Source organism: Nannocystis punicea (assembly GCF_026965555.1).
Lineage (GTDB): Bacteria > Myxococcota_A > Polyangia > Nannocystales > Nannocystaceae > Nannocystis > Nannocystis punicea.
Window position 1 is genome coordinate 11,219,614 of the sequence record NZ_CP114040.1, and the last position, 113,801, is coordinate 11,333,414.

At 70.0% G+C, this 113,801-nt stretch carries 102 protein-coding genes, 5 tRNA genes and 1 pseudogene (2 of these 108 only partly in view); 23 read left to right on the top strand and 85 right to left on the bottom strand.

Features of this window, described 5'->3' with window-relative positions; genetic code table 11:
• Together O0S08_RS42965 and O0S08_RS42970 are read right to left on the bottom strand one after the other, a co-directional pair.
• A protein-coding gene (locus tag O0S08_RS42965) for a SpoVR family protein (RefSeq protein ID WP_269035330.1) crosses the window boundary here: on the bottom strand, positions 1–45 show its start. The gene continues 1,494 nt to the left of window position 1, outside the view; 45 of the gene's 1,539 nt are visible here — the first part of the coding sequence; the start codon lies at positions 43–45; the stop codon falls past the left edge of the window.
• Positions 46–47: 2 nt separating this feature from the next.
• Positions 48–1,160: a DUF444 family protein gene (locus tag O0S08_RS42970; protein ID WP_269035331.1), complete on the bottom strand. Its 1,113-nt coding sequence runs from the start codon at positions 1,158–1,160 to the stop codon at positions 48–50.
• Positions 1,161–1,327: 167 nt separating this feature from the next.
• Here O0S08_RS42970 and O0S08_RS42975 point away from each other — a divergent pair, with 167 nt between their 5' ends.
• Positions 1,328–3,379 carry a PrkA family serine protein kinase gene (locus tag O0S08_RS42975; protein ID WP_269035332.1) on the top strand — a complete coding sequence of 684 codons (2,052 nt, stop codon included), beginning with the start codon at positions 1,328–1,330 and terminating at the stop codon, positions 3,377–3,379.
• Positions 3,380–3,424: 45 nt separating this feature from the next.
• Here O0S08_RS42975 and O0S08_RS42980 read toward each other — a convergent pair whose 3' ends face one another.
• The 3 genes from O0S08_RS42980 to O0S08_RS42990 form a co-directional block, all read right to left on the bottom strand.
• A complete protein-coding gene (locus tag O0S08_RS42980; protein WP_269035333.1) occupies positions 3,425–5,275 on the bottom strand; it encodes an ATP-binding protein in 1,851 nt (616 codons plus the stop codon).
• A 341-nt stretch (positions 5,276–5,616) separates the two neighbouring features.
• Positions 5,617–6,402 (bottom strand): exodeoxyribonuclease III, encoded by a 786-nt coding sequence (xth, locus tag O0S08_RS42985; protein WP_269035334.1) that lies wholly within the window; start codon positions 6,400–6,402, stop codon positions 5,617–5,619.
• 10 nt (positions 6,403–6,412) lie between these two features.
• Positions 6,413–7,756, bottom strand: a complete 1,344-nt coding sequence (locus O0S08_RS42990) for an APC family permease (protein WP_269035335.1) — start codon at positions 7,754–7,756, stop codon at positions 6,413–6,415.
• 146 nt (positions 7,757–7,902) lie between these two features.
• Here O0S08_RS42990 and O0S08_RS42995 point away from each other — a divergent pair, with 146 nt between their 5' ends.
• The 8 genes from O0S08_RS42995 to O0S08_RS43030 all read left to right on the top strand — a co-directional run bounded on the left by O0S08_RS42995 (position 7,903) and on the right by O0S08_RS43030 (position 17,314).
• Positions 7,903–8,829: an outer membrane protein assembly factor BamD gene (locus O0S08_RS42995; RefSeq protein WP_269035336.1), complete on the top strand. Its 927-nt coding sequence runs from the start codon at positions 7,903–7,905 to the stop codon at positions 8,827–8,829.
• Positions 8,826–10,091: a tRNA pseudouridine(13) synthase TruD gene (truD, locus tag O0S08_RS43000; protein ID WP_269035337.1), complete on the top strand. Its 1,266-nt coding sequence runs from the start codon at positions 8,826–8,828 to the stop codon at positions 10,089–10,091. The genes O0S08_RS42995 and truD overlap by 4 nt, the downstream gene beginning before the upstream one ends.
• 74 nt (positions 10,092–10,165) lie before the next feature.
• Positions 10,166–10,831: a MotA/TolQ/ExbB proton channel family protein gene (locus O0S08_RS43005; protein ID WP_269035338.1), complete on the top strand. Its 666-nt coding sequence runs from the start codon at positions 10,166–10,168 to the stop codon at positions 10,829–10,831.
• A gap of 27 nt (positions 10,832–10,858) precedes the next feature.
• Positions 10,859–11,299, top strand: a complete 441-nt coding sequence (locus O0S08_RS43010; protein ID WP_269035339.1) for an ExbD/TolR family protein — start codon at positions 10,859–10,861, stop codon at positions 11,297–11,299.
• 12 nt (positions 11,300–11,311) lie between these two features.
• On the top strand, positions 11,312–12,103 hold the full coding sequence (locus O0S08_RS43015) for an energy transducer TonB (protein ID WP_269035340.1): 792 nt from the start codon (positions 11,312–11,314) through the stop codon (positions 12,101–12,103).
• A 195-nt stretch (positions 12,104–12,298) separates the two neighbouring features.
• Complete coding sequence (locus tag O0S08_RS43020) at positions 12,299–13,504, top strand: hypothetical protein (RefSeq protein ID WP_269035341.1); 1,206 nt, start codon at positions 12,299–12,301, stop codon at positions 13,502–13,504.
• A 649-nt stretch (positions 13,505–14,153) separates the two neighbouring features.
• The gene (locus tag O0S08_RS43025) at positions 14,154–16,073 is read left to right on the top strand and encodes a TolC family protein (protein WP_269035342.1); all 1,920 of its coding nucleotides are present in this window, start codon (positions 14,154–14,156) and stop codon (positions 16,071–16,073) included.
• A gap of 986 nt (positions 16,074–17,059) precedes the next feature.
• Positions 17,060–17,314, top strand: a complete 255-nt coding sequence (locus tag O0S08_RS43030; RefSeq protein WP_269035343.1) for a hypothetical protein — start codon at positions 17,060–17,062, stop codon at positions 17,312–17,314.
• A gap of 10 nt (positions 17,315–17,324) precedes the next feature.
• Here O0S08_RS43030 and pgeF read toward each other — a convergent pair whose 3' ends face one another.
• The 5 genes from pgeF to O0S08_RS43055 all read right to left on the bottom strand — a co-directional run bounded on the left by pgeF (position 17,325) and on the right by O0S08_RS43055 (position 23,287).
• A complete protein-coding gene (gene pgeF, locus O0S08_RS43035; RefSeq protein ID WP_269035344.1) occupies positions 17,325–18,065 on the bottom strand; it encodes a peptidoglycan editing factor PgeF in 741 nt (246 codons plus the stop codon).
• 118 nt (positions 18,066–18,183) lie between these two features.
• Complete coding sequence (locus O0S08_RS43040) at positions 18,184–19,125, bottom strand: RluA family pseudouridine synthase (RefSeq protein WP_269035345.1); 942 nt, start codon at positions 19,123–19,125, stop codon at positions 18,184–18,186.
• 36 nt (positions 19,126–19,161) lie between these two features.
• Positions 19,162–19,431 (bottom strand): hypothetical protein, encoded by a 270-nt coding sequence (locus O0S08_RS43045; protein ID WP_096328116.1) that lies wholly within the window; start codon positions 19,429–19,431, stop codon positions 19,162–19,164.
• Between the two features lie 448 nt (positions 19,432–19,879).
• The gene (locus O0S08_RS43050) at positions 19,880–21,994 is read right to left on the bottom strand and encodes a tetratricopeptide repeat protein (RefSeq protein WP_269035346.1); all 2,115 of its coding nucleotides are present in this window, start codon (positions 21,992–21,994) and stop codon (positions 19,880–19,882) included.
• Between the two features lie 108 nt (positions 21,995–22,102).
• Entirely contained in the window at positions 22,103–23,287 is a 1,185-nt protein-coding gene (locus tag O0S08_RS43055) for a hypothetical protein (RefSeq protein WP_269035347.1), read from the bottom strand.
• 619 nt (positions 23,288–23,906) lie between these two features.
• Here O0S08_RS43055 and O0S08_RS43060 point away from each other — a divergent pair.
• From O0S08_RS43060 to O0S08_RS43075, 4 genes are all read left to right on the top strand, one after another.
• Positions 23,907–24,683, top strand: a complete 777-nt coding sequence (locus O0S08_RS43060; RefSeq protein WP_269035348.1) for an ADP-ribosylglycohydrolase family protein — start codon at positions 23,907–23,909, stop codon at positions 24,681–24,683.
• A gap of 348 nt (positions 24,684–25,031) precedes the next feature.
• On the top strand, positions 25,032–27,140 hold the full coding sequence (locus O0S08_RS43065; protein WP_269035349.1) for a sensor histidine kinase: 2,109 nt from the start codon (positions 25,032–25,034) through the stop codon (positions 27,138–27,140).
• A 50-nt stretch (positions 27,141–27,190) separates the two neighbouring features.
• A complete protein-coding gene (locus tag O0S08_RS43070; protein WP_269035350.1) occupies positions 27,191–28,699 on the top strand; it encodes a sigma-54-dependent transcriptional regulator in 1,509 nt (502 codons plus the stop codon).
• 406 nt (positions 28,700–29,105) lie between these two features.
• Entirely contained in the window at positions 29,106–30,497 is a 1,392-nt protein-coding gene (locus tag O0S08_RS43075; protein WP_269035351.1) for a hypothetical protein, read from the top strand.
• 149 nt (positions 30,498–30,646) lie between these two features.
• Here the strand turns inward: O0S08_RS43075 and rsmI are convergent, their stop codons facing one another.
• Positions 30,647–31,513, bottom strand: coding sequence for a 16S rRNA (cytidine(1402)-2'-O)-methyltransferase (rsmI, locus tag O0S08_RS43080; protein ID WP_269035352.1), 867 nt, complete (start codon positions 31,511–31,513; stop codon positions 30,647–30,649).
• On the bottom strand, positions 31,510–32,646 hold the full coding sequence (locus O0S08_RS43085) for an RNA polymerase factor sigma-32 (protein ID WP_269035353.1): 1,137 nt from the start codon (positions 32,644–32,646) through the stop codon (positions 31,510–31,512). The genes rsmI and O0S08_RS43085 overlap by 4 nt, the downstream gene beginning before the upstream one ends.
• A gap of 206 nt (positions 32,647–32,852) precedes the next feature.
• Between O0S08_RS43085 and O0S08_RS43090 the strand changes: the two genes are divergently transcribed.
• Positions 32,853–36,065 (top strand): MXAN_5808 family serine peptidase, encoded by a 3,213-nt coding sequence (locus O0S08_RS43090; RefSeq protein WP_269035354.1) that lies wholly within the window; start codon positions 32,853–32,855, stop codon positions 36,063–36,065.
• A gap of 648 nt (positions 36,066–36,713) precedes the next feature.
• A complete protein-coding gene (locus O0S08_RS43095) occupies positions 36,714–37,343 on the top strand; it encodes a DUF6892 domain-containing protein (protein WP_269035355.1) in 630 nt (209 codons plus the stop codon).
• A gap of 58 nt (positions 37,344–37,401) precedes the next feature.
• On the opposite strand, the gene O0S08_RS43100 is transcribed toward O0S08_RS43095, so the two are convergent.
• From O0S08_RS43100 to O0S08_RS43170, 15 genes are all read right to left on the bottom strand, one after another.
• A complete protein-coding gene (locus O0S08_RS43100; protein WP_269035356.1) occupies positions 37,402–38,838 on the bottom strand; it encodes a hypothetical protein in 1,437 nt (478 codons plus the stop codon).
• Between the two features lie 243 nt (positions 38,839–39,081).
• Complete coding sequence (gene clpX / locus O0S08_RS43105) at positions 39,082–40,344, bottom strand: ATP-dependent Clp protease ATP-binding subunit ClpX (protein WP_224195150.1); 1,263 nt, start codon at positions 40,342–40,344, stop codon at positions 39,082–39,084.
• Positions 40,341–40,985 (bottom strand): ATP-dependent Clp endopeptidase proteolytic subunit ClpP, encoded by a 645-nt coding sequence (clpP, locus tag O0S08_RS43110; protein WP_269035357.1) that lies wholly within the window; start codon positions 40,983–40,985, stop codon positions 40,341–40,343. The genes clpX and clpP overlap by 4 nt, the downstream gene beginning before the upstream one ends.
• 192 nt (positions 40,986–41,177) lie before the next feature.
• Positions 41,178–42,536, bottom strand: a complete 1,359-nt coding sequence (gene tig, locus O0S08_RS43115; protein ID WP_269035358.1) for a trigger factor — start codon at positions 42,534–42,536, stop codon at positions 41,178–41,180.
• Between the two features lie 143 nt (positions 42,537–42,679).
• Positions 42,680–47,479 carry a tetratricopeptide repeat protein gene (locus O0S08_RS43120; RefSeq protein ID WP_269035359.1) on the bottom strand — a complete coding sequence of 1,600 codons (4,800 nt, stop codon included), beginning with the start codon at positions 47,477–47,479 and terminating at the stop codon, positions 42,680–42,682.
• Positions 47,480–47,505: 26 nt separating this feature from the next.
• Positions 47,506–48,936: an acetyl-CoA carboxylase biotin carboxylase subunit gene (gene accC, locus O0S08_RS43125; RefSeq protein ID WP_269035360.1), complete on the bottom strand. Its 1,431-nt coding sequence runs from the start codon at positions 48,934–48,936 to the stop codon at positions 47,506–47,508.
• Positions 48,936–49,442 (bottom strand): acetyl-CoA carboxylase biotin carboxyl carrier protein, encoded by a 507-nt coding sequence (accB, locus tag O0S08_RS43130; RefSeq protein ID WP_269035361.1) that lies wholly within the window; start codon positions 49,440–49,442, stop codon positions 48,936–48,938. The genes accC and accB overlap by 1 nt, the downstream gene beginning before the upstream one ends.
• Positions 49,443–49,481: 39 nt before the next feature.
• Positions 49,482–49,937: a type II 3-dehydroquinate dehydratase gene (aroQ, locus tag O0S08_RS43135; RefSeq protein WP_269035362.1), complete on the bottom strand. Its 456-nt coding sequence runs from the start codon at positions 49,935–49,937 to the stop codon at positions 49,482–49,484.
• Between the two features lie 7 nt (positions 49,938–49,944).
• Complete coding sequence (locus tag O0S08_RS43140) at positions 49,945–50,295, bottom strand: roadblock/LC7 domain-containing protein (RefSeq protein ID WP_267705099.1); 351 nt, start codon at positions 50,293–50,295, stop codon at positions 49,945–49,947.
• A gap of 109 nt (positions 50,296–50,404) precedes the next feature.
• The gene (locus tag O0S08_RS43145; protein ID WP_443094082.1) at positions 50,405–51,463 is read right to left on the bottom strand and encodes a 3-dehydroquinate synthase; all 1,059 of its coding nucleotides are present in this window, start codon (positions 51,461–51,463) and stop codon (positions 50,405–50,407) included.
• 116 nt (positions 51,464–51,579) lie between these two features.
• Positions 51,580–52,146: a shikimate kinase gene (locus O0S08_RS43150; RefSeq protein ID WP_269035364.1), complete on the bottom strand. Its 567-nt coding sequence runs from the start codon at positions 52,144–52,146 to the stop codon at positions 51,580–51,582.
• A gap of 17 nt (positions 52,147–52,163) precedes the next feature.
• Positions 52,164–52,781, bottom strand: a complete 618-nt coding sequence (locus O0S08_RS43155) for a GspMb/PilO family protein (protein ID WP_269035365.1) — start codon at positions 52,779–52,781, stop codon at positions 52,164–52,166.
• 12 nt (positions 52,782–52,793) lie between these two features.
• Complete coding sequence (locus O0S08_RS43160; protein ID WP_269035366.1) at positions 52,794–53,348, bottom strand: hypothetical protein; 555 nt, start codon at positions 53,346–53,348, stop codon at positions 52,794–52,796.
• The gene (gene pilM / locus O0S08_RS43165) at positions 53,345–54,391 is read right to left on the bottom strand and encodes a type IV pilus assembly protein PilM (protein ID WP_269035367.1); all 1,047 of its coding nucleotides are present in this window, start codon (positions 54,389–54,391) and stop codon (positions 53,345–53,347) included. The genes O0S08_RS43160 and pilM overlap by 4 nt, the downstream gene beginning before the upstream one ends.
• A gap of 90 nt (positions 54,392–54,481) precedes the next feature.
• The gene (locus tag O0S08_RS43170; protein ID WP_269035368.1) at positions 54,482–54,934 is read right to left on the bottom strand and encodes a helix-turn-helix transcriptional regulator; all 453 of its coding nucleotides are present in this window, start codon (positions 54,932–54,934) and stop codon (positions 54,482–54,484) included.
• A gap of 367 nt (positions 54,935–55,301) precedes the next feature.
• On the opposite strand from O0S08_RS43170, the gene glpK reads away from it, so the two are divergent.
• Positions 55,302–56,786, top strand: a complete 1,485-nt coding sequence (gene glpK, locus O0S08_RS43175) for a glycerol kinase GlpK (protein ID WP_269035369.1) — start codon at positions 55,302–55,304, stop codon at positions 56,784–56,786.
• Between the two features lie 223 nt (positions 56,787–57,009).
• Here glpK and ppx read toward each other — a convergent pair whose 3' ends face one another.
• Positions 57,010–58,527, bottom strand: coding sequence for an exopolyphosphatase (gene ppx / locus O0S08_RS43180; protein WP_269035370.1), 1,518 nt, complete (start codon positions 58,525–58,527; stop codon positions 57,010–57,012).
• Between the two features lie 204 nt (positions 58,528–58,731).
• Complete coding sequence (locus tag O0S08_RS43185; protein WP_269035371.1) at positions 58,732–59,136, bottom strand: amphi-Trp domain-containing protein; 405 nt, start codon at positions 59,134–59,136, stop codon at positions 58,732–58,734.
• Positions 59,137–59,274: 138 nt separating this feature from the next.
• Here O0S08_RS43185 and O0S08_RS43190 point away from each other — a divergent pair, with 138 nt between their 5' ends.
• Positions 59,275–61,173 carry a TolB family protein gene (locus O0S08_RS43190; RefSeq protein WP_269035372.1) on the top strand — a complete coding sequence of 633 codons (1,899 nt, stop codon included), beginning with the start codon at positions 59,275–59,277 and terminating at the stop codon, positions 61,171–61,173.
• A gap of 624 nt (positions 61,174–61,797) precedes the next feature.
• Positions 61,798–62,208, top strand: a complete 411-nt coding sequence (locus O0S08_RS43195; RefSeq protein WP_269035373.1) for a hypothetical protein — start codon at positions 61,798–61,800, stop codon at positions 62,206–62,208.
• Positions 62,209–62,348: 140 nt separating this feature from the next.
• On the opposite strand, the gene fmt is transcribed toward O0S08_RS43195, so the two are convergent.
• Positions 62,349–63,320, bottom strand: a complete 972-nt coding sequence (fmt, locus tag O0S08_RS43200; RefSeq protein ID WP_269035374.1) for a methionyl-tRNA formyltransferase — start codon at positions 63,318–63,320, stop codon at positions 62,349–62,351.
• Complete coding sequence (locus O0S08_RS43205) at positions 63,317–67,060, bottom strand: hypothetical protein (RefSeq protein WP_269035375.1); 3,744 nt, start codon at positions 67,058–67,060, stop codon at positions 63,317–63,319. Before O0S08_RS43205 ends, fmt begins: the two co-directional genes overlap by 4 nt.
• 178 nt (positions 67,061–67,238) lie before the next feature.
• Between O0S08_RS43205 and O0S08_RS43210 the strand changes: the two genes are divergently transcribed.
• Both O0S08_RS43210 and O0S08_RS43215 read left to right on the top strand, forming a co-directional pair.
• Positions 67,239–67,709, top strand: coding sequence for a DUF2147 domain-containing protein (locus O0S08_RS43210; protein WP_269035376.1), 471 nt, complete (start codon positions 67,239–67,241; stop codon positions 67,707–67,709).
• A gap of 98 nt (positions 67,710–67,807) precedes the next feature.
• On the top strand, positions 67,808–68,497 hold the full coding sequence (locus O0S08_RS43215; RefSeq protein WP_269035377.1) for a dienelactone hydrolase family protein: 690 nt from the start codon (positions 67,808–67,810) through the stop codon (positions 68,495–68,497).
• Between the two features lie 227 nt (positions 68,498–68,724).
• Here the strand turns inward: O0S08_RS43215 and priA are convergent, their stop codons facing one another.
• From priA to O0S08_RS43230, 3 genes are read right to left on the bottom strand one after another with little or no spacing between them, the layout of a single operon-like run.
• The gene (priA, locus tag O0S08_RS43220) at positions 68,725–71,280 is read right to left on the bottom strand and encodes a replication restart helicase PriA (RefSeq protein WP_269035378.1); all 2,556 of its coding nucleotides are present in this window, start codon (positions 71,278–71,280) and stop codon (positions 68,725–68,727) included.
• Positions 71,277–71,879, bottom strand: a complete 603-nt coding sequence (locus O0S08_RS43225) for a hypothetical protein (protein ID WP_269035379.1) — start codon at positions 71,877–71,879, stop codon at positions 71,277–71,279. The genes priA and O0S08_RS43225 overlap by 4 nt, the downstream gene beginning before the upstream one ends.
• 60 nt (positions 71,880–71,939) lie before the next feature.
• The gene (locus O0S08_RS43230) at positions 71,940–72,317 is read right to left on the bottom strand and encodes a hypothetical protein (protein WP_269035380.1); all 378 of its coding nucleotides are present in this window, start codon (positions 72,315–72,317) and stop codon (positions 71,940–71,942) included.
• 176 nt (positions 72,318–72,493) lie between these two features.
• Between O0S08_RS43230 and O0S08_RS43235 the strand changes: the two genes are divergently transcribed.
• The 3 genes from O0S08_RS43235 (at position 72,494) to O0S08_RS43245 (ending at position 76,781) form a co-directional block, all read left to right on the top strand.
• A complete protein-coding gene (locus tag O0S08_RS43235; protein ID WP_269035381.1) occupies positions 72,494–73,132 on the top strand; it encodes a TetR/AcrR family transcriptional regulator in 639 nt (212 codons plus the stop codon).
• An 84-nt stretch (positions 73,133–73,216) separates the two neighbouring features.
• Positions 73,217–75,601: an endopeptidase La gene (gene lon, locus O0S08_RS43240; RefSeq protein ID WP_269035382.1), complete on the top strand. Its 2,385-nt coding sequence runs from the start codon at positions 73,217–73,219 to the stop codon at positions 75,599–75,601.
• 250 nt (positions 75,602–75,851) lie between these two features.
• Positions 75,852–76,781: a serine/threonine protein kinase gene (locus O0S08_RS43245; protein ID WP_269035383.1), complete on the top strand. Its 930-nt coding sequence runs from the start codon at positions 75,852–75,854 to the stop codon at positions 76,779–76,781.
• Positions 76,782–76,786: 5 nt separating this feature from the next.
• Here O0S08_RS43245 and O0S08_RS43250 read toward each other — a convergent pair whose 3' ends face one another.
• The 51 genes and pseudogenes from O0S08_RS43250 to O0S08_RS43500 form a co-directional block, all read right to left on the bottom strand.
• A complete protein-coding gene (locus O0S08_RS43250) occupies positions 76,787–78,211 on the bottom strand; it encodes a YncE family protein (protein ID WP_269035384.1) in 1,425 nt (474 codons plus the stop codon).
• A 24-nt stretch (positions 78,212–78,235) separates the two neighbouring features.
• Positions 78,236–78,931 (bottom strand): flagellar biosynthetic protein FliR, encoded by a 696-nt coding sequence (locus O0S08_RS43255; protein ID WP_269041907.1) that lies wholly within the window; start codon positions 78,929–78,931, stop codon positions 78,236–78,238.
• Positions 78,932–79,019: 88 nt separating this feature from the next.
• Positions 79,020–79,289: a hypothetical protein gene (locus O0S08_RS43260; protein ID WP_269035385.1), complete on the bottom strand. Its 270-nt coding sequence runs from the start codon at positions 79,287–79,289 to the stop codon at positions 79,020–79,022.
• Positions 79,286–79,873 (bottom strand): EscR/YscR/HrcR family type III secretion system export apparatus protein, encoded by a 588-nt coding sequence (locus O0S08_RS43265; RefSeq protein ID WP_269035386.1) that lies wholly within the window; start codon positions 79,871–79,873, stop codon positions 79,286–79,288. The genes O0S08_RS43260 and O0S08_RS43265 overlap by 4 nt, the downstream gene beginning before the upstream one ends.
• Positions 79,863–80,273: a hypothetical protein gene (locus O0S08_RS43270; protein ID WP_269035387.1), complete on the bottom strand. Its 411-nt coding sequence runs from the start codon at positions 80,271–80,273 to the stop codon at positions 79,863–79,865. Before O0S08_RS43270 ends, O0S08_RS43265 begins: the two co-directional genes overlap by 11 nt.
• Before the next feature lie 417 nt (positions 80,274–80,690).
• Positions 80,691–81,170, bottom strand: coding sequence for a 50S ribosomal protein L17 (gene rplQ, locus O0S08_RS43275; RefSeq protein WP_269035388.1), 480 nt, complete (start codon positions 81,168–81,170; stop codon positions 80,691–80,693).
• Between the two features lie 6 nt (positions 81,171–81,176).
• Positions 81,177–82,190, bottom strand: coding sequence for a DNA-directed RNA polymerase subunit alpha (locus O0S08_RS43280; protein WP_096328163.1), 1,014 nt, complete (start codon positions 82,188–82,190; stop codon positions 81,177–81,179).
• Between the two features lie 16 nt (positions 82,191–82,206).
• Complete coding sequence (rpsD, locus tag O0S08_RS43285; RefSeq protein ID WP_267775479.1) at positions 82,207–82,836, bottom strand: 30S ribosomal protein S4; 630 nt, start codon at positions 82,834–82,836, stop codon at positions 82,207–82,209.
• Positions 82,837–82,839: 3 nt separating this feature from the next.
• Complete coding sequence (rpsK, locus tag O0S08_RS43290; RefSeq protein ID WP_096328165.1) at positions 82,840–83,241, bottom strand: 30S ribosomal protein S11; 402 nt, start codon at positions 83,239–83,241, stop codon at positions 82,840–82,842.
• Positions 83,242–83,244: 3 nt separating this feature from the next.
• Positions 83,245–83,619 carry a 30S ribosomal protein S13 gene (rpsM, locus tag O0S08_RS43295; RefSeq protein ID WP_269035389.1) on the bottom strand — a complete coding sequence of 125 codons (375 nt, stop codon included), beginning with the start codon at positions 83,617–83,619 and terminating at the stop codon, positions 83,245–83,247.
• A 10-nt stretch (positions 83,620–83,629) separates the two neighbouring features.
• Complete coding sequence (rpmJ, locus tag O0S08_RS43300; RefSeq protein ID WP_096328167.1) at positions 83,630–83,743, bottom strand: 50S ribosomal protein L36; 114 nt, start codon at positions 83,741–83,743, stop codon at positions 83,630–83,632.
• Between the two features lie 440 nt (positions 83,744–84,183).
• Positions 84,184–85,500 (bottom strand): preprotein translocase subunit SecY, encoded by a 1,317-nt coding sequence (secY, locus tag O0S08_RS43305; protein ID WP_267775478.1) that lies wholly within the window; start codon positions 85,498–85,500, stop codon positions 84,184–84,186.
• Between the two features lie 237 nt (positions 85,501–85,737).
• On the bottom strand, positions 85,738–86,202 hold the full coding sequence (rplO, locus tag O0S08_RS43310; protein ID WP_267705150.1) for a 50S ribosomal protein L15: 465 nt from the start codon (positions 86,200–86,202) through the stop codon (positions 85,738–85,740).
• 28 nt (positions 86,203–86,230) lie between these two features.
• Positions 86,231–86,419, bottom strand: coding sequence for a 50S ribosomal protein L30 (gene rpmD / locus O0S08_RS43315; RefSeq protein ID WP_096328171.1), 189 nt, complete (start codon positions 86,417–86,419; stop codon positions 86,231–86,233).
• Between the two features lie 10 nt (positions 86,420–86,429).
• On the bottom strand, positions 86,430–86,927 hold the full coding sequence (gene rpsE, locus O0S08_RS43320; RefSeq protein ID WP_096328172.1) for a 30S ribosomal protein S5: 498 nt from the start codon (positions 86,925–86,927) through the stop codon (positions 86,430–86,432).
• 32 nt (positions 86,928–86,959) lie between these two features.
• On the bottom strand, positions 86,960–87,319 hold the full coding sequence (gene rplR / locus O0S08_RS43325) for a 50S ribosomal protein L18 (protein ID WP_096328173.1): 360 nt from the start codon (positions 87,317–87,319) through the stop codon (positions 86,960–86,962).
• Between the two features lie 21 nt (positions 87,320–87,340).
• Complete coding sequence (gene rplF, locus O0S08_RS43330; RefSeq protein WP_269035390.1) at positions 87,341–87,886, bottom strand: 50S ribosomal protein L6; 546 nt, start codon at positions 87,884–87,886, stop codon at positions 87,341–87,343.
• A 34-nt stretch (positions 87,887–87,920) separates the two neighbouring features.
• The gene (rpsH, locus tag O0S08_RS43335) at positions 87,921–88,316 is read right to left on the bottom strand and encodes a 30S ribosomal protein S8 (RefSeq protein WP_224193001.1); all 396 of its coding nucleotides are present in this window, start codon (positions 88,314–88,316) and stop codon (positions 87,921–87,923) included.
• 15 nt (positions 88,317–88,331) lie between these two features.
• Positions 88,332–88,991, bottom strand: a complete 660-nt coding sequence (rplE, locus tag O0S08_RS43340; RefSeq protein ID WP_269035391.1) for a 50S ribosomal protein L5 — start codon at positions 88,989–88,991, stop codon at positions 88,332–88,334.
• A 15-nt stretch (positions 88,992–89,006) separates the two neighbouring features.
• Positions 89,007–89,324, bottom strand: a complete 318-nt coding sequence (gene rplX / locus O0S08_RS43345; RefSeq protein ID WP_267705158.1) for a 50S ribosomal protein L24 — start codon at positions 89,322–89,324, stop codon at positions 89,007–89,009.
• Positions 89,324–89,692: a 50S ribosomal protein L14 gene (gene rplN / locus O0S08_RS43350; RefSeq protein WP_269035392.1), complete on the bottom strand. Its 369-nt coding sequence runs from the start codon at positions 89,690–89,692 to the stop codon at positions 89,324–89,326. Before rplN ends, rplX begins: the two co-directional genes overlap by 1 nt.
• Positions 89,689–89,976, bottom strand: coding sequence for a 30S ribosomal protein S17 (gene rpsQ / locus O0S08_RS43355; protein WP_096328179.1), 288 nt, complete (start codon positions 89,974–89,976; stop codon positions 89,689–89,691). The genes rplN and rpsQ overlap by 4 nt, the downstream gene beginning before the upstream one ends.
• Positions 89,977–89,979: 3 nt before the next feature.
• The gene (rpmC, locus tag O0S08_RS43360) at positions 89,980–90,186 is read right to left on the bottom strand and encodes a 50S ribosomal protein L29 (RefSeq protein ID WP_267682455.1); all 207 of its coding nucleotides are present in this window, start codon (positions 90,184–90,186) and stop codon (positions 89,980–89,982) included.
• A complete protein-coding gene (gene rplP / locus O0S08_RS43365) occupies positions 90,183–90,599 on the bottom strand; it encodes a 50S ribosomal protein L16 (protein WP_267705160.1) in 417 nt (138 codons plus the stop codon). Before rplP ends, rpmC begins: the two co-directional genes overlap by 4 nt.
• Before the next feature lie 15 nt (positions 90,600–90,614).
• Positions 90,615–91,289 (bottom strand): 30S ribosomal protein S3, encoded by a 675-nt coding sequence (gene rpsC / locus O0S08_RS43370; RefSeq protein ID WP_267705161.1) that lies wholly within the window; start codon positions 91,287–91,289, stop codon positions 90,615–90,617.
• Positions 91,289–91,624: a 50S ribosomal protein L22 gene (gene rplV / locus O0S08_RS43375; protein ID WP_096328183.1), complete on the bottom strand. Its 336-nt coding sequence runs from the start codon at positions 91,622–91,624 to the stop codon at positions 91,289–91,291. Before rplV ends, rpsC begins: the two co-directional genes overlap by 1 nt.
• 16 nt (positions 91,625–91,640) lie before the next feature.
• The gene (gene rpsS / locus O0S08_RS43380) at positions 91,641–91,919 is read right to left on the bottom strand and encodes a 30S ribosomal protein S19 (RefSeq protein ID WP_269035393.1); all 279 of its coding nucleotides are present in this window, start codon (positions 91,917–91,919) and stop codon (positions 91,641–91,643) included.
• 3 nt (positions 91,920–91,922) lie between these two features.
• Positions 91,923–92,747 carry a 50S ribosomal protein L2 gene (gene rplB / locus O0S08_RS43385; RefSeq protein ID WP_269035394.1) on the bottom strand — a complete coding sequence of 275 codons (825 nt, stop codon included), beginning with the start codon at positions 92,745–92,747 and terminating at the stop codon, positions 91,923–91,925.
• An 11-nt stretch (positions 92,748–92,758) separates the two neighbouring features.
• Complete coding sequence (rplW, locus tag O0S08_RS43390) at positions 92,759–93,058, bottom strand: 50S ribosomal protein L23 (protein ID WP_096328186.1); 300 nt, start codon at positions 93,056–93,058, stop codon at positions 92,759–92,761.
• The gene (gene rplD / locus O0S08_RS43395; protein WP_269035395.1) at positions 93,055–93,708 is read right to left on the bottom strand and encodes a 50S ribosomal protein L4; all 654 of its coding nucleotides are present in this window, start codon (positions 93,706–93,708) and stop codon (positions 93,055–93,057) included. The genes rplW and rplD overlap by 4 nt, the downstream gene beginning before the upstream one ends.
• A 6-nt stretch (positions 93,709–93,714) precedes the next feature.
• Entirely contained in the window at positions 93,715–94,023 is a 309-nt protein-coding gene (gene rpsJ / locus O0S08_RS43400; RefSeq protein ID WP_096328188.1) for a 30S ribosomal protein S10, read from the bottom strand.
• Between the two features lie 44 nt (positions 94,024–94,067).
• Positions 94,068–95,267, bottom strand: a complete 1,200-nt coding sequence (gene tuf, locus O0S08_RS43405) for an elongation factor Tu (protein WP_267775467.1) — start codon at positions 95,265–95,267, stop codon at positions 94,068–94,070.
• Positions 95,268–95,372: 105 nt separating this feature from the next.
• On the bottom strand, positions 95,373–97,556 hold the full coding sequence (fusA, locus tag O0S08_RS43410; RefSeq protein WP_371879520.1) for an elongation factor G: 2,184 nt from the start codon (positions 97,554–97,556) through the stop codon (positions 95,373–95,375).
• A gap of 248 nt (positions 97,557–97,804) precedes the next feature.
• A complete protein-coding gene (gene rpsG / locus O0S08_RS43415; RefSeq protein WP_267682461.1) occupies positions 97,805–98,293 on the bottom strand; it encodes a 30S ribosomal protein S7 in 489 nt (162 codons plus the stop codon).
• Positions 98,294–98,311: 18 nt separating this feature from the next.
• Positions 98,312–98,683: a 30S ribosomal protein S12 gene (gene rpsL / locus O0S08_RS43420; protein WP_096328192.1), complete on the bottom strand. Its 372-nt coding sequence runs from the start codon at positions 98,681–98,683 to the stop codon at positions 98,312–98,314.
• Between the two features lie 355 nt (positions 98,684–99,038).
• On the bottom strand, positions 99,039–103,241 hold the full coding sequence (rpoC, locus tag O0S08_RS43425) for a DNA-directed RNA polymerase subunit beta' (protein WP_269035397.1): 4,203 nt from the start codon (positions 103,239–103,241) through the stop codon (positions 99,039–99,041).
• A 96-nt stretch (positions 103,242–103,337) separates the two neighbouring features.
• Positions 103,338–107,450: pseudogene (rpoB, locus tag O0S08_RS43430) on the bottom strand (DNA-directed RNA polymerase subunit beta); the annotation flags it as partial.
• Between the two features lie 278 nt (positions 107,451–107,728).
• The gene (rplL, locus tag O0S08_RS43435) at positions 107,729–108,121 is read right to left on the bottom strand and encodes a 50S ribosomal protein L7/L12 (RefSeq protein ID WP_269035399.1); all 393 of its coding nucleotides are present in this window, start codon (positions 108,119–108,121) and stop codon (positions 107,729–107,731) included.
• A gap of 63 nt (positions 108,122–108,184) precedes the next feature.
• Positions 108,185–108,709, bottom strand: coding sequence for a 50S ribosomal protein L10 (rplJ, locus tag O0S08_RS43440; protein WP_269035400.1), 525 nt, complete (start codon positions 108,707–108,709; stop codon positions 108,185–108,187).
• Positions 108,710–108,943: 234 nt separating this feature from the next.
• On the bottom strand, positions 108,944–109,645 hold the full coding sequence (rplA, locus tag O0S08_RS43445; RefSeq protein WP_269035401.1) for a 50S ribosomal protein L1: 702 nt from the start codon (positions 109,643–109,645) through the stop codon (positions 108,944–108,946).
• Positions 109,646–109,774: 129 nt separating this feature from the next.
• Positions 109,775–110,215, bottom strand: a complete 441-nt coding sequence (gene rplK / locus O0S08_RS43450) for a 50S ribosomal protein L11 (RefSeq protein ID WP_269035402.1) — start codon at positions 110,213–110,215, stop codon at positions 109,775–109,777.
• Between the two features lie 134 nt (positions 110,216–110,349).
• Positions 110,350–110,886: a transcription termination/antitermination protein NusG gene (gene nusG / locus O0S08_RS43455; RefSeq protein WP_224192981.1), complete on the bottom strand. Its 537-nt coding sequence runs from the start codon at positions 110,884–110,886 to the stop codon at positions 110,350–110,352.
• Positions 110,887–110,907: 21 nt separating this feature from the next.
• The gene (secE, locus tag O0S08_RS43460; RefSeq protein ID WP_269035403.1) at positions 110,908–111,336 is read right to left on the bottom strand and encodes a preprotein translocase subunit SecE; all 429 of its coding nucleotides are present in this window, start codon (positions 111,334–111,336) and stop codon (positions 110,908–110,910) included.
• A 46-nt stretch (positions 111,337–111,382) separates the two neighbouring features.
• A tRNA-Trp gene (locus O0S08_RS43465) sits at positions 111,383–111,455 on the bottom strand.
• A gap of 16 nt (positions 111,456–111,471) precedes the next feature.
• Complete coding sequence (gene rpmG / locus O0S08_RS43470) at positions 111,472–111,633, bottom strand: 50S ribosomal protein L33 (protein WP_269035404.1); 162 nt, start codon at positions 111,631–111,633, stop codon at positions 111,472–111,474.
• Positions 111,634–111,780: 147 nt separating this feature from the next.
• Positions 111,781–112,980, bottom strand: a complete 1,200-nt coding sequence (gene tuf, locus O0S08_RS43475) for an elongation factor Tu (RefSeq protein WP_267775467.1) — start codon at positions 112,978–112,980, stop codon at positions 111,781–111,783.
• A gap of 49 nt (positions 112,981–113,029) precedes the next feature.
• Positions 113,030–113,105: transfer RNA gene (locus O0S08_RS43480), tRNA-Thr, on the bottom strand.
• Between the two features lie 61 nt (positions 113,106–113,166).
• Positions 113,167–113,239: transfer RNA gene (locus O0S08_RS43485), tRNA-Gly, on the bottom strand.
• Positions 113,240–113,248: 9 nt separating this feature from the next.
• Positions 113,249–113,333: transfer RNA gene (locus tag O0S08_RS43490), tRNA-Tyr, on the bottom strand.
• A gap of 55 nt (positions 113,334–113,388) precedes the next feature.
• Positions 113,389–113,461: transfer RNA gene (locus tag O0S08_RS43495), tRNA-Thr, on the bottom strand.
• A 235-nt stretch (positions 113,462–113,696) separates the two neighbouring features.
• Positions 113,697–113,801: the end of a tetratricopeptide repeat protein gene (locus O0S08_RS43500; RefSeq protein ID WP_269035405.1), read on the bottom strand. It continues 1,086 nt past the right edge of the window; 105 of the gene's 1,191 nt are visible here — the last part of the coding sequence; the start codon falls outside the window, past its right edge; its stop codon occupies positions 113,697–113,699.

Here is a 113,801-nt window from a genome sequence, read left to right on the forward strand (position 1 = left end):
CGCGGGCGGCAGCTGGCCGGAGGGGCTGTAGAGCGACTGCGTCATGGCTAGCGGCCCCCCTTCAGGAATTCGCGGATCGAGTCCATGATGTCGTCCTTGCTCTTGATCTCGGAGGTCACGAGGGCGATGTTCTTGGCGAACGCGGACCGCAGGTCCTTGATGAACTGGCCCGAGCCGTAGGGCGACTCGACCTGGCCGTAGCCGAACTGGTTGCACTTGGGCAGCAGCTGGTGCTTGACCAGCTGGATGCACGTGGCGGTGTCGTCGACCGACCAGTTGTCGCCGTCGCTGAAGTGGAACGCGTAGATGTTCCACTGCTCGGGGCTGAACTCGGCGTCGATGAGCTCGGCGCACAGCTTGTAGGCCGAGCTGATCATCGTCCCGCCCGACTCGCGGGTGCGGAAGAAGACCTCGCGCTCGACCACCCGCGCGGTCGCGTCGTGGATGATGTAGCGCGACTCGAGGCCCTTGTACTGGCTGCGCAGCCAGGTGTCGATCCAGAACGACTCGATGCGGACGATCTCCTTCTGCTCGTCGCCCATCGAGCCGGACACGTCCATCATGTAGATGATCACCGCGTTGGTCTGCGGCCGCGGGTCGGTGCGCCACGAGCGGTAGCGGCGGTCCTCGCGGATCGGGACGATCACGGGGCGCGCCGGGTCGTACGAGCCCATCGCCACCTGGCGGCGGAGCGCGCGCTTGTAGGTCGCCTTGAAGTTGCGCAGGCTCTCGGGGCCGGTGTTGCGCAGGCCGACGTAGCGGTCCTTGCGGGTCTCGAGCGAGTGAGTCCCCTTGGGCTGGATGTTGGGCAGGCCGAGCTCTTCCCCCATGATCTGAGCGAGCTCTTCGAGGGTGACCTCGACCTCGAGCGCCTTGCCGCCCTCCTGCTCGCCGGCCTTGCCGGCTCCGCCCTGGCCGTCCTTGCCGGTGCCGCCGACCGGGTCGCCGGGCTCGCCGTCGCCCTGGCCGACGCCCTGGCCGCTGTTGTCGCCGTGGACGAACCGCGGGATGTTGATCTGCGGCATCGGGATCGCGACCGTGCCTTGACCCTTCGGAGCGACCATATCGCCGCGCGAGATGTATTTGCGCAAGTTCTGCCGAATTTTGCCGCGAATGATCTCTCGGAAGCGGCTGTGGTCCTGCTCGATGCGCGAAATCATGGACAACCAGAGTATGCGAGGTGCGCGGCAGATGCGAGGCGGTTGCGAGGGCTCGCGCGTCCAGCGGCACAAACGCGACTTTGGCCGCGGTGCGCGCCGACGTGCTCGCGGGCGCGTCGCTTCCGCGGTGGCCGCTTCCGCGACCCTCGTGTACCATCTCGGGTACGATGTCATCCGTCTCGCTCGTCGACCGCGTCGCCGCCCTTCAGGACCAAAAGCGCTACGAAGACCTGCACTGGAGCGGCACCTTCGAGGAGTACCTCGAGCTCGTGCGGCGCAACCCGCGGGTCGCCCGGACCGCCTACGAGCGCCTGTACGACATGGTCCTGTCGCACGGCACCGAGGAGTACGTCGACAGCAAGAAGAAGATCACCCGCTACCGGTTCTTCCAGGACGAGGTGCACGAGGGGCGCGACGCGATCTTCGGCCTCGACATCCCGCTGATGCGGCTGGTCAGCGTGCTCAAGGCGGCGGCGCTGCGCTACGGGACCGAGCGGCGCATCATCCTTCTTCACGGCCCGGTCGGCTCGTCGAAGAGCACGATCGCGCGCCTGCTGAAGAAGGGCCTCGAGGAGTACAGCCGCACGCCCGAGGGCGCGCTCTACACCTACGAATGGACGCTGCCGGAGGGCCTGCGCTACCTGACGGCCGGTCAGGAGAGCTTCTCGTCGCCGATGAACGAGGAGCCGCTGAAGCTGATCCCCGCCGACGTCCGCGAGCAGGCGATCACGTCGCTGGGCCTCGAGAGCGACGGCTTCCGCCCGTACATCCGCGGCAACCTGAACCCGGCGTGCCGCTTCATCTTCCGCGAGCTGATGCTGCACTACAAGGGCGACTGGTCGAAGGCAGTGCGCCACGTGCGGGTCAAGCGGCTGCTGCTGTCCGAGGAGGACCGCATCGGCATCGGCACCTTCCAGCCGAAGGACGAGAAGAACCAGGACTCGACCGAGCTGACCGGCGACATCAACTACCGCCGGATCGCCGAGTACGGCAGCGACACCGACCCGCGCGCCTTCAACTTCGACGGCGAGTTCAACGTCGCCAACCGCGGCGTCATCGAGTTCGTCGAGATCCTCAAGCTCGACGTCGCCTTCCTCTACGACCTGCTCGGCGCCACGCAGGAGCAGAAGATCAAGCCGAAGAAGTTCGCGCAGACCGACATCGACGAGGTCATCATCGGCCACACCAACGAGGCCGAGTACAACCGCCTGCTCGAGAACAAGTTCATGGAGGCGCTGCGCGACCGTACGGTGAAGATCGACGTCCCGTACATCACGAAGCTCAGCGAAGAGATCAAGATCTACGCCAAGGACTACAACCCGAAGAAGGTCCGCGGCCGCTTCATCGCCCCGCACACGCTCGAGATGGCGGCGATGTGGGCCATCCTCACCCGCCTCGAGGACCCGAAGAAGCACCAGCTGTCGCTGCTGCAGAAGCTGAAGCTGTTCGACGGCAAGACCCTGCCCGGGTTCACCCAGGACTCGGTCAAGGAGCTGCGCAAGGAGGCCGTGCGCGAGGGCATGGAGGGCATCTCTCCGCGCTACATCCAGGACAAGATCGCCAACTGCCTGGTGTCCGAGCGCGGGCAGATGAGCATCAACCCGTTCATGGTCCTCAACGAGCTCGAGGGCGGCCTGCGCAGCCACAGCCTCATCAACAACGACGACCAGCGCAAGCGCTACACCGAGCTGCTCGCGGTGGTCAAACAAGAGTACGAGGACATCGTCAAGAACGAGGTCCAGCGGGCCATCAGCGCCGACGCCGACGCCATCGCGCGCCTTTGCGGCAACTACATCGACAACGTCAAGGCGTACACCCAGCGCGAGAAGGTCAAGAACCCGTACACCGGCCAGGACGAGGAGCCCGACGAGCGGCTGATGCGGTCGATCGAGACCAAGATCGACATCCCCGAGTCGCGCAAGGACGACTTCCGCCGCGAGATCATGAACTACATCGGCGCGCTCGCCATCGAGGGCAAGCAGTTCGACTACCGCACCAACGAGCGGCTCTACAAGGCGCTCGAGCTCAAGCTGTTCGAGGACCAGAAGGACAGCATCAAGCTGACCAGCCTGGTCTCGCAGGTGGTCGACCGCGAGGCGCAGGAGAAGATCGACGTGGTCAAGCAGCGGCTCATCCGCAACTACGGCTACGACGAGATCTCGGCGTCCGACGTGCTCACCTACGTCGCCTCGATCTTCGCCCGCGGCGAGATGAAGTAAGCCGGCGCGGTCCGGACTGAAGTAGCGGGAGCCTTCGCGCCCCCGCTACGACGTCGCGGGCACGAGGGGCAGGTCGACGCGGAAGATCGTGCCGACGCCGAGCTCGGAGACGAGGGTGATCGACCCGTGGTGGGCGTGGACGATCTCGCGGGCGATGTAGAGCCCGAGCCCGAGGCCGCTGAACGAGCCGACGCGGTGGGCCCGCTCGAACGGCTGGAACAGCTTGTCGCGGGCCTCCGGGGCGATGCCGATGCCGTGGTCCTCGACCTCGATGCAGACCGCCCCCGGGCGCGGCACGGTGAGCCGGACCGTCACCGGCTGGTTCGCCCCGTACTTGAACGCGTTGCTGACCAGGTTGTCGAGCACTTGCTCGATCCGCCGCCGGTCCCACGCCGCCACGATCGGCGGCTCGACCCGCGCCGGCAGCTCGAGGTGCAGTCCCGTGCGCGCGCGGGCGTCGTGCTCGCACAGCTGCGAGAAGTAGGTCGTGAGCAGCTCGACGACGTCGGCGTCCTGCGGCTCGAGGAACAGCTTCTTGTGCGACAGGCGGGTGGCGTCGAGCATGTCGCCGACCAGCGAGTCGATCTTCCGCGCCTGGCGGATGATGAGCTGCAGCGCCGCGACGAGCGGCTCCTTGGCGGTCGGGTCGGGGTTCGGCGCCGGCAGCTTGCGCAGCAGCGACTCGGCGCGCATGAGGATCGAGGTGATCGGGGTGCGGAGCTCGTGGCTGGCGACCGAGAGGAACTCGTCGCGCACGGCGATGGCGTCGCGCAGGACCTGCTCGGCCTGCTTGCGCGCCGAGATGTCGACGAGCGTGCCGGACATGCGGACCGCCTCGCCGGCGTAGTCGCAGAACACGCCGCCCTGCGAGAACAGCCAGCGGTCGCGGAACTCCGGGTCGCGCAGGCGGAAGTCGGAGCGGAACACGGTGCGGGTGACGAGCGCGTGGTCGAGGGCCTTGCTGACGCGGTCGCGGTCGTCGACGTGGAGCAGCTTGAGGAAGTCGTGGACGTCGTGCGGCTGGTAGTCGGGCGACATGCCGAGCAAGGTCTTGGTCGTGTCGGACCAGATGACCTGCCCGGTGCGCGCGTCCCAGTCCCAGATCCCCGTCTCCGCCGCGCGCATAGTCTCGTTCAGAGCCGTGTACTCGCGCAGGCGCGTGCTGAGGTCGACCACGTAGCCGATGAACTGGTTGAGCTTCGGCCGCACCAGCGCGTAGCCGATCAGCACCGGCACGCGGCTGCCGTCCTTGCGCACGTAGTCCTTCTCGTACGGGCGGCACTTGCCGGTGCGCAGCGCCTCCTCGATGCCCTGGTGGTCGCGCATCAGGTGCTCGGGCGCGGTGCAGCGGTCCCAGCGGAACGCCCCCTGCTCGAGCTCGTCGCGCGTGTAGCCGAGGATCCGCAGGTACTCGTCGGTGACCTCGACCAGCTCGCCGTGCATGTCGCTGACGAACATGCCGACCAGCTGGGCCAGCCCGCCGGCCTTCGCGGCCTCGTAGACCGCCGTCTCGCGCAGGTTCTCGACCACGCACACCGCACCGAGCAGGCGGCCGTCGACCGCGAGCACCGGTCGGGCGCTCTCGCGCACCCGGAGCCGCCGCCCGTCGCGCCACACGAGCGCGTAGCTGTGCGCCGGGGTCCGCGCCCGCGTCCGCAGCGCGACCGCCACCGCCGTCTCCTCGCGGCCCAGCGGCGCGCCGGACAGCGTGACGAGCTCGTCCGCCGGACAGTACGGCGGCAACCCGTCGGACGACAGCCGCAGCAACGCCGCGGCGTCGGCGTTGTACGCGACGATCCGCCCGTGCGCGTCGCAGACGTAGGTGGCGTGCGGCAGCGCCTCCAGCAAGTCGCGCGCGCCGAGCATCTCCAGGGCGGTGGCGTCGGTACCGGTCATGGAAGCGCAGCGACTAGAGTACCGCGTGCGACCCCAGCATGGCTGGCCGGGAGGCCGCGCCGGCGCCCGCCGTGCCGGCTCAGCGGGCGCCGCAGTCGAGACCGCGGCGAACTCACGCGCACCGTCGGCCGCCGGGCCGGGCTCGTCGGCGAGCCCCTCGAGCGGTCGTCCTCACCGCGTCGTCCTCACTCGCAGCGGCTCGGGCGACGCGGGCGGCGGGGCCCGCGGAGCTCTCGACCGCGGGCTGCGACCGCGCTCACAACCTGTCCCGAGAGACAGCATCGAAATACCCGCGGCGTCACGACCCCGAGCTCACCGGGCGGCCGGTCCGCCGTCGAGCATCACGGCCCCCGGAAGGTGGCGATCACCGGGATGTGGTCCGACGGCGCGTCCCAGCCGCGCGGGGTCTTGTCGTGGACCACCGACTCGCAGCGGGCGTACAGCGGGGCGCTGGCGTAGACGTGGTCGATGCGCATGCCCCGGTTGCGGTCGAAGTCGCCGCGGCGGTAGTCCCACCAGGTGAACTGGCCGGGGCGGTCGTCGTGCTTGCGGAAGCAGTCCTGCAGGCCGAACGCCAGCAGCTCGCGCAGGGCCGCGTGCTCCTGCGGCGAGAAGTGGGTGCAGCCCTCGAGCGCGCGCGGGTCGACGACGTCGCGCTCGTCGGGGGCGATGTTGAAGTCGCCGCACAGGATCACCGGCGCGTCGGGCGAGTAGTGCTCGGCGAGCTCGGCCTTGAGGCGGGCCAGCCAGGCGAGCTTGTACGTGAAGGCCTCGGTGCCGAGCGCGGTGCCGTTGGGGACGTAGAGGTTGTAGAGGCGGAGGCCGTCGATCTCGGTGTTCAAGATCCGGCAGTGCGAGTCGGCGTCGCCGCCGCGGAAGCCGGTGATCACCTGGGTCGGCTTGACCTTCGACAGCGTGGCCACGCCGGCGTAGCCCTTGGCCCCGTGGATGTGGACGGTGTAGCCGAGCTCCGCGAACGGCACGCGGGGGAACACCTTGTCCTCGCACTTGGTCTCCTGCAGGCAGGCGACGTCGGGGCTCTTCTCGGCGAGGAAGCTGAGCACGTCGTCGAGGCGCGCGCGGATCCCGTTGACGTTCCACGTCAGCAGCGTGAAGGGCCGGTTCATGGCGCGAACCTTAGCGCAGCCGCGGCGCGACGACGAGGGCGTGGAACAGCAGCGCTAGCCCGAACCACCCCGCCGCCATCAGCACCGAGAGGTCGCCCTTGGCCGCCAGCGCGACCAGCACGAACACGCTCGAGCCGACGTAGACGAGCGGCGCCCACGGATAGAAGGCGACGCGGTACGGCCGCGGATGCTCTGGATCCTTGCGCCGCAGGGCGACCACGCTGGCGACCGCGAGCGAGCCCGAGATGAGCATCGCCGCGGCCGCGTACTCCATCAGCTGCTCGAACCGGTGGCTGAGGATCAGCGCGGTCGCCAGCGCCGCCTGCAGCCACAGCGCGACCACCGGGGTGCCGAAGCGGGCGGACAGGCGGCCGGCGGCGGGGAGGCAGTGGCCCTGCTCGGCCATCGCGTAGGCGATCCGCGAGCCGGTCATGACGGTGCCGTTGATCGAGCCGAGCATCGCCAGCAGGATCATCAGCGTCACGACGATCACCCCGGCGTGGCCGAACAGCGCGCCCGCGGCCGCGGTGCCGGCCTCGCCGACGCCGGCCAGCGCGTGCATCTCGAACACCGAGAGGTAGCCGGCGCACAGCACGAAGTAGAGGATCGCGACCATGAGGGTGCCGCCGACCACCGCCCGCGGCAGGTTGCGGCCCGGGTCGGCGATCTCCCCGCCGATGTAGATCGCCGCGTTCCACCCGGAATAAGCGAAGTAGATCGACAGGTATGCCTGGGCGATCGCGTAGGCCGTCGGCCCCGGGTCCAGGCCGACCCGGAACGCCTCGGCCGAGACCTCGACGGTGCCGATGTCGCCGACCACGAACAGACTCACCGCCAGCAGCACCGCCAGCGGCACCACCGTCAGCACCAGCTGCACGCGCCCGGAGAGCACGATGCCGATGTGATTGAGCCCCGTGAGCGCGACCACCAGCGCGACCGCCCAGAACGTCGGGCCCTCGACCGTCATCACCCCGAGGTCGACCGGCGCGGCGAAGCTCGGCCCGAGCAGCACCGGCAGCTGGAACGCGGCTGTCCCGACGGCCATGGTCGCGAGCGACCCCGGGAAGGTCGCCAGCAGCTGCAACCAACCTGTCGCGAAGGCAATGCCCGGCCCGTAGGCCGCGCGCAAGTACGGGTACTCGCCGCCGGCCCGCGGCATCATGGCCCCGAGCTCCGCCACGCACAGCGCCCCGCACAGCGCCGCCAGTCCGCCGGCCAGCCACAGCAGCAGGAACCACAAGGGGCTCTGCACGTGGGTGGCGACCACCGGCGGGGCGATGAAGATGCCGATGCCGAGCATCGAGCCCGCGACCAGCGCTTGCGCCGCCCAGCGGCCGAGGTGTCGCGTCTCCATCCGGGGCAGCCTAACCGATGATCGGGGTCCGGGCGGCCGGACGCAAGAAACCGGAGCCGCCGCGCGAGCCGCCCGCAGACACCTGGAGCGCGGAGAACTTTGGCCTTTGACAGCGGGCCGGGCCGCGGCTAGCTTCGCGGCTCGGCATGCGGCGGCTGTGCAGCGCGGCGCTGGCGGTGGGGCTCAGCCTTGCGGCCTGCAAGACGGGTCCCAATCTCAGCACGGACTACGGCCAGACCGCGCGCGAGAACTACGAGCTGGCGATCGGTGAGTTCACCGACAAGGACTACGAAGAGGCGATCCAGTACGCCGACTTCGTGCGGATCCGGTTCCCGTTCAGCCGCTACGCCGTCGAGGCCGAGCTGCTGATCGCCCGGGCAGAGTTCGCCCAGGGCAACTACACGACCGCGCAGGACCAGTTCAAGCAGTTCTACAAGCTGCACCCGACGCACAAGCACGTGCTCAACGGTTGGTGCGCGTACATGGCGGCGGTCTCGGCCTACATGAACGCGCCCGAGGGCTTCTTCCTGATGCCCCCGCACTACCAGCGCGACCAGGACCAGCTGCAGGACGCGCTGAACGAGCTGGCCCACTTCTTCAAGCACTACCCCAACAGCTCGCTGAACCCGCTGGCGGTCAAGCTGCAGGACGAGGTCCGCCGCCGCCTGCTCGAGCACGAGCTCTACGTCGCCAAGTTCTACCTCGACCGCGACCGCCCCGAGGCCGCGATCGGCCGGCTCGAGACGGCCCACAAGGAGTACTCCGGCATCGGCCTCGACGCCGAGGTGCTGTTCCTGCTGGCGCTGACGTACCTGAAGATGGACGAGATCGAGCTGTCGCGGACGACCTTCGCCGAGCTGCAGGCGCAGCACCCGAAGCACCACCACGGCCGCCAGGCCCGCCTCTACCTCAAGTACATCCAGGACACCTACGGCCCGGCCGACGCCAGCCGCAAGCGCCCCGACCGCAGCCCGCCGCGCCCGATCGCCCCGCCGCGGCCCAAGCAGGTCGACGAAGAGAGCAAGCCCGGCAAGCCGAAGGCGGCGCTCGAGGGCCCCACGGGTTCGCTGTGAGCCGCGAGACCGACGACGCACCTGTCCCCGCGGACAGCCAGGCCGACGAGCCTGTCCTCGCCGACAGCTCGCCCGCCGACGAGTCACCTGTCCCCGAGGACAGCTCAAATGTCCCCGAGGACAGCCGCCCGCAACCTGTCCGAACGAACAGGAACGGCGAAGCCGCCGCGGGCGCGAGCGACGCCGGCCGGGCTCGCCGCGGCCTGTCCGCGGCCGACCTCGAGCGCCTGCGCGAGCCCCCGCTCCAGACCGCCGACCTGCCCGGCGTGGGCGGCGCCATCCGCGTGCGCCCGGAGGACTTTCGCGTCCGCGAGGTCCCCGCCTACGACCCCGACGGCCGACCCGGCGCGCACGTCCTGCTCGTGCTGACCAAGCGCGGCGTCGGCAGCGAGGACGCGGTCGCCGAGGTCGCGCGCCAGCTCGGCGTCCCGCGCCCCGAGGTCGGCCTCGCCGGCCTCAAGGACAAGGACGCGGTCACCGAGCAGTGGATCTCCCTGCCCGCCGCCGCGGCCGCGCGCCTCGGGCAATTTGTCCATTCGGACATATCCCTCGGGACAGCTCACCCGCACGGCAACAAGCTCCGGCGCGGCCACCTGCGCGGCAATCGCTTCACCATCGTCGTGCGCGACCCGGTCGTCGCCGTCGACGAGGCCGTGACCCGCTGCCGCGCCAAGGTCGAGCGCCTGCGCGCGCTCGGCGGCCTCGACAATCTCTACGGCGAGCAGCGGTTCGGCAGTGACAATTTGGCGCGAGGCCTGGCAGCTCTGGCACGCGCGCGGCGGCGCGGCCGGGCCGACTTCTTGCTGAGCGCCGGGCAGTCGGCGCTGTTCAACCTCTACCTGCTCGAGCGCCGCGCCCGCGGCCTCATGCGCGAGGTGCTGCGCGGCGACATCTTGAAGAAGACGGCCACGGGCGGCCTGTTCGAGTGCACGGACCCGGCCACGGACAAGGCCCGGCTCGATGCCGGAGAACTGGTCATCACCGGGCCGATGTTCGGCAGCAAGATGCGAGCACCGGGTCCGGACACCCCCTCCGGGGCGCTGGAGGCGGAGATCCTGGCGCGCGCGGAGATCGACCTGACGACCCTGCAAGGCTTAGGTCACACCCTCGAAGGGACGCGGCGGCCGCTGCAGATCGCGCCGCTCGCGGTCGACGTGGAAGCTGCGCGCGACGACTTCGGCCCCGGGGTCTCCCTCAGCTTCGAGCTGCCCTCCGGCAGCTACGCGACGGCGCTCCTGCGCGAGCTTCAGCGCCCTGTCTGAGCAGCCGTGCGCCCGCGTCGCCGGCGAACACTGGCCGTTTCGCGCCGGCTGGGCTACGGTTCGCGGGCCCACCAATGAAGCTCTCGGAAAAATTCCTCGAGCTCTCGGCGGTCGGTTCGGAGTGGATCCTCTGGATCCTCGTCGGGCTGTCCGTCGTGAGCGTGGCCGTGATGATCGAGCGCCTGATCTTCTACTCGGGCGTCCAGGGGCGCGACTCGGCGCTGGTCCGGGCGCTCCACGCCGCGCTGGCCGACCGCGACGTCGCCAAGGCCCAGGAGATCCTGCGCTCCGCCACCAGCCCGGGCGCCCGGATCGCCTCGCAGATGCTCGAGACCAGCCACCGCGGCGCCGGCTCGATGGCCGCGATCATGGCCGCGCTGCGCCCCGGCGAGAAGCTCCGGCTCGAGCGCAACCTCAACTTCCTCGGCACCGTCGGCTCGAACTCGCCGTTCATCGGCCTCCTCGGCACGGTGCTCGGCATCATCGAGACCTTCCGCGCCATCGAGCGCTCCGGCGTCATGGGCAGCGCCGAGTACTCGAACGCCGTCATGGCCGGCATCTACGAGGCCCTCGTCGCCACCGCCGTCGGCCTCATCGTCGCCATCCCGGCCGTCATCGCCTTCAACTTCTTCCAGCGCCGCGTCAAGGCGCTGCTCGGCGAGGCCGACGCGCTCACCAACATGGTGCTGTCGCTGTCGGGCAACCAGGCTTCGGGTTCGGACGCCCCGCGCGCCCACTGAGCCGGCCTTCGCAGGGGGATCCACGCCGTGGCCGCCGACACCAATTCCGACGACGAAGAGGGCATCAACAGCATCAACGTCACGCCGCTGGTCGACGTCATGCTCGTGCTGCTGATCATCTTCATGGTCACGACCACGAAGATCCAGGAGTCCGAGGCGCTGGCGATCGACAAGCCCGACGCGCAGACCGGCCAGAAGCTCGAGCCCAAGCAGCACCACATCCTGCTGACCTGCGCGAAGGACGGCAAGCTCGAGGTCGACCACAAGCCGGTCGACTCCGACGCCGCGATCAAGGAAGCGATCACCCGCAAGCTCGCCGAGGGCCGCGACCTCCAGGGCATCATCCAGTGCGACGAGGAGGCCCAGGTCAAGTCGATGATCCACCTCGTCGACCTGCTGCGGGACGCCGGCGTGAAGAAGTACGCCATCGCCACGGAGAAGCCCAAGGCCACCCCCGCCCCGAGCTGAGCGAGACCTGCGATGCGCCTCGGCGGCAGCTTCCTCTCGAGATCGGGCACCGGGGCGTTCGGCTCGCTCGGGCTCCACGCCGTGCTCGCGGTGCTGCTGTCGTACCTCTCGATCGAGCCGCCGAAGCCCGAGGAGCCGCAGATCGACCTCGTGGAGTTCGAGATCCCCGAGCCCGAACCGGAGCCCGAGCCCGAGCCCGAACCGGAGCCCGAGAAGCCGCAGGAGACCCCGCCCGAGCCGCAGCCGGTGCCCGAGGTCCGCAAGAACGAACCGCCGCCCAAGGCCAAGCCCAAGGCCAAGGCCGAGACGCCGGAGCCCGAGCCCGACGAGGCCCCGCCGCCGCTGCGCATGGACGCCAGCCAGACCACCTCCTCCGGCAACAGCGGCGTGAAGATCGGCGTCGGCGCCCCGGGCGGCACGCCCGGCGGCACCGGCAGCCCCGAGTCCAAGGGCAAGGGCGGCAGCCCCAAGGGCACCCCCGGCGGCACCGGCGACGGCGGCCCGACCTGGGAGCCGCGCGGCGAGCTCTACATCCGCGAGCTCCCGGCCGTCCTCAACGTGCCGCGAGAGGACTGCCCCGCCGTCCAGGAGCTCGGCATCGAGGGCGTCGTCATCCTCACCGTCCAGGTCCGTCGCGACGGCACGGTCAAGGACGTCAAGATCGCCAAGGACATCGGCCACGGCTGCGGCAAGGTCGCGGCCAAGGCCCTGCGCAAGGCCAAGTTCCGGCCCGCCATCGCCACCAACGGCCAGCCCGCCGACTTCGAACTGCGCTACGAGTACGAGTTCCAGCTCGGCGACTGACGACCCGCTGTCCGCAGCGTCGGCCACGATCGGTCGCTGCCTCGGGCAGACGAGTCGGCGCTTCCGCCCCGCCATCGCGCTCGACGGCCGCGCCGTCGCGCCCACGCTCCATCGCGAAGTGAGGCTGCCCGGCCCCGCGCGCGTGCGGGCGCGCGTTTGCTCCCCGCCGGCGATCGGCGCTATCGTCCGCCCGCCGTGCCGCGCGCGCTCCGTCTCCACGACCTCGGTCCGTCCGATTCGGCCCGCCGCGCGTGGCTCGCCGGTCTCCTGTCTCTCGGGACATGTCTCGGAGTCGCCTGCGCCCCCGACCTGCCGGTGAGCCAGCGGATCGCTAGCCCGCGGATCCTCGCCCTGCGCAGCGACGTCATCACCCCCCTGTTCCCCGGCGACGAGCCGGCCGACGCCGGCACTCGCTGCGAGGCCCTGCCGTTCGAGAAGGTGCGCGTCACCCCGTTCATGGTCGAGCCGACCGGCATCCTCGACATCGCCGGCCCCGACTTCGACCCGATGTGGATCGCCTGTCAGCTCGGCCCCGGCCAGGGCCTGTTCGCCTGCCTGCGCGCCGCCGTCCCGATCGACCTCGACACGCTCGAGGAGTGCCCCGTCCCGAGCTTCGCCGACCTCGACCCGAACGCGCCGGGGCTGCCGGAGTACCCGAGCCCGTGCCGCCTGCCCGACGACGGCAGCGACGACGGCCGCATCGACTTCGTCGCCCCGTTCGCCGCCAACCTGCTGCTCGGCGGCGACCTCGAGCTGACGATGATCAGCCAGGGGCCGGGCTCGCCGAGCACCCGCGAGTGCGCCGAGGCCATGCTGAGCAAGGCCGCCGACCTGCCGAACGAGTGCATCTACGCCGTCGCGCGCGTCTCGGTCGGCCCGATCGAGAAGCTGCTGTCGTTCGCCGGCATGTTCGGCTTCGAGCTGCCGCCGGAGCTCGGCGAGGTACCTGACCCCGAGGACATCCCGGACGGCGACCGCAACCCGCGGATCACCAGCTTCCGCGTCACGATCCTCGACCCCGAGGCCGAGGAGGAGACCGAGCTCGGCGAGCTGCCGCGCGGGGCGGTGATCCAGGTGAAGCGCGGGCAGACGATCGAGATCGACACCGAGACCCCGGCCCACGACCTCCAGACCTACCCCGTGCCGATCAACAACGGCGTCGGCGGCATGGGCTCGGAGCTGCAGACCGAGCGCATCGACGGCTCCTGGTACCGCACCTGGGGCCGCCTGCTCTCCGGCGGCAGCGACGACCGCGAGGCCTTTAATCAGTGGACCATGCGCAAGGGCGAGCAGGACGCGGACGAGCTCCCGCCCGACGGCCGCGCGACCCTGTTCTATGTCCTGAGGGACAGCCGCCTCGGCGTCGACTGGTGGTGGCTCGAGGTCGAGGTCGAGCCCTGACGCCCGCCGGCCGCCGTCCTGCCTGATGCCACCACTGCCTCGCCGGACGTGAGTCGAGCTCGAGGCCGCCGAACGACGACCTGCTTCATGTCCTCGCGGACAGCCGCCTCGACATCGACCGCTGCGAGTCGAGGTCGAGGCAATCGCCTCCGCATCGACCGGTGAACGGTTGGCGGGGCCGACCTTGCCTCGACCTGTCTCATGTCCTCAAGGACATCCGCCTTCGACCGGTGGTCAGCTCCAGGTCGAGCCGGGCGCCTCGACCTGTCGACCGCGTAAGTGTGCGCGAGCGCCCTCTCGTGCGCGACCGGCTACTTTCTCATGTCCTCAGGGACAGCCGCCTCCGCGCCCTCCGGTGGCGGCTCGAGGTCGAGGTCGAGCCATGAGCCGTGGGGCCCCGCGGGGAGCGCCGTCCGGGCCGCGTCGCCGCGATCGACGGGTCTTTCGTCCGGACCTGGCTCACGCGGTCGCGCCGACCCCCGGCCCGCCCCGATAGTTTCAGCCTGCAATGCAGGCGGCGGCCCGGTCCCGTGGGTGCCCCCCGGCAAACCCGGGCGCCACTCGCTGCGCGGGGCTCGGAGCCTGGCCGCACACCCGGGGGGTGCCGCTTGACCCCGCCGGCCCCCGGCGTTACTAGCCCTCTGGATCCGTGCTGGGACTCACCGTAACCCTGCTCGCCGCCATGCTCGACGCTCCTGCGCCGGGCACCCTCGACCCGACGACCGGCATGCCGACGGATGTCCAGAACCGGGCCAATCCGCCGCCTGTCGAGTCGCGTCCGGCACCGGGCGTCAACTTCGGCCAGTCGCCCACCAGCGTCACGCCGCCGGCGACTCGGCCCCCGAGTCCCGCCGATCCCAGCGCCCCGCGCACCCCGTTGATGCGGCCGCGGCCTGACGCTGTCCCTTCGGGCACGACCCCGCAGCCAGGTCCTTCGGACCAGGTCACGCCCAGCGCCCCGGCGCCCGACCCGGCCACCCTGTACCCGCTGTCGTTCGCGGCCGAGGAGCTGTCGCTCAGCGAAGTGCTGAAGAGCGCGCTCGACGGCAACATCGACCTGCGCAACAGCGCGATCGACATCGCCATCACGGAGAAGCAGATCACCGCGGCGCTGGGCGCCTACGACGTGTTCTTCCTCGCCGGCGTCACCGCCAGCAAGAACGTCGCCCCGCAGCGCGGCTCGCAGATCGCCATCAACGTCGGTCAGCAGAGCCTGTCGGGCAACTTCGGCTTCGAGCGCAAGCTCGAGTCGGGCGGTACGATCAACTTCACCGTCACCACCACGCGCGCCTCGACGCTGCAGCCGCTCAACATTCAGAACGCCTCTGCCGGCGTCCGTTCGCTGAACTCCTACCTGATCTCGCCGAGCCTGACGCTGACCCATCCGCTGCTGCGCAACGCCGGCGTGCGGGTCAACCGGGCCGACATCGACCGGGCCCGGATCGCGCGCACGCAGATGGAGGCCAACCAGCTGCAGATGGCGCAGACGGCCATCCACGACATCATCCTGGCCTACTGGGACGTCCTGTTCGCCTCGCGCGACCTCGAGAACAAGCGCCGCAGCGCCGCCACGACCTCCGAGCAGCACCGCCGGGTCAAGGCCGAGGTCGCGGCCGGCCGCAAGTCGCAGCTCGACCTCGACACGATCTATCAGTCGCTCGTCGCCCGCGAGAACGAGGTCGTGCTGGCCGAGAACACCCTGCTCGACCGCAGCCTGACGCTGCGGCAGTTCATGGGCCAGGAATTCTCGAAGCGCAAGGTCCTCGGCGTGCTGCCGCAGACCGACCCGCAGGCGCTCGCGCCGCGGGAGATCGATCTCGAGGCCGAGATCAAGAAGGCGTTCCAGGCCAACCCGCAGCTGCGCTCGCTCGAGATCGGCATCGCCAGCCGCCGCATCGACGAGCTGGTGGCCGCCAACGCCCGCCTGCCGATCCTCGACTTCCGGTTCCAGTTCACCCCGCAGGGCCGCAGCGTCGACCAGAACGCGGTCCCCGACACCGGCATCCCGGCCCAGCGCGCCTCGTGGCCGCAGGCCTTCTCGAACTTCTTCACCGCGACCGACCAGGCCAAGGTGAACTTCAACACCGGCCCGTTCGCCGACTTCAACATCAGCGGCTCGCTCAACTTCAACTTCGACATCCAGGGCCGCACGCCGAAGGCCAACCACGAGCGCGTGGTCCTCGAGATCCGCAAGGCCGAGTACAACCTGCAGAAGTCGCAGCAGCAGATCTCGATCGCCGTCATCCGCTCGGTCAACGCCATGCGCACCGCCAGCGCGCGCCTCACGATCACGAGCGAGGCGGTGCGCCTGGCCGAGTCGAACCTGCGCGCCGAGGAGGCCCGCTTCCGCGTCGGCCGCTCGACCAGCTACGACGTGCTGTTCCGCCAGGACGAGCTCGCGCTGGCCCAGTTCAACGCGCTCTCGGCCCAGATCGACTTCCTGCGCGCGACCGTCGAGCTGCAGACCCTCACCGGCCAGCTGCTGCCGTCCTACGGCCTCGAGCTGACCGGCGCAGCCGGAGCCGGAGCGCGCCCGACGTCGAGCCCGACGGGCGGCAGCTACCGCTGACCCGACGAGCTGCGCCGGTGACCTACCGGCGTTGCTCGCCGCGCCCGCGAGCTGTCCTTTTGGACAGCCAGCCCGAAGCGCGCCCCAGCTCCCCGTTCCTCGCTCGGCTCTGCGAGCTGACCCTTTTAAATAGCGAGCCCGAAGCAGGGCCCCGGCACTTGCGATTTTGTCGGCCGCGCGCCTCCATGCGGAAGCCGACCGCAAGCTTGCGGGACTCACGTCTCGCCCAGGGCCCCCGCACCTGCGAGCCCGTCGGCCGCACGCCTCCATGCGGAAGCCGACCGCGAGCTTGCGGGACTCACGTCTCGCTCAGGGCCCCCGCACCTGCGAGTCCGTCGGCCGCGCGCCTCCATGCGGAAGCTGACCGCGAGCTTGCGGGACTCACGTCTCGCTCAGGGCCCCCGCACCTGCGAGTCCGTCGGCCGCACGCCTCCCCGCGGAAGCCGACCGCGAGCCCGTCTCGCTCACCAGTCGCTCGGCCGCGACTGCGAGCTGTCCTTTTGGACAGTGAGCTCGAATCGCAGCGCCATGACCCAGCGAAGTCGTCGCGCGCCCGCCTCCTTGCCGGACCTCGAGCCTGCCGGACGCCGACACACGCATGAACTGTCCTTTTGGACAGCAAGCCGGAACGACGCCTGCGAGGCCGTCGGGCGACCTGTCCCTGAGTTCTCATCCACACCCGCGCAAACCCGTCCAGCAAGACAGATGACCCAGCGCTCCCTCGCCGCGCCAGCGGCCGGCGCCGCGAGTGAGCGCTGGCGAACCCGCGCAGCGCCCCCTCCGCAAGGGGGGCCAGGCAGCCCGGCGGCGGTCGGGCGTCGTGTAGCAATCGGTGGCGGGCGGCCGAGGCGAGATCTCCGGCGCTGGCCGCCGGGGGCGCCGGGGCGCGGGCTCCGCCGGTCCTAAGCCGTGCGCTCGGCTTGTTTCGCCGGCGCCGCTCGTGCTAGGTTGCTGCGTGCTCGCCCACGGGCGCCTGGAGAGCAGCCATGTCCGCTTCTGAAATCGCCGACAACAAGTGGGAGCTCGAAGCTTCCAAGCCCCCGGTCTCCGACGTCGGAGGCATCCTGCAGATCGTCGTCGTCGGGGCCTTCACCCTCATGTTCGCCTGGATGATGCTCTTCACCTTCCAGGGCATCTTCGGCGGCAAGCGCGAGACCCTGGCCGACCAGTACGGCAACCTCACGGTCGACGGCAAGAAGAAGGAAGCGGCTCCCGCTCCCGCTCCCGCTCCCGCCGAGTAGGCCCGGCCGCTCAGGCCCCGCGAACGCCGATGAACGCGAGCATCTGACCGATGCCCGCGCCGTCGCGACGATAGCTGAAGTACCGCTCCGGGTGCCGGCAGGTGCACCCGCCGACGCGCTCGATGCTGTCCTTCGGAACACCTGCCGCCTCCAGCTGAGCCCGGACCGCCGCCACCAGATCGACGTGTGGCCGCGCGCCGGGCTCTCGGCGTACGTGCTCCCGGGCGAATTGCTCGGCGACCTCCTCGCCGACCTCGAACGCCTCGACCTCGATGCACGGACCGATCGCCGCGACCAGCTGCGACGGCTCGACCCCGTCCTCCGCCAGCGCCGCGACGGTCGCTCCGACCACGTTGGCCACCGTCCCGCGCCAGCCGCTGTGGATCGCCGCGACCGCCGTCGCTGCGCGGTCGGCCAGCAGCACCGGCACGCAGTCGGCCGTCATCACTCCGACCACCAGCGGCCCGTCGCTCGCGCGGGCCCACAGCGCGTCGCCCTCCGCGCCCGGCGTCACCGCCGAGACGCGCCAGGCCGCCGCCCCGTGGACCTGCCGCACCATTCGCAATTGTTCGGGCGCGAAGCCGCCGGCCGCAGCGACGCGGCGCAGGTTCTCGTCGACGTTGCCGGGTTCGTCGCCCCAGCGACGGCCGAGGTTGAGGCTCTCGAAGCGACCGCGGCTGACGCCGCCGGTGCGATCGGTGAAGCCGTGGACGAGACGCGGGGAGGCGAACAGCGCGGCGCGGGCGAGCACCACGAACTCTTATTGTTCCGCGCCGCCGAGCGCAACAATCAGCGCGCGCAGCTCGGGCGGCAGGCGACTCTCGAAGTCGAGCTCGGCGTCGGAGAGCGGGTGGCGGAACCCGAGCCCCTCATGATTGTTCCGCGCCGCCGAGCGCAACAATCAGCGCGCGCAGCTCGGGCGGCAGGCGACTCTCGAAGTCGAGCTCGGCGTCGGAGAGCGGGTGGCGGAACCCGAGCACCGCGGCGTGCAGCGCGTGACGCCCGAGGCCCTCGGCGAGCGTCCGGATCGCCGGAGGGCCGCCGAGGCCGCCGTAGAGCGCGTCGCCGACGATCGGATGACCGAGCATGCGGCAGTGCATGCGGATCTGATGGGTCCGCCCGGTCTCGAGCCGGAACGCGAGCACCGCCGCGCCGTGGAGCCGCTGCAGCGTGCGCACGTGCGTCACGGCGCGTCGGCCGTCGCTCGCGTCCCAGGTGAAGCGGCGACGGTCGATCGGGTCACGCGCGTGGCCGGTGCGCAGCGTCTTCTCGGCGAACGCCGGCGCGTCGCGCACCACTCCGAGGTAGCGGCGCCGCAACGAGTGCCGGCGAAACTGCGCTGCCAGCCCCTCCTGCGCCTGCATGTGCTTGGCCACCACCAGCAGCCCGCTGGTGTCGCGGTCGAGGCGATGCACGATGCCGGGGCGGGTCGCGTCGTTGCCGGGCAGCACCGGCAACGCCTCTGCTCCAATCCCCAGGTGGTGCAGCACCGCGTTGACGAGCGTCCCGTGCGAGTGCCCGGGACCGGCGTGGACCACCATCCCGGCCGGCTTGTCGATCACCAGCAGGTGTTCGTCCTCGAACACCACCTGCAGCGGCAGCGCCTCGGGCGTCGCATGCAGCGGCTCGGGCGCCTGCAGCTCGACCTCGACCTCGACCTCGGCGTCGACCAGACGGGACGCCTTCAGCGCCCCCCCACCGGCCGCGCACACCTTGCCGGCCGCGAAGGCGCGGGCCAGCTGCGAGCGCGTGCAGGGGCTCCCGCGGCGAGCGAGCTCGGCGACGAGAGCCTGGTCGAGGCGACGCCCCAAGGCGTCGGTTCCGAGGTGGAGGCGCAGGCCCGAAGCCTACCAGATGTGGGTCTTGAGGCTCGCCATCGGCTTGATCACGCGGTCGACGATGGCGCGGTCGTAGTAGTTCTTGCGGAACAGCTCGGGCGTCACGCGGCCGCGGAACAGGTCACGGCCCTCCATGATCTCTTCTCCGAGGGCATCGAAGAAGTTGTCGTTGATCAGCGCCTCTTCGATCTTCTGCTTGTTGTAGAGCTGGATGTCCGAGGCGATCGCTCGGGCGAGCTGCTGCGCGCGGGCGTCGTTGTCGATGGGCGTGGCTGCCATGCCGCGAGGATGCCACAGCGCCGCGGCCCCCGCCAAGTCGCCGCAATTTCGCCGGCTCGCTTGCTGAAAACGCCCCTCTTCGTAAGCGACCGGGGATCTCGACCTCGGAGCCGACCTGGCCGGCTCCGAAGAGCGCTTCCGAGGACCCCGGAACCCGGCGGCGACCTGCCTGACGCACTTGAAGAAGCGCGGGCTCCGTCATCACCGCCGCGGCAAGAGCGGCTGTCCTACTTCAAAATCCTCGCTACGCGACCGCAGTTCGGCGGGACGGGCGCGAATCCATCTTTGCATACACCCATTCGCGGCGCGGGAGACGCCCTCTCTCCTCCCCGCTGCCCGACTGTTGTCCTGGTCATCCAGCCGCCTGCGCGAGCTGTCGTGAGCCCGAGAGGGAACGCCAGGTCGGGCGGCCGTCCCGACGCCGGCGCCGAGCTGACGGACGCCCGCGTCACGCCTCGTTCTCGTTCATGAGCGTGCGATAGGCCGCCGACCGCTGCAGTTCGCCGATGTCGGGCTCGGCGGCGATCCGCCAGCGCGGCGAGCCGAGCTCGAGGGCGCGCCGGAAGTGCTGCAGCGCCTCGTCGTCGCGGCCGAGCCGCGCCAGCGCGACACCCAGGTTTTGCTGCGCCCATTCGTAGTCGGGCTCGGCGGCGATCGTCGCCGCGTGGATCTCCGCCGCGCGCGTCGGCTCGCCCGAGTCGGTGAAGAACGTGCCGATGTTGTCGCGCAAGATCACCCAACCTGGCCGAAGGGCCAGACCATACTCCGCGCAGGCCAGCGCCCGCGTGCGGTCGCCCAGGCGCGACCAGGCGCACGCGCGCAAGTTCCAGGCGTGCGGGCACTCCTCCTTGTGCCGGTCGAGGTGGGCCAGCGCGCCAGCCGGATCTGCGAGCTCGAGCTTCGTGACAGCGAGCTTCAACCGCACGGACGGACAGTCCGGGAACTCCGCGAGCACCTCGTCGCACCGCGCGAACGCGGACGCTCGCTCCTCGGCCAGCAGCTCGTCGTCGATCGTCTTCAGCGACGCGACGACATCCTCCCGGGTCCAGCGGCCGCTGCGGGCGAGCATGTGTTCGAGCAGGCCTTGCCGACGTTCGATGTACTCGTGCAGCTCGCGGACGGCGTCGCCGGTCCAGCGGGGGTCCTCGTCGAACCTGACCTCGAGCGCGGCAGCCCGGCGGGCATCGCCCTCGACCGCGGCGCTGGAGATCGCCCAGAGCAGCTCGGACGAGGTATCGTCGGAGTCGGGGTCGGCCGCGAGGTGCCGGCGCCGGAGCTCCTGCGCGACCGCGAGCGCCTCACCGGGGCGCCCTTGCCGGACGAGGGCGCGTGCGAGGTGCTCGAGGTGCTGGTTTGAGCAGAGCTCATCACGTCGACGGGCGATCTCCCGGTCCAGCCAGTGCTCGTACCACGCAGTGAAGGTGCGCCCGATCCGGACGGCGCCCGGATCGCCGAACATCCATACCTCGCCCCGACGCTCGCCCGTGAGGACCAACAGCACGTCGAGACCGCAACCATTCGTGCCGAGAGTCAGGCAGCCGTCGCGGTCGCTCCAATCCGCGGGCATGTCGGTCGCGAGGTGATGCACGATCTGTCCGCTCGCGCCGTCCGCCAGCTCGTTGCGCAGCACCCACTCGACGTCGTGGACGCTCGTGTCCTCCGCGGCCCCGCGCACCGCCGGACCCGTGAGCACGAACGGGCGCTCGGGGCGGCTCTCCTGCAACGCTTGCGACAGTCGGTACAGCGGATAGCTCGTGGGCCCGGCGCCGCCGTTGCCGAGCTGCGTGAGGAACAGTGCGTAGTCCTCCGGCAGTTCGACGTCGTACTCGCGCTCGAACGCTCGCAGCGCCTCGGCGCTCAGGCGCGGGCGCAGGGCGTAGTCATGAGGCCTCGGTAGCCCGCGCGCGCCGTACTCGCGCAGCTTGGCGAGCTTGCTCGCGAGGCTCTCGTGGCGCCCGCGCGAGGTCGACGGGGCAGTCGTCGAGCTCTTCGTCGCCAGCCCGAAGGCCTCGTCCCGGTGCGGCACGTCGAGCCAGACCGCGAGGTCGCGACCGAAGTGGCTCACCCAGGCTGCGTCCGACATCAGCAAGTCGTTGTAGTTGTACGTCGGGTCGGCTTGTGCGACGGCGTCGCGCTCCTCGAGCACCACCTCGTCGCCGCCGCTCCGCTCGAGCCGCACGCCGCGACCGATCCAGTCGTGCGTCACGAACGACACGACCGCCCGCACTTCTTCCGGACGCACCCCCGTGTCGCCGACGCGCAGCCATGATCGTGTCGCGTCGAGCCGGACCGCCTCGCGTGACCACACGACGCAGCCGAGCTCGTCGGCGACCCACACGAACGCGTGCCCGCCGTACCAGGCGCCGACCCGCAGCCCGTGACGACGCCACTCGGCCTCCGTCGCCTCGCGGTCGCCGGTGCACTGGGTCTGCGCGAGCAGCCGCGCGCCCGCGGCGGAGATCGCGAAGACCCCGCACGCAAGCTCGTCGGGCCGCGAGACGTCCCACGCCGTGAGCTTCGGCCCCGGGAGCGCCAGCGCCTCCTCGACGGTCAGCTTCGACACCTGCGCATGATACCGGACCGCCGCCGAGGAGAGCGCGCGTCCCCTCGATCCACGAATCGCACCGACAACGGGCGAGCGCGCTCGCGGCCGAACTGCACTCGCGGCGAATCACAGGAACAGCCGCAGCGCCCGCTGCAGGAACTGCCGGAACGCGCTGGTCGTGGCCGCCAGCGGCAGCGCCGGGAGCACCCCGAACAGCACCAGCGCCAGCACGTCGCGGGCCTCGAGCGGCACCAGCCGGAGCGCACGGATGCGGGCGTGGCTGGCGGCCAGATCTGCGAGCGACTGGACGTCGGAGGTCCCGAGCAGTGGTTCGTCGGCCGGCCGCGACGGATCGAGCCACTTCGCCTCGAATTGCTGGCAGTAACGGCTGCCCAGGACCCCGTACTTCAACAACCCGCGCAGCTTCACCCGCAGGAGCGTCGGTACCACCACGCACAGCGGCCCCACGACGCTCAGGAGCCCGAGGATCAGCGCCGCGAGGTAGCTGGAGTGGTACCGCTCGAGCGTGGCGCCGGCGAACAGGATCCGCGTGGCGATCGCGCCGGCGACCACTGCATTCGCGGCGAACACGAGGATCCCGAACGGCAAGTGGTTGTCGCCGAGGAAGCCGAGCCCGCCGGCGCGATCGGGGTGCGTGGCGGTGAGCTGCAGATCGAGGCGCGACACCCGGCGCAGGAATCGGCCCCAGACGAACAGCCGGTGGAACCAGCGATAGAGGAGGAAGTGAAACAGCGGCAACGAGACCAGCGCGAACCACCGACCTGCGAGAGTGAGCCGCGGAGTCGCCGACTGGAAGTGCCAGGTGTCCTCCGCCTGGCCTCCGGCGAGGGACATCACGCCCGCGGTGGTGAGGTAGGCCGCCGCGAGGACGATGAAGGCAGCGACCCGCGAGTCACGGGCGCGGCGCGCGGCCACGAGGACGCCGGCGAACAGCGAGCGATCTTCGACGCGCACGAGGTCGGCGGCGATGAACTGCGCGGTGCAGCGATCGAGGCGGGCGCCGATCGGCAGCTCGGCCAACAAGAGCAGGGGCACTGCGACGAGGAAACGGACGTGCGTGGTGAGGTCGTGCAGAAACGGCAGAGCCGCGCCGCCGACCAGCACGCCCTCCGCGGCAGAGAGGACCAGGAGCGGCAACCATGCGAACAGGACCACGCGGACGACCCCCGCGACCGCGCGACCTCGCAGCGGCGCGACGCCGAGCCGCCGCAGCGCGCCAGCGCCGGGTCCGCCATCGACCCAGAACAGCTCTTCGGGGATGTCGCCGCAAGCGGACCGAGCCTCGCGCATGCGCCCTAGCGTGAGCGCCGATCGACCGCCCCGGGGCGGACGCTGCACGTAGCGGCGCCGCAGCCGGTCCTCGCCCGCCGGGTCGGGGCCGTGCCCGCGCGTTCGCGGCCGGCGCCCGAGGTCGCAAGGATATTGAACATGTCCTGAAGGACAGACCCTCTCGCGACCGAACGCCCGCCCGGCTGCAACTCTCCGCCCGCGAGCGCCCGGCTCGCGCGGACCCCCGGTAGCGACACCCGAGGACATGCCCCAAAGGTCAGCCTCGAGAACCCCACCCGGCCCCGGCGGAACGCCCGGCTCTCGCGGAACCCCGGTGGCGACGGCCGAGGACATGTCCTGAAGGTCAGCCTCGAGCGCCCCGCCCGGCCCCGGCTCTCCGCCCGCGAGCGCCCGACGCCCGCGGAGCCCCCGGTAGCGACAAGCGATGACATGCCCCAAAGGTCAGACTAGAACCCCGCCCCGCCCCGCCGCCCGCGAGCGCCCGAACGGCCCGCCCAGTTGCAGATCTCCGCCCGCTCGCCGCCGCGCCTCCCTGCGGCGACGACCGACTCGCCGGCAAATTGTCTCGACCGCGGCGCGGGGGCTCTCTCGCGCCTGCGAGGCGAGTATCCTCCTCGTCATGATCGCCGCGATCGCCGGGGACATCATCGGCTCGGTGCACGAGCGCGCCAACATCAAGCGCACCGACTTCACCCTCTTCAAGTCGAACAGTAGCTTCACCGACGACACAGTGATGACCCTCGCGGTCGCCGACTGCATCTTGCACCGCAAGCCGTACGCTCAGACCTTGCGGGAGTACGGGCGTCGCTACCCTGGTCGCGGCTACGGCGGCATGTTCCGCAAGTGGCTCGCGGACGACGCCATGGGTCCGTATCAGAGCTTCGGCAACGGCTCGGCGATGCGGGCCAGCCCGGTCGGCTTCGCCATGCGCAACCTCGACGACGTGCTGTCCGAGGCGCGCGCGAGCGCCTTGCCGACGCACGACCACCCCGAGGGCATCAAGGGCGCGCAGGCCCTCGCGGTCGCGGTGTTCCTCGCCCGCCACGGCGCCGACAAGGCGAAGATCCGCGACGACATCGAGGACCGCTTCGGCTACGACCTCCATCGCCACGTCGCTGCGATCCGCCCCGGCTACGCGTTCGACGTCACCTGCCAGGGCTCCGTCCCCGAGGCGATCGTGGCCTTCCTCGACAGCGAAGACGTCGAGTCGGCGATCCGCCTGGCGATCTCGCTCGGCGGCGACGCCGACACGCTCGCGTGCATGGCCGGGGCGGTGGCGCAGGCCTTCTACAAGGAGGTGCCGCCGGCCATCGTCGCCGAGGTCGAGGCGCGACTCAGGCCGGAGCTGTGGCAGCTTACGCAGGAATTCTGCGCCCGCTTTCGGGTCCCGGCCTGAGGACGCCCGGCGCCGAAGAAATCACCGCGAGGACCGAGCTCCGACGAAGCTCCGCGAACGCCCCGCGAGATCGACGAAGCTTCACTCACGAGCGACGGCGGCGATCGATCGGCCGCCACCTCTCGCGAGCGACCGTTGAAGATCGTTCAACCGCAGCCGGGCGCCCTCGTCTTCGAGCCCACCGGCCTCGTCGGCACCACCGGCGGCGTCGCCTCCGGCTCGCGCCGCGCGGCCCCTGCGGGCTTCGGAACAGCGATCGGCGCCGCTGGAACGGCCTCGTCGGCGGCGGCCGCGAAAATCCGTTCGCCGACCCGGCCTCGCGGACGCGCCTGCTACCATCTGCGCCGCGTGTCCGGGTCGAACCTCTACGCCAGTCTGAGCTCGCTGCTCGCCGCCGCGGTCGCCGCCGCGATCGGCATCAGCGTCTATCTGCGCGACCGCTCGCGGGTGCAGTTCTCGCGGTTCTTCGCCTTCTGCCTCAGCCTGTGTCTGTTCCACCTCGCGCGCTTCTTCGCCGGCTTGCCGAGCTTGCCGCGCTCGCAGTGGGTGGCCGACACCTTGAGTCTGCTGCTGCCGCTGATGGCCGACCGCTTCCTCTCCGGCTTCTTCCCCGCCGCCGGTCCGGCGCCGGGGCGCAACCCGGTGCAGGGGCCGCTCCTCGGCGTCCTGCTGGTGATCCAGGTGATCGCGCTGGTGTTCCCGCAGCTCGCGGAGGAGCCGTGGTGGGTCGTCGTCGACGTCAGCATCAAGATCTACGTCGTCGGCGGCCTCTTCTTCGCCGTCATGCGGATGTGGCGAGCCGCTCGCGCCGCCGAGGGCACGGCCGCCGGGCCGCGCCTGCGCTACCTGTTCTACGCCGCCTTGCTCGCGCTCGCTCTCGGGCAGCCGGGCATCCCCGTCATCGGCCCGATCGTCACCGCAGTCTACCTGTACTTCATGGCGCAGACGCTGACGCGCGAGCGTCTGCTCGACCTGCCGGAGATCCTGGGGCGGATCGCCAGCATGACGCTGCTCGTCATCACGGTCACCGCGGTCTACGCCGCGCTGGTGCTGTGGGTGCCGTGGACCTTCGCCGGCGAGCCGATGCTGCTCGTCTTCAACACCTTGCTGGCCTCGTTCGCGGTGCTCGTGCTCATCGACCCGCTGCGCACCGAGCTCGATCGGCGGCTCGAGAGCTGGCTGTTCCACGACCGCACCGTCTTGCGGGCCCTGCTCGACCGCCTGCGGCGGCGGCTCGTCAACCTCATCGACCCCGACGAGATGGTCCGCGTCGTCATGAACACCTTGCGCGGGTCCGAGCGAGTCACCCGGGCCTCGCTGTTCCTGCTCGACCGCCAGGGTTCGGCGCTGCGGCTGCGCGGACACACCGGCGCGACCACGCCGCCGCCCAGCCTCGACCTCGCGACCCGACGGCCCTTGCTCGAGCGCATGCGTCAGAGCGGGCCGCTCCTCCGCGACGTGCTCGAGCGGCAGCGCGAGCGGGCCAACAACGAGCTGAAGGCCGAGCTCGACGAGTGCCTCGACACCTTCGCCGAGGTCGGCGCCAGCCTCGCCCTGCCGATCCGCGGCCTCGCGGGCGAGCAGCTCGACGGCGGTCCGCCGCGGCTGCACCTGCTCGGCGTCCTCTTCGTCGACGACGAGCGCCTGCTCGAGCCGTTCTCGCGCGAGGAGGTCGAGCTGTTCGAGGGCGTGGTGGCCCAGGCGGCGGTGATGATCGAGAACTCGACCGTCTTCGAGCAGCGCAAGGAGCGCGACCGACTGGCCGCGCTCGGCGAGATGGCCGCCGGTCTGGCCCACGAGATCCGCAACCCGCTCGGGGCGATCAAGGGCGCCGTCCAGGTCGTCGAGCCTGGGCTGCAGAACGCAGACCCGACCACGCGTGAGTTCCTCGGCGTGATCGTCGAGGAGGTCGAGCGGCTCAACCGCGTCGTCACCCAATTCCTCACCTACTCGCGGCCGTTCAGCGGGCAGATGGGTCCGGTCGTGCTCGGCGAGGTCGTCGTCACCACCCTGCGCCTGCTCGACGAGGACGCCCGCGGGCGGGTCACTGTCACCCAGGCCGCGAACTTGCCGCCGGTCCGCGGCGACGCCGAGGCGCTGCGCCAGGTCCTGCTCAACCTCCTGCGCAACGCCTTCGACGCGCTGGCCGGTCAGACTCCGCCGGGGCGGGTGTTCGTGTCGCTCGGCCTGCGGCGGCACGGCCTGGGCAGCGGCGACGCGGTCACGCTGACGGTCCGCGACAACGGCCCCGGGTTCGCCCCCGGCGCGCTGGCCAACCTGTTCGTCCCCTTCCACACCACCAAGGCGGCGGGCACCGGGCTGGGGCTGCCCATCAGCCAGCGGATCGTGGAGAATCACCGCGGGCTCATCGAGGTCAGCGCCCCCGAGGGCGGCGGCGCCCAGTTCACGATCGTCCTGCCCGTCCACGCTCAGCCGCGCGCCGAGGCGCCGACCTGAAACGACTTCCTTCGCTCGCGTCCCAATCTGCTCCTTCAGACAGGTTCATCTTGTCCCAAGTACAACACCGGATCCTCCTCGTCGACGACGAACCCAACCTGCGCAAGGTCCTCGGCGCGCTGCTCAAGCAGCTCGGCTTCGAGGTCCACGCCGAGAACGACGGCGCCGCCGCGCTGGCGCGGGTGCGGACCGCGCCGCCGGGGACCTTCGACGTCGTGATCACCGACCTGCGCATGCCGAACCTCGACGGCATGGGCCTGCTCAAGGCGTTGCAGGTGCACGAGCCGGGCCTGCCGGTGATCCTGTTGACGGCGCACGGCAGCATCGACAGCGCGGTCGAGGCGGTGAAGCTCGGCGCCTTCGACTACCTGGAGAAGCCGTTCGACAAGGACCAGATCCACCAGATCGTGCAGAAGGCGATCACGACGCGCGAGCGGTCCGGGCCGACGATCCAGCCGAGCCCGCCGCCCGGCGAGATCACCGACCCGTGCGCCGCGGCCGGCATGGTCGGGCGCTCGCCCTCGATGCAGACGATCCGCGAGATCGTCGCCACCGTCGCCGCCAGCCCCTCGACCGTGCTCATCGCCGGCGAGAGCGGCACCGGCAAGGAGCTGGTGGCCCGCGCGCTCCACCTCGGCTCGGCGCGGCGCAGCCAGCCGTTCATCAAGGTCAACTGCGCCGCGATCCCCGGCGGCCTGGTCGAAAGCGAGCTCTTCGGCCACGAGCGCGGCGCCTTCACCGGCGCCGTCAGCTCGCGCGCCGGTCGCTTCGAGCTGGCCGACGGCGGCACCCTCTTCCTCGACGAGGTCAGCGAGATCCCCAAGGAGATCCAGGTCAAGCTGCTGCGCGCGATCCAGGAGTCGGAGTTCGAGCGGGTCGGCGGCGTCAAGACCCTGCACGTCAACGTGCGGCTGATCGCGGCCACCAACCGCAACCTCGAGGAGCTCATCCGCGACGGCCAGTTCCGCGAAGACCTGTACTACCGGCTCAACGTCGTGCCGATCCACCTGCCGGCGCTGCGCGAGCGGCTCGAGGACCTGCCGTCTCTCGTCTCGCACTTCGTGCAGCGCTGCAACGAGCGGCTGGGCAAGACCGTGCAGGGGCTGACGCCGGCGGCCCTGGCGGCGCTCGAGCGCTACCCGTGGCCGGGCAACATCCGCGAGCTCGAGAACCTGATGGAGCGGATGGTGTTGTTCGCCTCGGGGCCGCTGATCGACGAGGACGACCTGCCGGACGCCTACGCCGGCGAGGCGGGCGCGAGCGCGCCGGCGGCCGCGGAATCGAGCGCGCGCCTCAGCGAGCCGGGCGACCGCCAGATCCGGCTGCCGCTCTCGAGCCTGGGCCAGGACCTCAAGGAGGCGGTCAAGGCGGGCTCGCGGCTGGTCGAGGAGGCGCTGATCCGCGAGGCCCTGGCGAAGACCGACGGCAACGTCACCCGCTCGGCCCGCGCTCTCGGGATCAGCCGCCGCAGCCTGCAGTCCAAGATGAAGGAGCTCGGCCTGCGCGAGAGCCCCGACGAGGGCGGGCCGAAGGGGTCGCCGTCGCAGCCGGCGAGTTGAGGCGACCCCCGAAGCCGAGACCGGGCGAGGCGGCGATCACAGCAGATCTCGCCCACACGCCCGCACGCCGCGCTCGAGCCCGCCGCGCGGGCTCCGCGAGGCCGTGGCGGCCTCTTGCGGCCGCCAGGCGGCCGGAAACGTGGTCGAGGCCGCGTGAAAGGGTCCCTTCGCCCCGGTTTTTCGCCGCGGCGCAGGCGGCTTGCGGCGCCGCAATCGGGGTCGGGATCGTGGCTGGCCCGGCCGCTTCGGCCCAGGAATGTTGACGCTGCCGGCCGCGCGCTGGTAGCGTGCAGCGACCCCTCTTGAGGTGCTCCCTATGCGGAAACTGTGCCGCCTCCTGCCCGTCCTGACTCTTCTCGGCGCGGTCGCTCTTGCCCCCACGGCGAACGCCGCGGAGGTCACGCGAGTGGCGAGCTCTTTCGACGGCGACAACAAGTTCGATTTCCACTTCGGGGTCGGTTACGACTTCAACTTCAAGCAGGCGGCGATCCTCCGCGAGTGGAGTGACCCGAACAACCCGAAGAGCACCATGGTGCGCGACCTGCTGTACCGGCAGATGCGGCACGTGGTGACGCCGACGATGGAGATCGGTCTCTACAAGGACCTCGCCATCTACGCGGCCCTGCCGATCGTCGTCAGCGACCAGCGGACCTACGGCTTCGACCAGCAGGCCGAGCCCTGCGTCTACGCCCCGGACGCCAGCGGCACCAACCCGGCGACCTGCGTCCGCCACGACAACAGCACCACGATCCGCGACGGCATCATCCCGCGCGACGGCTTCAACGCCATGAACCCGTCGAGCCCGTTCGGGGCGTTCGGCGGCATGGACACCCAGACGATCTTCAAGGGCGCCAACCGCTACGGCCTCGACCAGCTGATCGTCGGCCTGAAGATCGGCGTCCTGAACCAGGACCGCCTGTCGCACATGCCGAAATGGGTCATCGGCCTCGAGGGTCGCTTCGCCGTCGGCCGGCCGATGACCTTCTCGCGCGACACCGTCGACGCCGACCCGGCCGGTAACCACCGCGTCGGCCGCGGCACCCACGAGCTCGGCGTGTGGACCGCCCTGTCGCGGCGCTACCGCTTCCTCGACCCGTTCTTCACCGCGTGGTGGTACCAGGCCATCCGCGCCAACAACTCCGAGTTCAAGAACTACGGCGCGACGCAGGACCGCATCAACCCGCAGTCCAACGTCGGCGTGTCGTTCGGCACCGAGATCGTTCCGTTCGAGCGCAAGGCCAAGGGCCAGAAGGTCGCGCTCAACCTGCGCGGCCTGGCGATGCTCAAGTACGGCGGCCGCGGCTACAGCGAGGCGTGGGAGCTGTTCGCCGACAGCCCGGCGCTGGTCGGCACCTACCAGCCCGGGCAGGCCGGCCTCGAGTGCGACCGCGGCGCGGTCGACCAGGTGATCCAGTACGCCAAGGACAACCCGCAGGACGGCGACCCGCTGGGCAACTCCGGCGTCACCGGCAGCGCCGGCGGCCGCGGCTGCCAGAGCTTCAACGGCATCACCAACATCCAGGACTTCGCCACCTTCGGCCTCAACATCGCGCTGCACGCCCAGCTCAGCAAGTACGCGATGCTGATGATCGGCACCACGCTGACCACCGACACCCGCCACCTCATCACCGCGGCCAGCCGCGGCAAGGCGGCGATCGGCGGCGACCCCAACCTCGTCGACCAGCCGCAGGAGATCAACCCGGTCCGCCGCGACGTGATCGACCAGGTCGGCCGCCGCTACGCCGTCGGCGACGTGTTCGGCGCCATGGGCTACTTCCGCTTCCTGCTCACCTTCTGAGCTCCCTTCCGAACGAGAGCTGCCCCTTCAGACATGTCCGGACGGCCCTGGCCGCCCGGACATGTTCGTTTAAGCAGGCCGATGCTCGCGCCGTTCGTCCAGGAGGACATGCCTCGAGGGACATGTAGCCGCCTGCCCCTTCGGCCAGCTCACTCGCCGGCGCCGCGGCGCAGCGCCCCGAGCTGCTCGTAGATCGCCCGCGCCTCGAGCCCCGTGAGCGCGGCGATCTGCTTGGCCTTCTCGCGCGGCTTCAGCCCCGGGTCGCACACCAGCTGCCACAGCGCCCGCGCGGCGTCCTGCGCCGGATCGCCCGCCGACTGCGCCTGCGTGCTGCCGCCGAGCACCAGCGTCACCTCGCCGCGCAGCGCCTCGTCGACCGTCGCGGCCAGTTCGGCCAGCGAGCCGCGCAGGACCTCCTGATGTTGCTTCGTCAGCTCGCGACCGATCGCCACTCGCCGGCTGTCCGCGTCGGGCAGGGCAGCCGCCAGGTCGCGCAGCAGGGCCGGCACGCGGTTGCCGGCCTCGTACAGCAGCACGGTGCCGCGCTCGCGGGCGATCGACTCGAGCCGCTCGGCCCGCTCGGGCCCGCCGCGCGGCAGGAAGCCCAGGAAGCGCACGTCGTCGGCGGGCAGGCCGCTGAGGCACAGGGCCACCGCCGCGGCCGTCGGCCCCGGCACCACGTCGACCGGGTAGCCGGCCTCGACCGCGGCCTGGACCAGGCGCAGGCCCGGGTCGCTCCACACCGGCAGCCCCGCCTCCGACACGTACGCGACCACCTTGCCGCGCGCGAGGTTGTCGAGCAGCAGGGCGACGCGCTCGCCCTCGTTGGCGACGAAGCAGCTGATCCGCGGCGGCAGGGTCGCCCCCTCGCCGAGCAGGCGCAGCGGGCTGCGGGTGTCCTCGCAGAACAGCACGTCGGCGCCGACGATCGCCTCGCGGGCGCGCGGGCTGAGGTCGCCGCGATTGCCGAGCGGCGTGCCGACCAGCACCAGCTTGCCCGGCGCGTCGGCGCTCATTCGTGACCCAGCGCGATCTGGACCGCATCACCGAGCTCGGCCTGGAGGAACTCGCGGAGGCGCAGGACCATCCGCTTCTCGAGCTGCCGCGCCCGCTCGCGGCTGACGCCCCAGCGGTCGCCGAGCTCCTGCAGCGTGATCGGCTCGTCGGCGACGATGCGGTCGCGGAAGATCTCGAGCTCGCGACCCGACAGCGTGGCGCCGAAGCGGCGCAGCTTGGCGTGGAGGATGTCCTTGAACTCGGTCGACTCGACCTCGACCTCGGGGTCGTCGCTGCTGTCCTCGATGATGTCCATGCGCGTGCGACCGTCGTCCTCGTCGCCGCCGCCGGTGAGCGGGGCGTCGAGCGACATGTCGGGGGCCGACAGGCGGCGGTCCATCTCGATGACCTCGGCCTCGCTGACGTCGAGGGCGGCGGCGATGCGCTCGGGGGTGGGGTCGACGCCGGCCTGCTTGAGGCGGTCGACCTGCTTGCGCAGGTTGAAGAACAGCTTGCGCTGGTTCTGGGTGGTGCCGATCTTCACCAGGCGCCAGTTGTTGAGGATGAACTTGAGGATGTAGGCGCGGATCCACCAGCCCGAGTAGGTCGAGAGCTTGACCCCGCGGTAGGGGTCGAACTTCTTCACCGCCTGGATCAGGCCGACGTTGCCCTCCTGGACCAGGTCGAGCAGGTTCTGGTAGGCGCGCTTGTATTCGTGGGCGATCTTCACCACCAGGCGCAGGTTGGAGGTCACCAGCTGCTTGGCCGCCTCGGCGTCGCCCTGCTCGACCCACCGCACCGCCAGCGCGTGCTCCTCCTCGCGCGTCAGCAGCGGGTGGCGGCGGACCTCCGCCATGTACTGGCCCATCGGGTCGCGGCGGACCAGCGCCGTCGTCGGCGCGGCCTGGGCCTGCGGCTCGGCGGGGCGCACCCCGATCTCCGCCTCGATGAGGTCGAGCTCGGCGTCGGTCGCCGGCTCGGTCTCGGACAACACCTCCTCGACCTCGTCCTCGTCCTCGTCCTCCGGCTCGGGCTCGGCGGCCACCGGCGCGGCCTTCACGGGCAAGACCTTGTCGGCGGGCGCCTCGACATCGACGACCGCCGGCGCCTTGCGCGGGGACTTCTCGGACGAGCTGCGCTTCGGTTGAGACATTTCCGGGCGGAGTCTACGCCGCCGCTCGCCATCTTTGACAGGTCGGCGGAGGTTCGCTCGTGCGCGACCTCCGGGAGGCGACCCCGGGGCCCATCCCGCGGTTTCGGCCGCTGCGCTGCGCCGCCACCGCGCGGCGCCGGCCCGCCTACACGCGCCCGGCTGCCTCGCGGTGGCCATCGCAGTTTCCCCCCACTACACTGGCGATCGTGATCGCTCCGCTTCGTGGTCGACTCGGCCGGGCCTCCACCCCGGCCATCGTCTTCGGCTCCTTTGCCCTGGCGCTCGGGCTCACCGCCGTGCAGGACAGCGAGGCGCTGGCCCAGCGCAGCGAGGCGCGCGCCCCGGCTCGCGCCGCCGCCCAGGCCTACGACGCCACCGACCTGCGGATCCTCGACTGGACCTTGTGGTACGTCGCCAAGTACTACGTCGAGCCCGAGCGCATCGACCCGCACCGGATGACGATCGCGGGCCTGGAGGGCCTCGAGCAGGCGATCCCGCAGGTTTTGGTGGAGCCGCTCGGGGGCGGCAAGAAGGCCACGCGGGTCAAGGTCCGCGTCGGCACCGCCGAGCAGGAGTTCGAGCTCGGCAGCGTCGACGCGCTGTGGGCCGTCGGCACCCACGTGCGCGACGTGTTCCGCTTCATCGCCCGCCACACCACCCTGACGGACGACGACCGGCGCGACGCCGAGTACGCGATCGTCGAGGGCGTCCTCGGCACGCTCGACCCGCACACCAACCTGCTGCGGCCCGACGAGTTCGACGTCATGAAGACCAGCACGAAGGGCAGCTTCGGCGGTCTCGGCATCGAGGTCGGCATGCGCGACGGCATGATCACCGTGATCCGGGTGATCGACGGCAACCCGGCGAGCAAGGCGGGCATCGAGTCGGGCGACCGGATCGTCCAGATCGACGAGGAGTCGACGGTGACGATGTCGCTGAACGAGGCGGTCGACCACATGCGCGGCGAGCCCGGCACCGCGGTCGCGCTGCACATCCGCCGCGAGGGCGTCGACAAGCCCAAGCGCTTCCGCATCACCCGCGACGTCATCACCCTCGACAGCGTCACCGGCACGGTGCTGCCGGGCGTCAACAACGAGGGCCAGCCGGTCAAGGTCGGCCTGGTCCAGATCCAGCGCAACTTCGCCCAGACCACCGGCAAGGAGCTGCGGGCCAAGCTGGCCGAGTTCGAGAAGGCCGGGGTCCGCGGCATCGTCCTCGACATGCGCGACAACCCGGGCGGCCTGCTCACCGCCGCGGTCGAGGTCGCGGACGCGTTCCTCAAGTCGGGCGTGATCGTCTCGACCGTCGGCCCCGGCGCCCCGCGCGAGGACCTCACCGCCGACGACCGCTACGACTTCGCCGACGTGCCGGTGGTGGTGCTCATCGACCAGGGCTCGGCGAGCGCGACGGAGATCGTCGCCGGCGCCCTGCGCAACCTCGGCCGCGCGGTCCTGCTCGGCCGCCGCACCTTCGGCAAGGGCTCGGTGCAGGTGCTGCACGACCGCAAGGTCGCCGACAAGGAGCTCGCGCTCAAGCTGACGATCGCCCAGTACCTCACCCCCGGCGACGTCTCGATCCAGTCGGTCGGCGTCAGCCCGGATCTGGAGACCCTGCCGGTCGTCGTCACCAAGGACTTCGTCGCCTACCACGGCCGCAAGCGCTTCGACCTGGTGCGCGAGGAGTCGCTGGCCTCGCACCTCACCTCGACCAAGGCCGACCCGTCGCAGAAGATCACCGCCGGCCCGCTCTACTTCCTCAGCAACGCATTCGTCCCGGACGACGACGGCAACGACGACAAGTCCGAGGCAGCCCGGCAGAAGGAGCGCGACAAGGTGCGCGCGGCCAAGACCGACAAGGCCGGCAACCCGACGGTCGACGCGCTGCTCGAGGACCCGGAGATCCGCATGGCCCGCGACCTGGTGGTGTGGGCGCCGTCGCCGTCGCGCGACGCGATCCTCTCCAAGATCGGCGACTTCGTCGCCAAGGAGACGGCGGTCGAGGAGAAGCGGCTGACGGAGGCGTTCGCCAAGCGCGGCATCGACTGGAGCCCGGGCACCGCGCCCGAGGCCGGCAAGGGCGCCGTGCTGCGGATGACGGTCAAGACCGACAAGAAGGACAACACCGTCCTCGCTGGCGAGACCGGCATCGTCACCGTCAGCGTCACCAACGAGGGCACGGCCCCGGCCTACCAGGTCCGCGCCTTCTCCGACTCCGACTACTCCTACTTCGACGAGCGCGAGCTGCTGCTCGGCCGCATCGACCCCGGCCAGACGCGCACCGCGACCGCCAAGGTCAACGTCAGCGAGCACGAGCTGTCGCGCACCGACCGCATGGAGCTGCAGCTGTTCGACCGCCACGGCTCGACGGTCTCGCCCAGCTCCCAGCGCTTCATCGACATCAGCAGCGCCGGCATCCCACGCCCCGACTTCTCGCTGGCCTACCAGCTGCTCGACGACCCGCGCGCCGGCGCCAACATCCACGGCAACGGCGACGGCGCGCTGCAGGTCGGCGAGCGCGTGCGCCTGCGGGTCCACGTGCGCAACAGCGGCGAGGGCCAGGCGCTCGACGCCTGGGTCAACCTCAAGAACATGAACGGCGACGCGGTGTTCCTGCACACCGGCCGCGAGCAGCTGAAGGCGATGCCGACCGGCGACGGCCGCGTGGTCGAGTTCGACTTCGAGGTGAAGAAGGCGCCGACCGAGGGCGAGGTCAAGCTGCAGCTGTCGGCCCACGACGCGAAGATCGGCGTGGCGCTGGCGCAGAAGCTCCACTTCCCGCTGGCCCAGAGCACGGTCACGGTGGCGCCCGCCACCGGCACCGCCGCCTGCGAGAAGGTCTGCGACCTCGTGCAGAGCCCGCTGGCCGCCGACCAGGTCGTCGCCCGCGCCGAGCCCGGCTCGGGCCTCAAGGTCACCGGCCGCGCCGACGGCTGGCTGCGCGTCGACCTCGACGGCAAGCGCTTCGCCTTCGTCAAGGACACCCAGGCGAAGCTCGGCGAGCGGGGCGGCAAGCCGAAGATCACCGACGTGTTCGCCATCAGCCCGCCGCGGATCTCCCTCGCCGCGAGCCCGAGCCAGACCGCCGACCAACGCATGAAGGTCAGCGGCACGATCACCGACAGCGAGGCCGTCCGCGACGTCTTCATCACCGTCGTCAACCCGTCGCGCGACCTGTTCGGCAAGGCCGAGAAGGTGTTCTACCAGGCCGCCGCCAACCCGAAGGACGGCAAGCTCGAGTTCTCCGCCGACATCCCGCTGACCCCGGGCAACAACTTCATCGAGGTCCGCGCCCGCGAAGACGACGACGTCAGCGCCGCCAAGCACATGTGGGTGCTGCGCACGAGCGGCCTCGAGGAGGCCCGCTCCAACGAGCTCCACAAGTCGAGCAGCAAGCTCAGCGTCGATACCCTGGCGAAGTGAACCCTCCGCGGCTCTGCGGGCTCGACTTCGAGTCCCGCAGAGCCTCGCGCGTCCGCTGGCGCGGAGCCCGAAGAGCCCCGCGCGTCCGCTGGCGCGGGGCCCGAAGAGCGTCGAGAGGCGAGCGAGGGGCGACGTGGCGGGCCCCTCGCGACGGGAGACCTGCCACGCCACAGGCTCGGCGCGGAGTGCCCGATAGGGCATGTCCGAAGATGCATCCCGCGCCTCCGCGTGAGGCATGGGGCCCCTCCCTGCGTCCCACCGCGCCGCCCCTCGCTCGCCTCAAGAAGATCGTCGCCGGCCCCGCTCGTCCGACCTCGCCGAACACTCGCCGAACACGAAGAGCTGCGAGTGCATGCTCCGAATGGAGCCGAGAGGGGGTGGCGTGATGCCGCTCCACTACCAGGAGCCCCGCGCCCGCTACCCTCCCGGCGCTGTTCCGCGGCGACAACCTCGGCAAGATGGTGATCCCCCGGGTAGGTGGAACGGGTGTGACCAGGTTCCACGAACCTGTCCTTCAGGTCACACCTTCTCGGGCCTGCGCCTCGCCTCGGCGAGGGCCCGTCGCGCCCTGAAAAGATGTCCTTGAGGACATGCCCGATGGGCTGGCTCGCTTGCTCCGCCAGGGCGGCCGCGGGTACCGTGGCGAGCGTGCGTACCCCCGACGAACAAAACTTTCACCTGCTCTTCCTCGACCGCCTGCTGACCCGCGAGCGCGTCACCCCCGACGAACTCGAGGCGTTCGTGCGCGAGGGAGTCGACCTCGAGGCCCTGCGCAAACAAGCGCGGGAGGAGGGCATCCCCGGCGAGAAGAAAGCCGCGCTGGCCGTGATCGCCCGCCTCTCCGAGTACCCGGTCAGCGACGAGGACCTCGCCGGGATCAGAACCCTGGCGACCGACGGCGGTGACGAGATTTACATGTTCATCGAGGGCCGACTGACGGGCATCGACACCGGCGGCGAGGAGGACTGGTACGACACCAAGGGCTCGCCGGACATCCGCCGCTGCGTCAACGTCACCACGGTGCTGGCCGACTGCTACTTCCAGGGCATCGACTGCGCGCTGCTGACCGAGCTACCGGCCCTGACCGAGGTGAACCTCGGGCGCTTCTGGTCGAACGCGGAGGCGCTGCTGCGCGTGCCGACGCTGAAGAGCGTGAAGGCGAGCCAGCCGCTGCCGGAGCAGCTCGTCGCCGACCTGCAAGCGCGCGGCGTCGAGGTCGAGGCGCCGGGCGCCGCGACAAGTGACGACGACGACGACGACGCTGGCGATGACGACTGAGCTCACGGCGAGGGCAGGCGCGTCACCGCCTCTGCGGTGACACGCCCGCCGCCTCGGCTCACTTCTTCTCGGCGAGCTTGATCGAGCCGAGGTCGAAGACCTCGCCCTCTTTCATCGCGGCGTTCATGGCGAAGCCGAGGGTCGTCTGCCACTTGCTGCCGACCCTCACGGCCACGCCGTACTCGCCGAGCGGCACCTCGGCGAAGCTCCACACGCCCTCGGCGTCGGTCTTGCCGGAGAACCGGACCGGCTGGTCGGCGCACGGCGTCTTCGTGTAGATGAAGCCCGGGTTCGGGCACACCTCGAGCGTGGCGTTGGCGACCGGCTTGCCGTCGTTGTCGATGATGGTGCCCTTGAGGCCGCCCTTGCGCACCTCGCCGACGCCGGGGAGTTCGGCCGGGCCGCTGCCGACGACGAGGATGCTCTTGATCTCGCCGGCGATCTCCGGCGCCGCGCCGCTCGCCCACTCGTGCTTGGTGCCGTCCGGGTCGACGATCGTCAGGCCGCCGTCGGTGCCGACCCACACGCGCCCGCTGTCGTCGGCGCCCACCGCCCAGATCGACCCCTTTTTAAAGGATTTGCCGCTGCGGAGCGCCTGCAGCTTGCCGTCGGCCGGGTTCCTCGCGGTCACCTTGTCGACGTCGATGAGCGCGAGGTGGCCGTCGGTGCTGACCGAGAGCTCGCTGTACGAGCCCGCGCCGCCGAGCTTCAGCTTCGTGGCCGGCTGTCCGTCGACGAGCTGGAACACGCTGTCCATGCCCATCGCGTACACGCTGCCGTCGGGCGCGAGCGCCATTCGAGTGAGGTAGTACGGGCTGCGAGCCTTGGCGGGCTTGAGGTCGACCGCCTTCCACGCGTCGCCCTCGCGGACGAACACTTTCTGGCTGGTGGCCAGCCACGGCTTGCCTGCCCGGTCGACGGCGATCGCCTGCGGAAAATCGTCGGCAGCCAGGGCGAGCACCGTGACGGCCTCGCTGGTCCAAGCCTTGCCGTCGAAGTGGTCGATCGCACTGAAGGTGGCGCTCCAGATCTGCCCATCGGCCGCGACCGCGTAGTCGGTCGACGAGTTGGGCTGCCGGGTGTCCGCATCGCCGACCACGACCGTGAAACCATCGTTGTCGAGCCGGCCGATCTGCGAGTAGTTGGCGGCGTATACCTTGCCGTCGGCGCCGACCTTCAGCTGCTTGTACGAACCGGAGTCGGCGCCCTTCACCGGCGTGAACTTGCCGCCGTCGAGCCGCACGATGCCCTTCTTCTCGACGGCGATGAACGCCGGCCCGGGCGCGCCCGCGGTGATCGTCAGCGGCGCAGCCGGCTTGGCCTGCTCGGCCTTCGCCTCGGGCTCGGCGTCCGGCTTCGCCTCGGCCTTGGCCTCGACCTTCGTCTCGGTCTTCGCCTCGACCTTCGTCTCGGTCTTCGCCTCGACCTTCGCCGGCGGCTCCGTCTTCTTCGCCGCGGGGGTCGGCGTCGACGGGGCGCCGTCACAGGCGGTCATCCATAGCGGGAGGGCACACAACAACAGTTTCGTCCTGGGGGTCGGCACGCGGCGATCTTGCCAGCCCGAACTGCGCTGTCAACGCCGACTGTCCTTCGAGCCATCCCAGCTGGAAGGACATGTTTTTAGGGACATGTCCTTACGGTCGCTCTTCGCGGACGCGCGGGGGCGGCGGTCCCCAAAGACGAAGGGCCGCGCCGGCGTGTGCCGGGCGGCCCTTCGGGCGAGCGGAGACGCAGCGGCTCAGCTCGCCTCTTTCTTCACCTCGCCGTCGTTGGCGTAGACGACCACGGGCTGCTTGCCCTGGAGGATGCAGTCCTCGTTGACGACGACCTCGCGGATGTTGCCCTGGCTGGGGATCTCGTACATCACGTCGAGCATCGCCCGCTCGAGGATGGTCCGCAGGCCGCGGGCGCCGGCCTTCTGCGCGCGGGCCTTCTGGGCGACCGCCTTGAGGGCGCCGTCGGTGAACTTGAGGCCGACGCCGTCGATGCCGAGCAGGCGCTCGTACTGCTTGACCAGCGCGTTCTTGGGCTGGGTGAGGATGGCGACCAGCGCCGCCTCGTCGAGGTCATGCAGCGGGGCGACGATGGGCAGGCGGCCGATGAACTCGGGGATGAGGCCGAACTTCATCAGGTCTTCGCTCTGGACCTGCTGCAGGAGCTCCCACTGACGCAGCTCCTTCTTCTGCCCGTGCTGCACGCCGAAGCCCATCGTCTTGGCGCTGATGCGGTGGTCGATGATGTCCTCGAGGCCCGCGAACGCGCCGCCGCAGATGAACAGGATGTTGGTCGTGTCGACCTGCAGAAAATCCTGCTGCGGGTGCTTGCGCCCGCCCTTGGGCGGCACGCTGCTGATGGTGCCCTCGAGGATCTTCAGCAGCGCCTGCTGCACGCCCTCGCCCGACACGTCCCTGGTGATCGACGGGTTTTCGCCCTTGCGCGCGATCTTGTCGATCTCGTCGATGTAGACGATGCCCCGCTGCGCCCGCTCGATGTCGTGGTCGGCGTTCTGCAGCAGGTTGACGATGATGTTCTCGACGTCCTCGCCGACGTAGCCGGCCTCGGTCAGGCTGGTGGCGTCGGCGATGGCGAACGGCACGTCGAGGATGCGCGCCAGCGTCTGCGCCATCAACGTCTTGCCCGAGCCGGTCGGGCCGAGCAGCAGGATGTTGCTCTTCTGCAGCTCGGTCTCGTCGGGCAGCTTCTTGGCGTTGATGCGCTTGTAGTGGTTGTAGACCGCGACGCTGATGGTCTTCTTGGCCAGCTCTTGGCCGATGATGTAGTCGTCGAGGACCTTGCGGATGTCCTTCGGCTTCGGGATCTTCGCGCTGACGTCGGCCCGCTCCTCCTTCTGGACCTCCTCGGCGAGGATGTCGTTGCAGAGCGAGATGCACTCGTCGCAGATGTAGACCGAAGGGCCGGCGATCAGCTTCTTCACCTCCTTCTGCGACTTGCCGCAGAAGGAGCAGCTCAGGTTCCCGTTGTTATCGCGCTTGGAGCTCATGGGTTCCCCCCCGTCGGCGTGGGCCGCTCCTTCCGCGGCCGGCTGAGCACCTCGTCGATGAGCCCGTAGCTCTTGGCCGTCTGCGGGTCCATGAACTTGTCGCGCTCGGTGTCACGCAGGATATCGTCGACCGTCTTCCCGCTGTGCTCGGCGAGGATCGCGTTCAAGATGGCCTTGAGGCGCCGGATCTCGAGCGCCTGGATCTCGATGTCGGTCGCCTGGCCCTGCACCCCGCCCGACGGCTGGTGGATCATGATGCGCGCGTTGGGCAGCGCGAAGCGCTTGCCAGGGGCCCCGCCGGCCACCAGCACCGCGCCCATCGAGGCCGCCTGGCCGATGCAGTAGGTGGCGACGTCGCAGCGCACGTGCTGCATGGTGTCGTAGATGCCCAGGCCCGCCGTCACGACGCCGCCCGGGGAGTTGATGTACATCGTGATGTCCTTCTCCGGGTCCTCCGACTCGAGGAACAGGAGCTGGGCGATGACGACGTTGGCGACCTGATCGTTGATCCCGGTGCCGAGGAAGATGATCCGGTCCTTGAGGAGCCGGCTGTAGATGTCCCACGAGCGCTCGCCGCGGTGCGTCTGCTCGATGACGAATGGGATGTTTGCGACCGGGCCCAGGTCTTCGTGGTGATTCATGCGGCGGCTCCGCGCTCCTTCTAGGTGTCTCGGCTATCGTGACCGCCTCGCCGCGGCGATGCAAGGCCCCAGAACGCGCAAGCGCTTCACCACTTTCTCACCGTGGATCGAGAAAGCGGCTGGAGCCACCCGAAGGTGGCTCCTGCTCGACGTTCGGCGCGCTCGGCACCGGCGCGCGGCGCGACTCGGTCGTCAGGTCGCGGCGGTCTCGCCGCTAGACTCCGACGCGGCCGGCGCCTCCGGCGACGGATCGGGCGCCTCGGTGACCTCGGCCTTGCTCATCAGGAAGTCGAGGATCTTCTCCTCGCGGAGCTGCGCGCGCAGGAGCAGCAGCTGGTTGTTCTTCTCCATCGTCGCGCGCAGGCGATCGATGTTCTGGTTGCGCTCGGCCGCCATCTCCTTCAGCTCGGCCTCGACCTCTTCCTCGGCGACGACGATGTTCTCGGCCTTGCCGATCGCGTCGAGGAGCAGGAACGCCTTGACGTTGAACAGCGCCTGGGGCCGGTACTGCGAGCTGAGCTGCTGCTCGGTGACGCCGAGCCGCTGGAGGGTGAGGCCCTGCTGCTGGACCTGACGCTTGAACAGGTCGACCTGCGCCGCGACCTCGCGGGCGACCAGCGACGGCGCGACCTCGAAGCTGTTGCGCTGAAGGAGGACCTCGACGAGCCGCTTGCGAGCGTCGCGCTCGGCCTCGTTCTTGTCCTCCTCGAGCAGGCGCTCGCTGAACTTGGCCTTGAGCGCGTCGAGGCTGTCGGCCTCGCCGGTGTCGCGGGCGAAGTCGTCGTCGAGGGCGGGGACGTGCTTCTCGCGGACGTCGCGGAAGCCGATCGTCAGCACCGCCTCGTGGCCGCGCAGCTCCTGCTTGAGGCGCTCCTGCGTGGGGCTGAAGCGCACGACCTGGGTCTTGCCGACCTGGTCGAGGGTGATGTCGGCGAGCGCGGCGGCGAGGCCCGGGATGTACTCGTTCTCGGTCTCGCCGATGTCGACGCGGAGATCCTTGCGCGCGATCTTCTGCGGGCCGATGGTCCCGTCGAGGTCGACGGTCCACACGTCGCCCGGCTGGGTCGCGGTGCGCTCGCTGCCCTCGGCGAGCGGGCGCAGCTCGGTGAGCTCCTCCTGCTTGGCCTTGAGCTCGGCGGCGATCTTGGCCTCGTCGGCGGCCGCGGGCCGGCGACGCACGGCGATGCCGGTGTAGTCCTTGGGGGTGATCTCGGGCGGGACCTCGAAGCGCGCGGCGTACTTGAAGGTCTCGTCCTTGTTGAGCGTGCCTTCCTCGAGCACCGGCTGCGTCAGCGGCACCTTGCTGTGCTGCGTGACGGCGGCCTGGAAGGTCTCGTCGACGAGCTCGCGCGCGAGCTCCTCACGCACACCCTTGCCGAACATACGCTCGAGCATGTGCGGCGGCACCTTGCCCGGACGGAAGCCGGGCAGGCGAGCCTTGCCCTGCAGGTCGCGCAGCTTGGTGGCGAACCGAGGCGAGATCTCCGCCCACGGGATTTGCACACGCACGCGGCACTCGACCGCACTGATCCTCTCGATTTGACTTTCCATGACGAGCGAAAGCGGGGACGGTCCAGTACCAGAGGGCCGTCACGATCACAAGTCGACGCGCTCACGGCCCCCGGCACGCGGGCCGGCGGGCGCCGTGAACCCGGGTCCGGGAGGCGTGACAAGCCGCACGGCTCGCCCGACCGTCAGCCCTCGTGCTCGGCGAGCAGCTCGTCGCGGTCGCGGTAGCCCGGGCTCACGTCGCGCAGCGCCTCGGCGGCGGCCGCGGTGTCGCCGAGGGTCATATAGACCTCGGCCAGGCGGTACTGGGCCGCGTCGCGCTCGTCCTCGTCGTTGGCGCTGTCGACCGCCTCGCGCAGGGCGGAGACGGCGACCGAGGGCTCGCCCCGGAGGATCCGCAGGTCGGCGATCATGACCTTGGCCCGCGACTGCCAGGTGCTGTCGGCGGCGGCGAGGCCGAACTGGGTCAGCGCGTCGTCGATGAGCCCCATCTCGTGATAGGCCATGCCGAGGTCGAAGTAGGTCTGGGCGTCGGCCTGCTCGGTGAGGGTGGCGACCGCCCGCTGCTGCGACGACTTCTTGTTGCGGCTGACCGGCGACGGCTCGTCGAAGATCGAGGACAGGAAGTCGTCCTCGTCGTCCTCGTCGTCGAGGCGCTGGACGGTGTGACCGGGGCTGACGGCGACCGGCGCGGCGGCGACCGGCGGCGGCGTGTCCTCGATCATCACCGGCGCGGCGGCCGACTCGAGCTTGGCGCCGGTGGCGAAGCGGTCGGCGAACTCGGCGAGCGCCGGGTGGCCCGGGTAGCGCCGCTGCAGCTCGAGGTAGGTGAACTGGGCGTCGTCCTCGAACCGGCTGCTGATGAAGAACCGCAGCTCCTCGACCTCGTCGGTGATGTCGGGGTAGTCGGGCGCGGCGCCCTCTTCGGCCGAGATCTCCTCGACCGCCTCGAGCTCCTCGAGCTCGGCGCTCAGCAGGTCGGCGGCCTTGCTGTCCGCGGGGACAGACTCGGCCGGCGGGGTGTCCGAAGGGGCAGACTTCGCTTCCGTCGGCTCGGGCGTCGCTTCGGTGGTGGGCTCGGTCTTCGCCTCGGCGGCGACCTCGGTCGGCTCGGGCTTCGCCTCGCCGGCCTCGGTAGGCTCGGGCTTCGCCTCGACGGTCTCTGTCGGCTCGGGCTTCGCCTCGACGGTCTCCGTCGGCTCGCCGGGCTGGGCTGCCTCCGCGGGCTTGGCCTCGGCGGCGTCCGGCTTCGCCTCGCTGGACGGCAGTGCCTCGGCTGCGTTCGCCTGGCTGTCCGAACGGACAGCTTCTGGCTTCGCCTCGCCGGGCTGAGCCGCGTCCGCGGGCTTGGCCTCGGCGCCTTCCGGCTTCGCCTCGCTGCTCGGTGCCGCCTCGGCTGCGTTCGCCTCGCTGTCCGAACGGGCAGCTTCCGGCTTCGCCTCGCCAGGCTGGGCCGCGTCCGCGGGCTTGGCCTCGGCGCCTTCCGGCTTCGCCTCGCTGATCGGCGCCGCCTCGGCGGCGTTCGCCTCGCTGTCCGAACGGGCAGCTTCCGGCTTCGCCTCGCTGCTCGGCGCCTCGCTGTCCGAACGGACAGCTTCCGGCTTCGCCTCGCTGGTCGGCGCCTCGCTGTCCGAACGGACAGCTTCCGGCTTCGCCTCGCTCGCGGCTTGGCTGTCCGAACGGACAGCTTCCGGCTTCGCCTCGCTCGCGGCTTGGCTGTCCGAACGGACAGCTTCCGGCTTCGCGGGGGTCGCGGCGGGCTTCGGCCCGCTCGTGTCGCCCAGGCGCGTCACCGGCTTGGCCGGCTTCGAACCGAGGCGCATCGCCCGGAGCTTGGCGGCGGTGTCGGTCTTGCCCGTGGGGGTCGGTCCGCGGACGATCTCCGCCTTCGGCACCTCGGGCTTGGCGGGGGCCGCCTCGGTCCGGGTCACCGGCTTGGCGGCTTCGGCCGCGTCGGCCTCGCTCTTCGCCTCTGCGCCGATGGGTAAGCCAGCGGTCTTCGCCGCGCTTTCCGCCGGGACAGCTTCGGCCTGCGCCGCGCTGTCGTCGGGGATATTCTCTTCGCCGACGGGGACGGCGTCGGTTGGGGCCTGCTGGGCCGCCTTCGGCTCTACCGCCGCCACGGCTCCGGACTCGGCCTTCACCGCGCTGTCCGCCGGGACAGCCTCGGTCTTCACCGCGCTGTCCTCCGGGACAGCCTCGGTCTTCTCGCCCTCGGCCTTCGTCCCGCTGTCCGCCGGGACAGCTTCGGTGGTCGCCGCGCTGTCCGCCGGGACAGCCTCGGTCTTCTCACCCTCGGCCTTCGCCCCGCTGTCCGCCGAAACAGCTTCGGTCTTCACCGCGCTGTCCGTCGGAGCGACCTCGGTCTTCTCGCCCTCGGTCTTCACCGTGCTGTCCGCGGGGACAGCTTCGGTCTTGTCGCTCGCGGCGCGGTCCGGCTTGCTCGCGGGCTTCGCCTCGGGCTTGGGCGCGACCGGCTTCGCCGTCACCACGCTCTCGCTACGCGGCGCCTCGGGCTTCGAGGTCACCACGCTCTCGCTACGCGGTGCTTCAGGCCGAGCAGTCACCACGCTCTCGCTACGCGGTGCTTCAGGCCGAGCCGTCACCACGCTCTCGCTACGCGGTGCTTCGGGCCGAGCCGTCACCACGCTCTCGCTGCGCGCCTCGGCAGCGCTGTCTTGCGGCGACTCGTCCGGCTTGCCGGTCTTCGGCCGTCCGGGCGGCGTGGGCCGCTGCGGCGGGCGGGCCAGCTTCGGCGGCGCCTTCTTGGGCGGCAGGGGCTTGCGTGGCGTCGGCTCCGGCGCGGCCTCGACGATCTCGTCGACCTCGAGCTCCTCGACCTCCTCGGCCTCGAGCTCCTCGACCTCCTCGGCGCGCGGCGCCGGCTTGGCCGCCGACTTCTCGGTGGGGGGCCTGGCCGGAGGCCGGCGCGGCGGCTTGCGGGCGGCCTCGCCGGGCTCGGCCTTCGCGGGCTCGGCCTCGACGGGCTCGCTCTTCGCGGGCTCGCTCTTCGCGGGCTCGCTCTTCGCAGGCTCGCTCTTCTCCGCCTCGCTCGTCGCCGGTTCCGCGGCTGTCTCTGCGGACAGGTCCTCAGAGCCAGGCTTCTTGCCGTCCGGCTTGACCGGCGGCTTGAAGGTCGGCAGCGGCGTCTTCTCGCTGCCGACCTTCGGCAGCGGCGTCTTCTCCGAGAACTTGGTCGGCAGCGGCGACTTGACGGAGCTGTCGCCGTCGTCGCGCCCCACCGGCGCGGCCATGCCGAAGGCCAGGTTCTTGAGGCCGCTGGTCTCGCGCGCGGGCTCCTCGGCCGGAGCGGCCGCGGTCGCGGGCTCCTCGGGCAGAGGCGCCGGGGCGGGCGTCGGCGTGAGGTCGGCCTGTACTTTCGAACCTGTCTCGGTGGACGTGTCCGAAGAGACATCCGGACCCAGGTCGAGGCGGGCCGAGTCGGCCGGCGAGCTCATGCCGGCGCCGCTCTGGCCGGCGACCGGCGGGGCCGCCTCGGCGTCGCCCGCGAGGCGCTCGTGCTTGGTGCCGCGGACCAGCGGCGCCGCCTCGTCGGGCTGGCTGCCGGTGGCGTCGAGCGCGGTCAACACCATCTCGGCCTTGGTGTGGTTGGGCGCCAGCCGCAGCGCCCGCTCGAGGTGGTCGCGGGCGATCTTCAGGTCGCGACCGGCGACCAGCTGGGCCAGGCGGACGTAGGTGTCGGCGGCCTCGGGGTTGCGGCCGAGCGCCTCGAGGATCGACGCCTGCAGCTCGAGCGCCTGGGTGTTGCTGGCGTCGCGGACGAAGATCGAGTCGAGGTGCCCGAGCGCGTGCTCGAACATCTTGTACTTGATGTAGACCCGGACCTCGAGGAGCAGCTTGTCGACGTCGCCGACGTTGTCCTCAGGCTCCTCCGCCGCGCTGGGCGCCAGGTTCGCGCCCACTCCTGCGAAAGGGCGCGAAGGCACGTCCTCGACTTCCACGTCGAGCTCGAGGTCGGTGGCGGTTTGCGCCGCCGCGGCCTCCTCCTCGACGACGTCGATGTCGAGCCCCTCCTCCTCGCGCTCCTTCGGATCGATCGGCAAGGCCGCGATCTCGGCGTCGATGTCGGCGGCGGTCTTCTTGAGCTCCTCGGCGTTCTCGGGCCCGAGAGCGATCGCCTTGCGGAGCACACGGGCAGCCAGGATCTTGGCCTTGCGCCCGCCCTTGCGCTGCTCCTTGGCCAGCTCTTGCAGCACGCTGACCGACTTGTCCTGCTTGCCCAGCGCGACGAACGTGTCGGCCAGCAGCTCCAGGCCCTCGGGGTCGGCGGGGGCCGAGCGCAGCAGCGCGTTGAGCTTCACCAGCGCGCGCCGGTTCTCGTTCTGCGACAGGTAGATCCGCGCCAGCGAGCGCAGGACCGGCAGGTCGTCTTCCTTGTGATAGATGAGCCGCTCGGCGACGCGGATGTAGTCGTCGATCCGGCGGTCGGAGAACAGCTTGTCGGCGGCGAGCCGGAAGTGCTCGACCGCCTGCGGCACCATGCCCTCGCGCGAGTACAGCTCGGCCAGCCGCAACCGCTTGCCGACCGCGCCCGGGTCGAGCTCCGCGACCATGCGGAAGCCCTCGAGGCCCTCGACGATCTGGCCGCTCTGGAAGTACGCCTGGGCGACGAACTCGTAGGTGGCGATGGCGTCCTGGATCCGGCCCAGCTCCTTGTAGAGCGCCGCGACCTTGGCCTGCACGTCGAGCCGGCCCGAGTCGATCTGCAGCACCTGCCGGTAGACCGCGAGCGCCTTCTGGTGCTCGCCGGCGTCGGTGTAGTGCTTGCCGACGAACATGAACCGCTCGCTCGCGCCGGCGGTGTCGCCCATCTGCCGCAGAGCGTCGGCGTAGAGGAGCCATGAGCGAATGTCCGAAGGGTCAGCTTCGACGACCGCCGCGTACTCCTTCGCCGCGCGGTCGTGCTGACCCTTCGCCGCGAACTTCGCAGCCGCTGCCAGTGCCTTGTCGCGGTTGAACGCCACCCTGTCCTTCTTCCTGTCCTTCTCCTTCAGCCTTGCACTTCGGCGTCGGCCTCGGCGCGCACAGCCTCGGGGTCGAGTGACGCCTCGAGGAAGTGGGTATCGTATTTACCACTAATGAACGCCGGTTGCTTGAGAAGCCACCGGTGGAGCGGGATATTGGTCTGGATGCCCTCGATGACGCATTCGCCGAGCGCGCGCTGCATCCGCCGGATCGCCTGCTGGCGGTCGGGGGCGTGGACGATGAGCTTCCCCAGCATCGAGTCGTAGAAGGGCGGAACCGTGATGCCCTGGTACAGGTGGCTGTCGACCCGGACGCCGTAGCCGCCCGGGAAGTGCAGCGCCGAGATCGTCCCCGGCTGAGGGATGAACTTGATCGGGTCCTCGGCGTTGATCCGGCACTCGATGGCGTGACCGCGGGGCCGGAACTCGCGCATCAGGTGGCCGAGCGGCTCGCCCGTGGCCAGCCGGATCTGCTCCTGCACGAGGTCGACGCCGGTGATCATCTCGGTCACGCAGTGCTCGACCTGGACGCGCGTATTCATCTCCATGAAGTAGAACCGGTCGCCGTCGAGCAAGAACTCGATGGTGCCGAGCGAGTGATAGCCGATGGCCTTGGCGGCCGCGACCGCGGCGGCGCACATCTCCCGCCGCAGGGGCTCGCTGAGGACCGAGCAAGGGGCCTCCTCGAGCACCTTCTGGTGGCGCCGCTGGACCGAGCACTCGCGCTCCAGCAGGTGATTCGCGTTGCCGTGCTGGTCGGCGACGACCTGGACCTCGACGTGGCGCGGGCTCTGGACGTAGCGCTCGATGTACATGTCGCCGTTGCCGAACGCCTTGAGCGCCTCGACCTGCGCGGTCTGCAGGGTCTGCGGCAGCAGCTTGATGTCGCGGACGATCTTCATGCCGCGACCGCCGCCGCCCGCCGACGCCTTGAGGATGACCGGCAGGCCGATCCGCTCGGCCTCGGCCACCGCGTGGGCGGCGCTGGTGAGCACGCCCGTGCCCGGCAGCACCGGGACACCGGAACGCTCCATCGTCTGTCGCGCCGTGACCTTGTCGCCCATGACGCGCATGTGCATCGGGTCCGGGCCGATGAACGTCAGCTTGCACTTCTGGACGATCTCGGCGAACTCGGCCCGCTCCGACAGGAAGCCGTAGCCGGGGTGGACGGCGTCGGCCCCGGTCAGCTCGGCGGCGGCGATGATGTTCTTGATGTTGAGGTAGCTCTGCGTCGACGGCCCGGGGCCGATGCAGACCGCCTCGTCGGCGAACCGCACGTGCAGGGCGTGCTCGTCGACGGTCGAGTAGACCGCGACGGTGCGGATCCCCAGCTCGCGGCAGGCCCGGATCACGCGCAGGGCGATCTCACCCCGGTTGGCGACCAGGACCTTGCGGATCTCTCTCAGCGGCGGCGGTGTGGGCCGCGGCGCGGTGGGATGAGGCGTCTTCGTCGGCATCAGAGCTTGCGGACCCGGAACAGCTTGGCCCCGTATTCGACCGGCTTGGCGTTGTCGAGCAAGATCTCCTCGATCACGCACGGGAACTCGGCCTCGAGCTCGTTGAACAACTTCATCGCTTCGACGATGCAGAGGGTCTGGCCGCGCTGCACTGTGGTGCCGACCTCGACGAACGAGGGCGTGTCCGGACCCGCCGAGCGGTAGAACGTGCCGACGAACGGCGATGTGATGAAGGTACCGGCGGCAGGCACGGTCGCGGGCGCAGCCGGCGCCGCAGCCGCGACTGCCGGCGCTGCGGCTGGCGGCGCCTCGTAGACGACCGGGCGAGCGGCCACCGGCGCGGCCTCGATGCCGGTGTTCCGGCGCAGCAGCACCCGGTGCTCCCCGCTCTCGATCTCGATCTCGTCGAGGTCGTTCTGGCGCAGCACCTTGGCCAGTTCGCGGACATACCGCAGGTCCGGCAGCGAATCAGGCCGTGGAGACGAATCCCGAGGTTCGGACGACATGCACTCTCCGTCAGGGTCGAAGGGTCCCGGGCGCGTCGGTCACGACGGGCGGGCCGTGTGCTCGGCTACGAGGTAGCGCAGAGCGAGGTGATACGAGGCAGTGCCGAGGCCCATGATGACGCCGACACATGCTACGCCAGACATTGATACCTGGCGCAAGCTTTCGCGGCGGTAGAGGTTGCTGAGGTGGACCTCGACCGCCGGCACGGGCACCGCACGCAGTGCGTCCTGGATCGCCACGCTGGTGTGCGTGTAGGCGCCCGGGTTGATGATGAGGCCGTCGGCGGTGCCGTGCGCAGCGTGGATCCAGTCGAGGATCACGCCCTCGTGATTGCTCTGCCGACAGGTCAGCTCGGCCCCGAGTTCACCCGCCAGCGCGTGGAGCGATTCGTCGAGCTGGGCCAGCGTCTGCGCGCCGTAGATGCCCGGCTCGCGCTGGCCCAGCAGGTTGAGGTTGGGCCCGTGAATCACGAGCACCCGCGGCGCCGCCGACATCCGCAGCCTACAGACTGGCGAGCAGGTCCGGCGCCGCGCTCTTCAGCACCCAGCGCCCCTTGCCGAAGCTCCCCGAGTCCTCCAGCAGCACGATCGTGAAGAACTCTTCCGACAGGCAGCGCACCAGCAGGGTGCCGCGCTCCGCCTTGATCGTGATGTCGGTCAGCGCGCCCAGGTCGAGCGCCTTCGTGGCCTTGAGCAGCTCGACGAACCGGAACGAGAACTCGGTCGCGATGCCCTCGATGTCAGCCCCGCTACCGCCGTCGTACTGCTCGACGGCGATGCCATCAAAGCCCATCAGAATGGCGCCCTTGGCGCCTGGGATCTTGTCGACGATGGATTTGAGGGTGTCTTTCATGGTTGGCGCAGTCCTCGCGCGGGCCGCCAGGTTGGCAGAGCAAATCGGTTCTGGCAAGCCTCAACTCGGCCGCAACGCGGCTTTCACACTCGCTTCGGCGGCCCTGCGCTCACTCCGCGGGCAATTGCGCCCGCTGCCGCAGCAGCCCCAGGATCTCGCGCGGCGTCAGCGGCAGCACCAGCGGCTCGCCCACCCGCGCCAACGCCACGTAACTCACGGTCCCGCCGACGCGCTTCTTGTCGACCGCCAGGGCGCGCTCGACGGCCGCGCCGCGATCCCCGGCCAACCACACGTCGAGATCTTGCGGCAACCGCAAGCGAGCCAGCGCCTGGGTGACCATCGGCTCGAGCCCCGGCTCGGCGACCCCCTTGAGCTCCGACACCCGCGCCGCCGCCCGCAACCCGAGCGCGACCGCGTCGCCGTGCGGCACCTCGTAGTTCGACGCCGCCTCGATCGCGTGCGCCATCGTGTGCCCGAGGTTGAGCAGCACCCGCCCCTTGCCCGCCTCGCCCTGCTCCCACGGGTCGCGCCCGATGCAGGCCGCCTTGAGCCCGACCGAGGTCGCCACCAGCGGGGTGATGACGTCGACGTCGCGGGCGTAGATCGCGTCGGCCCGACCGAGCAGCTGCTCGAGGTGGTCGCCCGAGAACAGCAGGGCGTGCTTGAGCATCTCGGCCAGACCCTGCGCCAGCTCGCGGTCGGGCAACGAGCTCAAGACCTCGGGGTCGATGGCGACGAACAGCGGGAAGTGGAACACCCCGATCATGTTCTTGGCGCCGGGGAGGTCGACCGCGACCTTGCCCCCGACCGAGGCGTCGACCTGCGCCAGCAGGGAGGTCGGCACCTGCACGATCGGGATCCCGCGCATGAAGAGCGCCGCGGCCAGACCCGAGAGGTCGCCGATGACGCCGCCGCCGAGCGCCACCACGGCGTCCCGCCGGCTCAGACCACCCGAGATCATCTGCTCGAGCACCCCGAGCAGCGACGGCATGTTCTTGTGCATCTCGCCCGCAGGAACGACGATCGGCACGACCTGGAAGCCGTGCGCCTCGAGGGCCGCGCGAGCGGCCGCGCCGTGCAGCCGCGCCACGTTGGCGTCGGTGATGAGCGCGATCGAATTTGCCCCGCCGAGCCGCTGCCGCAGCTCCGTGCCGATCCGCGACAACATGCCGCGACCGATCAGCACCGGATAACTGCGACTCTCGGCCGGTACGTGGACGTCGAGCACCAGGGGCCGAGGGCGCTTGCGTTGGCTGGATGACCCGCTGTCTTGCATGCAGGACCTCAGTGGATGCGGAGGCTGGTGGCCAGCGCCGTCAGCAACCGGTGCGCCACATCTTGCGGCGGTCCGTTGCCGTCGACAACTCCGTCCGCTTCCTCATACGCCGACCTCCGATTGTCAAGAAGTTCGGCGACGCGCGCCGCGACCGCGCCCGCGTCCGACCCGAGCAAGGGGCGCCCGCCGATCGCAGTCGCGCTCAAACGGCGTGCCAGCTCGGCCGGCGGTACGTCGAGGAAGTACACGAGTCCGGCCGCGCGCATGGCCGCGCGGTTGGCCGGATCGACGACGAGCCCGCCGCCCGCGGCGACCACGACGGTGCGCGCACGAAAGCCGGGCTCGGCCACGAGGAGCTGCAGGGCGGTCTTCTCGCAGCTGCGAAAGTGCGACTCGCCGCGGGCGAACAGCGCGGGGATCGCCGCGCCGAAGATCCGCTCGATGCGACGGTCGAGGTCGATGAACGGCGCGCCCCACATGGCGGCCAGGATCGGGCCGACCGTCGACTTGCCGGCGCCCATCATCCCGGTGAGGAAGAGCGGTCGTTGCGGATCGTCTGCACGGAGTGAAGTCATGGCGGTGAGAGAGCTCATCAGCGTGTCGCAGGGGCTTCGACCGGCGCCGTCGGTCGCGCGGGCGGCTCGGCGAGCTCGGCGCGGACCCGCAGCGCGCCGGCGCGGAAGGAGATCTCCAGAGTGTCGTGCGCGTCGGGCCAGCGCAGTACGAGCTCGTCGATCACGACGGTCTCCGGCAACGCGGCCAGCTCGGCGACGAAGGCGACCAGCGCCGCCCAGCTGCCGCGCGCGTCGAGCCGCACCGGCGAGCGCACGCCCCACTCGCCGGCCGGCTCGTCGGGCAACGGCTGCCAGCGATCGATCTCGAGGCCCGACGCGCGCGCCAGCTCGGGGACGATGAACAACAAGTCGGCCCGGTCGCCCGCGGCGCCGGGGGTCGCCCCCAGCGCCCCGGCCAGCGCCTCCTCCTCGCGCGCCAGCGCCTCGGCGAAGGTCCGCTGCTCGTCCAGCTCCTGCGCGACCTGTCGCTGCCGCGCCTCGGCGGCCGCGAGCTCGTTGCTGGCCGCGAGCAGGTCGGCGCGCGCCGGCACCCAGAACACCACGTAGCCGACGATCGCAGTGACGCTGGCTCCGAGCACCCAGATCAGCAGCGTCTGCAAGACGGACAGGCGCGTGAGGCTCTCGGGCGACAGCACTGGACGTCTCACTCACTCGCTCGCCGCGGCCTCGAGGTCGAGGCGGAAGCGCAGGCCGTCGTCGGGAGCGCGGGCATATTCTGGCCCATAGGACAGGTGGAACTTCGCCTCGCGGCGGACGCGGGCGACCAAGTCGGTGAGCGCGGCGACGTCGCGGGCGAGGCCCTCGACCCGCCAGACGCCGAGCACGGCGGCGTGGGCCTCGAGCGGCCGCAGCGCCGCGTCCTGCCGCTCGAACAGCGCGGCGAGTTCGGCGAGCGCGGCCGCGGGGGCGCCGCGGGCCTCCTGCAGCCGCGCCAGCGCTTCCTGGCGGATCCGCAGCACCCGCTGGCGCTCGGCCAGGGCCGGGTTGTCGCGCTTCTTCTCGAGCCGCCGGGTCGCCGCCGTCACCTCGGCCGCGCTCGCCCGCAGCTCGGCCGCTCGCGCGCCGTGGCTGGCGATCCACGCGTAGCCGGTGCCGATCACCGCGGCCCAGCCGAGCAGCATCGCGCCGGCGAGCACCGTTCCGCTGCGCAGCCGCAGGCGTCGCCGCCGCTGGGCCCTGGGCAGGAGGTTGATGCGGATCAAGGCGAGTCGTCCTCCCGCCGCAGCGCCAGCCCGAACGCCAGCGCCGCCGCCGCGCCCTCGGCCTCCAGGGCCGCCGCGTCGACGCCGGCGTCGATCGCCAGGCGGGCGAACGGCTCGACCCGCTGCGCCGCGGCCCCGAGGCGCTCGGCCAGCGCCGCCGCGAGGGTCGGGGTCGTCGCGGCGCCGCCGGCCAGGTAGATGCGCGCGAGCGGCTCGGCGACCGTCGAGTCGAGGAAGAACGCGAGCGAGCGTTGGACCTCGCCGGCGATCGACCGCGACACCGGCGCGAGCACGTCGGCGAGGCGGGCCGCGACCTCGGGCTCGACGCCGGCGCGCCGCTTGAGCGCCTCGGCCTCGCTCGCGCTCGCGCCGGTGGCTTGCTGGATCGCCGCGTCGTAGTCGCGCCCGCCGGCGCCGAAGTCGCGCCCGTACGCCGGCACCCCGTCGGCGATGATCGTGATCGTCGACGTCGACGCGCCGACCGCCAGCACCGCCGCCGTCTCGCCGCCGACCAGGCCGTGGGCCGCCTCGACGCAGTTGTGCAGCGCGAACGCGGCGGCATCGACGACCACCGGCCGCAGCCCGCAGTCCTGGGCGACGCGCAGGCGCTGGCGAACGATGTCGTGCTTGGCCGCCACGAGCAGCACCTCGATCTCGCCCGTGGCCGGGTTCTCGCGCAAGATCGTGTGGTCGACCAGCACCTCGCCGCGCTGCTGCGGCGCGACGATCTGGTCGGCCTCCCACGCGATCTGGGCCACCAGCGCCTCGGGCCGCAGCTGCGGCACCGCGAAGCGCTTGATGATGACGCCGTTCCCCGCGACCGCGAGGGCGACGTCGCGGCCGAGCGGTCGCACGCGCGCGAGCACGCGCCGGACCGCGGCGACGGTCGCGTCGTGGTCGACGACCTGGCCGTCCTCGATGCAACCTGGGGCCAGAGGCTCGACGCCGAAGCGAGCGACCCGCAGACCGGAGCGGGCCTGTCGCAGCTGGACGAGGCGGACCGCCGAGGTGCCGAGGTCGAGGCCGAAGCAGCGCCTGGTCATGCGTTTAGCGCCGCCTCGCGTGCGGCGGGCCGCGACGTCGGCTCGCGGAGTGATGGGACGACCGTGGCGAGACGCGGCCGCGGAGGCGGCTCAGCCCTGGTCGATGTCGGGGCCGAACACTTGCTCGCGCGCCGAGGGGCTGAGCCCGAGCGCCTCGAGGATCTTGCGTTTGGTATCCATGCGGCATGGACATCCCGACTCCACGCGGTCGATGGTTAGCGGGCTGACGCCGGCACGTCGCGCGAGCTCGGCCTTGCTCATCATGGCGGCCTGGCGCAGCTTGCGGACGTTGTTGGGCTGCACGCCGCCCTTGGCCTTCGCGTTCGCGGCCCCGGTCTCGCCGGCGGGGGCGGCCTTGCGGGCTCGCTTCGGCGCCGGCGCCTCGACGGTGTTCGCGGCCGCGGGCTCGCCGACTTCTTCGCCTTCGTCTTCGTCGCGGTCGCGCGGCGTCGCGTCGGCGCGGGGGTACAGCTCGGCCGTGTCCGCGGGAGCGGCTTGCTGCGGCGGCGGAGCTTGAAGCTCCTGCTTCGGGGTCGCGGTCATGGGGCTGGCCGGTCGGGCTACGCTTTCCTACACATTGTCAGCCCCGGCAAGGGGTTCGTCAACGTGGCTCGAACGTCTCAGTGATACGTAAGTGAATGTTAGTGATAGGGATTTGATAGGTCTTTGTAGCGATCCGAGCGACGCCCATCACCGCCCCTCCGAGCTAGGTGAAAACGCCTCTGAAGGGTGCTGCGGGGCCACAGGTTGCGATCCACGGTGCATGTGCGATTCTGCCCACCTGCGCATCCTCCGCCCGCGCGTCCACGCACATATGGGCTTCGGGCAGATCTCCCTGGGTCGCGCCGGCCAATGCCGAGGCCGCCCGCCGAGGCGCCGCGATGCGCGCGGGTGATACGCTCCCGGCGCCGTGACCACCGCAGACTTGATCCTCGCCATCGACCAGGGGACCACCGGCAGCACCTGCTTGCTCGTCGACCCGCAGCTCCGCGTGCTGGCGCGCGCGACTCGGGAGTTCCCACAGCACTTTCCGCAGCCGGGGTGGGTCGAGCACGACCCTGATGAGCTGTACGCCTCGGTGCTCGCGGCCGTCGCCGAGGTGCTGCAGACGAGCGGCGTGGCGCCGGCGCGGATCGCCGCCATCGGCATCACCAACCAGCGCGAGACCAGCCTCGTATGGAGTCGTCGCGACGGGCGCCCGCTGCACCGCGCGCTCGTGTGGCAGGACCGGCGGACCGCCGACACCTGCGAGTCGCTCCGCGCCGCCGGCCACGAGGACCTCATCCGCGCGCGCACCGGCCTGCTGCTCGACCCCTACTTCGCGGCGACCAAGCTGGCCTGGGTCCTCGACCACGTGCCCGGCGCCCGCGCGCGCGCCGAGGCCGGCGAGCTTCAGGCCGGCACCGTCGACACCTACCTCGTATGGCGACTGACCGCCGGCGCGGCGCACGTGTCGGAGCCGAGCAACGCCTCGCGCACGCTGTTGTGGCCGCTCAAGGGCGGCGGCTGGGACGACGAGCTGTGCGCCATCCTGCGGGTGCCGCCGGCGATCTTGCCGCGCGTCCTCCCGTGCACCGCCCGCTTCGGTGAGACCCGCGGCGTGCCCGGCCTGCCCGACGGCATCCCGATCCACGGCATCGCCGGCGACCAGCAGTCGGCGCTGTTCGGCCAGGCCTGCTTCGAGCCCGGCGAGGCCAAGTGCACCTACGGCACCGGCGCCTTCGCCATGCTCAACACCGGCGCCACCCCGGTCGCCTCGCGCCACGGCCTCCTCACCACGGTCGGCTGGCAGATCGGCGAGCGCACCACCTACTGCCTCGAGGGCAGCGCCTTCATGGCCGGCGCGGTCGTGCAGTGGCTCCGCGACGGCCTCGGCTTCGTCGTCAAGGCCAGCGAGATCGAGGCGCTCGCGGCCAGCGTGCCGGACAGCGGCGGCGTCGTCCTCGTGCCTGCGCACGCGGGCCTCGGCGCGCCCTACTGGCGACCGCACGCGCGCGGCCTGATCAGCGGGATCACCCGCGGCACCACCCGCGCGCACATCGCTCGCGCCGCGCTCGAGGGCATCGCCTTGCAGATCGCCGACCTCCTCCGCGCCATGAGCGCCGACATCGGCGCCCCGCTCAAGGCGCTCAAGGTCGACGGCGGCGCCGCGGCCAACGACCTCCTCATGCAGCTGCAGGCCGACCTCCTCGGCGTCCCGATCGCCCGGCCCACCATGCTCGAGGCCACCGCCCTCGGCGCCGTCTTCCTCGCCGGCCTCGGCGCCGGCGTCTGGTCCGACACCACCGCCCTCGCCGCCGCCTGGCAGCAGGACCGCGCCTTCACCCCGAACCCGCCGACCACCGCCCTCGCGACCCTGCGCAGCAACTGGGAGCGCGCCGTCGCCCTGGCTTGAGGGACATGTCTTGAGCGACATATGACCCGCGTGACTCGCTGCGCCCGGACCTGGTGATCGTCGGTCGACGCCGCCCGCGCGCTGCCGGTTACGCGGTGTTCGGAGGGGCAGAGAGTGGCCGGGTCACACGGCAGTGACTCCCGCGACCGGCGCGACTCGAGGCCTCGCCCCTGACGGCTCGTTCAAGTCCCCGGGGCCGGTCGCGGCGGGCCGTCGCGGCGCGTCAGCGAACGCGGAGCTCGAAGCCGATCTCGCGCAGCTTCTCGGCCTCCTCCACCAGGTCGGCGAAGGTCAGCGGGTGGGCCTCGATCCAGTCGGGGAGGAACCCGAGCTCGAGCGAGCCGCGGCGGGCCGTCGCGGTGAACGGCGGCAGCGGCGTGGGGCTACGGCTGCGGGCCAGGCGGAGCGCGACCCGCAGGCAGATCGTCAGCGACTTGGCGAGCTCGGCCTCGCTGTTGGGCAGGCCGGCGAACACCTCGCGCGCGAGGCGCTTGCGCTGACCGAGCAGCATCGCCGCCAGCAGCTCCTGGTCGGCCCGCGAGAACCCCGGCATGTCGGAGTTGGCGACCAGGTACGCGCTGTGCTTGTGGTAGCCGGAGAACGCGACCGACAGCCCGATCTCGTGCAGGCGCGCGGCCCAGCCGACCAGCTGTTGTCCGAGCGCCGGGTCGAGGCCCCACGCGTCGCGCACCTGGTCGAAGCAGTGCAGCGCCAGGCGCTCGACGCGGCCGGCCTGGGCCATGTCGACGTTGTAGCGCTGACACAGCTGGCGGATCGTCTGGTCGCGCACGTCCTCGTGGCGGATCCGGCCCAGCAGGTCGTACAGCAGCCCCTCGCGCATCGACCCGGTCGAGATCGCCATGTGCTCGATCTGCAGCGCCTCGAACAGCGCCAGCAGGATCGCCACTCCGCCCGGCAGCACCGGCACGCGGTCGGCCTGCACCCCCGACAGGCCGGCCGCCTTGTTCGTGCTGCCGGCCGCGATCAACGCCTTCTTGAGCTGGCGCAGCCCGGCCGCCGTGATCCCGCGGTCGCTCCAGCCGTTGGCGCGCAGGATCGCGTCGACCGCCGTGATCGTGCCCGACGAGCCGACGCAGTTGGCCCAGTTGGCCTCGAGGTAGTGGCGCTCGATCGGCTCGAGCTTGAGGCGGGCGGCGATCTCGGCCCGGCGGAAGTCCTCCGCGCGGATCTTGCCGTCGACGAAGAAGCGCAGGCTGTAGCCGACGCAGCCCATGCCGAGGCTGTCCATGCGGATCGGCTCGAAGCGCTCGCCGACGATCAGCTCCGTGCTGCCGCCGCCGATGTCGATCACCAGGCGGCGGCCGCGGTCGTCGGCGAGCGTATGGGACACGCCGAGGTAGATCAGGCGCGCCTCCTCGCTGCCGGCGATGATCTCGATGGGGTGTCCGAGCGCCGCCTGGGCGCCGGCCAGGAACGCCCTCGCGTTGCCGGCCTGGCGCATAGCGCTGGTGCCCACCGCGCGCACGCGGCCCTCGGGGAATTCGCGCAAGCGCTGGCCGAAGCGCTCGAGGCAGGCGAGCGCGCGCTCCTGCACCTTGTCGGTCAGCTCGTGGTGTTCGTCGAGCCCGGCCGCCAGGGCCACGCGCTCGCGCAGGCGGTCGACGATGTGGAAGTGGGTGTCGTCGACGACCCGGCCGACCACCATGTGAAAGCTGTTCGAGCCGAGGTCGACCGCGGCGACGCTGTCGGAATCAATGACCGGCGGAGTCGGCTCGCCCATCGCGGTGCGCGACCATACGGCCGCGCATGCCGCCGCGCAAGCGCGCCCCGCGTCCGCGAGAACACCGCAGCGCGATCATCGGGAGATTCGGCTGCGATCGACGAAGCCGCCTGCGACCGCGACGCGGCGCGAGATGCGAGCGGCCGGGCGAGGCGGCAAACTTCTTGGGCCTCCGCGCTTCGCGCCATCAGGCCACGTGGGCGCTCAATCAGCCTCGCCGAGCACGACCTCGCCCGGGTTCGGCTCCTGGCCGTCGCCGGCGGCCTCCGCCTCGGCGGATGCGCCGGCAGCGGACTCGGCCGCGCCGTCGGGCACTTCGGGCGTCGGCGGCAGCTCGGCGGCTGGCCCGATGGCCAGGTCGAGGTCGGCGTCGGGGGCAGCGAACTTGCGCCACGACAGCTCGAGCGCCAGCCTTTGCCGCTTGCCCTTCTCGGACGCCGCGAGCGAGAAGCCGATGACCCCGCGGGGCCCGAGGATCACCTGGTCGGCGCCGCGATGGACGCGGACAGTCCCGGACTTGAGCGCCGTCACCAGCTGTTCGAGGTAGGCGATCACGTGGGGCACCTCGACCGCGCCCTCGATCTTCAATTCTTGGCGTGAGCTCTTCATCTCCGGGCTCCTCCCACGAGGGGGACGGGAGGTCACCTTGCCACGGCCGATTTGTCGCAGCAAGGCGCCGGCTGTCGGGCCGACCGCGGCGGCCGAAAGCGGCATGATCCGGCCGGCGTCTTGTGCGAAGCTCGCGCCATGGCTGGCTCCCCCGACCGCTCCGCCTCTCCCGATCGCTCCGCGAGCGACCTCGACGTCCTCCGCCGCAGTCACCGCGGCAAGTTCGTCGCCCTCGCCGCCCTGCTCGCCGCCGCCGGTGGGCTCGTGTGGTGGAACAACCGCCCCGGGCCGATCGGCAACGACGAGCAGGCCGAGCGCGTCCTCGTCGTCCCGGCCGCCAACTGGCGCTACAAGCCGTACCTCGAGAAGTGGGGCTTCGTCGCCCAGGAGGGCCGGCTCAAGACCATGGTCGACGAGCTCAAGGAGAAGGTCCCCGAGGCGACCGAGGACGGGCCGGCGGCCGTGCTCAAGCTGGCCGACTGGGCCGGCTTCGCCTTCGTCGCCTTCGAGGACCCGGCCTCGCTCGACTTCAGCGGCCTCGACATCGAGGGCGGCGTCCCGACCTTCGCCAAGCACCACCGCTTCGCCGTCGTCAGCGCCGGCGACTACGCCTTCCCGCACAAGCTGACCGTCAACGCCGAGCCCTCGGAGTTCATGAACGGCCCCGAGCTCGACCTCCTGAGCGCCCTGTTCGCCCAGGAGCCGCTCGCCAGCACCTTGCGCGACGACCCCAAGAACGGCCCCGAGGTCATCGTCCTGCGCACCAAGGTCCAGGAGGGCATCGACGCCGTCGACGCCATCACCGCCGCCGAGGCCACGGTCGCCAAGATCGCCGACAAGGCGCGCGTCCTGCTCGTCGACAAGGAGCAGGGCGAGCCCAAGCCCACCCTCCTCGGCGGCGTGCAGGAGAGCGTCCACCCGATCGCCCTCGCCGACGGTGGCACCCTCCTGCTCACGCGCAAGGCCAACTTCTCGAGCAGCACCGGCTTCAACGCCGACCTCGACCTCTCCAGCACCTGGCGCTTCTTCTACGTCCCCGCCGGCGCCGACCCGATCTCCGGCCGCGTCCCCTGCACCGGCCTGCTCGAGGGCAGCCTCGAGGAGAGCGGCCGCGCCCCGCTGTTCCGCAACTCGCCGCAGGGCGACGCCCTCCTCATCCACGAGGGCGGCCGCTCGCGCCTGTTCAAGCTCGAGGCCGGCGGCTGCAACTTCGCCGCGCTGGGCGAGATCGCCATCCCCATCGCCCGCGGCGACGACCCGGGCGAGCCGCACCGCAGCGGCCGGGTCGCGCGGGTCCACAACGACAACGGCGAGGGCGCCGTCTCGCTCGTCAAGCCGGGAGACGAGGTCGCCACCGACCTCGTGCGCACCAGCAAGCTCTCCTTCTCCTTGCCGGTCTGGCTCGACGACCAGATCCTCGTCGGCGCCGGCAGCGACACCGTCGCCGACAGCACGGGCACCTACCGGGCCGCCCTCTACTTCTTCGGCGCCGACAAGCCGGACAGCGCGCTGCGCCTCGACGCCCAGAACTTCGACGCCGCCGAGCAGCTGCAGGGGGTCGCCTGGGCCCCGCCGGGCCCGCAGGGCGCGCGCCTGCTCGTGCGCGCCTGGAACCCCGAGCGCGGCGTGCAGCTGTTCCGCGTCGACGCGCCCGCGCCCGCCGCCAAGCTGTTCGCCGACGCCCTCGCCGAGGCCGACAAGGCCCCGCTCCCGCCCGAGGTGCGCGACGGCATGGAGCCGCGGATCGTCCCGCTCGACACCCGCGGCTGGACCTTCACCGCCATCGTCAGCGAGTTCAACACGTATGATCCGGTCGCCTCGGCCGACGGCAACCTGGTCGCCTTCGGCAGCGACAGCGAGATCCACGTCGTCCCGCTCGCCGGCGGCCAGGTGCGCACCCTGACCCGCAACGAGCTCGAGGACCACACCCCCATGTTCAGCGCCGACGGCAAGACCTTGGTGTTCCGCACCCGCTTCCCGATCGAGAAGACCAACTGGACCCTGACCACCGGCCGCAGCGTCCCCACCGGCGGGTGATCCGGCTCGTCAGAAAAGACATGCGCGAAGGACATGTCCCTTCGCGCATGTTCTTTTAAACACGGGCTCGAACCCGCCCGGCCGCGACAGCGGGTTCCCAACGAGCTGCTTGCGAACCGGCCCCTCGACCCGCTTGCGAGCCGGACTGTGCGACTCGCTTGCGAGCCAAACCCTGCGACCCGCTTGCGAGCCGGCTGTGCGACTCGCTTGCGAGCCGGGCTGTGCCACTCGCTTGCGCCCGGAGCGTGCGACTCGCTTGCGAGCCGGGCTGTGCCACTCGCTTGCGCCCGGACTGTGCAACCTCGCTTGCGCCGGACTGTGAGACTCGCTTGCGCCTGGAGCGTGCGACTCGGGCTGTGCGACCTCGCTTGCGCCCGGACTGTGCGACTGGCTTGCGAGCCGGGCTGTGCGACCTGCTCGCGAGCAAGACCTTGCGACCGGCTCGCAAGCCGACCTGCGACCTGTTCGCGTGCCGGGCCCCGCCATCTGTTTAGAGCCGGACCTGCGACCTGCCTGCGAATGCGACCTGCTTGCGAGTCGCACCTGCGAGCTACTGCACGCCCGTCTGTGCGACCCTGCTTGCGAGCATGGTCGGCGCCCTCGGCCTGTGCGAGCATCGCCGTGATGCTCGCTCGCCGGCTCCTCCTCGCGTCCATCATCCTCTGTGCCTGCGACTCCCGGCCCGCGGACGTCCGCGGCACCCTCGGCAACGCCGTCCAGGTCGACCTCCGGCTCAACGGCCTGAGCGAGGAGCTGGCCCGGATCCAAAGCCTGGGCGGCCTCCCGATCCGCCTCGAGGGCGCGGCCCAGGCCGACGCCGACGTCCACACCGACCTGACCGTCGGCGCCAACCAGGCCCTCGTCGTCATCCCCTCGCGCGGCGATCCGATCACCTACCAGGGGGCACCGCTGCGCGCCGAGTACTACCACCACGGCCGCCTCCTCACCGTCTACCAGGGCACCGGCGACGTCCTCGTGATCCACAGCTTCGTCGAACCGGTCCGCTGGTACACAGTCCTCCGCAACTCCCTGTGAGCCGGCCAGCTGCTCGCCCGGAGCCGCAAGCTGTCCTTTTGGACAGATAACCCAGGCGCGCCGAGCTCGCTCGCCCGGCACCCCGCTCCAACGACCTGGCCCCGCGCCGCGAGCTCGCACTCTCGGCACGCGTCCCGGCGCTACTCCGTCTCGGCGCGCGGCGGCGCCGAGAACCCTTCCCCCCTTTTAAAGGGTTTGCCGGCGGCGAAGGCCTGGGCTGGCATGCGCTTGGCCCCGGCGGCCTGGACCTCGGCGATCCGCACCACCCCTTCGCCGCAGGCCACGTGCAAGCCGGCGCGGTCGACCGCCAGCACCTCGCCGGGCCTCGCGCCGTCCGGCCGGGCCAGCGACGACGGCCCTGCCCGGTAGAGTTTAATAAAAAGTCCCTCGCGCCCGGTGACCGCGGCCGGCCACGGGTCCATCCCGCGCACGTGGTCGATGACATGTCCCGAAGACCATGTCCAATCGACCACCCCTTCTTCCTTGCGCAGCATCGGCGCCAGCGTCGCCAGCGACGGGTCTTGCGGCGTCGGCGGCGGCACCTCCGGGAACTCGCCGAGGAAGGCCGCCAGCAGGTCGCCACCGAGCGTCGCCAGGCGGAGGAACAGCTCGCCGCTCGTCTCCTCCGGCTCGATCGGCGTCCGCGCCTCGCGGAACACCGGCCCGGTGTCGAGCCCCTCCTCCATCTGCATGATGGCGACCCCGGTCTCGCGATCGCCGGCCAGCACCGCGCGCTGGATCGGCGCTGCCCCGCGCCAGCGCGGCAGCAGCGACGCGTGGACGTTGATGCAGCCGTGGCGCGGCACCTCGAGGATCGGCCGCGGCAAGATCCGCCCGTACGCAGTCACCACGATCACGTCCGGTTCCAGCGCCTGCAGCTGCGCCGCCAGGGTGCCGTCGCGGACCTTCACCGGCTGGCTGACCGGCACCCCGAGCCGCTGCGCCGCCTCCTTGACCGCTGGCGGCAGCAGCTTGCGGCCGCGCCCCGCCGGCTTGTCCGGCTGCGTCACCGCCAGCACCAGCTCGCACGTGCGAGCGACCGCCTCGAGGCTCGGCACCGCAAAGTCCGGCGAGCCCATGAACACCGCACGAAGCCGCGAAGATCCGCTCACGACGCCCCGATCTGCGCCAGATAGGCGCTGTGTAGCGCGTCGTCGGAGAGCACGTCGCGCGCCTCGTCGAGGGCCGCCAGCAGCTCCTCGATCTCCTCTGCCAACTCGACCCGACTATCGGGCTCGAGGCTCTCGCAGAACGTCGCCGTCAGGTCGGCGTGGGCGCGCAGCACCTCGGCCCGCGACGCCTCGCGCGACAGACCGAGCAGCGCGAAGTAGTCGCTCTCGCGCGCCAGTCGCAGGCGCTCGCGCACGCGCTGACGGTCGAGCGCGGTCAAGGTCGCCGCCGGGTCGTCGATCTCCGGCGCCAGGTGCCCGAGCAGCTCGAGCACGTACACCACCCCGCGAATCACTGCCTCATCGGCGACCGCGGCCGCGACGAGCTCGCCGACGCGGGTCTGCCCGTCGAAGCGCTCGGTCACGGCCATCACTGCCGGCCAGCGCAGCTCCGCCGCCAGCGCCTCCGGCCCCGCGAACGCCAGCCGCGGCTTGCGCTCGTCGTCGACCGCCACGCGCAGCTGCGACAGCGTCGTTCCGCGCTGGACCCCGCCGGCGATCATCGCCGCCAGGGGCACGCCGAGCTCGACCGCGACCGTCGGCGTCTCCCCCGGGTAGAGGCCCCAGGCCAGGGTCCCGCTCTCGGCGATCCGCTCGACGATCCGCCGCACCGGCTCGCGCAGCGCCTCGCGCATCTCCTGCGGTTTGATCAATCCCGACTGCGCGAGTCGTTCGACGTCGCGCCGCGGCTCGCCGGTCCCCCAGCGCGCGGCCAGCTCGAGGTGCGTCGGGCTCAACAGCCCGCGCGCGGCCAGACGACCGAGCACGGACTCGCTGCCGGCCGCGCTCGCGCCTCCGATCACCTGTCCCTCCGACCACCACAGCCGCCGCTCCGGCGCGCCGCTCGCGGCCACCCGCAGGCCGCCCGTGAACCGCTCGCGTCGCAGCTCCGCCAGCAGCGCCGGCGCGTCGGACTCGCCGCGGGCCTGGGCCCCGGCGAGCGGCGCCTCGGCCTCGACTGTCCCCGGGGACAGCCGAGGTTCCTGTCCAGCGACCCGCGCGGGCCCGCCCGGCGCCCGCGACGCTCCCGGCGAACCTGTCCCATGGGCCAGCTCCTCGGTCGCCTCCCGTCCGCCGTGCCGGCCCGGCACCTCGCCGGGCGTCAGCTCCGCGCCCCGAAGGACATGTCCCCGAGGCCATGTCTCTCCCGCCTCGGCGCGCACTGGCACGTCGCGCTCCCGGGCGCGCTCGGGCGGTCGCCGCGACCAGTGGCGGGCGGGCAACACCAGCGTCGTCTCGTCCGCTGCGCGTCCACCCGCCTCGGCGCCCTCGCCCTGGAGGTCCTCGCCCGCCGGAGGCGCACCTGTCCCTCGAGCCGGAAGGTCGCCCTCCTCCGCCCGCGACCGACCCGCGGAGGCCACGCCTGTCCCTCGCGGCAACGCATCGTCCGGACCCACGAACCGGCCCGCCCGTCCCGCGCTCGTCCCGCGACGCTCGTCCTCGTCGACGTGCTCCGCGAACCGGCCGGCCCGTCTCGCGGCGCCCGGGTCCTCGCGCGACGGAGTCACACCTGCCCCTTGAGCCAGCCGCTCGTCCCCCGCGCGCGACCTGCCCACCCGTGGCCCACCTGTCCCTCGAGACAGCTCATCATTCGGCCCCGCGAACCGGCCTGCCCGTCCTGCGCCGAGGTCCTCGCCCGACGGAGTCCCGCCTGACCCTTGGGCCAGCCGCTCGTCCTCCGCTCGCGACTTGCCCGCTCGGGTCGCGACTGTCCCTCGAGACAGCTCATCTTCCGGCCCCACGAGCCGGCCCGCCTGTCCCGCGCTCGTCCCGCGGGGCTCGTCCTCGTCGACACGCCCCGCGAACCGCCCCGCAGCGCCCCGAGGAGCGCCCTGGGCCTCCACTTTGAATCGACCCGGTCGCACCAGCCCGACCTCGAACCGTCCCGCGCGCGCCGGGCTCGCCTCCCGCGGCCCGACCCGCTCCGCGTCGGTGGCAGCGGACTCCCCCACGTCCTCCGCCGCGAGCCGCTCCGTACCTGTCCCCCGAGACAGACCCTTGTCCTCGCCCCCCGCGAACCGGCCCGGCCCCGTCTCTCGAGACGACCCGTCGTCCTCGCCCCCCGCAAACCGCCCCGGTCGAAGGCTGGCGCCAGGCGAACCTGGCCCTCGTGACAGGCGCTCGCCTTCCTCCACTGCTCCGCCACGCGTGAGCTCCGACGATCGCGAGACCGAAGGCGGCACGATGGCGCCCTCGACGGCGAATCGGCCCACGCGACGATCTCCACTCGCCTCGTCCTCGCGCCCCGGCCGCGCGAACTCGGGCCTCGTGCTCGAGCGATCGCCGTGCGGTCCCCCGGTCGGCAGCTTCGTCGTCCCTTCGCCGTCGACGACGAACCGGCCCACACGGCGGCTCCCGCGGGTTTCCTCGGCCGGTGCAGGCTGCGCCTCGGACCTCGGGTGTTCGTCGCGCGACCCCAAGCCGCGAGGCGGCGCCGGGCGCCCCTCACTCCGCTCCATCGCCGCGCCCTGCGTCTGCGAAGTCGGCCGTCGCGGCCGCTCACGCGCAAGCTCGACCGTCCGCTCGCTGCGCTCGAGACCTGTCCCTTGCGCCAGCTCCTCCGCCTGTCCGCCTCGCCGGCCCCACGCGCCCCGCTCGGGACCTGTCCCTCGCGCCAGCTCCTCCGTCTGTCCGCCTCGCCGGCCCCACGAGCCCCGCTCAGGACCTGTCTCTTGCGCCAGCTCCTCCGTCTGTCCGCCTCGCCGGCCCCACGAGCCCCGCTCGGGACCTGTCTCTTGCGCCAGCTCGGCGTCCTCGCCGGACCGAGCCGCCCTCCCCTGCCGCCGCGTCGTCGCCTCCGCCTCCGGCGCGTCTGCCCGGGCCGAGTCTTCCTGTCGCTTCGGCCATGCTCCTTCAGACAGATGATTCTCCGCGACCGTGCGCGGCTCCGGCCGCGACTCGCCCCAGCGGCTCGCGCGATCCTTGCGAACGTCCTCGCGAGCCGCGGTGGCGACCGACGCGGTATGCTCGCTGTGGGCCTCTGCAGGCGCCTGCGAGCCCGACTCCGGCGAGATCTCCCCTTCGCGCGAAAACGTGAGCTCGCTTCGGGTCGCCCGACGACCGATCTGCGATTCGGCTGTCGAGGGCAACCGCTGCGTCGGCTCGCGGAGCAGCTCGAGCTCGCCGCTGTCGTGCTCGGGGTCGACGTCGGGAACGGCGTCCAGGCCCATCGCCTCGAGATCGATGCCGTCACGATGACCGTCGGCCGACTCCTCTCGAGTCTCGAGCCGGGCCGCCAGCACCTCGAGCGTGTGATGCAGACGACTGAGGACCGGGTCGGCGCGAACGGGGCGAGGAGCCGGCGATGCCTCGCGAATCTCCGTTCGCACCGCGCCCTCGGGCGGGCCAGCGAGCTCGACCAGAGCCGACTTGAGCTCCGCCTCGTCGACGGGCGCCTCGAGGAAGCGGTCGGCCCCGAGCTCGAGCACCGCGGCCAGGTCACGCGTCTCGCCCTGCAGGCGGCCGTAGAGCAGCACCGGGATGCCCGTCGTCTCCGGTCGTTGCCGCAGCGCCTGCACCAGACCGCTCGCATCCGCGGAGCCGAGGCAGACGATGACCGCCGCGGGGCTGGGGGTTTGCGCCGCGCGCAGCACCAGCTCTCGCTCGCGCACGGGCACCACCGTGTAGCCGAGGTCTTGCACCCGAGGGACCAGCTCGCCCCGGTGGGCACGGTCGCCCGTCATGAGGATCTCCGGACCCACGGCGACGGGAGTGTACTCCAGTCCTTATGCGCGGCGACGCACCCCGGAAACGGGCGGTCCGGCGCGGCAATTTCTTCCAGGGTGCGTGAAGCGGCGCGCCCAGCGAGCGTCTCCCCGCTGTCACCTTCCCGCAACCGACCAAATCAGCCAGGATCTCGCCATGCACTTCAAGTCCGCTCGCACGTCCCTGCGCCCGCTGAAATTCGTGTTCGCCGCGCTGTTGGCCGCGGTCATGTCCGCTTCAGCGACCGCCTACGCCTTCTTCTCCGACAGCGATTCACCGGTCGGGAGCTGGAAGACGATCGACGACGAGACGGGCGAGACGAAGTCCGTCGTCAAGATCTACGAGGTCGACGGCAAGATCTACGGCCGCGTCGAGCGCCTCCTCCTCAAGCCCGGCGCCCTGTGCGATCAGTGCGAGGGCGAGGATCACAACAAGCCCATCGAGGGCATGGTGGTCATGTGGGGCCTGTCGGCCGACGACGGCGAGTGGAGCGGCGGCAAGATCTTCGACCCGCAGAAGAACAAGACCTACCGCTGCAAGATCTGGCTCGAGGAGGGCGGTCGCAAGCTCAAGGTCCGCGGCTACCTCGGCCCGTTCTTCCGCACCCAGACCTGGATCCGCCAGTAATCTCGCGTTCGGGCGCGCACCGCCGGTCGCGCCTGCCGTTCCGGGGCCGCAATTCGCGGCCTTTGTCGCGATAGGGCGCGGCTCATACCATGGTCGCCATGGAACACGGCCGAGCGATCAGCTTCACCCGCCCCGACGGACAGGACGCCCCCGGGGTGCTGTTCTCCGCAGACGACGGCGCACCGGGCGTCGTCCTGATTCAAGAGTGGTGGGGCATCAACGACCAGATCCGCCGCGTCGGTCAGCGCCTCGCCGACGCCGGCTACCGCGTCCTCATCCCCGACCTCTACCGCGGCCGCGCCACCGCCGTCGCCGACGAGGCCAAGCACCTCATGAACGGCCTCGACTTCGGCCAGGCGCTGGCCGACATCGCCGGCGCGCTCGCCTATCTCAAGGGACAGGACTCTTCGGCCAGGATCGGCATCATCGGCTTCTGCCTCGGCGGCGCCCTCGCCCTCGCCTCGATCTGCAACGTCCCCGGCTTCGCCGCCGGCGTCTGCTACTACGGCGTCCCCGGCGCCGGCGCCGACCCGAGCCGCCTGCTCGCCCCGCTGCAGGCCCACTTCGCCGAGTTCGACGACTGGTGCACCCCCGACGTCGTCCGCGCCCTCGAGGACAAGCTGCGCGCCGGCACCACCGAGTACGAGCTGTACCGCTACAGCGCCCATCACGCCTTCTTCAACGACGCCCGCCCCGAGGTTTATGAGCCGGTCGCGGCCGCCGAGTCGTGGCGCCGCTCGCTCGACTTCTTCCACCGCCACCTCGGCGGCCCCCAGCAAGCTGCCTGATTGGACAGGTCTGCAAGACCGCCTCTCGAGCGAGCTCATCAGTCCCTCCGCGACAAGGCAAGCGTCCCTCTCCGCACCGCTTGCCGCTTCGACCTGGCCTCAAGGACAGCTGACCGATCGGACGGGTCGACGCTCTTCGAGCCATCTGTCGCTTCATCAACCTCCGGCGGCCGCAGCCCCGAACGCCCTCCACGCACCGCTGGCAACTCGACGCCGCGCCGCGTCGCTCACAGCAGCGACTGCGGGTCGACATCGACGTTGGCCATCGTCTTGAACTCGCCGCTGCCGGCATCGCCGAGGCGCGGCCGCAGCTGGCGGAGCAGCCAGCGGAGGGGAGGCCGGCTGCTCGCGCGGATGAGCATCTGCCAGCGGACGCGTCGATTCACCCGCTCGATCAGCGACGCCTTCGGCCCGAGCAGCTGCACCGGCGGCGGCGCCTCGGCGCTGCCGGGATCTTCCGCGTGCTTGCGCCGCACCTCCTCCGCGGCCGCGCGGATCACCACGGCCAGCTCCTCTGCGCGTCGCTGCACCGCGACCTGGTCGGGCCCCGAGATCCGCACCAGCGCCAGGTGGCCGAACGGGGGGTTGTGCAGCTCGCGCCGCTTCTCGAGCTCCCACGCCGCGAACGCCTCGAAGTCGTGCTGGGCGGCGAACGCGATCGCCGGGTTGTTGACCCCGTAGGCCTGGATCAGCACGCGGCCCGGCCTGTCCCCGCGGCCCGCTCGGCCGGCCACCTGCGTCAGCAGCTGGAACGTCCGCTCCGAAGCGCGGATGTCCGGCAACCCGAGCCCGTGATCGCCCTGGAGGATCCCCACCAGCGTCACCCCGGGGAAGTCGTGGCCCTTCGACAGCATCTGCGTCCCCACCAGGATGTCCGCCTCGCGGCGACGGAACGCCGAGAGCGTCTCGAGCAGGCCCTTGCCGCGGCTCGTGTCGCGGTCGAGCCGCAGCACGCGCGCTCCGGGCACGTCCTTCGCGAGCGCCAGCTCGATCCGCTCCGTCCCCGCGTTGCCGTGGAGCAGCTCGCCCTCGCCGCACTCCACGCAGCGCTCCGGCGGCGCCTCGATGTACCCGCACCAGTGACACATCAAGCGGTTGCGCCCGAGGTGATACGTCATCGCCGGCGCGCTGCAGTCGGGGCAGTGATGCAGCGCGCCGCAGTGGTCGCAGATCAGCGTGGTCGCGAAGCCGCGGCGGTTGAGGAACACGATCGCCTGCTCGCCCGCCGCCACCGTCTCCACCAGCGCCGTACGCATGCGGCCCGTCAAGAGCGTCTCCGGATCGGGCCGGTGCACCGCGAGCGAGATGAGCTCCACCTCGGGCAGCGGCCGCGTCGTCGGCCGCGTCGTCATGCGCAACCACCGGAGCCGCCCCGCGCGCGCCGACTCGTACGTCTCGAGCGCCGGCGTCGCGCTGCCGAGCACCGCCACCGCCGACGCGTCGCGGGCCCGCACCAGCGCCACGTCGCGCGCGCTGTAGCGGACCCCTTCTTCTTGCTTGAACGACCCGTCGTGCTCCTCGTCGACCACGATCACCTTGAGGTCGGGCACCGGCGCGAACACTGCCGAGCGGGCGCCGATCACGATCGGCCGCGCGCCCATGCGGATCTGCTGCCACGCGTCGAGACGCTGGCGCGGCGTCAGCCCGCTGTGGAGCACCGCCACCGTCTCGCCGAAGCGCGCCCGGAAGCGATCCGACAGCTGCGGCGTCAGGGCGATCTCCGGCACCAGCACGATCGCTCCGCCGCCGCGCGCCCGCGCGTCCGCGATCAGTTGCAGGTACACCTCCGTCTTGCCGCTGCCGGTCACCCCGTGCAGCAGCGACGCCGCGAACTTGCCCGCCTCGAGGTCCCCGCGCAGCGTCGCCAGCGCCGCCGCCTGATCGGCCGTCGGCGCCTGCGGCAGCGACGGCTCCACCGACCCCGCCGCGAACGGGTCGAGCGCCCGCAGCCGCTCCTCGACCGCCACCAGCCCGGCCGCGGTCAGCGGCTCGAGCAGCTTCTTGTAGCCGGGGAACGGCCCGCGCAGCTCGCCCGCGGCCACCCACGAACCTGCCCCTTCGAGCAGGTCGAGCAGCGCTCGTCGCTGCTTGCTGCGACCGATGTGCTCGCGCAGCGTCTCCTCCGCGGTGGCCGCCCCGCGCAGGTAGTCCGTGCGGCGGTAATGGGCCTCCACGCGCGCTCCCTCGCCGCCGGCGTCCTCCCACGAGATCGTGCACAGCTCCTTCGCCGCGAGGTCTCCGAGCAGCCGCAGCACGCCCGGGATGCGCGGCCTCAGATCGATGAGCCGCTCCACCGCCAGCTCGCTCCCGGGCGCCGCCGCCAGCGCCGCCAGCACCCGCTGCTCCGCCGCCGTCGGCAGCCCCGCGTCGTCGACCGGCTGCAACACCACCTCGCGCGCGGCCGCCAGCGCGCGCGCACCTGCCTCCGACAACATGGCCCTTCGGACATCATGCCCCGTCAGCAAGCCCGGCAGCGCCAGGCGGTAGACCTCGCCGACCGGCGCCACATAGTAGTCGGCCACCCACTCGCACAGGCGCGCCAGCTCCGGCGTCAACGACGGGGCGCCCGGCGGGTCGAGCACCTCCTCGAGCAACTTGACCCGCGCCCCGTCGAGTCGCTCCGCCGGGGCCGCGCGCACCACTCCCACCAGGCCACGGTTGGCGAACGGCACCAGCACGCGCGCCCCCGGCTCCGGCGCGCTCGGCCACGACGTCGGCACCGCGTACGTGAACCCGCGATCGAGCGCGACCGGCAGCGCCACCGACACCAGCCGCTCGCTCACCGCGAACTCTCCTTCGCCTCGCGTCGCGTCTGGTACAGCGCCCGGTGCAGCGCCGCGCGCATCAGCGCCAGCTCGAGCACCGCCGCCACCAGCGACACGCAACCGGCCGCCAGCAGCACGCGCCGCAACCACTCCACCCACAGCGTCACGAGGCTCGCCTCGCCGGCCGCGACCCCGCGCGCCGCGCCCGCGATCACCCCACGCACGGCCAGCGCCAGCACGACCAGCACCGCCACCGCGACCACCGCCGAACCCACGCCCGACCGAACCGCACCGACCCGGCCGAGCCGAGAGCGAGCGCCCTCGACCCAGCCGAGCGAACCGCTCGCCGCCGTGGCGATCGTCACCAGCACGGCGACTGCGCCAAGAACCATGGGCCATGTCGAAAAAGACATGTCCCCAAGGCCATATAGGCCGTCACCCGACCACGCCGACCGCAACGCCGACGCCAGCGTCGGATCGAGCTGGCGCGGGATCGCGGCCGCGAGCGTCAGGCACACCAGCGCCGGGACGAGACGCGAAGACCTCGGCCGCAGACCGACCCGCCAGGCCAGCGCGACGCGAGCGCGGCTCGGCGGGGTGGTGGCGTCGAGGTCCACGGCGCGAGGCTTTTAGCGCGCCTGCGCCCGCGCGCCAAGAACCAGATGAAGTTCAGCGGCTCAGCCGCCGGCCGTGGGCCGATCGAAGGACAGCTTGAAGCCGGTGAGGCAGCGGGTGGCGCCGTTGCCGACCTTGTAGGACGGCACGATCTCGATGGTCTGCGTCGACTGGAGCGCGTCGAACAGCATCCTGATCGACTCCGAGCTCACGTTACGACCCGGACACAGCGACCCGCCCCACTTGTAGTCGCGCTTGGTTCCGGACTTCTCGCGCACTGTCAGCACGCCGTTGGCCATCGCGTAGTCGTCGCTGCTGCTCTCGTACACGGTCACGGCGTCGACGTTGCCGAGTGAGCCGGCCGAATCGGCGAAGGTGGTGGCGGGGGCGGACACAATCATCAAACCAGCGAGCAGGGACAGATGGGGGCGGATCGACATGGAAATTCCTCGTGCGATTTCGGGGGCGTTCAGACCCGGGGGTGCAGGGTGCTATTCACGAGCAGCCGCTGCAATGCCGGCGTATAGCGCCCGCATGACCTCGATCGGATCACCGAGCGGAACTGCCCGCGCGCACGTTTGTGTTTTCAAACGATGAATGATGTACTGGGTTCGTCATGGCTCAGTCCGCGACGCGCCCTGCGGCGCAGGCAGACCTCGGCAACCCGAGGCGCGCGCAAATCCTCGACGCCGCCGAGCGACTGCTCCACCACTACGGCCACGCCAAGACCACGGTCGCCGAGATCGCCCGCGAGGCAGGCGTCAGCGTCGGCTCGGTCTATCTCGAGTTCGAGGCCAAGGACGCCATCTGGGTCGAGCTCTCGCATCGCCGACACGAGGCCGTGCTGGCGGCGATCCGCGGCGCCGCCAACGCGCCCAAGAAGCTCTACGCCCACCGTCTGCAAGCGGCGCTCGTGGCGCGAACACGGGCCTTCCTCGCCCTCTCCGAGCGCGGCGCGCACGCCGCGGAGCTCGTGCACTGTCACGCGTGCCCGGCCATTCGCGAGGCGAAGGAGATCTACCATCGACGCGAGCGCGAGATCATCGCCGAGCTCCTGCAAGCAGGTGAGGACGCGGGCGAGTTCGCGATCAAGGACGCGCCCGCCACCGCCGCGACGTTGCTGCAGGCGTTCGTCGCGTTCGTACCTCCGCTCCTCTTCGGTCGTGCACCCGACGAGCTCGAGCGTGAGGTCACGGCCCTGCATCAACTCCTCGTCCACGGGCTCTGCCGCGCCGATCCCCGGCCCCGCAGTTGACGGCGAGTTGAACGGTTTTAAGTTCGGTTCAACCGTCATCTGCGACCCCTGCAGGCTTAGCCGCGGGGAGCGAAAGGAACCGAGATGAGCCACCCAGAGTATCCGTCTGTGATCCCGCTGCTGCCCCTGCGCAACGGCGTCCTCTTCCCTGGCACAGTCATCACCGTCCCGGTCGGTCGCGCCCGCTCGATCGCCATGATCGAGGCCGTCGGGCAAGACGCGATCGTGGGCATCGCCGTCCAGCGCGACGCTCGCATGGTCGATCCCGAGCTCGCCGATCTCCAGCCGGTCGGCACGTACGCCCGCGTCCGCCAGGTGCGGCGCACGGGCGAGCGCAACTATCAGGTCGTACTCGAGGGCCTCGGTCGCTTCTCGCTCAAGACGATCCTGCACGGCAAGCCTTACTGGACCGCCGAGGTCGAGCACCTCCACGACGAGAACGCCGACCCCACCGAGGCGAAGTTGCTCGCCGGCGCTCTCGGCTCGCGCATGCGCGAGAAGCTGCAGGAGATCGCGCCCGACATGTCTTCGAGCTTCGGTCAGTGGATCGAGCTGCTCGGCCGCGGCGACGATCCCGGCCTGCTCGCCGACCGCGTGGCCGCGGCGCTGAGCCTCGACACCGACAAGGAGGTCCAGGTGCTGCTCACCCGCGACGTGAGCGAGCGCCTGCGCCTGGTCTCGCGCCTGCTCGACGAGGCCATCACCCTCGCGGAGCTCAAGCACAAGATCGACTCCGAGGTCCGTCGCGGCCTCCACAGCAGCCAGCGCGAGGTCCTGCTCCGCCAGCAGCTGCGCGCGATCCAGAAGGAGCTCGGCGAGGAGCCCAAGTCCGACGACCTCCAGGCCCTGCGCGAGCGGCTCGACGACGCCGGCTTGCCCGACGAGGCCCGCAAGGTCGCCGACCGCGAGCTCGCCCGCCTCGAGGCGATGAACAACGCCCACGCGGAGTTCGGCGTGATCCGCACCTACCTCGAGTGGATCGCCGACCTGCCGTGGAACAAGCGCGCCTCGGGCACGCTCGAGATCGACGCGATCGCCAGGAAGCTCGACGCCGACCACTTCGGCCTCGAGGAGGTCAAGAAGCGGATCTTGGAGCACATGGCGGTGCTCAAGGTCTCGGGCAACACCCGCGCGACCTTGCTGTGCCTCGCTGGTCCTCCCGGAGTCGGCAAGACCTCGCTGGGCCAGTCGATCGCCGACGCCACCGGCCGTCCGTTCGTGCGGATCGCCCTCGGCGGCGTGCGCGACGAGGCGGAGATCCGCGGCCACCGGCGCACCTACGTCGGCGCGCTGCCCGGTCGACTGCTCCACGCGCTGAAGAAGGCCGGCAAGAAGAACCCGGTCGTCCTGCTCGACGAGATCGACAAGCTCGGCAACAGCTGGATGGGCTCGCCCGACGCGGCGCTGCTCGAGGTCCTCGACCCCGAGCAGAACCGGACCTTCACCGACCACTACCTCGAGCTGCCGTTCGACCTGTCGGAGGTGCTCTTCATCTGCACCGCCAACAGCCTCGACACGATCTCCGCCCCGCTCCGCGACCGCCTCGAGGTCATCGAGCTCAGCGGCTACACCCTCGAGGAGAAGCTGCACATCGCCAAGGACCACCTGCTGCCCAAGCAGATCAAGGACCACGCGATCGCGGCCGGCACGCTGACGGTCACCGACGACTCGATCAAGACGATCATCCGCGACTACACGCGTGAGGCCGGGGTGCGCCAGCTCGGGCGCGAGCTGACCAAGCTGTGCCGCGCGCTGACCCTGGAGATCGCGCGGGCCGACGAGGGCAAGTCGCCGCGGCTGCACATCGACGCGGCCGACCTCCACAAGTACCTCGGCAAGCCCAAGTTCCAGAGCGAAGTCGCCGAGCGCACCGCCGTCCCCGGCGTGGCGACCGGCCTGGCCTGGACCCCGGTCGGCGGCGACATCCTGTTCGTCGAGACCTCACGGATGCCCGGCAAGGGCAGCCTCGAGATCACCGGCCAGCTCGGCGACGTCATGAAGGAGTCCGCCCGCGCCGCCCTCACCTACGTCCGCAGCAACGCCAACCAGCTCGGGGTCGACGTCAACTTCCTCGACCGCCAGGACCTGCACATCCACGTCCCCGCCGGCGCCGTACCCAAGGACGGCCCGTCCGCAGGCGTCACCATGTTCACGGCCCTGACCTCGCTGCTGACCGGCCGCCGCGTCCGCAACGACACGGCCATGACCGGCGAATGCACCCTCCGCGGTCGCGTCCTCCCGGTCGGCGGGATCAAGTCCAAGGTCCTGGCCGCCCATCGGGCCGGCATCAAGCGGGTGGTGCTTCCGCACCGCAACGCCCGCGACATCGAGGACGTGCCCGAGGACGTGCGGCAGCAGATCGAGTTCATCTTCGCCGAGGACATGCGGCAGGTGCTCGACGCCGCGCTCGAACCGGCCGTCCTGCCGCCCGAGAACCTCGCCGCGGACAGCCCGCGCGCCGAGGCCTGAGACGAGCGGGCGCCCGCGGCCGACGACGCATCGCCGCTGACCGCCGCGCGCCCGACCCGGGGATCCGCACCACACGGCGCGGATCCTGTTTATTTTAAGGAAGCAGCGTGACCGGCGCAGGCGGGCGCGGGTGCCCGTGGCCGCCCGGCCTCCGGTCGTCGACCTGCCCGTGACAATCACCTGACTCGGAGCGAGCCCGCGCCTCGCGGCGATTTGACGAACTCGGACCCGTGGGCCGAGAATCACCGCGTTGGCCACGGCCCCTGACAAGATCGGTCCCTACGAGGTGCTCGAGCGTATCAGCGCCGGCGGCATGGCCGAGGTGTACAAGGCCAAGCTGACCGGCGCCGACAGCTTCGAGCGCCTGGTGGCGATCAAGCGGATCCTGCCGCACATCGCCCGCGACCCCAACTTCATCGCCATGTTCCAGGCGGAGGCGAAGCTGGCGGTGCAGCTGCAGCACGGCAACATCGCCCAGATCTACCAGCTCGGTCGCCAGGACGACGCCTTCTACATCGCGCTCGAGTACGTCGAGGGCCGCGACGTCGGAGCCTTGCTCGACCTGCACCAAAAGGCAGGCAAGGCGCTCCCCCTCGCACAGGCCTGCTACATCATCACCCGCTGCGCCGAAGGCCTCGACTACGCCCACAACAAGAAGAGCGACGACGGCAAGCTGCTCAACATCATCCACCGCGACATCAGCCCGCCCAACATCCTGATCTCGTACGAGGGCGAGGTGAAGTTGATCGACTTCGGCCTGGCCAAGGCGACCAGCTCGTCGGTGCAGACGCAGGCCGGCGTCATCAAGGGCAAGCTCGCGTACATGTCGCCCGAGCAGGTCCGCGGTGCGCCGCTCGACGCCCGCAGCGACGTGTTCGCGCTCGGCATCGTGTTCTTCGAGCTGCTGACCGGCCGCCGCCTGTTCCGCCGCGACAGCGACATCGAGACGTTCGAGAGCGTGCGCCAGTGCAAGGTGCCCCGGCCGAGCGAGGTCAACCCAGCGATCCCGGGGCCGCTCGAGCAGATCCTGCTGCGCTCGCTGGCCCGCGGGCTCGACGACCGCTACCCCTCGGCGGCAGCCCTGGCGGAGGCGCTGCGCGAGTTCGCGTTCACGCACCAGCTGCGCTACCGCGGCGACCAGCTCGGCATCTGGATGCGCAAGATTTTTAATAAGACCTGAGCGGCTCAGCCGCCGAGGCCGATCCGGCGGATCATCTGCAGCCGCCGCGGCGAGGCGCTGTCGAGCTCGACGACGCCGATCGTGCTGGCGAGCGTGTGCACGACGTACAGCTTGCGCCGGGCCTCGTCGACGACCAACTCGTTGGGCCCGTCGTCGACCGGGATGGTGGCGATCACGCTGAACGAGCCGAGCGCGACGGCGGCGACCTCGTCGTCGGAGTAGCAGCTGACGAACGCGATCGCCTCGCCCTGCTTCGGCCGGTGGATCGCCAGCAAGTTCGGGTTGTGACACAGCGAGACGCTGTCGATCGGGTCGTTGAGCGGCTCGCCCGACGCGTCCGGGCTGGTGTCGACCAGCGACAGCGACGGCGGCGTGGTGTGGACCGCGAGCAGGCGGTCGCCGACCTCCGGGTCGAGGAACTCGATCTCGCCCATGAACGGGCGGTCGCCGGCGGCGTACGGGTTGACCCCGAGCAACCAGTGATTGCCGAAGCGCACCAGAGTGTCGCGCCCGGTCTCGACGCTGAACAGGCGCACGCCGGGCCAGAAGCGGTGCGAGGCGTAGAGCAGCGGACGCGTGCAGCCCTCGGTGCTCGGCGGCGCGTCCTTCGGGTCGCACGCGCGCTGGTCGACCGCGAACCCGCCCGCGAGCACGCCCTTGCCGAGCGGCTCGGTGGCGAAGAAGTTCTCGTTGGCCTCGGTGATGTCGGTGATCTTCGGCCCGTACTCGGCGTCGAGGGCGATGAGCGTCATGCGAGCGCCGAGCAGGTGCGGCAGGTAAGCGAAGCGAAAGCCCTCGCGGTCGACGAAGATCCGCGCCGGGTCGGACGGCAGGCGCGGCGCCTCCGGGTCGTTGCCGAGCCGCTGCAGCGAATGCGCCGCGTCGCACTCGCCCTCGGCGTCCTGCCCGCAGTCGACCTCGATGCCGCCGGCCTCGCGCACAACGTCGATCCACGTCACCGCGCGCGCCTCGAGGCTCGACGGCACCAGCAGCCGCCACGGCCCCTCGTCGCCGATCGGCCGGTCGAGGGCGATGTTGCCGGCGCCGCTGGTCAGCCGGACCGAGTGCGCGCGCTGGATGAAGTAGCGCTCGTCACACTCGACGATCTCCTGGCCTTTCGCACCTGGCTCTTCGGACATGGCCTCGGAGACACGGCAAGGCTCGGCCGCGCTGAGCTCGGCGTCGGCCGGCCCCGGCGGTCCGGCGAACGCCTGGTCGAGCGCGCGCAGGTTGAGGACGACGAGCGTGCTGCTCTTGACGCCGAGGTCGAGGTTGCTGTTGGTGACGAACAGCCACGAGCCGTCGGGCGAGAGCAGCGCGCCGGTCGGCAGCCGCAGCGCCTGCAGGTCGGCCGGCTCGGGCTCGCCGCGGCCGCAGGTCGCCAGCAGCAACAGCGCGGCGGCGCAGCAGCGGTGAGAGACGCGCGGCATCCGAGGAGCGGACGTTATCACGCCTCAGGCGTGCGGGAGGGACTCCAGCCACGCCTCCGGGTGAACCGCCCAGGCCGCGGCGAGAGCGGTGAGGGCGGCCACTGCGACCAGCCATGGCCGGCTCGCGGCCGCCAGCGCGGCCACCGGGCCCGACCTCGCCGCGAACGCGAGCGCGAGCTCGACGACGGCGGTGGTGAGCAGGACCGGCGTCGCCAGGCCGAGCGCGAGCACCGTGGCGTCGTGCGCCGCCGCGCTCGCCGCCGCGACATCGAGCTCCAAGCGCCACGCGCCAGGTTCTCCGACCGGCCAGCGGCTCGCGCACGCGCGCAGACCGGCCAGCAGCGGCCGGTGCAGGCCGACGACGAACGCCAGGGAGCCGACCAGCGCGAGTTGCAGCGCCGCGAACGCGCGCGCCTCTCCGAGGCCCAGCGCGAGCCCCGAGCGACGCGCCGCCCCGAGCGCGGCCTCGCCGGGCAGGCTGACCAGGGCGCCGAGCACGGACCCGAGCAGCAGCTCGAAGCCCGCCGCCAGGAGCCACGAGGGCCAGGCCACCGGCGCGATCCGGCCCTCCGTCCACGCCCCCGCCAGCACCGCCGCCAGCGCGCCGACGATCGCCCACCACATCCCGCCCGCGGCCGCGCGCCAGATCGTCTGGGCGCGCAAGATCGCAAACAGGCGCAGCGTCAACCACGCCCACGCCGCCAGCGGACCCGCGATCATCGCCGGCACCGCCCGCGAATCACATGTCCCTGGGGACAGCCACCTCGGACTCCCGCGCCTCGAAAGCTCGCCTGTCCTCCAGGACAGCTCATTGCCCGCGCCCGATCTCGGGCAGCAACGCCCACAGCCCGCGCGTGTACTCGGCCCCCGCGGACAGCCAGCGCGCGCCGAACCACCACACCACCGCGAGCACCGCGGTCGCGCGGGCGAGCAGCACCGGGGCCGGATCGGTGACGCCGAGGCGATGACACAGCCAGCCGATCCCCAGCGCGGCCCCGGCCGCGGCTCCGGCCGCCGGCGCGACGAGCCAGGCCGTCTGTGCCAGGCCCTCGCGGATCGCTTCCAGCGCGACCGTCACGCGTAGCCCTCCACGAGGCCGCGGATCACCGCGTCCCAGCCGCCCACGGCGAGGAACAGCAGGACCTTGACCGGCAGCGCGACGGCGGGCTGGACCTGTCCCGAAAGACCGATGAGGGCCACGAGCTGGGCGAGCACCAGGTCGACGAGCACGAACGGGATCAGGATCAGCGCCGCCATCTGCAGCGCCTCGCCGAGCTCGGTGACCAGGAACGCCGGCACCAGCGCGAGCGGGTGCGCGAGGTCGACGGCGTTGAGCGCGGCGAAGTACTCGACCTCGGACGGATCGGCGTGGCGGTCGAGGAACGCCGAAAGCGGCCCGAACAGGGCCCCGACGTCGAGCGGCGCGCCCGAGCCGTACAGCGCCGCAGTCTCGAACGCGACCGGACCCATGATCACCGCCGCGACCACCAGCGACAGCGCGAACACGGCGCTCCACGGCAGCAAGGCCTCGGCGCCGAGCCCGACGCGGATCGCCGAGAGCACGACGCTCGCCTTGGCGAACGCGGTGCAGCTGACTGCGGCGATCGGCGCCAGCGACAGGGCCGCCCACGTGGCAGCGCCTGCCGGCAGCTCAGGGACCATGCGCGCGCCACCCCTCGGTGCTGCGCGTCGCATCGGCGCGCCACTCCTTGGTCTTGCCTGCCGCGTCGGCGCGCCAGCCCTCGGCGCTGCGGGCGGCGTCGGCGACCCACGGCGGCGCGTCGAGCTCGGCCGGGGCGGCGTTCCACGGCGCCGGCGGCGGATCGGGCAGCTCCAGCAGCAGGTTGGGCGGCCCGCCCGGACCTGTCCCGACGAGCAGGCGACGCCCGGCGACGTCGACCACGTGCAGCGCGTGCGCCGGCGTCAGCCCGACCACCGTCCGCGCCCGCTCGCGCCGCTCGCCTCGCACCCCGCGGCCGAGCCACAAGAGCAGCAACAGCGCGACGAGCAACCCGCCGCCGACGGCCACGAGGTGGAGGTACGGTTCGATATCTTCCAGCACGCCCTCCAGCGTAGGGAGGACGGCCACACCGGGCAAAAAAGCCGCGACGTCGGCCCTGCGGGGCCATCGGCCGCATGCACGAAGCGCGAGGCAGCGCGAGAATTCGTCGCTGGCAGCGCCGGCCGACAAGGAAGAAGAGCGCCCGCCGGCGCGGACGTCCTTGAACGGTCCGCACCGTCGAGCGCACGGCGATGCGGCGAGAGCCACGACCCGGTCCTCCGGACCTGCGCGCCTTCGCGAGCAATCGGCGCTCGCCGCAGCCAGCGAGCGCTCGCCGCAGCCAGCGAGCGCTCGCCGCCGAGCCGTCCGCCCGGCGCATCGAACCTCTGCGAGCTTCACCGCGACCCAAAGCAAAAGGCCCGCGCTGGAGCGCGGGCCTCGTTGCTCGGAGCTCAGCGGCCGTGCGGCCGCCGAGGCTCAGTCGGCGGCCGACTCGGAGCCGGTCGCCGACGCGCCGCCGGCGGCCGACGGAGCGGCGGAGGGCAGCTTGAAGGTGACGAGCTCGAGGATCGCCATCGGGGCGGCGTCACCGGGGCGGGTGCCGACCTTGAGGATCCGCGTGTAACCGCCGGGGCGGCCGCGGAGCTGCGGGGCGATGTCGGTGAACAGCTTGTGCAGCGCGGCGCGGGACCGGACCATGCGGCCGGCCATGCGGAGAGCGTGCACGTACTTGCCCTGCTCGGCCGCGGAGCGCTGCTCCTTCGGCTTGGTGAGCAGGTCACCGAGGCGGAGGGCCGTGGTGATCGTGCGCTCGGCCAGGCGGCGGAGCTCCTTGGCCTTCGGCTCGGTGGTGGTGATGCGCTGGTGCTCGAGCAGCGACGTGACCATGTTGCGGAACATGGCGCGTCGGTGCGACGAGCTGCGGCTGAACTTGCGGCCAGCGTTCTGGTGGCGCATGGCGGATCAGGTCTCCTCACGGGCCGGCGGCGGGCCCTGCCAATTGTCGATCTTCATGCCAAGCGACAGGCCCATCTGCGCAAGGATCTCTTTGATCTCCTTGAGCGACTTGCGGCCGAAGTTCTTGGTCTTGAGCATCTCGGCCTCGGTGCGCTGCACGAGGTCGCCGATGTAGTGGATGTTGGCGTTCTGCAAGCAGTTCGCCGAGCGGACGCTGAGCTCGAGCTCATCGACCGAGCGCCACAGGTACTCGTTGAGCTTGTCGCTCTCGCTCTGCTGCGGGACGGCGGCCTCCTCGATCTCCTCACGGTTGATGAAGATCGAGAGCTGCTCCTTGAGGATCTTGGCCGCGTAGGCGACCGCGTCCTCGGGGCGAACGGAGCCGTCGGTCCACACCTCGAGCGAGAGGCGGTCGTAGTCGGTGCGATGGCCGACGCGCGCGTTGGTGACGCGGTAGTTGACCTTCTGGATCGGCGAGAACAGAGAGTCGATGGGGATCACGCCGATCGGCATGCCCTCGGTCTTGTTCTGATCCGCGGTCGCGTAGCCGCGGCCCATCGCGCAGGTCATCTCCATGCGCAGCCGGCCGCCCTTGCTCAACGTGGCGATGTGTTGTTCGGGACGAAGGGCGGTGACCCCGGTCGGGCACTGGATGTCCCCGGCCGTGACCTCGCCCTCGCCCTGCTTGTCGACCACCAGCGTGCGCGGCGTGGCGTCGTCCATGCGGAGGAGCAGCGCCTTGACGTTCAGGATGATGTCCGTGACGTCTTCGACGACGCCGGGCACCGTGGTGAACTCGTGGAGCGCGCCTTCGATGCGGACCGTCGTGATCGCGGCGCCCTGCAGCGAGCTCAGGAGCACCCGCCGCAGGCTGTTGCCGAGGCTGATACCGTAGCCGCGTTCGAGCGGCTCGCACGTGAACTTGCCGTAGGTGTCGGTGAGCGAAGAGGTGTCGACCTCGAGCTTCTTCGGCCGAATCAGGTCGCGCCAGTTCCTGGCGATGGTGTTTTGGTCCTGCATTCGTCCCTCCGTGTGGTTACTTCGAGTACAGCTCGACGATGAGCTGCTCGTCGATGTCCGCCGAGATGTCCGACCGAGACGGCAGCGCGGTGATCTTGCCGCGCATGTTCTCCTTGTCGAGATCGATCCACGCCGGCCGCGGGACCCGGTCGACCTGCCCGAGGGCGTCGACGATGCGCTGGATCTTCTTGCTGTTGTCGCGGACCTCGACGATGTCGCCGGCGCGCACCTGGTAGCTCGGGATGTTGATCCGCTTGCCGTTGACCAGGAAGTGGCCGTGACGCACGAGCTGGCGGGCCTCGGCGTGGCTCGACGAGAAGCCGCAGCGCAGCGTGACGTTGTCGAGCCGGCGCTCGAGCAGGGCGAGCAGGTTCTCGCCGGTCACGCCCTTCATCCGCGAGGCGCGGTAGTAGTAGCCGCGGAACTGCTTCTCGAGCAGGCCGTAGATGCGCTTGACCTTCTGCTTCTCGCGCAGCTGCTGGCCGTAGTCGCTCGGGCGCTTCTTGCGGCCCTGACCGTGCTGACCCGGGGGGTACTGGCGCCGCTCGTAGCCGCACTTGTCGGTGAAGCAACGGTCGCCCTTGAGGAACAGCTTGGCATCTTCACGCCGGCAGAGCCGGCACACGGGACCGATGTAGCGAGCCATGGTTCAGACCCTCCTCCGCTTGGGGGGGCGGCAGCCGTTGTGCGGGATCGGCGTGACGTCCTTGATCGAGGTGATGCGCAGACCCGCCGACTGCAGGCCGCGCAGCGCCGACTCGCGGCCGGCACCCGGCCCCGACACGCGGACCGAGACGCTCTGCATGCCGTGGTCCTGGGCCTTGCGCGCCGCGTCGTCGGCCGCCAGCTGAGCGGCGAACGGCGTCGACTTGCGCGAGCCCTTGAAGCCACGCACACCCGCCGAGGCCCACGCGATGGTGTTGCCGTTGACGTCGGTGATGGTGATGAGCGTGTTGTTGAAGGTCGAGTTGATGTAGACCACGCCGGTCGCGACGTTCTTCTTGACGCGACGCTTGGCCTTGCCCTTGTCGTCTGCCTTGGTAGTGGCCATGGCTCAGACCTTCCTCTTGGCCGCCACAGTGCCCCGCTTGGGGCCCTTGCGCGTGCGGGCGTTGGTGTGGGTGCGCTGGCCACGGACCGGCAGGCCGCGGCGGTGACGGAGGCCGCGGTAGCAGCCAAGGTCCATCAGGCGCTTGATGTTCATCTGGACGTCGCGGCGGAGGTCACCCTCGACCTTGAGGTCGCTCTCGATGACACTGCGGATCGACGCGAGTTGATCGTCGGTCAGGTCGTCGGTGCGGATCGCCGCGCCCACGCCGGACTTGTCGAGGATCTTCTGTGCCGTCACGCGGCCGATGCCGTAGATGTAGGTGAGCGCGATCTCGATGCGCTTGTTTCGGGGCAGGTCGACCCCTGCAATGCGTGCCATGGTGGTCCTCCTAGCCCTGCCGCTGCTTGTGCTTGGGGTTGTCGCAGATCACCCGCACGACACCTTTGCGGCGGATGACCTTGCACTTGTCGCAGATCTTTCGAACGCTGGCTCTGACTTTCATTGTTCCTCTTGCGAAGGCTGCGGCTCAGGGCTGGCGGAGTGCGAGCCCGGTGATGACACCGCGACCTGGATCGAGACTGGCCCTGCGGACCAGCACACGCTGCCCCGTCCGTACGTGCACACCGAGGCGCCGCGCCTCCGCGGACAAGCTGGCCGTGAGGACAGCTTGCGTCGGCTGCTCGGCTTCGAGGCGGTACAGCTGCTGGGGCAACTCAGCGACCACTGTGGCCTCGAAGGTGTCGGCGTGCGGATGATTCACAGATGAGACCTTGGCCCGACGGGCCCTGTTGACCCGAGGGGTCGCTCGACTCGGTCTCGGCAGACCGAGCAATACTTAAGCTCAAGGACCCCCAGGGGGGGTCAAGGAAGGGCGAAAAGGTGGCAAAAAGGCCGGCGATAGTCCAGACCGGCACCAGACCGGCGCGTGCGGCTCCGTGTGAGTTAGCCCCGGCGCCCGCGGATCCGCGGACCGCCAGGACCCGCAAACCCTTCGTACGAACGGGTCACCAGGTGACTCTCGATCTGCTGTGCAGTGTCGAGGGCGACGCCGACGACGATCAGCAGCGAAGTGCCGCCATAGTAGAACGGGACGTTGAATTTGGTCTGCAGCAGGGTCGGCAGGACGCAGACCGCCGCGATGTACCAGGCGCCCGCGAAGGTGAGGCGCGTGAGGATGAAGTCGATGTACTCGGCCGTCCGCTTGCCAGGACGGATCCCGGGGATCGACGCGTTCTGCTTCTTCAAGTTGTCGGCCACGTCGACCGGGTTGAACTGCAGCGACGTGTAGAAGAACGTGAAGAAGATCACGAGCCCGACGAAGGCGGTGAGGTACAGCCAGCCGTCGTAGCGCAGGGCGTTGGAGAACCACTGCATCGACGAGCTGCCGGTCATGCCCGCGATCTGGCTCGGGAACATGAGGATCGAGCTGGCGAAGATCGGCGGGATGACGCCGGCGCTGTTGAGGCGCAGCGGCAGGTAGTTGGCGTTGCCGCCGAACATCTGCCGCCCGACCACACGTTTGGCGTACTGGACCTGGATCCGCCGCTGGCCGCGCTCCATGATCACGACGAAGGCGATCACCGCGACGACCAATGCGCCGAGGATGGCGATGAACATCGGCCCGAAGTTCTCGGGATCGTCCTGGGTCTTCTGCCACAGCTGGTACAGCGCGACCGGGAGGTCGGCGACGATGCCGGCGAAGATGATGAGCGAGATCCCGTTGCCGATGCCCTTCTCGGTGATCTGCTCGCCCAACCACATGATGAAGCATGTCCCTGCGGTCAGGGTCAGGATCGTCATCAAGCGGAACGGCAAGCCCGGGTCGAGCACCAGCGTCTGCCCCGGAGCGTTCTGCGACTCGAGCCAGGTGGCCATGAACCAGCCCTGGACCACCGACAGGAACACGGTGCCGTAGCGGCTGTACTGGTTGATCTTCCGCCGCCCGGTCTCGCCCTCCTTGCTGAGCATCTCCAGCCGCGGAATGACCGCGGTCATCAGCTGCATGATGATGCTGGCGCTGATGTACGGCATGATGCCGAGCGCGAAGACGGACAGGTTGCTCAGCGCGCCGCCGCTGAACATGTTCAGATAGCCGAGGAAGCCGCCCGCGCCCTGGCGGACGATGTCGTCCATCACGGTACGGTCGACGCCGGGCACGGCCACGAACACGCCGAAGCGATAGACAGCCAGCATCGCCAGCGTGAAAAGCACACGCTTGCGCAGCTCCGGCAGCTTGAAGATGTTGATGATGACACCCATCGGCGTTCCCAGCTTGCCCCTTCTCGTGCCCGATCTGACGACCAGACGGGCGGGCCCTCAGGCCCGGGGGCTACGGCGACAACTTGTACCCCATGCCGCCCGGCGCCGCAGCCGGCTCGGCAACGAACTTCGGCCGGGCCCCTCACGGAGCCCGGCCGACGCACGAAAGGCCGCGCACCCGGTGACCGGTATCACGGTGCGCGGCCTGCCGACCCGAGCGGCCAGACGGAGGACCTGTCAACCCTCGGCGGGCGCCGCGGGCTCCTGGATGGAGCCGCCGGCCGCCTCGACCTTCTGACGGGCCGACTCGCTGACCTTGGCGACGTTGATCTTGAGCGCGGTCTTGAGCTCGCCAGTGCCGAGCAGCTTGACCTGCTTGACCCGCTTCGGGACCAGGCGCTTGGCCCGCAAGGTCTCGAGCGAGACCTCTTCGCCGGCGGCGAACTTGCCCTCGAGCAGGCCGACGTTGACGCCGTGGTACTCGTCGCGGTTCAGGCTGATGAAGCCCCGCTTCGGCACGCGGCGCTGGAGCGGGTTCTGACCGCCCTCGAAGTGGTCGGGCATCTGGTTGTGACGCGCGAGCTGACCCTTGACGCCGCGGGTCGAGGTCTTGCCGCGACGCGAACCGATACCGCGACCGACGCGCTTGCGACGCTTGCGGGCGCCGGCCGGCGGCTGCAGAGTTTCAAGTGTAGTACCCATTTGGGATGTCCCCTTCGGCCGTATCGGCTTACTCGTCGGCCGGCTCGACGGCGACGAGGTGTTGGATCTTCCGGATCATGCCGCGGATCGACGGCGAGTCTTCGAGCACCCGCGAGTGATGCAGGTGGCGCAGGCCGAGGCCGCGGACAGTGTCCTTCTGCGACTGCTCGCGGTGGATCGGGCTGCGGACGAGGGTCACTTTGAGCTTGAGGGCCATGGCTGTGCTCCTACTGAGTAAGCTCGGCCACCGCGAGGCCGCGGCGACGCGACACCGACTCCGGCGCGCGCAGCCGCTGGAGCGCGTCCAGCGTCGCGTGGATGACGTTCTGCGGGTTGTTGGTGCCGATGCACTTGCTCAGGATGTCGTGGATGCCCGCGCACTCGACGACCGCACGCACCGCGCCGCCGGCGATGACGCCGGTACCCGGCGAGGCCGGCCGCAACAGCACCGTGCCGGCGCCGTGGTGACCGATGACCTCGTGGGGGATCGTCGCGCCCGCGAGCGGAACCTGGAACAGGTTCTTGCGCGCGAGGTCGTTGGCCTTGCGGATCGCCTCCGGGACCTCCTTGGCCTTGCCGTAGCCGATGCCCACCCAGCCGCGCTCGTTGCCGATGACGACCAGCGCGCTGAAGCTGAAGCGCCGGCCGCCCTTGACGACCTTCGCCACGCGGTTGATGTAGACGACGCGGTCGACCAGTTCTCCGAGGGATTCGATGTCGATCATGGTGATTCTCTCAGGACCGAAGGGCCGTGTTGCTAGAAGTCGAGCCCACCGGCCCGCGCGCCGTCGGCCAGAGCCTTGACTCGGCCGTGGTAGATGTAGCCGTTGCGGTCGAACACGACCTTGGTGATGCCTTTGGCCAGGCAGGCCTTGGCGATGGCGGTGCCGACGAGCTCGGCCAGCTCGCGCTTGGTCTTCTCGCTCTCGGCGGCCACGTCCTTGGCGAGCGACGAAGAGGCGACCAGGGTCGCCGACGTGCTGTCGTCGATGACCTGGGCGTAGATGTGCTTGGCGCTGCGGAACACCGAGAGGCGCGGGCGCTCCGTGGTGCCGTGGACCCGCTTGCGAATGCTGGCTTTGCGGCGCAGCCGGATCTGTTCTTTGGGCGAGGGCATGGTCGAACTCCCAGCGCGCGGCTACTTGCCTTTACCGCGAGCCTTGCCTTCCTTCAGGGTGATTTTCTCGTTCAGATAACGTACGCCCTTGCCCTTGTAGGGCTCCGGCGGCCGGAAGTTGCGCAGGTCCGAGGCGACCTGGCCGAGCAGGGCCTTGCTGGCCGACTTGACGTGCAGCTTGCCGTCCTTGTCGACCTCGGCCTTGACCCCCGCGGGCAGCTTGTAGTTGACCGGGTGCGAGAAGCCGAGGGTCAGGTCGACCACGTCACCCTTGACCGCGGCGCGGTAACCGACGCCGACGATGTCGAGGGTGCGCGTGAAGCCGACCGAGACGCCGGTCAACATGTTGGCCGTCATCGCCCGCGCGGTGCCGTGCAGCGCGCGCTCGTCCCCGGACTCGCCGGTGCGGGTGAAGGTGATGCTGTCACCCTCGATCTTGAACTGGATCGCGGCCGGGACCTCGAAGTCGAGGTTGCCCTGCGGACCCTTGACCGACAGCGTCTGCCCCTTGGCGGTCACGGTGACCCCCTTGGGGATCTTCACTGGAGATTTGCCGATACGACTCATGGTCTTGTTCCTTCGCGCGCGCCGGCGGTTCGAATCACCACACGCTGCAGATGAGCTCGCCGCCGATGCCCTGACGCCGGGCGGCGCGGTCGGTCATCAAGCCCCGCGAGGTCGAGACGATCAGGATCCCGAGGCCGTTGTGGACCTTCGGGATGTCCTTGCCGCGCGAGTAGGCGCGCTGGCCGGGGCGGCTGATGCGGCGCATACCCTCGATGGCGGCCTCTTCGCCCTGGTACTTGAGCTGGACCGACAGCAGGCCCTGCTTGTCGTCGTCTTGCCACGAGAAGTCGGAGATGTACCCCTCCTCCTTGAGGATCTGGCAGATGCGGAGCTTCTGCTTGGAGCCGGGCATCGTGCAGCTGGGGTGCTGGGCGTGCTGGGCGTTGCGGATGCGCGCCAGCATGTCGGCGATGGGATCAGTCATGGACATGGTTGCGACTCCTCCTTAGGCGCGCCGGAACGGCATCCCCAGCTTCTCAAGCAGGGCCCGACCCTCGTCGTCGGTGCCCGCCGAGGTGTGAATGCAGATGTTCATGCCCGGCACCTTGTCGAGCTTGTCGATATCGACCTCGGGGAAGATCAAGACTTCCTTCACGCCGAGGGTGAAGTTGCCGCGGCCGTCGAAGGCCTTGCGGCTGACGCCGCGGAAGTCACGGGTACGCGGGAGCGCGATCGTCAACAGACGGTCGAGGAACTCCCACATGACGTTGCCGCGCAGCGTCACCATGCAACCGATCTTCATCCCCTCGCGGAGCTTGAAGGTGGCGATCGACTTCTTGGCGCGCGTCACCACCGGCCGCTGACCGGTGATGTTGCCGAGCACCTCGAACGCCTGCTCGAGCAGCTTCGGCTGGCGAATCGCCTCGCCGAGGCCGATGTTGAGCACGACCTTCTCGACCCTCGGTACATTGAGGACGTTCTTGTAGCCGAACTCGCTGACGAGCGCGGGCTTGGCGACCTCGCTGTACTTCTGGACGAGCCGGGGGACGTACCCCTCCTCGCGCTTGAGCGGCTCCTCCTGGACCCGCTGGAACTTGAACCCGAAGCCGGCGGCTTCCTTCTTCTTGGCGGGAGGTGCCCCGCCGGCGCGTGCTGCCTTGGCCATGACTGCGAATTCCGGTTACTTGTCGATCTGCTCGCCCGACTTGACCGCGACGCGGACCTTGCGGCCGTCGTCGAGGACCTGGAAGCGCACCCGCGTCGGGTCGCCCGACTGCGGATCCGCGAGCATCACGTTGGAGAGGTGGACGGGGGCCTCGCGCTTCACGATGCCACCCTGGGGGTTCTCTTTGCCGGGCTTGACGTGCTTGGTGACGACGTTGACACCCTGCACGACCACTCGGTCGGTCTCGGGCACGACCCGCAGCACCTTGCCGCGGCGACCCTTGTGCTTTCCGGCGATGACGACGACCTCGTCACCCGAACGAATCCGCTGCATCACAGCACCTCCGGCGCCAGCGAGATGATCTTGAGGTAGTTCTTCTGCCGCAGCTCGCGCGCCACAGGCCCGAAGATGCGGGTCCCGATCGGCTGCTTCTGCGCGTCGATGAGCACGGCGCTGTTGGTGTCGAAGCGGATCACGCTGCCGTCGACACGACGCACGCCCTTGCGGGTGCGGACGATGACGGCCTTCATGACGGAGCCCTTCTTGACCTTGCTGTTCGGCAGCGCGTCGCGGACCGAGACGACGATGACGTCGCCGATGGTCGCGTAGCGGCGCTTCGAGCCGCCCAGCACCTTGATGCAGAACAGCTTGCGCGCGCCCGAGTTGTCGGCCACGTCGAGGACGGACTGGACCTGAATCATACGAGCGTCGCTTTCTCCACGATCGCCTGGAGCGCCCAGCGCTTCTCGCGGGACAGGGGCCGGCAGCTGACGATGCGGACGACATCGCCGACCTTGGCCTGGTTGGTCTCGTCATGCGCCTTGTAGCGCAGCCGCTCGCTGACGTACTTGCGGTAGCGGGGGTGCTTGAAGCGCCGCTGCACCTGGACGACGATGGTTTTGTCCATCTTGTCCGACACGACGGTGCCCGTGAGGACCCGGCGCTGGCGCGTCTCGGTCTCGGTGGTGGTGTCTTGCTCAGTCATGGCTCATGCCTCTCCCGCGATGCCGCGAGCGCGCTCGTGGAGGACGGTCTTGATGCGGGCGATGTCGCGGCGCAGCGCGCCGAACTGGGCGAAGTTGGTGGCCCGCTGGGTCGCCTTGGCGACGCTCAGGCGGACGAGCTTGTCGCGGAGCTGCCCCTCGAGCTCGGTGAGCTCTTCGGTGGTCTTCTCGCGGAGTTCGAGCGCTTTCACAGGGCAGTGTCCCTTCGGATGAAGCGGGTCTTGATCGGCAGCTTGTGGTGGGCGCGGAGGAACGCCTCACGGGCGAGCTCCTCGGTGACACCCTCGATCTCGTAGAGGACGCGGCCGGGGCGGACAACGGCGACCCAGAAGTCCGGGGCGCCCTTGCCCTTACCCATGCGGGTCTCGGCCGGCTTGCGCGAGACGGGCTTGTCCGGGAACACCCGGATGTAGAGCTTGCCGCCGCGCTTGACGTGGCGGTTGATCGCGATACGAGCGGCCTCGATCTGGCGCGCGGTCAGCCACCCGCACTCGACGGTCTGCAGGCCGAAGTCGCCGAAGGAGACCTCCGACCCGCCCTTGGCCTGGCCGGCCATGTGGCCCTTCTGGACCTTGCGGTACTTGACTCTGGATGGGGAGAGCATGTTGGGATGCCTCGCTTACTTCTGGGGCCGCGGGAAGCGCGGGTCGTTCTGTTGCGTGGCGCGCTGGCCGTAGACCTCGCCCTTGAAGATCCAGCACTTGACGCCGATCGCACCGGCGGTCGTGTGAGCCTCGGCGAAGCCGTAGTCGATGTCGGCGCGCAGGGTGTGCAGCGGGACGCCGCCGGCGCGGTAGGTCTCGCGGCGCGACATCTCGGCGCCGGCCAGACGGCCCGAGGCGGCGACGCGGATGCCCTTGGCGCCGAACTTCATGGCGGTCTGCATGGCCCGCTTGAGCGCGCGGCGGAAGGCGATCCGGCGCTCGAGCTGCTGGGCGATGTTCTCGGCCACCAGCTGCGCGTTGGTCTCGGCCTTGCGGACCTCCTGGATGTTCAGGAACACCTCGGACTCGGTCAGGCGCGAGACCTTCTTCTTCAGGCCCTCGACGCCGGCGCCGCGCTTGCCGATGATGATGCCGGGACGCGCCGAGAAGATGTTGATCTTCAGCTTGTTGGCGGCCCGCTCGATCGTGATGTCGGCGATGCTGGCGGCGTAGAGCTCCTTCTTCAGGAAGCGCCGGATCTTGAGGTCCTCATGCAGCCACTGGCGGTAGCGCGTGTGCTCGAACCACTTCGAGCCCCAGGTGCGGACGATCCCGATCCGGAAGCCGATCGGATGTGTTTTCTGTCCCATTAGCTGCGTACCTCCGCCACCTCGAGGTGGATGTGGCTGGTCTTCTTGAGGATCCGATTGGCGCGGCCCATCGCCCGCGGGCGCCAGCGCTTGAGCGTCGGGCCCTGGTCGACGGTCACCTTGGTGACGACGAGGTTGTCGACGTTGACGTCGCCGGTGTCTTCGGCGTTGGCGACGGCAGACACCAACAGCTTGAAGAACTGCTTGGCGCCCGACTTGTGCAGGAAGCGAAGGTCGTCGATAGCGCGCGCGACCTGCTTGCCGCGGATCAGGTTGGCGATGATCCGCGCCTTTCGCGGGGTGATGCGCGCGTGGCTGAGACGTGCGATGGCCATGGCGTTACCTCGGTGATTACTTCTTCGCGGCCTTGCGGTCGCCGGAGTGACCACGGAAGGTGCGGGTCGGGGCGAACTCGCCGAGCTTGTGACCGACCATGTTCTCGGTGATGAAGATGGGGATCCACTTGTGACCGTTGTGGACCATCACGTTCGCGCCGACGAACTGCGGCAGGATCGTGGAGCGGCGCGACCAGGTCTTGACCACGCGCCGGCTGCCCTCCCTGAGGGCGACTTCGATCTTCTCGACCAGGTGGGAGTCCGCGAACGGGCCCTTCTTGATGGAGCGTGCCATGCGTTACTTCTTCCTACGGGAGACGATGAAGACGTCGGTGCGCTTGTTGTGCCGCGTGCGGTAACCCTTCGACAGGATGCCCCACGGCGAGCAGGGGTGCCGGCCGCCGGAGGTGCGGCCCTCGCCGCCGCCCATCGGGTGGTCGACCGGGTTCATGGTGACGCCGCGGTTGTGCGGGCGGATGCCGAGCCAGCGGGTGCGGCCGGCCTTGCCGAGGCTGACGCGGCTGTGGTCGCCGTTGCTCAGCGTGCCGACAGTGGCGCGGCAGTCGATGTGGACGCGACGAACCTCGCCGGAGGGCAGGCGGACCTGCGTCCAGTCGCCCTCGCGCGCCATCAGCTGGGCGCCCGAGCCGGCGGTGCGGACCAGCTGGCCGCCCTTGCCGATCTTGATCTCGAGGTTGTGGATGATCGTGCCGACCGGGATGTTGCGCAGCGGGAGGCTGTTGCCCGGCTTGATGTCGGCCGCCTGGTCGCTGATCACCGAGTCGCCGACCTTCAGACCCTCGGGCGCGAGGATGTAGCGCTTCTCGCCGTCGGCGTAGTTGATGAGCGCGATGAAGGTGGTGCGGTTCGGGTCGTACTCGACCGTCGCGACCTTGCCCGGCACGCCGAACTTGTCGCGCTTGAAGTCGATGACGCGGTACAGCTGCTTGTGACCGCCGCCGCGGAAACGCGCGGTCTGGCGGCCGTAGTTGTTGCGCCCGGTGTGGCGGTCGATCTTCTCGACCAGCGGCCGGTGCGGCTCGCTCGCCGTCACCTGGTCGCGGGTGTTGACGCTCATGCCGCGTCGGCCCGGGGAGGTCGGCCTGTAGACTTTAATGCCCATGGTGCGCTCCTTCAGCCCTTGTCGGCCTGATCTCCGTAGAGGTCGATCGAGTCACCCGGGTGAACGGTGACGATCGCCTTCTTCCACGACCGCTGCTTGCCGGTGAACTTGCCGACCCGGCGGAGGTCGCCGCGCACGACCATCGTGCGCACGTCCCGGACGCGGACGCCGAACACCAGCTCGACGGCCTTGCGGATCTCGATCTTGTTCGCGGCCTTGGCGACCTCGAACACGTAGTGGTTGTGGCGGCCCTGCACGTCGGTCGACTTCTCGGTGACGACCGGGCGGACGATGATCTGCTGCGGGGTCATGCGACCTCCTTCGGGGCGTCGGACTTGGCGCCCGACAGACGGGCCTCGACCGCGCGCAGCGAGGTCTCCGAGATCAGCAGCTTGGGGAAGCGCAGGATGTCGTAGACGTTGAGGCCGCGGACGTCGAGGAAGCTCGCCGCTGCCAGGTTGCGCGTGCTGAGACGCAGGTTCTTGTTGTCGCCGGCATCGACCAGCAGGGCCTTCGGCGCGCCGAGAGAGGTCAGCGCCTGGGCGATGGTCTTGGTCTTGACGGCCTCGAGCTGCAGGTCGCGGACGACGATCAGGTCGCCCTTCGAAGCCCGCACGGTCAGTGCGGTGCGCAGTGCGCTCGCCATGACCTTCTTGTTGACGTGGAAGGCGTAGTTGCGCGGCTTGGGCCCGAACACCTGACCGCCACCGCGGAAGATGTTGGCGCGGCGCGAGCCGTGACGGGCGCCGCCGGTGCCCTTCTGCTTGTGCAGCTTCTTGCCGGTGATGGAGACCTCGGCGCGGGTCTGGGTCGAGTGCGTACCGGCGCGGCGAGCCGCCCGCTGGTAGCGCACGACCTCCCACAGGAGGTGCTCACGCACGGGGACGGCGAACACCGCGTCGGCGACGTCGATCTCGCCGACCTGGGCGCCCGTGAGGTCTTTGACGATGAGCTTGGCCATGGTGCCTCAGGTCTTGATCTCGACGTCCACGCCCGCCGAGAGGTCGAGCTTCATCAGCGCGTCGAGGGTCTGCTTGTTCGGTTCAAGGATGTCGAGCAGCCGCTTGTGAGTGCGGATCTCGAACTGCTCGCGCGACTTCTTGTCGATGAAGGGGCTGCGAAGGACCGTGTACTTGTTGATCTTGGTGGGCAGCGGGATCGGGCCCGCGACCGTCGCGCCAGTGCGGCGGGCGGTCTCGGCGATCTCGCTGGCCGACTGGTCGAGCAGCTTGTGGTCGAAGGCTTTGAGCCGGATGCGAATCTTGAGCGTGTCCACGGCGATATCCCTTGCGTCTGGCCGGCGTACTCGAGCGAGAGGTCCTACTCGAGGATCTTGGTGACGACGCCGGCGCCGACGGTCTTGCCACCCTCGCGGATAGCGAACTTCAGCCCCTCTTCGCAGGCGATCGTGCTGTGCAGCTCGACGGTGATCTCGATGTTGTCGCCCGGCATCACCATCTCGACGCCCTCGGGCAGCGTCACCGAGCCCGTCACGTCCGTCGTGCGGAAGTAGAACTGCGGCCGGTAGCCCTTGAAGAACGGCGTGTGACGGCCGCCCTCTTCCTTCTTCAGGACGTACACCGTCGCCTTGAACTTCTTGTGCGGCGTGATCGTGCCCGGCTTGCACAGCACCTGGCCGCGCTCCACGCCCTCGCGGTCGATGCCGCGGATCAGCAGGCCGACGTTGTCGCCCGCCTGGCCCTGGTCGAGCAGCTTGCGGAACATCTCCACGCCGGTGACCGTGGTCTTCTGCGTGTCGCGCAGACCGACGATCTGCACTTCGTCGCCGACCTTGATGATGCCGCGCTCGACGCGACCCGTCGTGACCGTGCCGCGGCCAGAGATCGTGAACACGTCCTCCACCGGCATCAGGAACGGCTTGTCCAGCTCGCGCACCGGCTGCGGGATGAACGAGTCGCACGCGTCCATCAGCTCCCAGATGCACTTCGCGTCCGGGTGATCCCACGACGGCGCGTTCAGGGCCTTCAGCGCGCTGCCGCGGGTGATCGGAACGTTGTCCCCGTCGAACTGGTACTTCGACAGCAGCTCACGCAGCTCGACCTCCACCAGCTCCAGCATCTCCTCGTCGCCGGCGCCGATCATGTCGCACTTGTTCAGGAACACCACGATCGCCGGGATGCCCACCTGACGGCCGAGCAGGATGTGCTCACGCGTCTGCGGCATCGGACCGTCCGGCGCCGACACGACGAGGATCGCCCCGTCCATCTGCGCCGCGCCCGTGATCATGTTCTTGATGTAGTCCGCGTGCCCGGGGCAGTCCACGTGCGCGTAGTGCCGCGCGTTCGACTCGTACTCCACGTGCGCCGTCGAGATCGTGATGCCGCGCGCCCGCTCCTCGGGCGCCTTGTCGATCATGTCGTAGCCCTTGAACTCCGCCTGTCCCTTCAGGCTCAGCACCTTCGTGATCGCCGCCGTCAGCGTCGTCTTCCCGTGGTCCACATGGCCGATCGTGCCGATGTTCACGTGGGGCTTGTTCCGTACGAATGTTTCCTTCGCCATGGCTGTGCTTCGCTCAGTGAGGGTGTTTGGAGTCTGGGGGGCGGGATCTACCAGCTAGTCAAGGATTGGAAAAGCCCGATCGCGTCGCCTGAGTGAGAGAAACCGCTAATATCCGCGGGCGCGGGTGACGATCTCCGCCTGCCGGTCGCTCGGGACCTCGGCGTAGTGGCTGAAGTGCATCGTGTAACTCGCCCGGCCCTGAGTGGCCGAACGAAGCGCCGTAGCATACCCGACCATCTCGGCCAGGGGAACTTCCGCGTCAATGACCTGAAGCCCGCGGAGGGGCTCCATGCCCTGTACCCGGCCGCGACGCTGCCCCACCAGGTCGTTGACCACGTTGCCGGTGAAGTCCTCGGGCACCTCGACCTCGACCTTCATCACCGGCTCGAGCAGGCGGGGGCCGGCCTTCTCGAAGGCCTCCATGAGGCCCATGGTGGCAGCCGCACGAAAGCTCACGGCGGTCGAGTCGCCCTCGACGTAGCCGCCGTCCGCCAGCCGGACCTCGACGTCGACCACCGGGTAGCCGAGCAGCGGGCCACGGGTCAGCGCGTCCATCGCTCCCTCGCGGACCGCGGCGATCATGTCGGGCAGCAGTTTGGGCGGCTCGAGCTTCTGGCCGCGCTCGCGGACAGGCTCAGGGATGAGGTTGACGAACGAATTGCCGGCGCCGCGCTCGCGCGGGACCACCTCGAGGACGATCCGGGCGTACTGACGCTTGCCGCCGATCTCCCGGTCGTACTCGATGGGATGGTTGAGCCGGCTGGCGACCGTCTCGCGGTAGGCGACCTGCGGCTTGCCGACGTTGGTCGGGACGCGCGCCTCGCGGGCGATGCGGTCGACGATGATCTCCAGGTGCAGCTCGCCCTGCCCGGCCATCAACGTCTGGCCGGAGTCGGGGTCGACGCGCACGGTGAAGCTCGGGTCCTCGCGCTGCATCCGCTCGAGCGCCTCGGTCAGCGCCGCCTGGTCGGCGGTCGACTTGACCTCGATAGCGCGGAAAATCACGGGCTCGGGGATCTCCAGGCCCGGCAAGATCACCTGCTCGCGGTCGGTCGCCAGGACCACCGTGTCGCCGGTGGTGGTGAAGCGGAGCCCGACGGCGGCGGCGATGTTGCCGGCCGAGACCTCGTCGATCTCCTGCATCTTGTTGGCGTGGACCTGCAGGAGCTTGTTGACCCGCTCCTTGCGGTCGCGCGTGACGTTCTGGATCGCGTCCTTGACCTTGAGGACGCCCGAGTAGACGCGCAGGAACACCAGCGGGCCGCGGTGCGGGTCGTGCACGACCTTGAACGCCAGGGCCAGCAGCGGCTCCTCGAGGCTCGCGTGCCGCTGGACCTCGCCGTCGTCGGCCTTGCGGCGCGCGACCACCGGCGGCATGTCGAGCGGCGACGGCAGGTAGTCGATGACCGCGTCGAGCAGCGGCTGGATGCCCTTGTTCTTGAGCGCCGTGCCGCACAGGACCGCGACGCCCTTGTTGGCGATGGTCGCCCGGCGCAGGCCGGCCTTGAGCAGGTCGAGCGGGACGCCGGCCGCACCTGTCTCGAGGAACACGGTCATCGTCTCGTCGTCGACCTCGGCCACCGACTCGACCAGCGCCTCGCGGGCCAGGACCGCCTCGGTGTACATCTCGTGGTCCTCGGTCACCGGCTGGCGAGTGAGCTGAGTGCCGGTGTCGTCGGTCCAGCGGATCTCCTCCATCATGAGGAGGTCGACGACGCCGGTGAAGGCCGACTCGAGGCCGTTGGGGATCTGCACGACCATCGGGTGGGCGTGCAGGACGGACTTCATCATCTCGACGGTGCGGTCGAGCGTGGCGCCGACGCGGTCCATCTTGTTGACGAAGGCGATCCGCGGGACGCGGTAGCGCTCGGCCTGCCGCCACACGGTCTCGGTCTGCGGCTGCACGCCGGCGACGGCGTCGAACACTGCGACGGCGCCGTCGAGCACGCGGAGCGAGCGCTCGACCTCGATCGTGAAATCGACGTGCCCGGGGGTGTCGATCAGGTTGATCCGGTGACCGCGCCAGAAGCAGGTGGTCGCCGCGGAGGTGATCGTGATGCCACGCTCCTGCTCCTGCTCCATGAAGTCCATGACCGTGTTGCCGTCATGGACCTCACCCATCTTGTGCGAGATCCCCGTGTAGAAGAGCACGCGTTCGGTCGTCGTGGTCTTCCCGGCATCGATATGGGCCATGATGCCGATGTCTCGGGTGGCCGCGATGTCGTTGGAGGATTGCATGGCACAGGAGGGAGCCTTCGGGAACGACACGAGGGCCGCTCCGCCGGCCATCCGTCTCCACAAACTCGGGAGGGGTTATGGCAGGCGAGGGGCCCGGCTCGGGATCTGCTGCGAAGGGACCCGAACAGGGTCCAATCGCTGGGCAGAATCGAGGGTTGTCGCGCTCTTGTCGGCTTGGGGTCAGTGAGTCATCGGCGGGTGGCCCGCGAAGGGGCCGGACATCCGGAGCTGAGGGAGAGAGGTGGAGAGAGGTGGAGAGAAAGATCGAGCGGCCCGCGCGGGACGGGCCGTGGCGTCGGCTACCAGCGGTAGTGGGCGAAGGCCTTGTTGGCTTCGGCCATCTTGTGGGTGTCTTCGCGCTTCTTGACGGCGCCGCCGCGGTTCTGGGCCGCGTCGAGCATCTCGTTGGCGAGGCGCTCGCGCATGGTCTTCTCGGGCCGCGAGCGGGCGAAGCCGATCAGCCAGCGGTACGCCAGGGCCTGGCCGCGCTCGGGACGGACCTCGATCGGGACCTGGTAGTTGGAGCCGCCGACGCGACGCGAACGGACCTCGAGGCGCGGGAAGACGTTGGAGATCGCCTTCTCGAACACCTTGACCGGGTCGTCCTTGGTGCGCTCGGAGATGATGTCGAAGGCGCCGAAGACGATCTTCTCGGCGATCGACTTCTTGCCGGCGCGCATGATGCCGCAGATGAACTTGTGGATGTTCCGGTTCACGTCCACGGGGTGGTCGGTGTACCGGATGTCGTTCTGCGGACGCTTCCGCGTGGTGATTCCTTTGCGCGACATGGTCGTCCTTCTAAGTCACTACTTGGGCCGCTTGGCGCCGTACTTGGAGCGCCGCTGGCGACGGCCGTTGACGCCGGTGGTGTCGAGGGTGCCGCGCACCACGTGGTAGCGGACGCCGGGGAGGTCCTTCACACGACCGCCGCGGATCAGCACCATCGAGTGCTCCTGCAGGTTGTGACCCTCACCCGGGATGTAGGTCGTCACTTCCATGCCGTTGGTGAGACGGACGCGGGCGACCTTGCGCAGCGCGGAGTTCGGCTTCTTCGGCGTGCAGGTGTACACGCGGACGCACACGCCGCGCTTCTGCGGGCAGCCGCGCAGCGCCGGAGCCGTCGTCTTCTTCTTCTGCAGTTCGCGTCCCTTGCGGACAAGCTGATTGATCGTCGGCATGCGCCGTGAAGCCTTTCCAGTATCGAGCCGGGGCCCGGAGGGCCGTGGGGTTTGGCCAGGCCCGAACCGAGAGCGTCGGACCTGTTCGCTTTTGCCCCCTGCGGCTGGGGGGCTGGTTATATAGGGGGGCGCCAGCCAGATCAAGCATCGCCGCTGGCGAGGCGCGGGAGGCCGGACTGCCGTCCGAACCCCTCAGAGCGAGGAAGAACGGCCTGGAGTGCGAATCCAGGCCCGGGGTGCTGCGGCGGGCGACGCGTCGTGCGTGCGCTGCCGCGGCAGGGTGGTTGGGAGATCACCTCCCCTCCACCGGAAAGACGGAGACCGGCGCATCCTGCGCCGGCCCCGTCGAGACGAATCAGTCCTGCACGTTGATGAGGTCCCGCTCGTTGGAGCGACGGGCGATCGGCTCGGCGTTCGGGTCGTGCTGCGCCTGGTCGTCCGAGACCATGTGCAGGCGGTCGTAGACCGTGAGGCCGGTGCCGGCGGGGATGAGCCGGCCCATGATCACGTTCTCCTTGAGGCCGCGCAGGAAGTCGATCTTGCCCTGCAGCGCCGCCTCGGTGAGCACCTTGGTGGTCTCCTGGAACGACGAGGCGCTGATGAAGCTCTCGGTCGACAGCGAGGCCTTGGTGATGCCGAGCAGCAGCGCCTGACCGGTCGCCGGCGTGCCGCCGAGCGCCGCGACGCGCTGATTCTCCTGCTGGAAGATCTGCCGCTCGACGTGGTCGTCGGCGAGGAAGTTGGTGTCGCCCGGATCTTTGATCCGCACGCGCCGCATCATCTGCCGGACGATGACCTCGATGTGCTTGTCGTTGATCTTCACGCCCTGCAGGCGATAGACCTCCTGGATCTCGTCGAGCAGGTAGGTCGCCAGCGCCTTCTCGCCGAGCACCGCGAGGATGTCGTGCGGGTTGGCGGGGCCGTCCATCAGCTTCTCGCCGGCGCGCACGCGGTCGCCCTCGCGCACGAGCAGGTGGCGGACCTTGGGTACCAGGTACTCCTTCGGGTCGCCGTGCTCGGCGGTGACGATGACGCGCCGCTTGCCGCCCTTGTCCTTGCCGAACGTGACGACGCCGTCGATCTCCGAGATGATCGCGTGATCCTTCGGCGTGCGCGCCTCGAACAGCTCGACCACGCGCGGCAGACCGCCCGTGATGTCCTTGGTCTTGGTCGACTCGCGCGGCAGCTTGGCGATGACGTCGCCGGCGACCACCTTCGTGCCCTCGGTGAGGGTGAAGGCCGCGCCGACCGGCAGGAAGTAGCGCGCCTCGTGCTTGCCGTGGACGCGGATGACCTCGCCGTCGTCGTTCTTGATGACGAAGCGCGGGCGCGCGTCGGGGTCGCGGCTCTCCTGCACGACCATGCTCGAGTGCTGCGTGGTCTCGTCGACCCGCACCGCCATGGTCACGCCCTCGATGATGTCGCCGTACTCCACGGTGCCCGTCACCTCGACGATGATCGGCAGGGTGAACGGGTCCCACTCGGCCATCAGCTGGCCGGCCTTGACCACCTCGCCGTCCTTGACGCGCAGCCGCGCGCCGTAGACCAGGTCGTAGCGCTCGCGCGGGCGGCCCTTCTCGTCGAGCAGGTTGAGCTGGGCGTGGCGGTTCATGACCACCGAGTACGGGCCGTCCTTGTCCTCGCGGCCGGTGACGAGCTCGATGTCCTCGAGCTTGACAGTGCCGCCGAAGCGGGCCGCCAGCTGCGACTGCTCGGCGGTGATGTTGCCGACGCCGCCGATGTGGAACGTGCGCATCGTCAGCTGCGTGCCGGGCTCGCCGATCGACTGGGCGGCGATGATGCCGACCGCCTCGCCGACGTCGACCATGTTGCCGCGGGCCAGGTCGCGCCCGTAGCACTTGGCGCAGATGCCCCGCAGCGCCTCGCAGGTGAGCACGCTGCGGATCTTCACCGACTGGATACCGGCGTCGTCGACCTGACGCGCGCGGGTCTCGTCGATGAGGTCGCCCTCGGCGATGATGAGGTCGTCGGTGCCCGGCCGGTACAGCGGCTCGAGCGCGACGCGGCCGAGGACGCGGTCCGCCAGGCGCTCGATGACCTCGCCCGACTCGACCAGCGCGGTCATGTCGAGGCCCTGGATCGTGCCGCAGTCGAACTCCGTGATCACGGCCTCCTGGGCGACGTCGACCAGGCGGCGGGTGAGGTACCCGGAGTTCGCGGTCTTGAGCGCGGTGTCGGCGAGGCCCTTGCGCGCGCCGTGCGTCGAGATGAAGTACTGGAGGACGGTGAGGCCCTCGCGGAAGTTGGTCGTGATCGGGAACTCGATGATCTCGCCCGAGGGACGAGCCATGAGGCCGCGCATACCGGCGAGCTGGCGCATCTGCTGCCGCGAACCGCGGGCGCCCGAGTCGGCCATGATGTAGACCGAGTTGAACGACGGCTGCTTGACCTGCTTCCCGGTCCGCTCGTCGGTGAGGACGGCGGTCGAGATGCCCTCCATCATCGCGTTGGCGATCTGCTCGGAGACGTTCGCCCAGATGTCGATGATCTTGTTGTAGCGCTCGCCCGAGGTGATGAGGCCGTCCGCGTACTGCGCCATGATGCGCTTGACCTCGGCGGTCGCCTGCTGGAGCAGCTTCTTCTTGGCCTCGGGGATGACCATGTCATCCATGCAGATCGAGATGCCGGCCTTGGTCGCCTCGCTGTAACCGGTGCTGCGCAGGTAGTCGGCCATCAGGACGGTGGCTTTCTGCCCGCACAGGCGGTAGCAGGTGTCGATCAGCTCGTTGAGCTCCTTCTTGCCCAGCGAGCGGTTGACCATCGGGAACGGGATCTTCTTGGGGATGCCGCCCTCGTACAGCAGGACGCGCCCGACGGTGCTGTCGAGCATCGGCTTGCCGGGCTCCATGCGCACGCGGACGCGGGCCTGCAGGTGCGCGGCGCCGTGGTCGTAGGCCATGCGCACCTCGGCCGGCGAGCCGAAGTGACCGATGAAGAAGCCGTCCTGCGCCGGGTTCTCGTTGACGCCGCCGTGGGCGAAGGCCCGCTCGCGCGTCATGTAGTACAGGCCGAGGACGATGTCCTGCGACGGCACGATGATCGGCCGGCCGTGCGCGGGGCTGAGGATGTTGTTGGTCGACATCATCAGCACGCGCGCCTCCATCTGCGACTCGATGCACAGCGGGAGGTGGACGGCCATCTGGTCGCCGTCGAAGTCGGCGTTGAAGGCGGTGCAGACCAGCGGGTGCAGCTGGATCGCCTTGCCCTCGATCAGCACCGGCTCGAACGCCTGGATGCCGAGGCGGTGGAGCGTCGGCGCGCGGTTGAGCAGCAGCGGGTGCTCCTTGATCACCTCGTCGAGGATGTCCCAGACCTCCGGGGCCTCCTTCTCCACCATCCGCTTGGCGCTCTTGATGGTGGTGACGAGCCCCTGCGCCTCGAGCCGGTTGTAGATGAACGGCTTGAACAGCTCGAGGGCCATCTTCTTGGGGATGCCGACCTCGTGCAGGCGCAGCTCGGGACCGACGACGATGACGCTGCGGCCGGAGTAGTCGACGCGCTTGCCGAGCAGGTTCTGGCGGAACCGGCCCGACTTGCCGCGCAGCATGTCCGACAGCGACTTCAGCGGGCGCTTGTTGGGGCCCGTGATCGTCTTGCCGCGGCGGCCGTTGTCGAACAGCGCGTCGACGGCCTCCTGCAGCATGCGCTTCTCGTTGCGGATGATGATCTCCGGCGCAGCCAGCTCCTGCAGGCGCTTGAGCCGGTTGTTGCGGTTGATCACCCGGCGATACAGGTCGTTGAGGTCGGAGCTGGCGAAGCGGCCGCCGTCGAGCGGCACGAGCGGGCGCAGGTCGGGCGGCAGCACCGGCACGACCTCGAGCATCATCCACTCGGGCTTGTTGCCGCTGTTGCGGAAGGCCTCGACCACGCGCAGGCGCTTGGCCGCCTTCTTGCGCTTGGCCTCGCTGGTGGCGCCGGCGATCTCCGCCCGCAGGTTGCGGGCCTCGACCACCGGGTCGATGCGCGACAGCAGCTCCTTGATCGCCTCGGCGCCCATGCCGGCGTTGAACGCCTCGGGGCCGAGCTCCTCCATCAGCTGGTCGAAGCGCTCCTCGCTGAGCAGCTCGCGCTCCTCGAGCCCGGAGTCCTTCGGGTCGATGACGATGTAGGCCTCGCAGTAGAGGACCTTCTCGAGCTTGGTCAGCGGGATGTCGAGGATGTTGCCGATGCGCGACGGCAGGCTCTTGAGGAACCAGATGTGCGCGACCGGAGTCGCCAGGTCGATGTGACCCGCGCGCTCACGCCGGACCTTGGAGTGGATGACCTCGACGCCGCACTTCTCGCACACGACCCCGCGGTGCTTCATGCGCTTGTACTTGCCGCAGAGGCACTCGTAGTCCTTGATGGGCCCGAAGATCTTGGCGCAGAACAGGCCGTCGCGCTCGGGCTTGAAGGTCCGGTAGTTGATCGTCTCGGGGTTCTTGACCTCCCCGTACGACCAGTCGCGGATGGTCTTCGGCGAGGCGACGCCGATCCGGAGCGCGTTGAAGTAGGTGGCCTCTTTCTGCTTCTCGAAGAAACTGAAGATGTCTCTCATGGCCGTGTCTCCTTGTTCGCTTTCTCCGGGTGATTACTCCGCCGCCGACATCGCCTCGCGGGAGACGCCGGTGACCACGCCCGTCTCCGCATTGACGTCGACGAGCTCGATGTTCAGGCACAGGGCCTGCAGCTCCTTGAGGAGCACGTTGAACGACTCGGGCACGCCCGGCTGCATGGTCGGCTGGCCCTTGACGATGGACTCGTACATCCGCATGCGGCCGACGACGTCGTCCGACTTGACGGTGAGCAGCTCCTGCAGCGCGTAGGCGGCGCCGTAGGCCTCGAGCGCCCAGACCTCCATCTCGCCGAGGCGCTGGCCGCCGAACTGGGCCTTGCCGCCGAGCGGCTGCTGGGTGACGAGCGAGTACGGGCCGATGCTGCGCGCGTGGATCTTGTCGTCGACGAGGTGGTGCAGCTTCAGCATGTACATGATGCCGACGGTGACGTTCTCCTCGAACGCCTCGCCGGTGCGGCCGTCGAACAGGATCGCCTGGCCGCTCTCGGGCACGCCGGCCTTGCTGAGCGTGCCCTTGACCTCGGTCTCGAGCGCGCCGTCGAACACCGGCGTGGCCATATGGACGCCGCGCCGCAGCTTGTCGGCGAAGCGGATCACGTCGTCGTCGCCGAGACCGTCGATGAAGCGCTGGGCCTCCTTGGTCTCGTAGATCTTCTTCAGCTGGGTGCGCAGGACCTCGGGCGAGAACTTGGTCTGCATGTAGCGGTCGATCTGCAGCCCGAGCTCGTACGCCGCCCAGCCGAGGTGGACCTCGAGGATCTGGCCGACGTTCATGCGCGACGGCACGCCGAGCGGGTTGAGCACGATGTCGACCGGGCTGCCGTCCTCGAGGTACGGCAGATCTTCGATCGGAAGGATGCGCGAGATGACGCCCTTGTTGCCGTGGCGGCCGGCCATCTTGTCGCCGACCTGCAGCTTGCGCTTGATGGCGACGTAGACCTTGACCATCTTGATGACGCCGGGCGGCAGCTCGTCGCCCTTGGTCAGCTTGGCGATCTTCTCGCGGTAGATGGTCTCGATCTCGTCGAGGTCCTTCTCGAGCCGGCGGGCCAGGGCCTCGACGACCTCGGTGTCCTCGGCGGTGGTGAGCGAGAACCGGCCCCACTCGCTGCGCGGCACGTCGGCCAGGTTGGCCTCGGTGAGCACCACGCCGGCGGTGATGAGCTCGCGGCCGGCGTCGTCGACCAGCTTGGCCGCCGTGGTCTTGCCGACCAGGATCTCCTTCATCCGGTTGTAGTAGCCGTCGGACACGATGGCGACGTTGTCGCGCCGGTCCTGCATCAGCTTCTCGCGCTCGGCGTCCTCGATCTGCTGGGCGCGCGTGTCCTTCTCGACCGACTTGCGGGCGAACACCCGCGCGTCGATGACGATGCCGCTGACGCCCGGCGGCAGGCGCAGCGAGGTGTCACGCACGTCGCCGGCCTTCTCGCCGAAGATGGCGCGCAGCAGCTTCTCCTCGGGGCTGAGCTGGGTCTCGCCCTTCGGGGTGATCTTGCCGACCAGGATGTCGCCGGCCTTCACCTCGGCGCCGATGCGGGCGATGCCCGCCTCGTCGAGGTTGGCCAGCGCGTCCTCGCCGACGTTCGGGATGTCGCGCGTGATCTCTTCCTTGCCCAGCTTGGTGTCGCGGGCGACGCACTCGAACTCCTCGATGTGGATCGAGGTGTACACGTCCTCGCGGACGATGCGCTCCGACACGAGGATCGAGTCCTCGAAGTTGTAGCCCTGCCACGGCATGAACGCGACGACCACGTTCTGACCGAGCGCCAGCTCGCCGCGCTCCGTCGCCGCGCCGTCGGCGATGACGTCGCCCTTCTTCACCCGGTCGCCGACGCGGACGATCGGCTTCTGGTTCAGCGCGGTGTTCTGGTTCGAGCGCTGGAACTTGGTCAGGTTGTAGATGTCGGGCTTGGCGCCGAGGATGCCGCGGTTCTCCTCGGTCTTGCCGGTGACCGGCTTGACGACGATGCGCGCGCCGTCGACCTGCTCGACCACGCCGTCGCGCAGCGCGACGACCGTCGAGCCCGAGTCGCGGGCGACGTGCATCTCCATACCGGTGCCGATCAGCGGGGCCGCGGTGCGCAGGCACGGGACGGCCTGCCGCTGCATGTTGGAGCCCATCAGCGCGCGGTTGGCGTCGTCGTGCTCGAGGAACGGGATCAGCGAGGCCGCGACCGAGACCAGCTGGCTCGGCGAGACGTCCATCAGCGTGACCGAGGCCGGGGCGACCGCCTCGAACTCGTCGTTGTGACGGACCTGGACCTGGTCGGCCAGCAGCTTGCCGTTGTCGTCGGTGACGGCGTTGGCCTGGGCGATGAAGTGGCCCTGCTCCTGCAGCGCCGAGTAGTAGTCGACGTCCGACGAGGCGACGCCGCCGTCGACGGTGCGGTACGGCGTCTCGATGAAGCCGAACTCGTTGATGCGCGCGTACGTCGACAGCGACGCGATGAGGCCGATGTTCGGACCTTCCGGCGTCTCGATCGGGCAGATGCGGCCGTAGTGGGTGTTGTGGACGTCGCGGACCTCGAAGCCGGCGCGCTCGCGCGTCAGGCCGCCCGGGCCGAGGGCCGACAGGCGGCGCTTGTGCGTGACCTCGGACAGCGGGTTGGTCTGGTCCATGAACTGGCTCAGCTGCGAGGACGCGAAGTACTCCTTCACGACCGCCGAGACCGGCTTGGCGTTGATCAGGTCGGCCGGCATGAGCGCGTCCATCTCCTGGGACATGCTCATGCGCTCCTTGATCGCCCGCTCCATGCGCACGAGGCCGATGCGGTACTGGTTCTCCATCAGCTCGCCGACGGCGCGCACGCGGCGGTTGCCGAGGTGGTCGATGTCGTCGATCTGGCCGCGGCCGTTGCGGAGCTCGACCAGGTACTTGACCGTCTCCATGATGTCGCGCTTCGTCAGCACGGTGGAGGTCAGGCTCTCCTCGAGGCCGAACTTGTGGTTCAGCTTGAGGCGGCCGACGGTCGACAGGTCGTAGCGCTCGGGCTTGAAGAACAGCGACTCGAACAAGGTCCGCGCCGTCTCGGCCGTCGGCGGGTCGCCGGGGCGGAGACGCCGGTAGATCTCGAGCAGCGCGTCCTCGGGCGTGTGCAGCTTGTCCTGCAGCAGGGTGTTGCGCAGGTACGGACCGACGTTGAAGTCGTCGATGAAGAGGATCTTGAAGCTCTTGATCTTGGCGTCGGCGAGGCGACGGACGTGCTCCTCGGTGAGGTCCTCGTTGCAGTTGAGGAGCACCTCGCCGGTGTTCTCGTCGATCACGTCCTCGGCCGAGACCTTGCCCACCAGGCTCTCGGCGTCCATCGGCAGGGTGCGGATGCCCGACTGCCGCATGCGCTTGATGTTCGCCTTGGTGAACTTGCGGCCCTTGCGGACGATGACCTCCCCCGTCTCGGGGTCGCGGATGTCGTGCGAGGCGCGCTGACCGGCCAGCAGATCGAAGTCGATCGCGCGGGTCAGGACGCCGCCCTCCTCGATGTTGATCGTCTCCTTGTCGTAGAAGAAGTCGAGCAGATCGGGGGTGTTGAAGCCGAGCGCGCGCAGCAACACGGTCGCGTGCAGCTTGCGCCGGCGATCGATGCGGACGAAGATCGTGTCCTTGTGGTCGAACTCGAAGTCGAGCCAGCTGCCGCGGTACGGGATGATGCGGGCCGAGAACAGCTTCTTGCCCGACGCGTGGGTCTTGCCCTTGTCGTGGTCGAAGAACACACCGGGTGAGCGGTGCAGCTGCGACACGACCACGCGTTCGGTGCCGTTGATGATGAACGTGCCGTGCGCCGTCATCAGCGGGATCTCACCGAAGTAGACCTCCTGCTCCTTGACGTCGCGGATCGACTGGGTGCCCGTCTCGTCGTCGACGTCCCACACCACCAGGCGGACCACCACCTTGATCGGCGCCGCGAACGTCATGCCGCGCGCGCGGCACTCGTCCTCGTCGTACTTGGGGCGGTCGAGGCTGTAGCTGACGAACTCGAGCGAGCTGGTCTCGCCGAAGTCCTTGATCGGGAACACGCTCTTGAAGACGGCCTGGAGACCGATCTCCTCGCGGTTCTCCAGCGGCACGTCCCGCTGCAGGAACTTGTCGTACGACCGCTTCTGGATGTCGATGAGGTTGGGGACCTCGATGATGCGCTTGAGCTTTCCGAAGTTCTTGCGCACACGGAAGTTGTTCTGGATCATCGGTGGCATCGCGGTTCCTCAGGGGGGACGAACTGCCGAGTGAGGCAGTGGAGCGGGCCGGCAGGTTGTCTAAGCGCTAAGCGAGGCAAAAGCCCAGGACTTCGGGCCTTGCGGCTCGTGAGCCAGCGAGATCGCGAAGCGGCAAAAAGTACTCGAGAACGGATGTGAGCCAGGGCTCACCGGGGCGCGAAAATGCCCCATTACAAACGCGATATGTGCACGACGCGCAGGGGGCTTCCCCCCTGGCGCCGTACACGCCGGAGCAGCTTGGGCGGCGGGCCCTGAGATCACTTGATCTCGACCTCAGCGCCGGCCTCCTTGAGCTGCTTGGCCATCTCCTCGGCCTCGGCCTTGGAGATGCCTTCCTTGATGTTGGCCGGGGCGCCCTCGACCAGATCCTTGGCCTCCTTGAGACCGAGGGCCGGGTTGAGCACGCGGACGGCCTTGATGACGTTGATCTTCTTGTCGCCGAAGCCCTTGAGCACGACCGTGAACTCGGTCTGCTCTTCCTTCTTCTCGGCCGCGGGCGCAGCGCCACCCTGGGCGGGGCCAGCAGCGGCGACCGGCGCGGCGGCCGAGACGCCCCACTTGGTCTCGAGCTCCTTGACCAGGTTGGCGATCTCGATGACCGGAAGGTTGCTCAGGTAGTTGATGACTTGGTCGCGGGTGATGTCGGTCATGACGAATTCCTCGAAGTCTGTCGGTACAAACGGTGACGGGTTGATGAGGGACGAGCGCCGGCCTCAGGAGGCAGCGGCGAGCTGGTCCTTGCGGGCATTCAGGAGGTAGAGGAAGCTCTGCGGGGCGGCGTTCAGCACGCGGACGAAGCTGGTCGCCGGCGTGTTGAGCAGGGCCAGGAACTGCGCCTTGAGCTCGCGCGGCCCGGGCATGTCGGCCAGCTGGCTGACACCGGCGGTGTCGAGCGTCTTGCCGTCGATGATGCCGCCCTTGACCTTGAAGTTCTTGGCGTCCTTGGCGAAGTCACGCGCCACGCGAGCCGCTGCACCCGGGTCCTCCGGCGAGAACGCGATGCCGGTCATGCCCTTCAGCAGGGCGGTGGCCGGCTCGTGCTTCGTCCCGGTCACCGCGTAGTGGATGACCGAGTTCTTGTAGACCTGGTAGCGGCAGTTGGCGTCGCGGAACTTGTTGCGGACGTCGCTGGCCTCGGCCACGGTGATCCCGGTGTAGTCGACCAGGACGAACGCGGACACGCCGCTCAGTTCCTCGCGGAGCTTCGCCGATTGTTCGTGTTTGCTCAGGGTGGGCATCTCTGGCTCGTCTCCTCGGCCCTCCGGGTGGAGGACCGCCGAGATGGAGGGACGGACGACCCGTCCCGCTTCCTCTCGTCGCTCGCTCCACTCTCGGCAGGCCGCTCTCGCGTTTACGGTCGGTAGGCCGACCACCTGCTGTCTTCGAGTGCGTGCGCCCTCGCGGGCGGCTGATTCACGTCACTTCTGCGACAGACTTGGTGAACTCCTTGATGAAACCTGGGGCGGATCGGCCTAGCGCTCGAGGAGCGCGGCGACCTCGTTGGTGTCGAGGCGGACCGACGGGCCCATCGTCGACGACAGCGCGATGCTCTTGAAGTACTTGCCCTTGGCCGTCGACGGCTTGAGGCGCTGCAGCGTCTCGAGCAGCGAGAGGATGTTCTCCCGCAGCTTGTCGGGCCCGAACGACACCTTGCCCACGGGCGCGTGGACGATGCCGGTCTTCTCGGTGCGGAACTCGATGCGGCCGGCCTTGATCTCGCGGACCGCCCTGGCCACGTCCATGGTCACGGTGCCGACCTTGGGGTTGGGCATCAAGTTGCGCGGGCCGAGCACGCGGCCGAGGCGACCGACGAGACCCATCATGTCGGGCGTGGCGATCGCGCTGTCGAACTCGAGCCAGTTCTCCTTGAGCACGCGGTCGACCAGGTCCTCGGCGCCGACGAAATCAGCGCCCGCCTCGCGCGCCTCGTTGGCCCGCTCGCCCTTGGCGAACACGACCACGCGCAGCGACTTGCCGGTGCCGTGCGGCAGGGCGCACGAGGAGCGGATCATCTGGTCGGCGTGCTTGGGGTTGACGCCCAGGCGAGCGGCGACGTCGACCGTCTCGTCGAACTTGGTGAACTTCAGCTTCGGCAGCAGTTCGACCGCTTCGGCGAGGGTGTAGCGCTTGTCGCGGTCGACCAGCTTGCGGGTCGCCTCGTACTTCTTGCCCATTGTCTCGTGCCCTTTCCGGGGTCCCAGCGGCCTTTACGGCCTCCCCCGGGGTTGTCCCGGCCCGCCGCGGGCCGGGGCTCCTGCCCGCATGTCTTCAGGGACAGGAAGGAAATTCTCGCCGCGCCGGGCTCAGGCCTCGACGACGTCGATGCCCATCGAGCGCGCGGTGCCGGCGATCGAGCGCGCAGCGGCGTCGATCGAGGCGGCGTTCATGTCCTTGAACTTGTACTCGGCGATCTCGCGGACTTCCGTGGTCGTCAGCTTGCCGATCTTCTGCCGGTTCGGGACGCCCGAGCCGCCCTCGACCTTGGGGTTGGCCGCCTGCACCTTCTTCAACAACAAGATCGACGCCGGCGGGGTCTTGGTGATGAAGGTGAACGAGCGGTCCGAGTAGACGGTGATGACCACCGGAATCACGAGGCCCTGGTCCTTCGCCGTGCGGGCGTTGAACTGCTTGCAGAACTCCATGATGTTGACGCCCTTGGAGCCGAGCGCAGGGCCGATCGGCGGCGCGGGGTTCGCCAGTCCGGCCTTGATCTGGAGCTTGACGTACGCGGTTACCTTCTTCATGGCAGTGCTTCGTGACGAAAAGGGTGGGTCGGTCGGGTGGAGCGGTGCCGCTGGCGCCGCCCTTCAGGGACCGTGAGCTTGACGCCGCTCACTGGGCGGGACAGGCGTGCTGGCTTGTCGCAGATCCGCCGGCGTTACACAACCGGCTCGACCTCGGAAAAGTCGACCTCGACGCGCGTCGGGCGGCCGAACAGCGACACCGACAGCCAGATCTTCTGCTTGTCGTTGTTGATCTCCTCCACCTCACCGGTGAAGTTGGCGAACGCGCCGCTGCGGACTCGAACCTGCTGGCCGACCGAATACGTGATGTTCGGCACGACCTTCTCGACGGGCGCCTGCTCGTCCGGCGGCGCCTGGCCGAGCATACGGTTCATCTCGGCCTTGCGAACCGGCTTGGGGTTCTGGCCGCCGAGGAAGCCGGTCACCTTCGGGGTGTTCTGGACCAGGTGCCAGCTCGCCTTGGTCAGGTCCATGCTGATGAAGATGTAGCCGGGCAGAAGCTTGTTGGTCTTCTGGACGGTCTTCTTGCCGCTCCGGGTGGTCACCTTCTCCGAGGGGATCAAGATCTCCCCGAACTGCTCCTCGAGACCGGCGTTCTTGATCCGGTCCTCCAGGGCCTTCTTTACCGAGTTCTCGTAGCCCGAGAAGGTGTTGACGACGTACCACTCCATGAGAATTTGTGCCCCGATCCGTCAGAGAGCGTAGAGCCAGTCCGTCACGTTGGACCAGAACAGGTCCATCATCGCCAGGATGACGGAGCAGACGAGCGTGAGGACGACGACCACGATGGTGGCGACCCGCGTCTCCGCCTTGGTCGGCCACGTCACCTGCGAAACCTCGACAGCGACCTCGCTCACGAACGTGAACCAGCGCTTGTTCCGCCAGGCGATGAGCGCGCAAATCAAGGCGGTGCCAGTGCCGATCGCCGAGGCTACGTTCGGCGCCGGGCGGCCGAGCTCCCGCGGCCAGTACGACCACAGCAACGCCCACATGTCCTCGGTGAGGTTGCTCAGGACGTACGCGAGCAGCAGAAAGCCGAGGAAAAACGCTGCGTGGGCCCATCGACTGGGGTCGAACTCACGGGCAACAACGAGCTTTCGTTTGCGCGGCGGGGTCGTCATGGCAGGGGCTCAGAGTGTCCGAAGATCGGCCATCTCTGACAGGAAGCAGGGGGTGGGGGACTCGAACCCTCGGCCTGCGGATTTGGAGTCCGCTGCTCTACCAACTGAGCTAACCCCCTGTAAGAACCCACTCTCTTACTTGGTCTCCTTGTGATCCGCGTGCTTCCGGCAGTGGCGGCAGAACTTCTTGAGGACGATCTTCTCGGGCGTCGTCCGCTTGTTCTTGGTCGTGGAGTAATTGCGCCGCTTGCAGGACTGGCACTCGAGCTGAATGATGATGCGGTTGCCGGCAGCCATGGGAGCCTCGGGCGAAGGGGTCCGGTTCTAGCAAGACCCGTTCCGGTTGACAAGTTCGAGCCCGGAAGCTGACGGAAGCCAGCAGACCGGGGAGTTAGGGCAAACAAGGCGGGGGTCACGCCCCCCGCCTCGTGGATTCCCGAGGTCCTACTCGAGGATCTTGGTGACGACGCCGGCGCCGACAGTCTTGCCACCCTCGCGGATGGCGAACTTCAGCCCCTCTTCGCAGGCGATCGTGCTGTGCAGCTCGACGGTGATCTCGATGTTGTCACCGGGCATCACCATCTCGACACCCTCGGGCAGCGTCACCGAGCCCGTCACGTCCGTCGTGCGGAAGTAGAACTGCGGCCGGTAGCCCTTGAAGAACGGCGTGTGACGGCCGCCCTCCTCCTTCTTCAGGACGTACACCGTCGCCTTGAACTTCTTGTGCGGCGTGATCGTGCCCGGCTTGCACAGCACCTGGCCGCGCTCCACGCCCTCGCGGTCGATGCCGCGGATCAGCAGGCCGACGTTGTCGCCCGCCTGGCCCTGGTCGAGCAGCTTGCGGAACATCTCCACGCCGGTGACCGTGGTCTTCTGCGTGTCGCGCAGACCGACGATCTGAACTTCGTCGCCGACCTTGATGATGCCGCGCTCCACGCGACCCGTCGTGACCGTGCCGCGGCCAGAGATCGTGAACACGTCCTCGACCGGCATCAGGAACGGCTTGTCCAGCTCGCGCACCGGCTGCGGGATGAACGAGTCGCACGCGTCCATCAGCTCCCAGATGCACTTCGCGTCCGGGTGATCCCACGACGGCGCGTTCAGGGCCTTCAGCGCGCTGCCGCGGGTGATCGGAACGTTGTCCCCGTCGAACTGGTACTTCGACAGCAGCTCACGCAGCTCGACCTCGACCAGCTCCAGCATCTCCTCGTCGCCGGCGCCGATCATGTCGCACTTGTTCAGGAACACCACGATCGCCGGGATGCCCACCTGACGGCCGAGCAGGATGTGCTCACGCGTCTGCGGCATCGGACCATCCGGCGCCGACACGACGAGGATCGCCCCGTCCATCTGCGCCGCGCCCGTGATCATGTTCTTGATGTAGTCCGCGTGCCCGGGGCAGTCCACGTGCGCGTAGTGACGCGCGTTCGACTCGTACTCCACGTGCGCCGTCGAGATCGTGATGCCGCGCGCCCGCTCCTCGGGCGCCTTGTCGATCATGTCGTAGCCCTTGAACTCCGCCTGTCCCTTCAGGCTCAGCACCTTCGTGATCGCCGCCGTCAGCGTCGTCTTCCCGTGGTCCACATGGCCGATCGTGCCGATGTTCACGTGGGGCTTGTTCCGTACGAATGTTTCCTTCGCCATGGCTGTGCTTCTCTGGGGGTGACGGGTTCAGTCGTCGAGAGGGATTCTCTGGAGCCCATGAGCGGATTCGAACCGCTGACCTCATCCTTACCAAGGATGTGCTCTACCAACTGAGCTACATGGGCGTGAAGTTGTCCGGAACCGGGAGGCCAGGAGGGCCGAAGCGGATGCGCAGGTCGCGCAGAGAGCGGGAGACGAGGGTCGAACTCGCGACATTCAGCTTGGAAGGCTGACGCTCTACCAACTGAGCTACTCCCGCGGTAGGCAGTGGATGGGGAAGGATTCGAACCTTCGAAGCGCGGTGCGCGGCAGATTTACAGTCTGCTCCCTTTGGCCGACTCGGGCACCCATCCTCGTGGTGTGGAACGATCGCTGCGTGCGTGGCCCCGGAGGCCGTTCGGTGTGGTGAGCTGGCGATGGGACTCGAACCCGCAGCCGCCTGATTACAAATCAGGTGCTCTACCAATTGAGCTACGCCAGCGTGTGGTGAGAATTCCCTCCGGGGTCTTCGTGGCGGTCGTGCCGCCGGTCAAGTGTTAGGGCTTCAGGCTAACGAAAAGCGTCGGGCCCGGTGAGGGTCCGAAAGTGGACGCGGTGTATAGCCGCGGATCTGGGAGGGTGTCAAGCCATGGCGGGCGCGCGTACGCCCGGGTGCAAGTCGGCCCGGCGGGCGGCCGATTCTCGCCAGAACGCGGCGAGAAGCGGCCTTGCGAGCGTCAGAGCGGCGTCAGCTCCGGCACGAACAGCTTGCGATCGACCGGACTCGGCTCGCCTTGGGCGGAGGCGATCTCCCCGGCCGCGATTTCGGGGCGGGCCTCGGG

What these genes read in the sequence shown, in the direction of transcription:
- O0S08_RS42970 (WP_269035331.1), bottom strand. Translation starts at nt 1,160, where the DNA reads ATGATTTCGCGCATCGAGCAGGACCACAGCCGCTTCCGAGAGATCATT.
- O0S08_RS42975 (WP_269035332.1), top strand. Translation starts at nt 1,328, where the DNA reads ATGTCATCCGTCTCGCTCGTCGACCGCGTCGCCGCCCTTCAGGACCAA.
- O0S08_RS42980 (WP_269035333.1), bottom strand. Translation starts at nt 5,275, where the DNA reads ATGACCGGTACCGACGCCACCGCCCTGGAGATGCTCGGCGCGCGCGAC.
- xth (WP_269035334.1), bottom strand. Translation starts at nt 6,402, where the DNA reads ATGAACCGGCCCTTCACGCTGCTGACGTGGAACGTCAACGGGATCCGC.
- O0S08_RS42990 (WP_269035335.1), bottom strand. Translation starts at nt 7,756, where the DNA reads ATGGAGACGCGACACCTCGGCCGCTGGGCGGCGCAAGCGCTGGTCGCG.
- O0S08_RS42995 (WP_269035336.1), top strand. Translation starts at nt 7,903, where the DNA reads ATGCGGCGGCTGTGCAGCGCGGCGCTGGCGGTGGGGCTCAGCCTTGCG.
- O0S08_RS43005 (WP_269035338.1), top strand. Translation starts at nt 10,166, where the DNA reads ATGAAGCTCTCGGAAAAATTCCTCGAGCTCTCGGCGGTCGGTTCGGAG.
- O0S08_RS43015 (WP_269035340.1), top strand. Translation starts at nt 11,312, where the DNA reads ATGCGCCTCGGCGGCAGCTTCCTCTCGAGATCGGGCACCGGGGCGTTC.
- O0S08_RS43030 (WP_269035343.1), top strand. Translation starts at nt 17,060, where the DNA reads ATGTCCGCTTCTGAAATCGCCGACAACAAGTGGGAGCTCGAAGCTTCC.
- O0S08_RS43045 (WP_096328116.1), bottom strand. Translation starts at nt 19,431, where the DNA reads ATGGCAGCCACGCCCATCGACAACGACGCCCGCGCGCAGCAGCTCGCC.
- O0S08_RS43055 (WP_269035347.1), bottom strand. Translation starts at nt 23,287, where the DNA reads ATGCGCGAGGCTCGGTCCGCTTGCGGCGACATCCCCGAAGAGCTGTTC.
- O0S08_RS43060 (WP_269035348.1), top strand. Translation starts at nt 23,907, where the DNA reads ATGATCGCCGCGATCGCCGGGGACATCATCGGCTCGGTGCACGAGCGC.
- rsmI (WP_269035352.1), bottom strand. Translation starts at nt 31,513, where the DNA reads ATGAGCGCCGACGCGCCGGGCAAGCTGGTGCTGGTCGGCACGCCGCTC.
- O0S08_RS43085 (WP_269035353.1), bottom strand. Translation starts at nt 32,646, where the DNA reads ATGTCTCAACCGAAGCGCAGCTCGTCCGAGAAGTCCCCGCGCAAGGCG.
- O0S08_RS43100 (WP_269035356.1), bottom strand. Translation starts at nt 38,838, where the DNA reads ATGACCGCCTGTGACGGCGCCCCGTCGACGCCGACCCCCGCGGCGAAG.
- clpX (WP_224195150.1), bottom strand. Translation starts at nt 40,344, where the DNA reads ATGAGCTCCAAGCGCGATAACAACGGGAACCTGAGCTGCTCCTTCTGC.
- clpP (WP_269035357.1), bottom strand. Translation starts at nt 40,985, where the DNA reads ATGAATCACCACGAAGACCTGGGCCCGGTCGCAAACATCCCATTCGTC.
- tig (WP_269035358.1), bottom strand. Translation starts at nt 42,536, where the DNA reads ATGGAAAGTCAAATCGAGAGGATCAGTGCGGTCGAGTGCCGCGTGCGT.
- accC (WP_269035360.1), bottom strand. Translation starts at nt 48,936, where the DNA reads ATGCCGACGAAGACGCCTCATCCCACCGCGCCGCGGCCCACACCGCCG.
- accB (WP_269035361.1), bottom strand. Translation starts at nt 49,442, where the DNA reads ATGTCGTCCGAACCTCGGGATTCGTCTCCACGGCCTGATTCGCTGCCG.
- aroQ (WP_269035362.1), bottom strand. Translation starts at nt 49,937, where the DNA reads ATGTCGGCGGCGCCGCGGGTGCTCGTGATTCACGGGCCCAACCTCAAC.
- O0S08_RS43140 (WP_267705099.1), bottom strand. Translation starts at nt 50,295, where the DNA reads ATGAAAGACACCCTCAAATCCATCGTCGACAAGATCCCAGGCGCCAAG.
- O0S08_RS43145 (WP_443094082.1), bottom strand. Translation starts at nt 51,463, where the DNA reads ATGTTGTCGCGGATCGGCACGGAGCTGCGGCAGCGGCTCGGCGGGGCA.
- O0S08_RS43150 (WP_269035364.1), bottom strand. Translation starts at nt 52,146, where the DNA reads ATGACTTCACTCCGTGCAGACGATCCGCAACGACCGCTCTTCCTCACC.
- pilM (WP_269035367.1), bottom strand. Translation starts at nt 54,391, where the DNA reads ATGACCAGGCGCTGCTTCGGCCTCGACCTCGGCACCTCGGCGGTCCGC.
- O0S08_RS43170 (WP_269035368.1), bottom strand. Translation starts at nt 54,934, where the DNA reads ATGACCGCGACCCCGAAGCAGGAGCTTCAAGCTCCGCCGCCGCAGCAA.
- ppx (WP_269035370.1), bottom strand. Translation starts at nt 58,527, where the DNA reads ATGGGCGAGCCGACTCCGCCGGTCATTGATTCCGACAGCGTCGCCGCG.
- O0S08_RS43185 (WP_269035371.1), bottom strand. Translation starts at nt 59,136, where the DNA reads ATGAAGAGCTCACGCCAAGAATTGAAGATCGAGGGCGCGGTCGAGGTG.
- O0S08_RS43190 (WP_269035372.1), top strand. Translation starts at nt 59,275, where the DNA reads ATGGCTGGCTCCCCCGACCGCTCCGCCTCTCCCGATCGCTCCGCGAGC.
- O0S08_RS43195 (WP_269035373.1), top strand. Translation starts at nt 61,798, where the DNA reads ATGCTCGCTCGCCGGCTCCTCCTCGCGTCCATCATCCTCTGTGCCTGC.
- O0S08_RS43205 (WP_269035375.1), bottom strand. Translation starts at nt 67,060, where the DNA reads ATGACGGGCGACCGTGCCCACCGGGGCGAGCTGGTCCCTCGGGTGCAA.
- O0S08_RS43210 (WP_269035376.1), top strand. Translation starts at nt 67,239, where the DNA reads ATGCACTTCAAGTCCGCTCGCACGTCCCTGCGCCCGCTGAAATTCGTG.
- O0S08_RS43215 (WP_269035377.1), top strand. Translation starts at nt 67,808, where the DNA reads ATGGAACACGGCCGAGCGATCAGCTTCACCCGCCCCGACGGACAGGAC.
- O0S08_RS43230 (WP_269035380.1), bottom strand. Translation starts at nt 72,317, where the DNA reads ATGTCGATCCGCCCCCATCTGTCCCTGCTCGCTGGTTTGATGATTGTG.
- O0S08_RS43235 (WP_269035381.1), top strand. Translation starts at nt 72,494, where the DNA reads ATGGCTCAGTCCGCGACGCGCCCTGCGGCGCAGGCAGACCTCGGCAAC.
- lon (WP_269035382.1), top strand. Translation starts at nt 73,217, where the DNA reads ATGAGCCACCCAGAGTATCCGTCTGTGATCCCGCTGCTGCCCCTGCGC.
- O0S08_RS43250 (WP_269035384.1), bottom strand. Translation starts at nt 78,211, where the DNA reads ATGCCGCGCGTCTCTCACCGCTGCTGCGCCGCCGCGCTGTTGCTGCTG.
- O0S08_RS43255 (WP_269041907.1), bottom strand. Translation starts at nt 78,931, where the DNA reads ATGATCGCGGGTCCGCTGGCGGCGTGGGCGTGGTTGACGCTGCGCCTG.
- O0S08_RS43265 (WP_269035386.1), bottom strand. Translation starts at nt 79,873, where the DNA reads ATGGTCCCTGAGCTGCCGGCAGGCGCTGCCACGTGGGCGGCCCTGTCG.
- rplQ (WP_269035388.1), bottom strand. Translation starts at nt 81,170, where the DNA reads ATGCGCCACCAGAACGCTGGCCGCAAGTTCAGCCGCAGCTCGTCGCAC.
- O0S08_RS43280 (WP_096328163.1), bottom strand. Translation starts at nt 82,190, where the DNA reads ATGCAGGACCAAAACACCATCGCCAGGAACTGGCGCGACCTGATTCGG.
- rpsD (WP_267775479.1), bottom strand. Translation starts at nt 82,836, where the DNA reads ATGGCTCGCTACATCGGTCCCGTGTGCCGGCTCTGCCGGCGTGAAGAT.
- rpsK (WP_096328165.1), bottom strand. Translation starts at nt 83,241, where the DNA reads ATGGCCACTACCAAGGCAGACGACAAGGGCAAGGCCAAGCGTCGCGTC.
- rpsM (WP_269035389.1), bottom strand. Translation starts at nt 83,619, where the DNA reads ATGGCACGCATTGCAGGGGTCGACCTGCCCCGAAACAAGCGCATCGAG.
- rpmJ (WP_096328167.1), bottom strand. Translation starts at nt 83,743, where the DNA reads ATGAAAGTCAGAGCCAGCGTTCGAAAGATCTGCGACAAGTGCAAGGTC.
- secY (WP_267775478.1), bottom strand. Translation starts at nt 85,500, where the DNA reads ATGGGTGTCATCATCAACATCTTCAAGCTGCCGGAGCTGCGCAAGCGT.
- rplO (WP_267705150.1), bottom strand. Translation starts at nt 86,202, where the DNA reads ATGGGTACTACACTTGAAACTCTGCAGCCGCCGGCCGGCGCCCGCAAG.
- rpmD (WP_096328171.1), bottom strand. Translation starts at nt 86,419, where the DNA reads ATGGCCCTCAAGCTCAAAGTGACCCTCGTCCGCAGCCCGATCCACCGC.
- rpsE (WP_096328172.1), bottom strand. Translation starts at nt 86,927, where the DNA reads ATGATCGACATCGAATCCCTCGGAGAACTGGTCGACCGCGTCGTCTAC.
- rplR (WP_096328173.1), bottom strand. Translation starts at nt 87,319, where the DNA reads ATGCCCTCGCCCAAAGAACAGATCCGGCTGCGCCGCAAAGCCAGCATT.
- rplF (WP_269035390.1), bottom strand. Translation starts at nt 87,886, where the DNA reads ATGAGTCGTATCGGCAAATCTCCAGTGAAGATCCCCAAGGGGGTCACC.
- rpsH (WP_224193001.1), bottom strand. Translation starts at nt 88,316, where the DNA reads ATGTCCATGACTGATCCCATCGCCGACATGCTGGCGCGCATCCGCAAC.
- rplE (WP_269035391.1), bottom strand. Translation starts at nt 88,991, where the DNA reads ATGGCCAAGGCAGCACGCGCCGGCGGGGCACCTCCCGCCAAGAAGAAG.
- rplX (WP_267705158.1), bottom strand. Translation starts at nt 89,324, where the DNA reads ATGCAGCGGATTCGTTCGGGTGACGAGGTCGTCGTCATCGCCGGAAAG.
- rplN (WP_269035392.1), bottom strand. Translation starts at nt 89,692, where the DNA reads ATGATTCAGGTCCAGTCCGTCCTCGACGTGGCCGACAACTCGGGCGCG.
- rpsQ (WP_096328179.1), bottom strand. Translation starts at nt 89,976, where the DNA reads ATGACTGAGCAAGACACCACCACCGAGACCGAGACGCGCCAGCGCCGG.
- rplP (WP_267705160.1), bottom strand. Translation starts at nt 90,599, where the DNA reads ATGCTCTCCCCATCCAGAGTCAAGTACCGCAAGGTCCAGAAGGGCCAC.
- rpsC (WP_267705161.1), bottom strand. Translation starts at nt 91,289, where the DNA reads ATGGGACAGAAAACACATCCGATCGGCTTCCGGATCGGGATCGTCCGC.
- rplV (WP_096328183.1), bottom strand. Translation starts at nt 91,624, where the DNA reads ATGGCCATCGCACGTCTCAGCCACGCGCGCATCACCCCGCGAAAGGCG.
- rpsS (WP_269035393.1), bottom strand. Translation starts at nt 91,919, where the DNA reads ATGGCACGCTCCATCAAGAAGGGCCCGTTCGCGGACTCCCACCTGGTC.
- rplB (WP_269035394.1), bottom strand. Translation starts at nt 92,747, where the DNA reads ATGGGCATTAAAGTCTACAGGCCGACCTCCCCGGGCCGACGCGGCATG.
- rplW (WP_096328186.1), bottom strand. Translation starts at nt 93,058, where the DNA reads ATGACCCCGCAGCAGATCATCGTCCGCCCGGTCGTCACCGAGAAGTCG.
- rplD (WP_269035395.1), bottom strand. Translation starts at nt 93,708, where the DNA reads ATGGCCAAGCTCATCGTCAAAGACCTCACGGGCGCCCAGGTCGGCGAG.
- tuf (WP_267775467.1), bottom strand. Translation starts at nt 95,267, where the DNA reads ATGGCGAAGGAAACATTCGTACGGAACAAGCCCCACGTGAACATCGGC.
- fusA (WP_371879520.1), bottom strand. Translation starts at nt 97,556, where the DNA reads ATGGCCGGCGGAGCGGCCCTCGTGTCGTTCCCGAAGGCTCCCTCCTGT.
- rpsG (WP_267682461.1), bottom strand. Translation starts at nt 98,293, where the DNA reads ATGTCGCGCAAAGGAATCACCACGCGGAAGCGTCCGCAGAACGACATC.
- rpsL (WP_096328192.1), bottom strand. Translation starts at nt 98,683, where the DNA reads ATGCCGACGATCAATCAGCTTGTCCGCAAGGGACGCGAACTGCAGAAG.
- rpoC (WP_269035397.1), bottom strand. Translation starts at nt 103,241, where the DNA reads ATGAGAGACATCTTCAGTTTCTTCGAGAAGCAGAAAGAGGCCACCTAC.
- rplL (WP_269035399.1), bottom strand. Translation starts at nt 108,121, where the DNA reads ATGACCGACATCACCCGCGACCAAGTCATCAACTACCTGAGCAACCTT.
- rplJ (WP_269035400.1), bottom strand. Translation starts at nt 108,709, where the DNA reads ATGCCCACCCTGAGCAAACACGAACAATCGGCGAAGCTCCGCGAGGAA.
- rplA (WP_269035401.1), bottom strand. Translation starts at nt 109,645, where the DNA reads ATGGGCAAGAAGTACGAGGCGACCCGCAAGCTGGTCGACCGCGACAAG.
- rplK (WP_269035402.1), bottom strand. Translation starts at nt 110,215, where the DNA reads ATGAAGAAGGTAACCGCGTACGTCAAGCTCCAGATCAAGGCCGGACTG.
- nusG (WP_224192981.1), bottom strand. Translation starts at nt 110,886, where the DNA reads ATGGAGTGGTACGTCGTCAACACCTTCTCGGGCTACGAGAACTCGGTA.
- secE (WP_269035403.1), bottom strand. Translation starts at nt 111,336, where the DNA reads ATGACGACCCCGCCGCGCAAACGAAAGCTCGTTGTTGCCCGTGAGTTC.
- rpmG (WP_269035404.1), bottom strand. Translation starts at nt 111,633, where the DNA reads ATGGCTGCCGGCAACCGCATCATCATTCAGCTCGAGTGCCAGTCCTGC.
- tuf (WP_267775467.1), bottom strand. Translation starts at nt 112,980, where the DNA reads ATGGCGAAGGAAACATTCGTACGGAACAAGCCCCACGTGAACATCGGC.